The following is a 114,029-nucleotide window of genomic DNA, read 5'->3' as shown; positions in this document are numbered from 1 at the left end:
CCGCCGGGCGAAGGCACCGCTAAGACGCTGGCTTGCGGATGATAGTATTTGAAGATGGCATGCTCGGTTTCCACGCCTTCCATGCCGCCTATAAACACGGCGCCGGTCAGGTCTGGCCTGGAGAGCATCTGCTTGCGCATATGCAGCACACTGGCTTCGCGGTCTCCGGCTATAGCGTCGGTAAAGATCACATTGCCGAACTGACGGTTTTCTTCAGGGTAATCATCTGCAAAAAACTTGCTCTGGTATAACACCACTGCCTGGGCATAATCTACGCCCAGGTCTTCACAAATGCTCCACAGCATGGGGGTGATGGCCGGGTGACCGCCCCAGATGATCTTATGCTGGCGGATCACCGTGAGCAGCAATTCACGCACCGCGCACTGGATCAGGAAAGGATTGGCCGTCTCGTGGTAAGTGCCGCGGTTAGTGGTCGGCACACTGGCTGAGAGAAATATCGCGCCCATGCTTAATGCCCCCACTTGCTGAATTGCACATCGGCTTCAGTCGCTTTGATCCAGCTGGCGGCTTGTGTATGTGTTTTCAGCCAGTCCAGGTGCGTCAGCCCTGCCTGGTGCAGGCCTATAGGGTCGTACACCACAGCCACCGGCTGGCCTGGGGTATGCATCACCGCTTGTTGCAGATTAAAGGGTACCGGGACGCCGGCGGTGGGGTAGACAGTCACATGCTCACCGCCTGGCAATTGCAGATGCACGGCTTTATGCGTGCTGACGCCCAGCATTTTGCCGCCTATGGCCTGAATGGCGAGCCGTATACTGCTGACCAGGTTCACCGCACGTACCGCATGGTTCTGGCTACGCACTTCTTCCAGTTGCTGGCAGATACGCAGCAGTGTTTGTTCAGCCATATGCGCAGCATCCGGGCTGAAATCAGTTGCTGCAAGTTTCAACACGCTGGCGGTGGATGACCTCATTGAAGCAGCGGCATCAGGCCAGCTGACTTTCAGCACACTGATGCCTTTGGCCAGCACCCGGCCGAACTCGGCATTGGTCCAGCGATTTTCAAAATAGTTAGGCGTGTCCAGCATCAGCAAAACATCGGCATCATAAAGGTTGTGCCATGACAGCGCCTCTTCCTCTGCCGCCGGTGCCGTGCCCTGGCTATCGAGGAATACATCAAACTGCCGCTCCACCAGCGCATTGAATAATTGTGTCGCAGCGGTAGCGGCCTCATCGCGCCTGTAGCTGATAAATACCCGCCGCTGCCTGGGCAATAGACCCACACTTTCCAGCAGGCTGGCTGCGATCACGTCGGTATCAGCATCGCTCAAGCAGTTAAGCGGCTGTAATATCTCAGGCAATTCGATGGTCGCATGGTCTAAACTGGAAACCACTGGCAACACCGGCACCCCGCGTTGCAGCAATTCTTCAAGCTTGTCAGTATCGGCCTGCACGTCAGCAAAAAACACAGCGGCAGCCGGTTGCAGCTGATGCGGTTTAAACGTAGCGGGCAATACCTCCAAAGCCACCTCATGGCCTAAACCAAGATTTAACGGGGCCAATGCCTGAGCCAGACTTTCACTGAGCTTGCTGATCTGTATCTGTGACGGCGCACCTAGCACCGCGAGCTGGTATAAAAAAGTCATTTCAAGGCATTCATATCATTTTTACCGAAGAAATCGTGCATATGCAAATATCAGGCTTGCCTGGCTGGTCAGCCTATTATTCCACAGCTAGTACTAACGCGCTGACTCATTATGACAGCAGCCGCTTTTCATTCTTAACCACTTCAGATCACGCTATCGATAGCAAGTACTATCTGCCTGGCCTTACACTGCAAATATAGCAAATATATTTATCGCTATCAGTATAGTACCAACATCAATGGCTTTTTGTGACCCTCATCAGCGCAGAATGTAGCTGCATCATGCGATACTGCCCTCAGCATGCCTATACAAGTTAGACTGAACTTGGTGTAAGAATCCACAGTCAACTTAAATCATCAGCCAGTAAAAAAACCAGCAATCAATCGCAGAATCACTGCCCGTTAACACAACAAATACTTACAATCGCAGGTATTTTAAGAATCCTCCCAAATCCTGACAAAACCAGTTAGACTGCGTGTTACAGCAGCTATTTCAGTTTATAAACAAAAGATTTAAGTGCTTTTAAAAAAGACACGGTGATCTATGCGCCGGCAACCGAACAACGGAGATAAAAATGAGTCAGGAATCAGCATTGCAACTCGCACAAGTGATCAAAGGCAATCAAGAGGGTTTAGTCGATGAATTGATCTTGGCCACAAAAACCAAGGCCATACGCTTTGACAAAGTGGCGGAATCAGAAATACGGCAACAGGCGGCGCAGTTGTTGAAACTGCTGGAATCCAATATCCCGAAAACAACCACATACAACCTGAATGACGGCGTGTGGGCCGAAACAAAACAGTTGCTGACCGAGTTTTCTCAATCCAGGGTCAAGCAGGGTTTCTCCCCGGCTGAAACCGCGGGCCTGATCTTCGCTTTTAAAGAGCCTATCTTTAGACTGTTGCGCAGCGTGCTGGCAGATAACCCTCAGCAATTGGCTGACGAGATGGCAACCACCACCATACTGTTTGATAACCTGGGCCTGTTTACCATAGAGGTTTACCAAAAAGCGCGCGAACAGGTCATCCTGCGTCAACAACAGGAATTACTCGAATTATCCACGCCGGTAGTGCAACTGTGGCAAAACGTGCTGGCACTGCCGCTGATAGGCACCCTGGATAGTGCCAGGACCCAGGTGGTGATGGAAAACCTGTTGCAAAAGATCGTCGAAACCGGCGCACTGATCGCCATTATCGATATCACCGGCGTGCCTACGGTAGATACCCTGGTCGCGCAACATCTGCTGAAAACCATTGCCGCTGCCCGCCTGATGGGTGCCGATTGTATTATCAGCGGTATACGTCCGCAGATCGCGCAGACCATAGTGCACCTGGGAGTGAATCTGGAAGATGTGATCACCAAAGCCACTCTGGCTGACGCTTTTGTCATCGCGCTGAAAAAGACCGGCGCTTCTTTCAGTAGTCCACTAGCGGTTTAAGGGGAAAGCATGGAACGCATTCCAATCCTGAGGATGGGCCCGCTGTTACTTGTCACCATTCAGGTCGATATGCATGACCGGCTGGCCATGACCTTGCAAGAAGATCTAACCGATCGCATTGTGAAAGACCGCGCCAAAGGCGTGCTGATCGATATTTCTGCACTGGATATCGTTGATTCATTCATAGGCCGCATGATCAGTAATACGGCCGCTATGGCCAAGATCCTGGACGCGAAAACCGTGGTGGTGGGCATGCAGCCGGCGGTTGCCATCACCCTGGTTGAACTGGGTCTGGCCCTGGAAGGCGTGATCACTGCGCTCAACGTGGAGCGTGGCATCGCCATGTTAGAACACAACACATGAGCGGCTACTCAGGTGTAAAACAACAGCGCATGGTGTTTAAATGAAAACAGCAACAGCAGACGCGATAGTGCTGCCCTTATACAGTGACGAGGACGTGGTCCGTTTAAGAAAACGGGTGCGCGAGGAATTGATAGCGCTGGGGTTCGGCATCGTCGACCAGACCAAAATGATCACCGCCGCCAGCGAGCTCGCCCGTAACACGCTGAAATACGGCAAAGGCGGCGAATGCCATTTAAGCAAAGTGGATCAATCTGCCAAAACCGGCGTTGAACTGTTATTTACAGACGATGGCCCGGGGATCGCGGATGTTGACCTGGCACTGACCGATGGCTATACCAGCGGTGGTGGCCTGGGGCTTGGTTTAAGTGGCGCAAAAAAACTTTCTGATGAGTTTCATCTGGAAACACAGCCCGGCAACGGCACACATGTCATCATTAGAAAATGGAAACTCGCATAATGAATTTTGGAACACAAAGTTGCCATAATATAGGCGAACTCAGCGAAGTTTCATCTGTGCGCAGGGCAGGCGTAGATTTAAGCCGCAAACTGGGATTCGATGATATACGTTCTGGTGAACTGGCGATCATCATCACCGAGGCGGCTACCAATATCGGCAAGCACGCCAAGTCGGGACAGATCTACCTGCGGCCGATCTCGCAGGGCGACAAGCATGGCATAGAGGTGCTGGCCGTAGATTCCGGCCCCGGTATGCACAATGTGGCGATCAACTTTGAAGACGGCAACTCCTCTACCGGCACTTCTGGCACAGGGTTAGGCGCGATCAAACGGCTGGCGCATTTTATAGACATTTACTCGGAGCAGGATAAAGGCACAGTGCTGCTGATGATCATGTGGGCAGACCCCGCTGTCATCGCGCACAATTTCTGGGAGATAGGCAATATGTGCCTGCCGCTTGCCAGTGAACCTGTGTGTGGTGACTCGTGGACTGCGGTCGCTGCCAGCAATACGCTGAGTGTGGTGGTGGCCGATGGCCTGGGTCATGGTCAGGGCGCAGCGGATGCCTCTTTGCTGGCGGTGCAGGCACTGCACGATGATCCAGAGCTGTTCCCCAACCGGCTCATGCAAAACAGCCATCAGCTGATGCGCGGCAGTCGCGGCGCAGCCGTCGCCATCGCCAAAGTGGATGTCAGCGCCAATGAGCTGCGCTATTGCGGCGTGGGTAACATTGCCGGCTGTATAGTCGCGGCAGAAAGCCGCCAGCACCTGATCAGCCATAACGGCATCGTTGGTAACAACATGCACAAGACGCAGGAGTTCTTACACAAATGGAGCGAAGATTCTATCGTCATCATGCACTCCGATGGCATAGGCACCAAATGGACCATGCAACAGTATCCGGAGCTTGAAAAACGTCACTCCGCGGTCATTGCCGCGGTGATACACCGCGATTTCACGCGTGGTCGCGATGACGCCACCATAGTGGTGTTCAAGCGCATATTAAATTAGGCTTATATGGCTATCAGATTTCTCGCCCTCAGCATAGAAAATGAATTTGATGTCCTGGCTGCCCGGCAGCGCGCCAGGGATATCGCGGCTATCTGTGGCTTAGCCCTGCAAGACCAGGCACGCGTGTCTACCTCAGTTTCCGAGCTGGCAAGAAACGTCTACAACTACGCCGGCAAAGGCCGCATAGAATATTCGATCGAAGGCACTACCGTGCCCCAGCTGTTAAAGATAGTGATCGAAGACAAAGGCCCGGGCATTCCGCATATCAAGGAAGTGCTGTCTGGTGGCTATCAATCACCTACCGGCATGGGGCTGGGGGTGATAGGCGCTAAAAGGCTGATGGACCGCTTTGACATCACCACTAACAGCGGCGGTACCACCATCACGCTGCACAAATTCCTGCCGGCGACTGCGCCCTTGCTGACCCCGACCATGGTCGGCAGCTCGATCTCGGAGCTGTCTGACCTAGCGCCGAATATCTCCTTATCCGAAGTGCAGCATCAGAACCGCGAATTACTGCGCACGCTGGATGAATTGAATGCCAGGCAAAAAGAACTGCTGTCGCTGACGCAAGAACTTGAAGATACCAACCGTGGCGTGGTGGCGCTCTATGCAGAGCTGGATGAAAAAGCCAGCCATCTGCGCCGCGCCGACGAGCTTAAATCGCGCTTTCTGTCCAATATGAGCCATGAGTTCAGGACGCCGCTCAACTCTATCCGTGCCCTGGCAAAACTGCTGCTGGACAGAATGGATGGCGACCTCACCACCGAGCAGGAGGTGCAGGTCCAGTACATACTCAAAGGAGCTGTTTCTTTAAGCGACCTGGTGAATGACCTGCTCGATATCGCCAAGATCGAAGCCGGCAAGACCGAGATCAAACCAACCACTTTTTATGTCAGCGAAATGATCAGCGCCTTGCGCGGCATGCTTAAACCATTGCTGGTATCAAACAAGCTGGCCCTTAATTTCACGCTGCCTGAACAAGATATAGAGATGTATCAGGACGAGCCTAAGATCTCGCAGATCCTGCGTAACTTCATCTCCAACTCGCTTAAATTCACCGAGGTGGGCAGCATAGATGTCAGCGTTTCTATTGCCAAAGACCAATGCGTGACTTTCTCGGTGAAAGATACCGGCCTGGGCATCGCGCCGGAATACCTGGAGCTTATTTTCGAGGAGTTCTCCCAGGTAGAGAACCATTTGCAGAAAGGCGTCAAAGGCACTGGCCTGGGCTTGCCACTGTGTAAAAACCTGGCCACCCTGCTTAAAGGCAAAGTCGCGGTCACCAGCACCCTGGGCGAGGGCTCGACCTTTTCGGTGACGGTTCCCGCCTTCTACAAAGCGATCAACCCGGTTGAAGAAGTGGTGCCGGCATCAACGGTGGCCGATGAGCGCTTGCCGGTGATGATCATTGAAGACGAAGCCTATGAGCAGTTGCTGTATGAACGCTACCTGGCAGATAGCGAGTTCAGGGTAGTACCGGCCCGCTCTTTACGCGAGGCCAATGCCTTGTGGAGCCAGGCAAGACCGGCGGCGGTGTTATTGGATATCCTGCTCAAAGGTGAAGACTCATGGCGCTGGCTGGCTGACCTGAAACAGGATGAGCAGCGTAATCAGGTGCCGGTGATCATCGCCTCCAGCGTAGAAGACGAACGTAAAGGCCTGGCCCTGGGTGCCGATGCCTATTTTCACAAACCCTTGCTCAAAGCCGACCTCCTAGCCAGTTTAAGACAATTACTGGGCGTGCAGGGCGATGACACACAGGCAGAAGACAGCACCACACTCAGGCACAAGGAGGCGCAATGATCAGGGATCACGCGCTCAGTGATTTTTTAATCCTGAATGTGGATGACACTGACGCCACCCGCTATGCCAAATCCAGGATACTGATCAAGGCCGGTTTCAGAGTGATAGAAGCCGCCAATGGTGCAGATGCGCTGAGCATGGCCAAAAGTGAGCAGCCCAACCTTGTTTTGCTGGATACCCGCTTGCCGGATATCAACGGTTTTGAGGTGTGCAGGCGCTTAAAATCTGAAACTGCCACTGACGCCATCGCCATCTTGCAGACCTCGGCCTCATTTATCACACTGGTCGACAAGATCAACGGCATTGAGTGCGGCGCGGATAATTACCTGTTTGAACCGATAGAGCCTGAAGAGTTGGTGGTGAATATCAAGGCCCTGCTCAGGCTCAGCCTGGCGGAGCAGGATGTGCGCGAGATAGACAAGCGCAAAGATATCTTTCTCGCCACGCTGGCACATGAGCTGCGCAACCCGCTAGGCCCGATCAGAAACTCCATCAAGCTGCTCAAGACCCTGAATACCAACCTGAGTGGCAAAGAGTTTGAGCTGCTGGATATCATCTCGCGCCAGACCGACCAGATGGTGAAACTGGTCGACGATCTGCTGGACGTTTCCAGGATCTCGCAGGGCAAGATATCCCTGGATATAGAAACCCTCAATGTACGCGATTTTGTAGAAGCTGCCGCAGAAAGCAGCAGCAACCTGATCACCGACCGCAGCCATCAACTCAGCATCAACATCGTTAAGCAGGCACTGTGGGTGTCGGGCGATAAAGTCCGCCTGATACAGATCATCAGCAACCTGATCAATAACGCCGCCAAATTCACGCCTTCGGGTGGCAAGATCGCCGTTAATGTGGTGAAAGAAGGTCACTGTGTGCTGATCCAGGTCTCTGATAACGGCATAGGCCTGGATGTAGAGCATCTGCAGAATATTTTTGAACTGTTCGTGCAGCATGCACATACCGAAGAACGCACCCACGAAGGCCTGGGCATAGGGCTGGCGCTGGTTAAAAACCTGACCGACCTGCACCATGGCGAGATCCGCGTCACCAGCCCCGGCAAGGATCAGGGCAGTACCTTCACGCTGGCACTCAAACTGGTGGAGCAACCGCAAGACCAGGTGCCGGCAGCAGCCACGCCATTGCTGCCACGCGAAAATGCGCGCGTGCTGGTAGTAGATGACAATGAGGATGCTGCCAACACCCTGTCGGCTTTATTACAACTGGCTGGCAATGAGGTGCGCACCGCCAATTCCGGCAAACAGGGCCTGGCCGCGGCGCAAGAGTTTCAGCCCAGTATTATTTTCCTGGACATAGGCTTGCCGGACATGACCGGCTATGAAGTCGCGCAAGCAATACGCAAAACAGAGAATATCAGTCTATGCTACCTGATCGCCCTCACCGGCTATGGTACCGAGACTGACAAACAGATGGCGCTGGATGCAGGTTTTGATCTGCATCTGACCAAGCCACTCGATTATGAAAAGATAGAATCTATCAATCTGGGGCTGTAAAACCGGGCTTCAGTACTACGAAGACTGCGCAAGCCTGTGCTTAAAAGCTTAAACCAGGTTGGATATCACGATACGCTGCTGTTCTTTGACCAGCAGTGCGCCCTCGCTGACCAGCTGTATCGCCTCCCAGTTCACAAAACTAGCATCTGCATTCATCAGTTTGGGCGCAGCGTCTACAGGCTGTATGCTCATCTCCAGCTGCCAGTCTCCCGACACTTGCTGTGCAGAAAGTGTCACTCGCGCCGGCTTTTCAGTGCTATCGATAAAGGTCAGCAGGCAGGCCGCCAGAATATGCCTGAGCCTGCTGGCCCTGACCAGCGCCTGCGCTGTGATGGTGTTATCAAACACCACGTTGCTGGTATAAATATCCATTTTAAGCAGATCCAGGCACTCTTCCACTATGCTGTTCAAGGGCTGCAAGCTTTGATCGTCAGGGTTGAGCCAGCTGAATAGATCCACGGTGGCGTTGGTAGCGGCACTCAATGAATCCTTGAGCTCCTGCAGACGTTTTAACAAAAAGCCGGATTCGGTCTGGCCAGCCTGTATCTTTTTACCCATCAGCTGCGATAGCAAGGCGATGGGTTGCATGCGTCCCAGCATGCGGTGACGGAAACCGGGCGCCAGGCGTTTGATGATCTCGAACCTGAGGGCGACGGCGCTGGCTGGATCAGAGTTGACTGTCATTGTTCACCCATCAGCCCAGCACTATGCCTATCAGCAGGATAGTGCCGACAAATATGACCAGCATCATCAACACAGACGCAACCACCACGCCCGCTGAAATAGCCATGGTGGTGATGGTGCTTAATTTTTCTTTATTGAGTTGTCTTTTTGCCATGCCTAACCTGTGGTTTAACTTTCGCTACATATCTGTTCTACTTAATCCATGATGCGTCAAACCGGCATGATGGTGTAGTGCTTCCAGGCTGAGTTTGCTGTAAGAATCTACACACTAAGTGATTGATTCATTTGATATTCACCGGAAATCTCAGAAAAAAATCCCCACCGGAGTGGGGAAAAAAGATTGGGGGTCTCAGGGAACAACAGAAGCGCTCTAAGCCAGACACTTCTGTTATTGCTATCTTCTCAAGTGGCATGACTTTTCAATATAGTGAAAGCGCTGATTCCGCAGTAGGCGCTATCTGACACAAGCAGTTAGCGCCGGCTACAGCTTACTGAGCGGAATAGACCACATCTACGCGCCTGTCGTGCTGGAAGCAATCCTCCTCGGCGCAATTCTGCTTGGCGCGCTCTTCACCATAGCTCACCGTTTCAATCTGCTGGTCGTTCACGCCCTCGAGATTGAGCGCTTTTTTCACTGCCACCGCACGGCGCTGGCCCAGAGCCAGGTTGTATTCATGGCTGCCACGTTCATCGGTGTTGCCTTGCACCACCACTTTGGTTTGCGGATGTGCCACCAGGTATTTCGCATGATGGGTGATCAGGCCACGGTATTCATCACGGATGGCATCACTATCGTAATCAAAGAAGATCTGGCGTTTTGCCAGTTCAGCTGCACTCAGCTCATCCTTACTGGAATCAACATCTACCGTTTTAATGGTGATCTTGTTAGGCGCGGCAGGCGTATCAGCACTGCGCTCATCCTGCGCGGCCGGCATGGGGCGCGTTACGCTGGAACCCTCATTCACCGCAGGGTTCATGGGTGTGCTTTTACAAGCGGATAACAGCAATACCAGAGCAGCAACTTTCCACAAATGATGGTTCATGTTTTTTTCCTTGAAATATAGTGTTATCAGATCAGCCTACACATATGTACATCCACCACCATTAAGTAGGTTCGGCAGAAGAATTCATAAAGTCTGCGCTATATAAAGCATCTGAAAAATGCGCCGCTTCATCAATGGCTGACTTTAATTGCTTGTGTGGCTGGGGATGCAGAGTCGGCAGCGGCTCGCTAGCCGGCGCAGGCCACGCGTTTGCAGACAGGTCATTACCGGTCAGGCTGGTGGAGACCCAGGCGCGGTCACTGGGGATATTCCAGCTGGTCTCATTAGACAGATAGGAAGACACCAGTAGAAACAGCGCTGCGGCGACAACGCCTACAGTCACACTGGCTAAAGAAATACCATTGCTGACTTCGTTTGCAACATATTCACTAGAACTCTGGGCATGACTCATGACAAAATCTCCTGCTAGCCTTGCGGTTAAGCGACAGTACTTCAGCCGGCATCATGCGCCGCCGGTGAGCACCAGGATAATCAAAATCAGCAACACCAGGCCGAGGCCGCCGCTTGGGTAATAGCCCCATTTAGCGCTATGTGGCCAGGTAGGCAAGGCGCCTATCAGAGCGAGAATTAACAGCACGATCAAAATGGTATGCAGCATGAACTTCTCCTAAACCTTACCTAACAATATTGAAAATCGAGGGGCAAGCTCATTGTTGCAAGCAAGTCTTGTCACTCAATGTCTGTAGGCTCAATCATGCAGGCTTTGTCAGAAACGCTGTATACCGTTTCAGCTGAATTTAACGTAGGAATCTTCGGACAAGAAAACAGACACCATCAGGCGCTAGAGATGGAAGATTTCGGATGAACGGCAGCCTGTACAGGCCTCGTTCAGAGGGGGAAGTTAAATAAAATTTTTCCTACAAACGCCAGGCACAGAACCTGCATCAGATTGCTGCAAGAGATTGGCTATTTAAGCTGAAGATCCAGATTGGAAAGCGCGGCTTCCAATGCCTCCAGCGCGATCGGTTTGGTGAGGTGGATATCAAAACCTGCCTGCTGCGACATGGCGATATCTTTTTGCTGGCCATAGCCGGTGAGCGCGATCATAAAGGGAGCCTGGCGTGCGTTGTTTCTGATGAGAGTGGCCAGTTCATAGCCGCTCATGCCTGGCAATCCGATATCGAGGATGACGATATCGGGGTCAAATTCAGGCAGCATCACCAGTGCATCGTCAGGATGGGTCGCGGTGGCAGTGATATAGCCTATCAGTTGCAAGTATTCAGCCAGGGTTTGCACAGCATCGACATTGTCATCGACCAGCAGTATCTTCCTGGTCGATACCGTGTGGGCAGCTTTCTCAGCGATGGTCGCCGCCGGGGCTGTATCCTGCGCCATAGGCAGCAGCACTGAGAATTTGGCGCCATGGCCTTCCACACTTTCTACCTGCACCCTGCCCTTATGCAACTCGACCAAGCTTTTCACCACCGACAAGCCTATGCCCAGGCCGCCTTGCGACCTTTCCAGAGTTTGCCTGCCCTGCTCGAACATATTGAATATATTGGGCAGCAACTCAGCCGGAATGCCCGGCCCCTGATCCTGGATAGTGATCTCTATCATGTTGCCGCTGGGCATGGCGCTGACGGAGATCTGCCCGCCCTCGTCCATGAATTTGGCGGCATTATTCAACAGGTTGCTGAAGATCTGAATCAGGCGATAAGCATCGCCACGCACAAAATGCGTATGCCCGGCCGACAAGCTTTTGCTGAAATGATGCCGTTTTTCGTTCAACAGCGGCGTACAGTTTTCTATGGCCCTGGCCAGCACATCATTAAGGTCCACCAGCTCATTTTTCAGGGTGGTCTTACCGGCGGTGATACGCGAGATATCCAGCAGATCATCCACCAGCTGGGCCAGGTGCTTGGCTTGGCGGTCTATGATATGCAGCTCGTTAGGCAGGTCGCCCTGGTTTTTGAGTTTCAGGACATCCAGGGACATCATGATAGGCGCCAATGGGTTGCGCAGTTCATGGCCAAGTATGGCCATGAACTCATCTTTAGCGCTTGGCTCTTTCGGTTTCCTGCTGCGCCCTGGCGGTCAGTATGCCGGTGCCAGCCAGCGTGATCGCCGCGCGGATAAATGCCAGATCAGTCAGTGTAGGGAAATCAGGTTTTTCCGAGCCGAACCAGATGGTGTCGGCGGTGGGGCCATAACCCAGCCTGAGCTTGATCAGCTGCAGCTGCTTGCCGCGCAGCACAACCGGGTAAGGCTTTGCTTCCTGCATGGGCAGCTGTTTGAAATCATTGAGGCTAGTCTGCCAGGCGGCCAGCTGCTCGTCTGCTTCCATCTGGCGATCCCACATCAGCGAGGCATGACTTGAGTTTGGCTCTAGCTGCACTTCTGAATAAATAAAGCGTATCGGCAGCGTGCGCTCTATCGCTTCAAACGTGAGCCTGAGAATAGCCTTGCCACTGCGCCCTACCCATAAGCCGGGTAGCGCGAGCAAGCCCATCATATTACGCAAGGTATCAGATAACTGTGAAGGGATCACCCGCTCATCAGGTGCTGGCGGGTTGACCAGTTTAAGGTAACTGACCTTGTTCTCATCCATCATGAGTAGGCCGCACGGGCGTTTAACTCTTCCAGCATTTGCGAAGCCGGTGTGTAGAAAGGGTTTTCCTGCACCACACCATTGACCAGCGTCAGCGGGTGCGTGCGCAACAAATCCATCATCATGGAGCCTGACAATTTGGCAATATCGTAAACACAGACTGCAGGTTGCTTGTTGACGATAAGGAACTCGTTCACTTCAGCCTCGTAGGAGAGTATGCCTCTGAAATCCATCTCTTCAAGAAATACCCAGTCCATATCGCCAACCACTCGCAGGCGTGGAAACCCGGCATCTATGGCAGCATTACGCGCCTCGACCAGCTGAGCCAGCATATTCTTGCGCTCAAAGCTACTACCCTCAAGATATGACTGATGCCAGGTCATGACTTCTAACTGGCCGGTTTTTTCCAGTTCTGGCACATTGATGCCATAGCTGCTCAAACGGGATCTGTGGTCTTGTTCATTGAGCGGGTTGACCAGATGCAGCGTCTTCTCGCCTTGTCCGTGTGCTTCGGCATAAAACGGCAGCAATACATCGTATTCATCGGCCTTGCTGTTAAAAAAGGCACAGACATGAAAGTGATCTGTCAGGGGTGTACCCGCTAATGTAAAACTGCTCATGATGTGACCCCATGGTGTAGTTGGCAGAAGTTGTGGGAATTTATGCTTTTTCTGACCAATTAGCAAGCTACATGTGGGCAGGCATAGGCCTAATAACATCTTGATACTAAATATAAAGATGGCAGCTTATTGAGCAGTTAGGCAATAGGGACTGCGCACAGCAAAACGCCAGCGGCCCAAGCTTAGTGCTTATCTGCTAGGCTGGCGTAAACCTTCATTCGGCCCTGGATTTCAGGTTTTGCAGCAGGGAGTATTTTTCTCTGTCTATCTCATCCTGCGTCCTGATACCCATGCGCCGTAACACCGGCAATGGCGGACACCAGCCCTGCACACCATGTTGCAGTAAGAAAGGCAGCACCACTGCTGGCAAGGCCAGCCATTTCTTACTCACGGTCAGGCCTAATACCAAGCCGGTCAGCGCCAGGGTAGAAGCATTCACTTCCAGCACGCGTTCTACATCCCATTCTTTTTCTAAAGCCAGGATACGTTTCTTGACTTCCCACGCTGGCCTGGTGGAGTAATACTGGATATTACGGTTAGTGACCAGATCGATATGGATATTGATGTCTGCCGCGGTGGAGTTTCTGACCCGGTCAAACTGGTTGGTATTTCTCACTTGATAATTCACGTCCATGATCTATTCCTCGAATGTCTGATTTAGCGGATTACTGACTTGGCGATTGGCAAACAGGGCGGATGGTCAAACAGGCCCTAACTCCCTGCGGCATGTCTGATATTGAGACCCAGCTTCATATTTGCCGGGATAGCCTTGTCTATCATCTTGGGCGGTGGCAGGTCCAGCGCATCCATCATGTGGATAAACTCTGCGCGGCTTTTGCCGGCCAGACGTTTGTTGGTGCGTTTTTCATGACCTATGGTCGAGCTGGTATTGCCATCATAGTCATGACATGGGTAGACCAGGGTCTCATCCGGGTAGCTGAACAGTCGTTGCGTGATGCTGTCGTAAAGTGTGCCGGCATCGCCGTTCTGGAAATCGGTACGGCCGCAGCCATTGATCAACAGGCTATCACCAGTGAATAATTTGCCATTCCAGTAATAAGACATGGCACCCGCAGTATGCCCAGGAGTATGTAGTGCCTGTATGACCTGCTGCCGACCAAACGTCAAAGACTGGCCATCAGCCAGCTGGATCTCAGCCGCCGTTATCTTGCAATGCACAGGCGTGGCCGCCCTGGCACCGGTCAAAGAGCATAATGCTCCTGCTGAAGTAATATGATCGGCATGTGCATGTGTTTCCAGCACCAGCCTGAGCTTTAAATCGTGCTCGGCCAACAGTGCCATATATTGATTTAAATGCTGGTCTACCGGGTCTATGATGACAGCTTCTTTGCTGTCGGCATCGGTGAGTAGATAAGTATAAGTGCTGGAGTCATCATCAAAAAACTGATAAAGGTCCTTCATTGTTGTTCCCCACATTTTTACTGATAGCCCTGCTGTGCCTGAGCGGGGTTTTACTTTAGCCACAACCAGCGTTTTCTGATTCTTACGTATTAAACCGGCATTTTGAGCGCAGATGCATTACAAAAGCTGCACATTAAGCGCATCATGGCCTGGCATCAGCCAATGCCCCGGCGGTGTCAGTCGCGGGAGCTAGCTCTGCGTTTGCAGCAAACTGGACTTCATCGCTCTGAGTACTGGACAAAAACGGCGATTCGCCAGCACCCACGTCGTCGAACAAAGGACCGAGCACGATATCAATGGCAACCAAACCGATCAGCATAGCCACCAGCACAGGCAGTATTTTCAACACTGACCAGGCAATGACATTGATCACAGAATTCACTGTACCCCCAACTTCTTTAACTGCATCTCCAACTTCCTTAACAGCACCTGCAAGCTCACTGATCACAGCGGGATATGACATGATGAGATCCTCTCCAATCAAACTTACTGCATAAGGTGAACCAACTGGCAACTGTCAATGCTAAGCAAACCAGAAGGGGGTGCATGACTAGTTTGGACAGCGCTGAGATCAGACTGGTTCTAAACTGGCCATGCTGGTTTTTACTTTAATTTGTGGTGGCTGGTGGGGCAGATTCATACTCAGTCGGCTGCACCGGATTGCCTTTGGTGGTACCTGCTTTTTCATCTTTATTATTCAACACTTTGTTTTTCTTTTTCTTGAACTGCGGGTCAGCAGAGCCTTTATCTGTACGTGCATTCTGCTGTTTCACCTGCGGAGTATCGGAATTGCCGAGGTTGCTAGCATCATTAGGCACACCGTTCTGGTTGACGTCAGTCGGGCCCTTATCGGTGTAGCGTTGCTGTCTTTCCACTTGTGGCGAATTTGAAGTGCCTAATTTGGCACCATCATCTTTGCTCTCAGCGGCATAGCTGGAAATCGATACTGTAGAAACGAGTAATGCAATCAGAAGTTTATTCATGCTTATATCCTTTAAAATTGGGCTACCTTATAAAAGTGAGCATAAGTGACTAAAAGTCAGTTCTTTTAAGCTTGAGTCATTAGATAATGATTTCGCCAACGCATCTATCAGTTGGCCGCCCATTCCCATGTAGGAAGTTGCTGACTTATGCTGACGCAGCCAAGCAAAAAGAAGCCAGGGCTCAGCTGTGAATGCCTGATGGCAAGCACTGCAGCCTGGCATTCTCCAGGCCGCTCTAAAGGCCTAAGTGGCGGTTGCTGATATCGCGGTTCGGCCGGTCTGGTTCAGGCAGATCAGGATCCGGTAGCGGATCTATGTTTGATCGCTGATCTATGTTTGATCGCTGATCTATATCCTCATCCACCTCAACATCTTCACCAGGATCTATCTCATCATCATGACCGGGGAAACCAACCGGGTCTATCACTGCCGGATTGATAATATCGGGGTCTATAGGGTCCGGATTGCTGGGGTCGGGAAATGTCACTTCTACTTCTGTCACGGCTGAATTGCCATGCTGATTTAAAGCCATTGCCATCTCCTTTGCTTATGTAATGCTGGTAATTTGTCTGATTAAAAATCGCGTATAACCAGATTAAAGACATTGCACAGGCAAGGTTATCGGCAAAAGACTGATAAGCACGTAAGAATCCTGCCCGCGCTTGCACCAAAGCAAGCGGGGCTGATTATTTGTGAAACGAATCTGACACTAAAATCAGTGATGTGCGAGTATCACACTCAGCAGATAAAAATTACATTGGTGTAAATCATAAAGTTGTGTGAACCTGGATAATTCAAGCCGGGTCTACAGGTACAAGCCCGCTTTCCTGCGCACGAATAATGCAGCATGGGTAATGAAGCAACTTGCGGTGACGTCGTTACGCTTCCACTTTGTACTAAACCAGCAGCGCCTGTGTGACCAAGGCACTGTCAGGCAGTTATTTTCGATCAACCTTACACCAAAGGATCAAGCAATGAGTATCGATAGACTATCTGCTGATGATTTAATCAGCCCCGGCCGTGCCGATCAGGCACTGGTAACCAACGAATCCATATTGAACAATGCCCTGAAAAACAATCAGTTTGCGCTGTTTTACCAACCGCAGATCAATTTGCCCACCGGCGAAGTGGTGGGGTTTGAGGGTCTGTTGCGCTGGCGGCACCCGGAGTATGGCGTCAAGCTGCCGGACGCCTTTATCGCCACCGCCGAACAAACCGGACAGATCGCAGAACTCACGCAACTGGTGATAGACACCGGTTTTAAATTCATAGAAAAACTGCAGCCGCAGCTGTCTTTTTCCCTCAACGTTTCATCCCTGTGCATACGCGACGACCATCTGCTGCATACGCTGGATAGCTGCTGCAATGAGTTTCATATAGACCCGCACCGGGTAGTGCTGGAATTCACCGAGAAAGCCACCCTGGAAAACCCGCAACAGGCTGAAGATATCCTCGGCCAACTAAAAACCAATGGCTTCCGCCTGGGTATAGATGATGCAGGCACTGGTTATGCGGATATGCCGGACTTGGGCAAAATGCATTTTTCCGAGCTCAAGATAGATAAGTCGCTGGTCACGACGATGGAGACTTCATCCAAATCGCGCAAATCTATCATTTCGACCATTGCCCTGGCCGAGAGCCTGGGCATAGCCACCATAGCCGAAGGCATAGAAAATAATCTGGAAGCGATAGGATTGCGCGAGTTGGGCTGTCAATTTGGCCAGGGCTACTACTTTGCCCGGCCTATGGATGAAGCAGATACTTTAAGATGGCTGGAAAACTGGAATAAACGCCCCAGCCTGCTGACCTGAGTAAGACCAAACCAGGCCAGCTGGGCATGCTAGTGGCTAGCGCTTGTTTTTGCGCGCCAGCATATCCACGTAGGAATCTTCTAGCATTTGTTGCGGCGAAACGCCCAGATCTGCCATCAGCAGTGTAGCCTCGGCGATGGCGTTTTCCGGGCTTTCGTCTTCTTCGAGCACCACTTCCAGTTCTAAAAACTCGCCCAGGTTGTCGACGCGGTCTAGATGTATGCGGGTGCGGCCACACATGATCAGCGTGCGCTGTTTGATCACGCGGCCTATCACGCCCTGGCCTGCGCTCAACACATCCCTGAGCGTATTCGGCTCACTGGTAGGTGTGACCAGATAAAACGACTCTTTGGGGCCGGATTGGTGGGCGCGCCGGTAAAAAATCAGCTCCCCCCTGGCTTGATCGAACATGCGCAATTTCAAGCGGCCATTGTTACACTGGAAAAAAGTATCGTCCTGGAAAATCTCTACAGGCGTTGAAGTCGCCTGTGCAAGTGCTTTGGGAAGAATAGAACTGATGCTCTCTATATTTGCTTTTATTTCTATATTGCGTGCCACTTGTTGTTACCAGAGTTGTGATGAATTGCCTGCGAGTATAGCAAAAACCATAGCTATAAATATGTCAAAAGCTGAGACAGCACCGGACTAATTCGTCGCGGTGCTGCCAGGTTTATTTTTGGGTGAAATCCAGGTTTATTTTTGAGTGAAATAAAGTTCACGCCAGCCAACTTAAAAGCGGTAATGCCAGTACACACTCACCACTTCTACCCCCGGGTTGACACTATCCAGATTGGCATTAGACAAATGGCTGACTGCCAGACCCAGGCTGTTGTTAGGGTTTAGGTCTTTAGCCAGTTCGAGCTGGGTCCTGAACTCCACCGGATAGCCCAGATCGAGGTCACTGCTGCCGCGGCTGTAATAGCCCACGCCCAGACCAGGTTTCAGGTGCCAGCTATCGGCAAACTGCCAGTCATACAGCAGGCCACCGCCCAGCCATATGCTGCCATCAGTGGTGGCTTGTACACCTAACCACGGTTTAAGGTCATCCAACCAGACTGAGGTATCGTATTCGTAATCGACTCGAAAATCGGTAGCGGAATTGGAACCATCTATATCATAGCTACCTATGGCAAAGCCCAGCGTATCGGCGTGAGCATTCACAGCAGTGGCCGCAGCCAGCGCGAGTATAAGCGTGATTTTTTTCATTTTTTAGCATGCCATAGTAGTGAATTGTTGTTTAACAGCGAATATACCCTTGATCTTGTGGCTGATGGCCAGATCATCCAGCGAGACTATGCCCACCAGGTGATAGCCACGGTCCAGCACCAGCAACCTGCGCAACTGGTGTTCGGTCATAAAATTGATGGCATGTTCGGTAGACTGGTCAGAAAACACATACTTGGCTTCAAATGCCATAAAGTGCTCTATGCTGTTTTCTTCAAGTGACAGGCCGTTGGCCAAAGCCTTGACTGCGATATCACGCACGCTGAGTGTGCCCAGCAGTCGATTGTCTTCACAGATAGGCAGGACGTCATAATCATGTTGTTCCATGATCTGCGCTGCATATTTAAGCGACTCTCCTGGTGGAGCAGTCACAACATTGGTGGTCATTACCTGGTTGATGATCATGTGCACCCCTTTAAGCTCAAGCAATCATTGATAGGCATAAAGACGGCGGCCCGTTAAGAGCCACCGTATCGCTGATCAGCAGGCCGGGAAACCTTTTACAGGTTCGACAACTGCTATCAACGCTGCCAGATTAATGAAATTGCATGTCAGCGTTTATCAGAATTGCGCTGCAAATGTTGTAGGATTTGTCGGACTCAACGCTATCCCCAGGAAAATGCGGCAGGCAATAAAAAACCAGGCAGCTAGCCTGGTTGGTTTGAATCTGTCGGCATTTCAGCAACTGAGACCGCTGACCATCAAGCGCCAGTGTCTAAGTCAGTGCTGGTGCCGCCCGCTTATTTATGCGGGATCAGACTGTCATCCGGAATCTTGCCGGGTTCGATCTCTGGCTCAATGGCAGGGTCAGTCTGCGGGTCTACGCCTGGAATGTTGCCGGGTGTTATTTCGGGAGCCGTATGAGGCTCGATTTCAGGAATTGTCGGCGGGCTGCCGGAGTTACCGTCATTGCTTCTATTCGGGTTGAGGTCATCGCCAGTCTGCTCGTTCCGGCCGGTGCCAGCTTGTCCTTCGATCAGGCCATTTGGGTCTGTAGCCATACTTATCTCCTATGCTAAACATTGTTCACGTGAATGACGGCATATTGCCTGTGAGATGCATGATAGGGATAAGTACAGGCTGGCATCATCAGCATACGGCTGAAAGCCGTGTAAGAATTTCGCCTGACCGGGCCAGGTCAGCGCGTGTAAGAACTTTGCAAAACAGCCTCTGTCACTATATTTAAGACATATTAGTTAAGACACTTTAACCACTGCCGCGTCTGCAAGCCTGCTCTTGCTGACAGCATCTGACAGACAAAACTGCCTTTTATCGGTAATATACTAGCCAAATATTTTCTGGCATGACCAAAAAATTGCAAGCCATTGATTAAATTAAGAAATAAAACAAATATCCATCAATAATTACTACAATAAATATTAGACTATCTTATGAGCAAACATCCTGAAAAGCCTTCGCATTCGCAAGGTTCTACCATAGAAGTCACCGAATATCATAACGACGCGATCGCCGAGCATAAAGACGATATCTTTTTTGCGGCGATAGAAAGCACGCGTATGCCCATGCTGGTGACCGACCCCAGGCAGCCGGATAATCCTATCGTGTTTGCCAATAAGGCTTTTATTTCCATGAGTGGTTACACCGCGGATGAGATCATAGGCCATAACTGTCGTTTTCTACAGGGCCCGGACACCGACCCGCATACCGTGACCTCCATACGTGAAGCGATCGCTTCGCGCACCGAGATCACCACTGAGATACTGAACTACCGCAAGGATGGTTCTTCGTTCTGGAACGCCTTGTTCATTTCACCGGTATACAACAAGCAAAAAGAACTGGTGTATTACTTTGCCTCGCAGCTGGACGTGAGCAGACGCCGTGATGCCGAAGACGCGTTGACGCAAGCGCAAAAAATGGAAGCGCTGGGCCAGCTGACCGGCGGCATCTCGCACGACTTCAATAACTTTCTGCAAGTGATGTCTGGGCATGTGGATATCCTCAACCTGAAGATCAGCAGGCAACAAGCCGATGACGCCACTATACTGCGCGGCCTGGACAGCATACGCAGCGCGGTGAACAAAGCCTCTGCACTGACCCAGCAATTGCTGGCCTTTGCCCGCAAGCAACGGCTGGATGGGCGTATCGTCAACCTGAATAACGTGGCGCAGGGCATCAGCGACCTGGTGCTGAAAACGCTGGGGCACGAGATATCGCTGCAGCGCGAGCTTGAGCCGGAACTGCATAACTGCCAGCTCGACCCTACCCAGCTTGAAGCCTGCCTGATCAATGTACTGGTCAATGCGCGCGACGCCATGCCTAAAGGCGGCAAGGTCACGCTGATCACAGAAAATGTCGTGGTCACGCCGCAGGACATCAGCGCTTATGCCGGCCTGCCACCAGGGCGCTATGTTTCGATCGCCATCACCGATACCGGCACCGGCATCCCGCCGGAAATCCTCAATCGCGTCATGGACCCTTTCTTCACCACCAAGGAAGAAGGCAAAGGCACCGGCCTGGGTCTTTCCATGGTCTATGGCTTTGCCAAACAATCCGGCGGCACCGCCACCATCTATTCAGAACTCGGGATAGGCACCACGGTGCGCATGTATTTCAAAGCGACTGACCAGACGCGTCACCCCGATCTGCTTGCCGGCAAGAACCCGCAAGACCGTGGCGGCAAAGAAACCGTACTGGTGGTGGATGACAGACCGGAAGTCTCGGAACTGGCGATGGAAATGCTGCTGACCCTGGGTTATGAAGTGATCATCTCCAATAGCGCCAGCGAAGCCATCAACACCACCAAAAAACTGATAGCGAAAAACCAGCCGCCACAACTGCTGTTCTCTGACATCATCATGCCTGGCGGCATTAACGGTATCCTGCTGGCGCGCGAGTTGCGCAAACTGATCCCCAACCTGCCGATATTGCTGACCACCGGTTATGCCGGATCGCCAGACAAGGAACAGGACCAGGGCGTGGAATTTGAAGTGCTGACCAAGCCCTACAAAATGACAGACCTGGCCAAAAAAGTGCGGGCAGTGCTGGAAGGCCCTACCGTATTACAGAAACGCGGCAAATAAGCAGTGCCATTGCTGCAAGACGTAGCCGCGTTATGCGAACATCGTTTTAAAGTCTATGGCCAGCATGCTGGCCATAGCGGCGATGAATATCATGGCCCGCACTGTTTTACGCCGGTTCAGTGCTGTGCACAGTAATACTCTGGTCAAAGGCAGCAAGCCCATGCTGCCTGCCAGCCACACCCTGACTACCCCGGCGCCGTTAGCGCGACGAAAATCATCCAGCGCACTTAGCCAGCTTTCGTCACTGCGTTTGCACCTTATTACACCCCCAAGTAGCAACAACAACCTTGTATTGCAGTGCCACAAAGCGGTATCGCTATGCTCAGACGCCTGCCCCGCTTGACCATGCCATAAAACCGTTTCTGCTATAGCAGCGCGCCTTTCAAGCGCGCAATACAGACCTTAGTTTTGAGCCACGCCTGTTCAGGTATCACAATAAACACAAAAAATTCGCCTGAGTCGACAGGCATAGCCATCTAAAATATCGCATAATAACCACACCTACCGCCACAGGAAGCATACTCAACCTAGATTAACCATACACCCAAACAAACCGCCCCCTCTTTAAAAGTTTATGAGAACAGGATTGGATTTTGACCAAAATAACAAAAGGAAACGTCATCAAGAACCTGGAATTCGATCCGCATGCGCTGGCCTGCGAAGAGTTGCGTCATGTCTACAGAGGTAAAAGCAGCAACCAGCTGATCGTGTTGTTCAGCGGCTTTATTGCTGCGGCCATGCTGGCCTGGGATATAGGCATTGTTTATGGCTGCGCGTGGTATGCCTGGTTGCTGGTGGCCCATGCCTGGCACTGGTGGCTGGGGCGTCTGGATTTTGTTTCTGCCAATATCAGCGCCGAACTGGCGCGCATCAACCGCCATGTCATGGCCGCGGCCTTTGCCGGCCTGGGCTGGGGTGCGCTCGCCATCGCACTACCCTTGTTGAGCCGGCCCAGCAAAGCCGCCATTCTTATCATCATGCTGATAGGTGTGATCGTTGCGCTGCCACGGCTGGTGGTGTTCCTGCCTATCTTTTTTGCCTTCGCTGCCGGTGTGTATGTGCCTTTGCTGCTGGCTACGCCTTTCCTCGATTTTGAGACTTTGCATATGGTCATGGTGATGCTGGTGGCGGTGGGCGCCACCTTGTGGGCATCGGCCAGCGAGATACGCAAGATCCTGATCGATGTCTTGCTGAAACAAGTGGCATCAGAGCAGGCATCGTGGGAAGACAAACTGACTGGCATAGGTAACCGGCGCAGCTTTGATACCAACTTTGCCAATCAATGGGCACAGGCATCGCGGGCTAAAGTGCCGCTGTCACTGATGATGGTGGATGTGGATTTTTTCAAGAAATTCAATGACAACTATGGTCACCAGGCCGGGGATGAGTGCTTGCGGCAAGTAGCACAGGCACTGGACGGTTGCGCGCGTCGCGCTGGCGATTCAGTCACCCGTTATGGCGGCGAGGAGTTTGCGGTGGTGCTGTTTCACACCTCGCTGAACGAGGCGCAAAACATCAGCGAGAAGATGCTCAATGCGGTACGCAAACTGGCTATGCCGCACGCACAGTCCCCGCATGAAGTCGTCACTATCTCTATGGGCATCGCTACCATTCTGCCTACCATGCATGACGACATGCAGCATTTTGTCGAGCAAGCCGACAAATGCCTTTATCGTGCCAAAGAGAACGGTCGCAACCGCGCCGAATGGCAGGTAGTGGCTAACGTAAAGTAACAATCCCTTTAAATTTATCCCTGGCTTACCCAAAAAAAGACTGTCATTGTCACAATTTGTCAGCTTTTAGACAAAATGTGTGAATTAGCGATAGCAAATGTTGCCTTGTATGTTTGTTAAAAATCAAACAAACCCTATTGAATTCATATAGTTACACCTTATTTCACCTAGATTAACATTCATGGCACGCAAGTTGCTAATTGTATTGAGAGCAATATATGCTCGGTAGAAAAGAGTAACAAGGTGTCGCTTTCCTAGGGATGCACTTTGACTTACCACTGAAAGTACCTCTCGAGTACTGACTCTTTTCAATGTGTCATGGATTGGGGGTATTTAACGTACCTCGCTTATTAATTCTCGGGGATTCCAGATGTTAAATTCTATCAAAACAGCTTTTGTAAACTTCATTTCTGACGAAGAAGGTGCCAGTGCCATTGAGTATGCATTGATTGCAGCCATGGTCGCCATTGCCCTGATCAGCTTTGTCACGCCTATCAATGATGCAATTACAGATATCTTCGATCGAATCACCACAGCGCTGACTATTTAAGCGCCTGAGTCATCGCCAGCCGTAGTGGCGATCAACGACAAGATGCATAGCATGACTATTGCAGAAATGATTGTAATTGCCTGGTGCCTGGGTGTGACCCTGGCAGATATGCGCGCCAGGCGCATCCCCAATCTGATGAGCCTGGGGATGTGCCTGATCGCCATAGTCTGCTTGCTGGTCACCGGCCATACGCTGCTCAATGCCAGCATGCATTCTGCGTTGCTGGCTGCCGCCATCGCCTTGCTGTTGACCCTGCCCGCTTATGCAGCACGTCTGCTGGGTGCTGGCGATGTCAAATTATTGCTGGCGATCGCCCTGGTCAGCGGCAGTGACTTCACGCTGTTTGCCTTTGTGATCGCCGCCGTGCTGACCGTGATTGCTGCGGCAATTTATTTATCGCTGACCCGCTTGCGCACACCGCCCACCACCCGCACCAGATGGCTGCCGTTTGGCGCCGCTCTGAGTGTGGGATTGCTGCTGGCAATGGGAGTGAGCAGATGATGAACACCCTGCGCAAAGCCAGCCGTCTGCAGCCAGAAAAAGGCGCAGTAGCCATAGAGTTCATGCTGCTGTTCATGCTGTTTTTTGCGCTGTTTTACGCCATGGTCAACTATGCCATGGTGATGTTGATGCAATCGGCTTTTGCCCATGCGGCAGAAGAAGGTGCACGCGCCGCCATTGCCGTAGACAGACTGGCATTTGCCAATAACCTGGCTTACCTCAGCAGCGGCGTAGACCCCAAGGTGCGCAGTGTGGTGGGTGATACGCTGAACTGGTTACCGGCAAAATCCAGGGACAAAGTGCTGGGCGCGGGTAACAGCCGGGTGCAGCTGAGCATGAGTGGCAACCAACTCACCGTCAGCGTGGTGTACAGCGACTATGCTGCTGACCCGCTGATCCCTATGCTGACTTTACCCATCATAGGCCAGATTCCCCGAGTGCCTGCCGACCTGGCAGGCAAAGCAGTGATAGAACTTTAAGTTTAAATTCAAGTTTAAGTTTAACTAGAGGATTAGGCATAGTGAACAGTACATTTTTGCGTGTATTGGCAATATTGATGGTGATCGCTGCGATGGTGACAGCTTTCGTCGGCTATAAGCTGAGCCAGAAAAAACCGGCCGCCAGCCTGGCGGTGGTAGTGCCGACCTATACCCAGGTGATAGCGAAAAAAACGCTAGCGGCAGGCCATGTGCTGGTCAGCGAAGATCTGGAGACAGCCACTGGCCCCCAGTTTAACCAGCATGGGTTCAGCAACCCGCAGGCGCTGCTGGGCAAAACCACGGCTGCGCCTATCCTCAAAGGTGCGCCATTCAATGCCGCACATTTTCCTGTTATCAGTGAGCTGGGCCAGTCACTGGCAGCCCATGAGCGTGCCGTCGCCATCAAGGTCAACGAAGTGGTCGGCGTAGGCGGATTCATCAAGCCTGGCGACCATGTCGATGTTTTGCTGTATCTGCACCAGGACCGCGAAACCGGCGAGATCAGTTCGGCCCAGGTAGTGCTCAGCAATGTGAAAGTGCTGGCCTACGGTGCAGTCACCGCCGCCAGCGAATCTGGCCAGGCCGAGTCACTGACACCGGCCACGCCTGGCAAACTGGGCAGTAGCAGCAGATCCGAAAAAAGCGGCAAAGACAGTCGTTCTGCCATCCTGGCGGTACCCGCAGCAGAGATGGCAAAACTGATGCTGGCAGATAGCACAGGCAGTTTGCGCCTGGCTTTGCGCGGCGAGGCATTGCCTGATAGCAGCAACGCGGTGGCGGATAACCAGTTTATCCGCCTGGCTGATGTTTCCCAGGCTGCTGCGTCGCGGCAAGCGGCACCATCAGCCACAGTGGCAACCAGCCAGGTGACGGTAAAAAAACCGGCTGCACCTGCCAGGCCTAAACAAGAGCGCGTGATCGTGCACCGCGGCGAAAACACAGAGGTCATCCATGTGGCCAGGTAATCATGCAAAGCAAAGGTTGATCATGTCAGCGTTTAAATACATCTGCTCTGTGCTGTTTGGCAGCCTGTGTTGCCTGGCCCTGCTTGCGCAGGCAGAACAGACAGATGCCTTGCAACTTTCCATAGGCGACCAGCAGGTCTATGTGCATGCCAGACCGGTCAAACGAGTGGCGGTAGGCAACCCGGAGATGCTGAGCATCAGCATGCTGACTTCGCGCAATATCCTCATCACCGGCAAACAGGCCGGCGTGACCGAGATCGCCATCTGGGAAAGCGAAAAAGCCGCAGCACCGGCCAAACAGCTTAAAGTCGCGGTCAGTGTGAGCACCGACCTGGAAAAGCAGCGTTTGCAGTTCTCCAGATCGATTAAAGTACAACCCGCCGGCCACCAGGTGGCGATCTCCGGCGAAGTGGATTCGCTGGAAGAACACGCATTGGCCACGCAGGCGATAGACCCCAAACCTGCCCCTATCGATGCCACCGTCAACAGCTTCAGCAACCAGGTGCAGATCGATATCAAGGTGGTAGAAGTCAGCCGGCAGAACATGATGCGGGCCGGGTTCTTCCTCGGTAAAAACAGCAGCAATTCCACTCTGGCCATAGGCTCCCCCGGCAACCTCAGCGGTGTACGCAACGAGGGCAATGGCTTTACCCTGGAAAGCGCCTCCGGGTTTTTCCCGGCTTCCAGCGCTTTCAACTTTGTGGCGGGCAATGCCGGCCGCGGCTTGCTGGGCACCCTGAGTATCCTGGAACAGAACGGCTTTGCCTACACGCTGGCTGAGCCCAGCCTGACTGCACTTTCCGGCCAGAGTGCCAGTTTCCTGGCCGGTGGTGAATATCCGGTGCCTATCCGTGCCGGCGCCGGTGGCGATAGCACGGTGACCATACGTTATAAAGAATATGGCGTGCGCCTGATGCTGACGCCAACGGTGCTGGATAGCAACCGTATCTATCTGAAAGTGTCGCCCGAGGTCAGCGAAATAGACTTTACCAACGCGGTGCAGAGCGGCGGGGTTTCCGTGCCTGGCCTGCGCGTGCGCAGAACCGATACCAGTGTCTCGCTGGGTGATGGCGAGAGTTTTGTCATCAGCGGGCTGGTCAGCCGTAACACGCTGCAAAATGTGGACAAGATCCCTGGCCTGGGTAACTTGCCCATCATAGGCGCGTTTTTCCGCTCTACCCGCTTTGACCGTGAGGATAAAGAATTACTGATGATAGTCACCCCGCACCTGGTGCGGCCCATCGCCAAAGACGCCGCATTGCCGGCCATGCCGGGCGGCAACCTGCGTAACTACAACCCCAGTTTCAGTGACCTGTTCTTCCAAAAAGGGCCCAAGCCGGATACCGGCATCCCTGCCACCGGTTTTTCGAGGTAAGCCATGAGCGAACGCAACTGCTTTATTGCCATTACCCACAGTCATGAGTGCCTGCAATGGTTGGGTCAATCGCTCAGGGATGAGGGCGACCTGATACCGGCTGATTCGCCCACCACCGAGCGCGTGGTGCAACTGGCCGATGCTATCGGTGCCTCCATCATTTTTGTGCAGCTGAACCCGGCCGACTACAGGCAGGAAGCTTTGCTGATAGAGGGTATTATCGCGGCCAAGCCTTTCCTGCCAGTGATAGTAGTGGCAGATAGTTTTGACCAGAACCTGCTGTTGACCGTGATACGTCTGGGCGCACGCGACTTTATCAAAAGCGGCAGCCGTGCCAGCGAAGTGGTGGCAGAAGTCAAACGCCTGATCCCGCGCGAAGGCAGTTTGCCAGCCAGCCACAATGACCAGAACGGCAAGATCACTTCGGTGATCAGCGCCCGCCCTGGCAGCGACTCGCCCATGCTGGCACTGCACCTGGCGCTGGCCATCCAGGAGACTGAACCTACCTTGCTGCTAGACCTGGGCGTGCCGCATGGCGACGCCATGCTCTATCTGGGGCTGACTTCTTCCTACAGTTTTATTGATGCCATACGCAGTTTGCGGCGTATAGATTCCACCCTGATACAAACCGGTTTTGGCCGCCACAAGAGTGGTCTCACCGTACTTTCCATGCCTGAAGATTCGTGGACAGGTGCGCAGTTCACCGCCGCCGATGTCTGCGTGTTGTTACGCAGCTTGCGCAGACATTTCTCAAGGATAGTGCTCAACCTTGGCGGCATGGTCGATTCCGATTTTCTGCTGTTGCTGCTGGCGAACGTAGACCAGATCGTGCTGCTGGTCGAGCAAAGTGTGCCCAGTTGCCGCCAGAACATGCAGCTGGTCAAGCACCTGCGCGAAGAGAAAGTCTCACTGGTCAACACCGGCGTGGTGGTAGATCGCTATCTTTCCAAAATGCCGCCGGGTGCAGAGAGTATCGCGCAGTCGTTCGGCCTGCCATTGCTTTCCACCCTGTCATCCTCAGGCATGGCACGGCTGGCGACGATGAACTCGGGTGAAAGCATGTTTGAGCTATCGGCCAACGACCCCTATAGCATCAATGTGCGCAAGCTGGCCGAAAAGCTGCTGGATGGCCAGGCCGGGCCAGTAGAAAAGGCCCCCGGCATGCTGCACAAACTGATTTCTGCATTGATCCCTGCGCATGATAAATCGTAAAGGCAGCATGATGAACTTTCAGCTAGGTGGATTCGATTATGGCCTGAAACAGGCACAAGACTTTCAGGAGCTGAAATTTCAGCTGCACCAGCACCTGATTGCCGAGATAGAGCGTGACCATCTGGGCTTGCTGGACCTGGCACGCGAGTTGATCGCAGACTATGTGCGCGAGAAAGTCATCGCCTATGTCGCCGACCGCCATCTGCCTATCAGCGGTTATGACCTGGACAACCTGGTGGAAGAAGTCGTCGATGAGCTGGCCGGTTATGGCCCGCTGGAAAGCCTGATCAGAGACGACAGGATCAACGACATCCTGGTCAACGGCCCGAAAAAAATATTTATCGAACGCGATGGCAGGCTGGAAACCACCAACCTGCGTTTTATTGATAATGAGCATGTGTTGCGGGTGATACGCCGCATCCTCGCCCACCTGGGACGCCGCATCGATGAAGCCAGCCCCATGGTGGATGCCAGGCTGCCGGATGGCAGCCGCGTCAATGCCATCATCCCGCCGCTGGCACTCGATGGCCCCTGTTTGTCTATCCGTAAATTCCGCAAGCAACCTTTGCTCTCTGCCGACCTGCTGCAATACGGCACCCTGGATGAAGAGATGCTGAGCTTTCTCACCGCAGCGGTAGAGCGTCGCTGCAATCTGATCGTCAGCGGTGGTACCGGTGCGGGCAAAACGACCTTATTGAATGTGTTGAGCCGGTTTATCCCGCCCAACGAACGTATAGTCACCATAGAAGATGCCGCTGAACTGCAACTTGAGCACGAACACGTCGTCAGGCTTGAAACCCGGCCTTCCAATATTGATGGCAATGGCGAGATCACCGCGCGCGAGCTGGTGAAAAACTCCCTGCGCATGCGGCCTGACCGTATCGTGCTCGGCGAGGTGCGTGGCGAAGAAGTGATGGACGTGCTGCAGGCCATGAATACCGGCCATGATGGATGTATGAGTACCGTGCACGCCAACACCCCGGAAGACGCCATGCTGCGCTTTGAGATGCTGGCAGGCCTGGCCAAGTTTCAGGGCACCGAAGGCACCCTGCGCAAAATGATCACCGCCGCCATAGAACTGGTGGTACAGATCGCCCGCATGCCCAACGGACAACGCAAAGTCGTGTCTATCACCGAGATCGCCGGCGTACGCGATGGCCACTTTGTACTCAATGAGTTGTATGCCTATGACGCTGGCAATGGCAATTTTGCGCACCCCGGCGTGCGGCCATGCAACCGCAAACTGCAGAACTTACCGTTCAGGAGGCAATGATGAATATGCTGGCGATGTCATTTCTTCTGCTGCCGGTGGCCATGCTATTTTTTGCCATCTGGATGTTCAGGCACAGCAAACAGGCGCGCATACGCGAGCGCATGGTGCGCCATTTCAGGGAAGTATTGCCTGATGGTACTACCGTTGCCGGCGTCGCCCCCGGTGTGCAGCAGACGCGCTGGCACCAGTTTGTCACCCGTGCCTCGATCTATATCGGTTTTGAACTGCAAAAGAAACATGCTTTCTTGATCCCGCTGGCATTGTTGTTGCTGGCAATGTCAGGCTGGCTGATCTATGGCCTGGCAGGCGCGATACTGATAGTGGGCACTAGCCTGTTCATCTTTGGTTTCTTGCTGCCATACAGCCGCTTGCGCAGGCGCCAGGCACAAACCATCGCCCAGATCCCGCTGTTTATTGACCAGCTGTTACGCAGCCTGAGTACCGGCCGCAGCCTGGAAAGTGCGATTCGCTTTGCCTCTAGCGAATCACTGCCACCGTTGCGTTATATCGTGGACCGCGTCACCCGCGCCGCAGACCTGGGTGCCGACATGGTAGAAAACCTGACCGAGGCGGCCAAACTGCACAACCTGCGTGAACTCAATTTGATCGCCTTGTCCATGCGCATCAGCAACCAGTATGGCGGCAGTCCGCGTGACATGCTGGACAGCGTGGTCAAAATGGTACGCCAGCAGGAACTGGCGCGCCGCGAACTGGCCGCCATGACCGGCGAGACCAGAATGTCGGCCTGGGTGCTGGGCATGACACCTCTCGCCATTGCGCTCTACATCATGGTGATGAACCCCAACTACCTGAACATGCTGCTGGACGATGCCACCGGCAAGACCCTGCTAACCACCGCACTCTGCCTGCAAGGCGCGGGCGCATTTATCCTTTGGCGCATGTTGCGTAGCGTGTAGGCATGAGTCTGTTATGGCCTATCTCTATCGTACTGATGCTGCTGGCGGCAGGGGTGCTGCTATACAGCGCACAGAAAGGCAGCCATCCGCGCTATATACAACGGCGTTTTCGTGAGGCTTTGCAGCAGGAAGGCATACATATCTCTGCCCGGCTGGGGTCACTGGATTTTGAAGAGCTGTTGCACGAGGTGCTGGAAAAAGTCTCGCGCAGCGAAATGCAGGAGATGCAGCGCCTGCTGATCCAGGCCGGCTGGCCCGGGGCCAAGGCAAAACTCACTTTCCTGCTCACGGCATGGCTGCTGCCGCTGCTGCTGGGCATACTGGCCGCCGCTTATGCGATCGCCAACCAGGACAGCTTCACCAATGTGCTGTTCCACTTGCTGTTCACGTTTGCCGCCATTTTTGTGCTGGTGCGCCGCGTGCTGCGCTGGAAGGCACAGGCCCGGCGTGACGCCATCCGCAAAGAGGTGATCCCGTTTTTGCACCTGCTGCGCATGCTGTTTGAAGCAGGTCTTTCTATGGAACATATCTTGTTAGTGATAGAGCAGCAGGGCCAGGCGCTGCTGCCCAATCTGGCCGCTGAATTGCAACTGGTGATCAAACGCATACAGGCCGGTCAGGACCGCGCCGATGCGCTCAATGAAATGGCGGCGCCGCTGGAAGTCATGGAACTGAACGACACCATCGCCATGCTGAAACAGGTGACACGCTATGGCGGCAATATCCGCGAGTCGCTGGCCGAATATACCACCCTGGTTGAACAACGCCAGGTATCCGACCTACGTGAATATGTGAGCAAACTTTCCGCCAAGATGACAGTGATCATGATTCTGTTCCTGTTCCCGGCGCTGATGATATTCCTGGCCGGACCGGGATTTATGGGCTTATCCAAAGCATTACAAGGAGTGAATGGCTTATGAGAAAAACCACACTGATGATGACGATCGCATGGCTTTGCCTGCACAGTCTGCCTAATGCGGCCGCTGCCGAGTTCAACAGCAAGTCTGCACCGCCGATTAAAACGGTTGCCGACAAAGCATGCGCAGAGCTTGCGCCTGAAGAATCCACCAGACTATCGCTGATCCAGCAGATGCTGACAGAAGGCAAGCCGCACGCCGCGCTGGCCCACCTCGATGCCATCAAGGTCAAAAGTGAACGCGCAGAACTGTTGCGTGCCCATGGCCTGCGCCAGACCGGGCGGGCAGCGCAGGCACAGGGCATTTATGAACAGTTAGCCAATAGCTGCGTTTCCGGGCATGCCTATCGCGGCCTGGGGCTGATCGCCAGCCAGGACGGCAAGCTGCCTGAGGCACTGCGCTTTTTGAAAGCCGCCAGCAACACGCTGCCCACCGAACATACCATACGTAATGATTACGGTTATGTGCTGATGCAGGCCGGCCAGAGTGAACCCGCCTTGCATGAGTTTTTGACTGCGGTAGAACTGGCACCGGATTACCGCCAGGCGGCCCACAACCTGGTGTTGCTGCTCTACAAACAAGGCGATATCGCCAGGGCAGATGCATTTGCCAGGCAGTTCGGCCTGGTAGAGGATGAGATGCAGCAACTGAAAAAAATGACGCAAGCCAGCAACAAAACCAACCCATAACCTAGCAAGGATCCGTCATGAACCGAATTTTCATCCTGCTGCTAACTGGACTCTGCACCCTCTCTGCCGCCGTAGCAGACGAGGTGCCAGATCAGGCTACGCAAGCCGCAGAGCAGCCATCACAGCCATCCTTATCACCGACGCAGCAATGGCTGCAACTGCAACGGTCAGGCAAATCGGCCTCGGCCCAGGCACAACCATACTCGGGCGAAGTCATGGATAAAGTACATACGCGCTACCTCAAGAGCTTTGAAAAACCGATTCCGGAGTTCTTTGAGCATGAGATGCGCACCGCTCGCTAACTACCCTTACCAGCGCGGGGCCATTGCTCTGGCCGGCGGACTGGTATTGTTGCTGGCATTACTGCTGACTATGCTGGTAGTGGATAGCGGCCGCCTGTGGATGCAACAGAAAAAACTGCAATCTATCGCCGATATGTCGGCTATCCATACCGCGCGCCATCTTGGTTGTAATAGCAGCCAGCAGGCTGTGATACAGATCGCGCAACAAGCCGCCCTGAATAATGGTTTTGATGGCCAGCTCGCCGCCAGCCCCAACCAGGTGCTGCTAGGCAGGCTGGATACGGTACAAGGCATACGCCAGTTCACTGCCGACGGCAGTACGGGCGCTGTCTATGTCAGGGCGACCAAACAGGTGCCCAGCAGCCTGATCGCCGGCGGCCTGTTCGGCAACACAGTCACTTTGCATGCAGAAGCCGTGTCTATGTCTGACCCGCCACTGGCCACTTTTGGCGTGGGCAGTTTCACCACCAGCCTGACCAGCCAGCAATCCGTGCTACTGAACGGGCTGTTAGGCGGTATGCTGGGCGGCCCGCTCAACCTGGATGCGCTGACCTACCGCGGCATTGCCGCCACCAAAGTCACTTTGCACGATCTGCTGGCGGTTTCCGGACAAGCTGGCACGGTGGAAGAGCTGCTGAATACCAATCTGGAGATCGGCGAGCTGCTAGACCTGGTCGCCAGTGCTGCCGCACAAAACGGCGTGGCAGACCTGCAAGCGATCTCAGGCTTACAAACCATCGCCAGCATGACAGTGAAAAATGTGCCGCTCAAACTGGGCGATGTGCTTGCTGTGACCACGCCTGACGCCAATGCCGCTGCCAATGTCGCTTTGAACGCATTATCCATCATCACCACCGCCGCCATGATTGCCAACGGCAACAATGCCATCACCCTGCCTTTGGCCATCAATATCCCCTCACTGACCAGTATCAATGCCCTGGTGACCATCACCGAACCACCGCAACTGGCTATAGGCCCGGCCGGCGGCGGCGCCTTTTGTACCGCCGCGCGCACGGCACAGATCAGGGCGCGTGTCGCTGTGCTGGTCAATATCCCCTTGCTGGCGCGCATAGACCTGGCACTGGGGGTAGAGGTGGCGCAAGGCTCTGCCAGCCTGCGCAGCATTCAAACCAGTGACGGTGAAACCCAAGTGGTGATAGACGCCAGCCCGGGCATTGCGTCGCTGCAACTGACCAATAACGCCGGCACGCAACCGGCCAGGATCACGACCCTGCTCAATCTGCCACTGGCCGATATCGGGCTTAACCTGCCACTACAACCACCCAGCCCGCAAACCATGACCTTCAACGTAGACCACCCCCTTAAGGATCACCTGCCCCTGTCACAGACCGCGAGCAGCCAGCTCGGCAGCAGCCTGGAGAATGCGTTGGGGCAACCGAACACACTGAACGTGACGGTATTGAGTGTGTTGAATCTGGGCCTGCTCAACAATGTACTTTCATCGCTCGTCAGCCCGCTACTGGCCGAGATAGGCCGAGTATTGCTGGACCCGCTGCTCAACCTGCTGGGCATACGTCTGGGCGGTATGGATATCACGCTGGATGACGTGCAGTACCGCCAGGCCAAGCCGCTGGCGATTTAAGCGATCAGCAGAAATCATTCAGCAGCTGGATCGCCGTGCTGCCAGCTTTTATAAACGAACTCCAGGCTTTAGCCATCCAGATCAGTCACCTGCGCCGCGTAAAAGCGCGGGTCGTAATGCCGCTGTGGCCCAGGCGGGTGTATGCTCCCTGCGCCGTCATTAGCACCCCGGTCTAGAAAACAGTGATCGCTATTGGCCGCTGACAAGTTGCCATACAAATAAAAAACCTCCTCTTGCATTATGTGATAAAAATTTATACACTTCTGAACAGACCTGTCTGCCCAATTTCCTGTCAAATGAGCGTTGCTGTTGCAGAACAGGTTGGATCAAGCTGCCGCAAATGCAGTTAATTAAAATACAGATTTCAAGGGGAAATAAAAATGAATGATGATAAACATGCTGGCAATGTCATTTTACTGAGGACAGCGAGCATTACCTTACTGATAGGTCTAGTGCTGGCGTGGTGTCTGGTGATGACCAGGGGCCTGAAGATCCCCTACATGCTCAACCTGTTTACCAGCACTGAAAACCTGTTATCCGGGCATTTAGACTATCTGATGATGACCATGCTGTTACTGGGTTTTTACGCATCAAAAATCACTTTGCCCAAGTTTGTCATCTGGCCGATGGCATTAGGTTCAATCGGTAACCCCACCGCTTTCCTGGTGCTGGCCATAGACCCCAAGATCCATTCCCTGCCTTATATTCTGTTTCTTTACACCACACTCTCATTGACTACTTTTGGTTTTGGCATGGCGGCGATCAAGGTTTTCAGATACTCCCTCAAATAAATCGTCTCAGGTGAGAAGCGCTGGCACAGGGTAAATAGTCACTATGGGCATAGATCTTAAAAACTCGAGAACACAATATGGTTTGATCGCCAGAATCTTGCACTGGAGCAGTGTGGCGATGTTGCTGACTATCATAGTGGTGGCTAGCCAGTTTTCAGATCTGGCCCCCGGGCCGGAAAAGCTGGCGTTGATATCCAGCCACGCTTCCATAGGCATACTGCTGCTCATGCTGATGACAGCAAGACTGACCTGGCGAAACCTGAATGCTAACCCTATCCACTCTTACAGCATCAAAGCCTGGCAAAAACTGCTGGCTATTTCGCTGCACAGGTCTATCTACGTCATCATCATTACCCAATGTTGCCTGGGTATTTTGATGCTGCTAAGCAGTGGTGAGCCATTGCATTTTTTCGATGTGTTTGCATTGCCAGCGTTGCTAGAAAAAGCCCACCCCATATACGCAACACTATCAGGTTTGCACTACCTGGTTTCGGTAATGATTTATCCTTTATTCGCTATCCACATCACTGCGGCCATCTACCATCAGATTTTTGGCCTGATCGAAGAAAATCAATCGTAACTAATCACCAGCTCAGTGTTGCAGCAGCCAGCCAACACAGTTAGTTTATTGTGATTTATGGCTCAAGACTTGGGATACCCTTAGCTGATTTTTTTAGCAGGTTCAAAATCATGACCAATACATACTTATCCTTTTTTGATTTCTTGTACGTCTGAAATGAGTTTACTGCCAAACAAAAAAGACCCAAGGCGTTAGCCTTGAGTCTTTATAAACGGTGGCCCCTCTGCGAATTGAACACAACACTCAATCGCTTAGCGCCTTAACCTTAAATCGCTCACACCAGTTCGACTTCAACCAAGTTATCGCTAAAAGTATTGGAATGCCCCATGTCTCCATACTCAGCGGAGCTTATACAGTTAACGGTACCGTTGTTGAGCTGGCGCCAATAACCTAAAGTAGCTACGACGATGCCGGGGTTTACGTCTGTGGTCACGCGCGCCTGGCCTTCAAAGGCCCCTCTGTCATTGAATACCCTGACGACCACGCCATCCTGAACGTCTCGTGCCAATGCATCCACCGGGTTGATCATCAGGTATTGTTCTCCTTGCACGCGGATCTTGGATTCCATATTGGCGTATGAAGAGTTAATGAAACCGTGGCTTTTTGGTGAAATGATATTCAAAGGGAATCTGGCCGCCAGAGCCGCATTGGTATCAGCGGATTCTCGGCTTGCGACATATGCCGGTAATGGATCCAGGTCTTCTCCGGGCTGGAAGCCCTCGTACATCTGCCTGAAAGGCCCTGCGACGAAGTTTTTCGCACCTTCGACCATGAACATGCATTTGCCAGTAGGGGTAGGGAAATTACCTTGTCTATGTGGTGCCCGGTCGTCTTTGCTGCCTACATTCAACCTGGCAAAGCCATGCTCACGCATATAGTTGAGATCTATGCCTTTGCAGGCGGGCGAACTCCAATCTACATAATTCTGCAGGCACTCGCCGTCACTCCATTTGAAATTGTCTTCTTCGAACCCCAAGCGTTGCGCTAGGCGGCGGAATATTTCATTGTTTGGTAATGCTTCTCCCGGAGGTTCTATACATTTGGTGTTATAGGTGAGATATAAATGACCCCAGGATAAAATCATGTCTTCCTGTTCGGCACCCATGGCTGCTGGCAAGACTATATCCGCATAAGAAGCAGTATCTGAAATGAAATGATCGGCGACGATGGTAAACAGGTCCTCGCGTTTTAAACCCTCTATCACCTTGTCTGTTTCGGGTGATTGCGTGACAGGGTTGGTGTTCCACACCATGATGGATTTAATCGGGACTTCTAAAGGCGTTTCGCCCAGCAGGGCTCTGCCTAATTGCAAGATGTTAACGACCGGCGTGCCTTCAGGAATCAGATCTGGCCGGCATATCACATCAAACTTGTAAGGATGCTCCCAGACCGGGAACTGCAGCGCACCTCCGCCAACGTGGCGCCAGGCACCTATGAGTGCAGGCAAACAGGTCACTGCACGTATGGCCTGGCTGCCACCATAATTGCGTTCTAAAGCCACGCCTATGCGTATGGCGGCGGGAGGGGTAGTAGCATATTCACGCGCAAACAGGCGGATCTCTTCTGCGGGTATCCCGGTGATTTCTGCAGCCCATTCTGGAGTACAGGTTTTGGCCCTTGCCGCCAGCTCGGCATAGCCGACCGTATATCTTGCTACGTAATCATGATCGACCAGATCTTCTTCAATGATCACGTTCATCATCGCCATTGCCAACGCGCCATCGGTACCCGGCTTGGGTGCGATATGCCAGTCCGCCTCTTTCGCCGTTTTGGATGCAAAAGAATCCACAACCACTATTTTCGCGCCTCTTTTTTGCGCCTCTTTAATGATATGCCAGTGATGAAGATTGGTTGAGACAGAGTTGCATGCCCAGATGACAATGAAATTTGCATGGATGAAACTCTCGGGATCTACCCCGGCAGTAGGCCCCACCGTGAGCAACCAGGCAGTACAGGAGCCTTCACCACAAAACGTCCTTTCACAGACGGTAGCACCCAGACGGTTGAAAAAAGCATCACCACCGTTGAGCCCATGCACCAGCCCCTGATTGCCTAAATAACTGACTGGCAGTATCGCGCGAGGACCCTCATCTTTAATCAGCGCCTGCCATCGATCAACAATGGTATCCAGTGCTTCATCCCAGGTGATTCGCTCAAACTGATTGCTGCCTTTTGGCCCTACTCTCTTCATGGGGTGCAACAGACGATTGGGGTGATAATGCCGTTTTTCGTAATCCTTTAATTTTACGCACAATCCACCACGGGTCATCGGATGATGGGGATTACCGGAAACCGACATCAGCTCCCCGTTTTTGACATGGAACTGCATGGAACAGGTGTCGGGACAATCATGAGGACAACCACCATGAAAGGTTTCAATTACATCTGCAACATCATTCATCTTCCACTCCTTGATAACGCAATCAATTGATAACGGCCAAAACAAGCAGACTAAAAACAATACGCCTAGCAATCTTTCCGACATACTGATTTCCATAGGAATCAGTATGTCGGGTGAATTTATGAATAGTACACCGCAAAACAAAAAAGACCCAAGGCGTTAACCTTGAGTCTTTTTATAAATGGTGGCCGCTCTGCGTGACACACTGAAACCTCACCACCCTGATCAGGGTGCTACGATCTCAGAAAACCGCTTTGGTCGCTATAGATGCACATCGCATAAAGTAAATAACCGCATCGAATGACTTTTAGTACTTGAATTCGGCAGTCAACTCCAGTTGTCTGGGTGCACCGATAATTTGCTGCGTATTGCCGTAAGCCAATGCCGCGTAGAACTTATCCGTCAGGTTGCGTAAATTTGCCCGCACAGTGATCTGCCTGTTGATGTTCCAGGCCGCGCTCGCATCGTAAACGGTGTAACTGTCCATGGTGATTGCGTTGGCATTATCGGCATAACGCTTACCAACGTATCTGGCACCTACACCGGCTTCCCACTGAGGCTGCTGATAATATATCCAGGCATTGGCCACCCGTTCCGGGACATTAGACGGCGTGTTTCCTGCACGTGAGATACCGGCATTACCTTCTTTTAACTCGTCAAAACGAGCATCCAGTATGGCTAGGTTGAAGTCTGTGCGCCAATTCTCAACAGGGAACAGCGTGGTTGCAAACTCGATACCTCTTGAAGATTGCTTACCGCCCTGGATAGAGGTGGATGGGGTGACCGGGTCACGCGTGATAATGTCATCTTTGGCAATGTGATATAAGGCAAGGGTCATTTGACCTTTAGCGTCGGGCAGCAGGTGCTTGATGCCTATTTCTTCCTGACGCGACTTAGTCAGGTCGAACTGGGCGTTTGCCAGATTCAAACCTAACAAGTTAGTCACCGGGTCTGTGCCGCGGCTCATTTGCCCATACAAGGCAGTCTCTGGCGTCAAATCAAAGACAGCCCCTGCGCGCCAGGTTAACGGTGAGAAATCCTGATCAACATTGGCAGCGCCTCTGTAGTCTTTTCGATAGGTATCGATCAGGTCCTTACGCAATCCAACGATCAGCTTTAAGTGATCCGTCGCATTGAATGCATCCTCAACAAAGAAGGCTTGCTGCTTGAGATCAGCATCGTAGTTTTTCAATACCGCCGTCGTGCTTCTAAACTGGCCGGGGGAGAAATTATAAACAGGGACACTGTCTGTAGCGGTGTTGCCCGCATTGCTGCTATGCAGAAAATCGGTATGCGATATTTCCCAACCCGCGGCGATACGGTTCTGATGGCCGAACACCGCATCCACCGAGGCTAGCTCCATACGGTTGCCATACTGGGTCTGCTCATGCTCAATCGCTAAAAAACTGCTGCGGGTGACGCGGTTAGTCGTCGTATTCAACGCATAGTTTTCCGCGTTACGCCATTCCCTATCTGACTTGAACCAGTAGGTCTCATTCTTGAATTTTAATGAGGGAGTGATATCCCATTCCAGCTTGGCGCGTGCCCGTGTATCAATGAAATCCATTTCGTCATTGTCTACATTGAAATTGGCTTTGCGTAATGAGCGTGAAATCTTTCCATTCACTAGCGGCGAGCCATAGATGGCTGTCGGTGACTCTTCTGCATGGTCAAGTGTAAAACCAAGCCGTATATTTTCTGCAGGCGTGTATAGAAACGACGACATGATTTTTTTACTTTTATAATCGCCACGATCTATGTATCCATTACCACCTAGTGCAGAGGCGTCAATACGGAAAGCACCCACATCACCGATGGCACCTGACCCACCGACACCGGCACGATAAGCGCCGCGTGTTCCCAACCCGAATAAAGCTTCTAGCGACGTTTCCTTGCTGGCTTTTTTTCTCACACTATTGATCACGCCTCCTGCAGAACCATCACCAAATATGACCGAAGCAGGGCCGCGTAATACCTCAATTCTTTCGTAACCCCAGCTATCTGATGGATAGGTCAGCGTGCCCGCCCCTGTCACCAGGCGCACACCGTCTTCGGCTTGTGCGACGGAGTTGTTTCCTGTGAATCCACGGGATGAAAAGGATTGGCCATTGCCAGGGGTGCTGATATCAGTGATGCCGGTGGTACGGGTCACAGCTTCTTTGATGCTGATATCCCCACGTTGGCGTATGGTTTCGCTATCCACTGCTTCTACGCTTGCGGGTGTCTCTTTTGCGGTCAAACCCAATCGGCTTGCCGTGCTATTGGTTTTATTGAGATTGATTGCCGCCCTGGGTTCTGCAGGCGCTTTGACGACCACTTCGTCCAGCACATCATCAGTTGCGTATGCACTGCAGGAAAGCGCTGCCAGGATGGCCACGCTCAATACCTCTTGTTTAAACATGATTGTAATACTCCCTGAATACCATTCAAATTAACGCGACCTATCCGTCACGTACGTTGGTAATAGCAGGGTTCAAAAAGGGCAGCCTGATGCATGCCGGGGTACGACACAACTTAGCTGGTGTATGCGGTGTTATAGATATGTAAACGGTGAATTGACATTCACTTCTACTCAGGAGCACCCCGCCCTAATTCGAACTCTACGACTACACCAGGGCAGGTCTCCTGACTCTCGGGTCACTGTCTGTTCGCGGCCTTCCCAAGTGATGAACTCAGTGGCTAGATGTGCGAACAGGCTATCCGATTACAGTTGCGGGGGCAGTTCCGGAATGGTCTCGCAGTCATCTTGAGACGGCACCGGATTCCCTATTAATCTGCTTGGCTTTTTAAAGCATTGCCAAGCTGAACCATGGTGAGGCGAGTGTAAGTTTGTAGTACTCCACTGTCAATGCATATACACAAACTTACACCACGATGATGAAGCGGCTGCATGGATGATGCTTTACCTCACCCCAAAACAAAAAAGACCTAAGGCGTTAACCTTGGGTCTCTCAATAAATGGTGGCCCCTCTGTGAATCGGACAGCGCAAATTAAATTCAAATAATTATGTGCTTTTTGCTTGTTTAACTGACTTAAACCAAGCATTTGAAATCGGTAGAAACATATAAATAATTGCGACTGTTTGTAACGAAATCTGCAAACTACTAGCAAGCAGCACTACAACATTTCGATGGGCTTCTACAGGTAATAAAAGTAAAGCCGGATAAATGCCAATGACAAAGAAAACGGTAAAAATAATGCGCGCCCAGTTTCTACCAGTCCATATTTTATAGGCAAGAAACAACACAATTAAGACAGTGCAAACCAGTCCTATGATCGTAAACCGGATAGGAGCAATAGACGAAATATAGTCATAATCTATGCCAAGTTTGATGAAACTTAATGCAAGTGCAAAGATGATTAGAATGACTGCACGTTTAATGTAAGTCGGTTGATTCGTTGGATTCATTATTTTTCCTTTTTATAGTTATCAGAAATAAGTCAGCTGTTGATTGAAGGCAAAAGCATCATAGTCTAACTTAGTAAATCACCCCCCCAGTCGTTAAGCTTGGGTTTCTCACCCTGCTTTGTCCGCCAAAAGGCGAATCTGAGCATTAACTTAATCCACTTATACTTAATTCAGCGCCAATTCCCAGGCAAGCCAACATAACGGCCAATGATTGCCACTGGGATCATGGTCGATCAGCCAGCCTTGATTGTTTGGCTATGGCTCTAGCCGTGTGACTTAGTAGCGTTTTTAAGCTGCGCGAGGATGAATTGGGATAGTCAAACCAACCCTCAAACAGAAATCCACAACTTTGACTCGATTGTCAGTATCATTGAAATTATTCATCTAAATGAAAAGCCAAGTTGGTATTAAAGGAAAATTCTATGAAAGCAATATGCGTGTTCAACAACAAGGGTGGAGTGGGGAAAACTACTCTTATGTGTAATGTTGCAGCTTTCTTTGCCACACAAGGAAGAAAAATTCTAGTAGTGGATGCTGATCCGCAATGCAATGCGACAGCTTATATGTTGTCAGAAAATAAGCTCGATGAACTTTATGCAACCACAAAAGACTCAGGCACAATTAATGATCTTGTAGCTTCGCTAAAAAAATCAAAAGGCTATGCTTCCATTCCTATAGTTAGAAGTACGCAATTTGGTGTGGATATTGTTCCAGGTGATCCAAAATTCTCATTGGCTGAGGATTTTCTTTCTAAAGATTGGATTGAGTCGACAAGTGGTCAAGAACGCGGGCTTAAAACTACATTTTTTTTCAGAGCGCTCTTGGAATGGGCAAAACTACAAGCTTATGACTATGTTTTCTTTGACGTCGGCCCGTCCTTAGGTGCAATAAATCGAACAATTCTTTTATCCTGCGACTATTTTATTCTTCCCATGTCATCAGATATTTTTAGTTTGCGTGGTCTTCAGAATATTGAACTAGCAATCAGCACATGGAAACGTGGTCTTGAAAGAGGACTTGAATCGTTTATAGAGGAAAATGGATTTAACTATCATTTTGATGATGGCGCGGAACCAGCCAAACCTAATATTAAGTTTTTGGGGTATGTTAGCCAGCAGTACACAGCCAAAACTGTCAATGGCAAAAAACAACCGGTAAATGCCTACGAAAAAATAATCAAGAAAATCACTCCCGCCATTAATAAACATTTAGTTACCCCATTCAATTTGGGAAAAAAATTAGAGTACAAATTAGGGGAAATTCCATATCTCCAAAGCTTAGTACCAATGTCCCAGACAGCCTCTAAGCCAATCTTCTCTTTGAAATCGGCTGATGGCGTTGTAGGTGCACATTTTGAAAAAGTTAAGCAATTTGAAAACATAGTCAGCCAAATTTCTAACAATATCGAGTTGAATATCAGAGAGATTGAAAATGATCTGGGGTGAAAAAATTATTGATGACATTGCCAGAAGAAAAGCTGTAATTTTCTTTGGAGCAGGGGTATCAATGAACTCTTTAGGTAGAGATGGAGTTACTCGTCCTAAGTCATGGGTTCAATTTTTGAACGTTGCTGCAAATAGACTTCAACCAAAAGATAAAACCATTACAAAACAGTTGATCAAACAAAATGATTTATTAACGGCTTGTGAGGTAATACGTCGCGTTCTTGGAGACGAATTTATTGAGTTAGTCAAAGATGAGTTCCAAACCCCAGGTTATGGTCATACTAGGATTCATGAATTACTTTGGCTACTTGATCTTAGAATTAATATCACTCCAAATTTCGATAATATCTATGATTCGTATGTAAGCGCTGCAAGCCAAGGGACGATAAATATAAAAAATTACACTCAAGATGATATTGCAGACTCAATAAGAAGAAATGCTCCAGTTTTAATTAAATCACATGGAACCGTTACAGAACCAAATAATCTCATTTTCACCAGAGTGGATTATGCCAAAGCCAGGAATTCCCACAGAGATTTTTATGAGTTGCTAGACTCATTACTAAGAACACACACTTTTATTTTTATAGGGTGTGGCCTAGATGATCCAGATATTAGACTGTTGTTAGAGGATTATTGTTTTAGACATAAATATGCTCAAAAACATTACTTTGTCTTACCTTCTAAAAGGTATTCGACTTTAGTGAAGCAAGTATATGAGGACTCTTTAAAATTGAAGATTTTAGAGTACAAATATTCAGACACGACTCAGCATAGTAATTTATTGGAAGAATTGGAGCATTTAGTCACTTCTGTGAATCAAAAAAGAATTGAAATCTCCTTAACCCAACAATGGTGATGCGCTTTTATCGTTGTAATCTGATTGGTTATGGCTTAAGCCCTGCGACTATGAGGCAGGGTTTGAAATAAAGCGTTGGCGCTTTAACAGATGCAATTTCTAAATTGAATTGATGAGAAGGCTCATAGTCACCAACATACGTCAAAGCAATCTTGCCATTCCATTGAATTCTAAAGTTGTCAGTCCTTTCAATACGAAAAAATTTAATACAATGATCTACTACGGTATCGTGGCCTAACAGGTAAATCTGAAATGCTTTTGCATCATGGTCATTAAGGTCGCATGGCAAAGCATCTACACTAAGCTCTAATTCATTTAAAAAGTCCAATGAGTATTTGTCAATCTCGCAAACTTTAAAGCCCCCTTCGTGCCAATCAGTTGAAGAGATAGTGCATCGATGATAGTTGCCCCATACAATAGGCGCATTCCACTCCGACGGATAATCTAGATTTTCATCATCTTCAATATCCCGCTCTGCATAATAATCATCTGTTACCAAATGGAAGTGGAACCAGACCTCAGCGTCTATTATCTCTAATGTCCACTGAAAATCTTTAATCTTATGTCCTTCAGGCCAAGGGTTCCCTTGAAAGTAAATACGATTAGAACTTATTGAAGCGTTCATCTGATTAGAATTTGAGATTGTTATTCTTAATAGAAAGATATTAGCACCACAAAACAAAAAAGACCCAAGGCGTTAATCTTGAGTCAGTTTATAAATGGTGGCCCTTCTGTGAGTCGAACACAGCACTAGTTGTATTACAACTGCAATAAAGCATCAATTGAAGCTACGCGCTTACAGTAGTAGAAACAGAGGATGCCTCAGTGTAGCTTACTTTAACTTTAATGCATTCAATCGTGCTTTCGCTTTTACATCTCCACTTTTAGCCGCTTTGATAAGAAGCTCAGCAGCCTTATCTCTGTCACCCTCACCATTTCTTTCAAGGCGAATAAGAGCCGCATTGTATGCAGCAATTGGATTTGAAAGTTGTGCTGCTGTTTCAAATGAACTTAAAGCACTATCCGGGCAAAGAAAGAATATGTCCCACCCTGCACCTGCACGCATTATTCCATCCGAGTCTTTTACACTACGAGAGTAGCCTTCAGCATCTATGGGCCAACCAGCAACCATAGACACCATCACTTCTGTACCGGTTTTAATTTTATACTCTCCTTTACCCTTGCGCACTGAGAACGCTTGATGGGTCGTTCTAGCTGAACCGTCTTTAGCTAACCATAAAAAGCCATCCATTCCTGAAACAGGAAACCCATCGAGGGCCGTCGAAAGTCTCTGTGAAAGCGACTTTTCATTACGGTTAGGTGATGCTCCCGTCCACGAACCCATCAAAACAATACGCTTTGCCCCACTGGTGATGTAAGGTTTGGCCATCCTTGCGACTTCTTCAATCGTAAGAATTCGCATATCGTCATCATAAAATCTCCAAGGGCTTGAATGGAGATTAAACATCAAAACATTGGGATCATCTTTAATTCTGTTTGAATATTCGTATATCGCTTTTGCTCCAGAAACACACGATTCAAACTCGCATGTAGGTATCGACACTACACCCTCAAGAGTCTCAAGTGGTTTGCAACCTGCATAAACAAAGGTGCGAGCTAAAAGAAATATAAGAAAAAGGAAAAGTCTCATTTACATGGCTTTCTAGGCTACATTTGATTGCTCGGTTATGGCTCAAAACGACCACGTGCACAAACCGTGTTGATGATTACTTTGATTGTTCACTATTTTTGAAAATCGATTTGATTATTACCACCGCGACTACAGGTATAGCCCCAAGCAACTTCCCCGCACCCCCTCCTGAACCTTCGAATAATACAAAAGCTTCTTTTCTCTTAAAAATAAAAACTGAGTCATCGTCTTGTTCAGTATTTTTCATATTGATGATTAATAGTTACTCTTAATGCTCTTAGTGTACCTCACCCCAAAACAAAAAAGACCCAAGGCGTTAACCTTGAGTCTCTCATTTTGAACTGGCAACTAGGCCATCGAACCTAACCGCGCGCAAAGTGCCGCTTTGTTTGGTGGCGTCTTGCAACAGAAATACCAAGGTTGAATGCCTGATTATGGGGACATTTTGGAAACATGCTTGAGAGCAAAGAAAGCAACTATCGCTGGAAGAACTAGGGCCAAAATATTCCATACTCCCATTGCCAGTAATACTATCTGATTTAGAGCAACCAAACTCGTATAGGTATATGGAGCCCACTTTTTCATTCTCCACAGTCCAATCATACACGCGAGCCCAACAATAGAAGCAAAGCCAAGATATGGTGGATACCACGACCCTACTTGCTGTGCTAGCGGAGAAAAGACCATAGGTAGTGATCCTAGCGCGCCAAGAAATCCCATGACACATATTATGGTAATTGATGTCGGTCGCTCTACCTTTTCGGCTGATTCATTCACGTTAATACACTCCTATTTTTCGACTCTTGTGATTAAATCATTTCTGCAGCTTGCTTGCTAGTTAACTCAAGCCTCACTGCCAGGATACAATAAAAAAACTTCATCATTTCAAATGACTTTACATTACATGATCAACAGCGTCACTTGCTGAATAAGAAATGACTGAGGCATCAAATTCATCTGAAAGCAGTTGACGCTTCATTTCCCACAACCATGCATGGGAGACGATGGATTCAAGCTCTGTATAGTTTGGAAGCCAGTGTAGAACAGATTTCGCTCGCTGGGAGTCTGCGACTAGCCTAGCAGGATCTCCCTCTCGCCTAGGTCCATGAATCACTGACACTTCTTTGCCAGATACTTTTTTTACGGTATCGATAATCTCCTGAACGGAAAAGCCAATCCCGTTCCCGAGATTAAAAAGATCACTGTGGCCGCCTTCATTCAAATACTCTAAGGCGGCCAAATGTGCAGAACATAAGTCTGTGATATGTATGTAATCTCTGATACAGGTACCATCCGGTGTATCGTAATCGCTGCCAAAAACCTGAATATTATTGCGTCGCCCAGATGCTGCCTGGATAACGAGTGGAATCAAATGTGTTTCCGGCTCGTGCCGTTCACCTAATTGCCCTTCCGGATCTGCTCCAGCCGCATTGAAGTAACGAAGACATAAAAATCTAAAGTCGAAAGCTTTGTCATAATCTGCCAGTACTTGTTCGATGATTAACTTTGAGCGTCCATAGGGATTCATGGGCTTATGTGGATGTAGTTCATCGATGGGAACATATTCAGGCTCTCCAAATACAGCTGCCGTTGATGAAAAAATGAATTTCTTTATACCAAATTTCAACATTGAGTTGAGCAAATTCAATGTATTACAAACGTTATTCTGGTAGTAAATATCCGGTTTTTTTACCGATTCACCCACTTGGATAAAGGAAGCAAAATGCATGACTGCTTCTGGTCGATGCCTGTCAAACAATTCATTCAAACATTCAATATTTGCGAGATCACCTTCTACGAAAACACCTCCAAGCACCGCATCACGATGCCCGTTAGACAAATTATCCAATGTGATTACTTCATGCCCTTTACCAAGCAACATTTTTACCATGTGCGAACCAATGTAGCCTGCGCCACCAACCACAAGTATTTTCAAGTTGTTATGTATCCAAAAAGATAGTGCTTTTGAACCTACAAAATTGATAATCATTAATTTTGGAGGCGAATGAATCAACGGAAAGTTGATGAAAAGAGAACGGAAAAACTACCTGTAGAAAAGCTGGGTTATGCTAGAAGAGGTGAGTGGAGGAAGCTGCCTGTACAAAAGCGTATAACTAATTTCTAATTTAAAATTGCACAGCAAACTTTTGAGTGAACCAATCCATTTAAGTTCATCTTTATAACCTTTGTCGTTATATCCAAAAGTTCGACCATATACCTCTCAGAAGACTCCTGATTAACAACGCTAATCACTCCCGCTCAGACAAACTACACTTCTCACACCAAACCAACATAACGGCCTACGATTGCCACCTGGATTATCGTCGTATCAGCCAACCTTTGATTGTTAGGGTATGGCTCAAGGCGTCCAAGTTCGCAAGCAGTATTATGATTTCTTTGATTGTTCGCTATTTTTGAAAATCGATTTGGATTATTAGCACCGCGACTACAGGTATAGCCCCAAGCAACTTCCCCGCACCCCCTCCTGAACCTTCGAATAATACAAAAGCTTCTAACCCCAATGCCACAATAACAATAACGACCGATAGTGCATAAGCTTCTTTTCTCTTAAAAATAAAAACTGAGTCATCGTCTTGTTCAGTATTTTTCATATTGATGATTAGTAGTTACTCTTAATGCTCTTAGTGTACCTCACCACAAAACAAAAAAGACCCAAGGCGTTAACCTTGAGTCTCTCTATAAATGGTGGCCCCTCTGTGAGTCGAACACAGCACCAACGGATTATGAGTCCGCTGCTCTTTTTACCCCCCACTTCAGACTTACCACTTTTTACCACTGATTCCACAATGGTATTCTAAATGCGAAAAAAATCAAATCCGGTACATTCAGCTAGTATGTAACTGAACTGATTTTACCCCTAAGACGATTTACAACTGAGGAGGGATTATGCGCCAAAGATTTTATGCATCCCCGCAAAACTTCACTATTGTTAAGCAAGCTGTCTCTACAACTAACGCTCCATTTGTGATGCCAGTTTTGTATTTAAGACAAGCAGATAATTCGGTCACAAGATTCAATCTTTTGATTGAATTTTTCCTGGCGTATCCTTTTATGAGTCGCGAATGGAGAAAAATTGCTGCACGTTCAATTGGGCTGTTATGGGATTATTTACTTGCTCAAGGCTTGTCATTCGATTGGACTAACAGTGACGCACATCGTCAAATAATTGCTGACTTCACGATGGCATTACATAGAGGGACTTTTCGTCCAAGTGAATTGAATGACCCATTAAATCTTTATTGGCCACCTTCGTCACAAAATCAGTGCAAAAAAATAATGCGAGCGATACTTGATTTCATTGAATGGTCCGTTACAAAAGGATTTAAAAGTAATGTCAGCATAAGTTCAAAATTATCAATCAATCCAGAATCATTGACAGCTTTTCTTTATGTTGCCAAATTCCAGAAAAATATCAGCTTCATGGCACACTTAAAACGAAGTGACTCAATTGCAAATAATCTGCGTAACCGACACATTTCCTCGCCTATACAATTTGGCTCGATCAATAAAGCACCTAATTACTATGATCCTGCAAAAGCATTTCCAAAAGATCTTGTAAGCACCTTTCTTAACGAAGGCTTCGTTTTAAATCCATTAGCTGAAAACATGTTTGACCGTGAAGACATCACAGCCAAGATGATTGCCTATCTCCTGTTTTTTACAGGGCTCAGAAGATCTGAGCCCCTTCATATTTGGTATAACGACATTGACCCAACCAATAAGGATCATTTAGTTTTACTCGCACATCCAGAATTTGCATCTACTAGATTGCGTTACTCAGAACAATTGTCCAGATCCCAATATTTGAAGCTTCATAAACTATCACCCCGCAACATTGATGATGGAAGTAAGAGTATGTATGCAGGCTGGAAGGAAATGAAAATGGATATTGACTTCACCGCCCCTGCCTATTGGATTAATGAGATTGCTGAACAAAACTTCAGAAAAATGGCATATGAATATTTACGCTACAGAGAAGCTTTGATGAACTATCGAAAAGCTGCCGGAGGGTTTGATCATCCATTTTATTTTGTATCTAATGGGTTTGATCACACAAACAAGGTCGATTACAGAGGTGCACCGTATAGCTATGCCGCATTTGGTAAAGCTTGGGATCGCGCACTTAATCGTACTGGGAAAATTCTAGGAAAAAATTTAGTACCAACAAAATTTTCCGGATTGACACCTCATGGTGGCCGTCACTTTTATGGGACCATGCTGCAAGAGATGAAACTAGACGAAAAGTTTATCCAAGAATGCATGCATCACAAAAGCATATTTAGCCAAAAGGTATATACAGTTCCTAGCTCAAAACAAGTCATGGATACAATGAATGAGCTTGGCCAAAGGAACTTGCCGATTCAAAATTTCAAATTAATTTAAGCATTGACAACCCAAATTAAGCCTGCAAAATCAACTGCAAGCCCATGTAATATTGAAAATAATATATATAATAATCAGTCACTTACATAATATTCTTCTCGCACAACATTAATATTTATTCTATACTGCACATATTGTATGAGAATGAACTTCAATGAACCCGTCAGCTTTGTTGTTGAAACAATATCGAACAGAAAAAGACATAAGTCAGAAAAAGGCATGCCAACTGCTGGGATGCAAGCCAAGCTTTCTTAGCGATATTGAGCGTGGCTTGAAACCTTTGCCGTTCGAACCATATTTTGCAAAAGTTGTTGATGGATACCAACTGGACGCAATCGAAATCCAAAATCTGAGGCTGGCACTTCTTCGCTCGCAACGACAATACATATTGCCAACGTCAGCTCCAGCGGCACAGTTTGAAATTTTTTATGAGATGTATGAGAGATTTGATCTGCTAAGTGTGAATCAGATCAAATTGATTTATGGGGTTCTTGAGCTCTAATCAACAACCGATCATTAATTAGGAGAACACAAATGTAAAAAGGCGAACTCGTTAGAATCCGCCCCTTTGATTGCCGTGCTGCGCAACCTGACAACTCCAGTATGGCTTATTCACTTCATCGGGTCAATCAAATCATCAAGTAAAAATTGTAGTCTGAAGCTTTATTTAAGCTGCAGTAGGTGTTGCTTTGCCCAAATTTTATTGTTAACCAAGGGCATCAATAACCTATGGGATTAGGCATTGATTAGGTTCTGGTAAATAGATCTGAATTTATTTAGCTATTGAACGTTTATAAAAACAACCTAGCCCAGCTTTAAAAATAGTTGCTGTTTAAAAACTCAGACTCACTCTTTGATGATTATTTTTTCCAAAGTTTGTAATGAACAGGACTGGACATGTCATCTGAAGCACCACAAAAAAGTAAACTTTACTTAGCCCTAACAACAGCATTTTCAAAAGTTGACACTATTGAGCTTGAAAATATTAGAAACCACTACGGTATAAATTCAAATAGTTCCAAAACTAATTTCGAGGATTTTCTGTGTGAATGTTTAAAAGCCACCTTTGACATAAATTTTAATAGCTGCCGGAAATTTCGAAAATACGTCGAGAACACAGAATTTTTTAATGAATGTGTCAGATACATAGATGAGGCGTTCGCAAGTGTGAGCTTCTCAAAATCTGAACAATTTAAGCGTTGGAATCTTTATCTTTCAACAAAACTATTTTTTTCAATCTCATACTGCTTTGGGTATTCATCAGCTACCTCACTGAGCGAAGATGATTTAGTAGCAATTTGGGAAGCTATAAAAAAAACTATTCAAGAACATAAAAAATATCAGGAATTGAGGATTCCCATTGTAGTTTTGTCCCAAATTATAGACTTCATCACAGGATCTAAACATTTAAAGCTAATGCGTACGCTTACAGCGCGAACAAATATTTATCAAAATCTTTATGGTTTAAATGACGAAAAATTCAATCTTTACTACAAAAACTGGAGTCATTATTTCGAATTATGGGCCAATAATCGAACAGTTAAATCAGAAGGTCACCAAATTCACTACTTTAAGCATTTCTTAGCCTATCTTGAAGTCAATAACTTTGGTGATGATCCAATCAAATTTTTAAAAGAACCGAGAAAAATAGATTTCTACAATTTCATTTGTGACCATGACTTAGATAATAAATATGAGCTGTTGAGTCAGATGCATATTTTTACCGACTGGATTATAGATAATCACATGAATAAATTAGGTGTGCATATAACCACTAAAAATGAACTTAAATCATTAAGCCAACTAGCTAATAAACGTCGCCCGACTGAATCGGTTAAGGAGGCATTACCAACGGTTTGGATACATAAATGTGTAGAAATTCTAACGGCGAACGATTTTGAGTGGCCCAAAACTCTTAAATCGGAATACTTTAAATGGGTTAACCCTGAAACTAAAAAGGTTGAAAAAGTATGGTCCCCTGTGACAACTTTTTTATTCCTGCTGATGTTTGAAATTCCATTACGAAAAATACAAGTGCAACAATTGGATTCTGGGGAAGGGGATGCTCAAAGATACAATTATGAAACACAAAAGTGGGAGGCCAATACTAGTAAGCACGCAAATTATTGGTTAAAACTAAACACAAAAAGAAATGAACGAGGTGCTGTTACTAAACTGACTATTGAAGGTCAGGAAATGGCAGGCTTGTACATCAATACCAATAAGACACAGGATGTAATTACCAGCTATGACGAAACTTCAGGCTACATAATCCAATGGAACAATCCCACTGCGATCAAAATCCTTAGCACTTTATTAGCCTGGCAGGAAAAATACAATCCTGTTGAAGGTCCTTTAAGTTATAAATACGTTCCAACCACTGCTCTCGAATTAAAACCAACGAAAATGGCGCTTGAGTGTACTCCAGCAAGATTTTATTTATTCAGAAATCCACGAAATAAAATAAAAGAGGCACCAGCAACAACATCATATTTGCTACGAGTGTGGCACAAACTTATGGCAGAACTAGAATCTGTACTTCAGGCTGAAGGCCAAGATGTAAAAATTACTCTAAATCTTGATGTCAATGGCCAACCTTCACGATCAGTTTTTACACCACATGGATTGAGAGTCGCCGGGCTCACAGCGTTATATGAGCAAGGTGTCCCCATAGAAATACTCAGTAAAATTGTTGCTGGGCATGCTTCAATTTTGATGACCCTGCATTACATCAAATTTAATCCCGCTAAAATTTCCGAAGTTTTAAATGCAGCTAAGCATAAAGCTGATTTGAATGTCCAGCAAAATTTTTTACATCAATTGAAGTGTACTTCATCTTTTGAGGCGGCTAAACGCTTTGTAGTAGCTAATTCGGAAGAAGCGCTTAACGTTCAACAGCGGCATGTAAATTCGGGAGCAAAGCTAAATTATACAGGCTCCCCAATAGGGCTTTGTCCACATAATGGAACTGCTTGTGATACTGGCGGACCCATTATCCGCTATGGAGGGAAAAACAAAGAAAACGCACATGGTCCAGTTGAAGGAGGCCCATCAAATTGCGCCAGATGTAGATACCTTTTAACTGGCACACCCTGGCTTATTAACTTATGGCTAGAGGGCAATAAAAAGTTTGTTGAAGCGCAAGCTATGGCAGTACATATCGGCCAGCTGAGGGATGAGCTTCAAATTTTAGAAAGTCGATTGAGTGACGAATACGATAGACCATCGTCCTCTCCTTCCTCCATTGTAGAGTTGACTAAAGAAGTAGATACATTACAAACGGTCATTGCACACCAATCAACATTACTTGATCAACAATTAATCAACGTTCATGCAATCCATAACATAATCAATTTGATAAAAGAATTGCCATCAAGCACTGATCCGGATAGCAAATATTCGATTATTTTGCGAGACGACAATCAAGAAGCATTGGAATATACCGAAACTTCCAGGTTTGAAACCTTGAATCTAATGGTGCAAGCAGGCTCAATCTGGAAACACGTTCAGGATGATAACTTTGCTAGGGAACGTGATGAGTTTATCAATCAAGTTATCTTTCATGCAGGTGCTCAGCCAATATCATTTACCCCATTATCGGATCACGACAAAAAATTAGCTCTAAACGCTGTTGCAGACTTTTTACTTGCCAGCCTGAACCGGCATGAGTTGATTCAACTGGAACGTGGAGATATCACTCTAGAAAATCTTGGCATTATTCCAAACCTTCGATCGTCAATTGAATTGATTGAAAAAACAGCTTTGGAATCATCTTTAAAATTTCATCCCAGGAAGCTGTCATGAAATCTGCGCCTTCCATCAATGAGCAGGTGGAGTCCATCATGAGTCGTACGACCAACTTGGACTTATTGAAACGCCTGAAAATAGTCCACGAAACTTTGGCTAAATTGTGTTCAAAAAATGTCATTCCAACGATTTCGTTACTTATCTCTCACTTGAATCAAAACCGTCTATCCATTTCGGAAAGATCCTTCTACAACTCACGCAAAGGGGGGAATTTATATCGCGAAATCTATGATGTTTGGAAAAAACACATGCATGGAGGCGAAATAAAACTCGGGGATCATGTTTCTGAGGATATTCGTAACGAACCCCTAGCAATTTTGGACATCGATGAATTGAGTGGAATCACTGACCCAGTATTGCGATACCGAGTGGTTATGTCGCTTAAATTGCTTAGAAACACTACTGTGGAACTGGAAACTTTAAAGAATGTGGTGACAAATAGCTCAAAGCTTTCTCCTATTTCCACATCACCAAATGACACACCGCCACCGAAACAGTCATTGTTAAATCAGAATGAATTTAAGGCCGTTTCTAATCTGTTAAGCAATATCGATTTAACGTTTAACGAAAGAGGGGCTCTCATTGCGAGCCGGCCAATAAAAATCAATACAGTTTTATCAAGCCCAGGCTTAAACCAAGCCTTACAGAAAATTTGTTCAAAATATTAGGATGAAATTCGAGTCCGCTGATTATTAGTTAGGAGAATCAAAATTATTACGCCAAAGCTGTCTATTCTTGTCCCTTTTCCCAATACTGTGGTATTCGAGAGTTCTCGCTTATTTAAGGAAACTATAGAACTGGCACAACACGCTGAAAAGTCAGGTTATCATCGAATGATATTTTCAAACAGTGCCGGATATTCAAGAGCATTAACCTCTCTTCGTGTGAGTGAAATAGTAGCTAACACCAACTCTTTACGAGTTGGTGTTAGTGGAGTCTACTGTTCGTTAATCGCCCTAAAAGTTATAGCTAGTGATTTTCAAAGTTTAAATGCCTTTCATCCTAATCGAATTGATATGGCACTAAAGGTCAAGACCCTTCCAGAAAGTGTGAAGCTAAATGTAAATCGAAGACATATTGCAGAGCATATCGAAAAACTTAAGGCATCAAATAGTATTGGTAGTTCTAAGCCAATATGGATTATGGGTTCAAATATGAAAAGTGCACAACTTGCAGGAAATTTAGGCATACCCTTTTCAGTTATTTCTGAGGGTTCCATTAATGATGTTATGAATACTATTAAATGCTATCGAGAGGCATTCAAACCCTCAGAGTATTTATCCAAGCCCTATATCAGGGTTGGTGTAAATGTCATCGCAGCTGCAACAGACCAATATGCTAGTTACTTGGCTTCATCATGGCAACGTTTAGTTATCAGCAATAGAAGAGGCAGTGGAGTCGGATTCAAACCGCCAACCGTTAATTATCTAGATCATATTAGCGATGAAGATAAAGGCTTATTAAAACAATTTCTAGGCCGCACAGTTATTGGGTCTAAAGTGACAGTTACTAGAGAAATAAGAGCGCTTTTAAAAATGACTAATGCAGATGAGTTATTAGTGTCATCTCGAATTTTTGAACACGATGCGCTACTAAACTCAAATCAGTTAATTGCTGAAGCGTTGAATTAAATCAATAATGGAAATCTGGTTACCGCAATTAATTAGGTAGGCAAATCAGTTATCGAACTGTCAGTCTCAGCTTTTCTAGGTATCGGATGGATGAAACCTCTGGTTCTCCATCTGTTACCGTTTACCAAAGTATCAAATTTAACTTCATTGGATAGCACCAGGTCATCAGCGTGATCGGTCACAATAATTTTAGGTGAAAAGCCTAATTCCTTCTGCAATTCAATACAGTATTCAGATAAACGTGAAAATAGGTTTTGGACGGCTTGGATGTCATCATCTACAGGTCTTTCAGTCGGTATGCGTTGATCCTTTTCCGCCTTTTTAGCATCTGCAAAACTATCCCCAAGATCCCGTTTGAAATTAGGGAAATACACTTGAGTTGGCTTATCAAAAAATAATATAGTTGGTATGGAGCATTCATCTCCTAGTTCAGAAAAATACCGGTGTAGCGCCAAGAATAGTCTTACATGGCAATACATCAAATGTGAAATCTCCACAAAGCCCTCTTAGATTTCTATATCACTTTTTGCTTTTTATTGAGTTCAATCAAGCTTTCCCATAATCTATTGATGATCAATAAATTTACAAATGTATAATTATTCTTACTAAATAGATGTATTTATGCATATCCTACAAAATAGATAATACAATCTACGCATCAATTGGAAGATAGATAAAAACTCAAAAATCCAAGAAGGTCATAATGAAAATAATTCAGAGCAGAGCTTTTGCCGTTAGTTTTGCATTAAATCCTCACAGATATTCATGGCTCTTAGGAGCAGGAACATCAGCCTCAGCTGGAATACCCACTGGCTACATGATGATTAGGGAATTCAAAACTGAATTATTTTGTATAGAGAATAATATTCCTCGCAAACAAGTTGATGCGTTAGATCAACTTTGGGTTGATCGAATTGACCAATATTTCAAGAAGAGAAATACGCTCCCCCAAAACGGCGATCCATCCGAATACTCAGCAGCATTCGAGGCACTTTATCCTAGTGAGAGCGACCGAAGAGCTTTCATTGAAAAGGCAATCAAACTGGGTACACCTTCGTTTGGTCATAGAATCCTAGGGGCTTTTTTAGCTAGTAAGTCCATTCAAACAATATTCACCACGAATTTCGACTCATTAATTGAAAGTGCGACAGAGAGGGCTAAGGAGCTTTTGCCCCCAAATGATAGGCATATGCTTACAGTTTCAGCTATAGATAGTACGGAACGGGCTGAGCGTTGTTTGAAAGAATCCTCATGGCCACTTTTAGTGAAGTTGCATGGCGACTATCAGTCTACCCAAATAAAAAATACTGCCTCTGAACTTGCCCAACAAGATCAAAGACTGCTTGAGGTTTTTAAAACCACACTCGAAATGCATGGACTAATAGTAGTGGGATATAGCGGCCGAGATCATTCAATTATGAATGCGTTAAGCTCTGTTCTCGAATCTAAATCTCATTTTCCGAATGGGATTTATTGGGTGGCCAAATCCGAAAAAAGCCTAATTCCCCAAACGCTAGAACTTCTCCAACAAGCAGAGAAAAAAGGAGTAGAAACAAATCTAGTTATTGCCGAAAATTTTGATGAATTCTTAAGTGATCTTGCACAAAAAACAAAACTCTCTGAAGTATTGAATAACTATATATTTGAAAGCATAGCCAAAGAAAAAATCACCCCAACTCCTATTTCTTACAAGGAGGCGCTTAAATTTCCGGTCTTAAAATGTTCAGGAGTCCCCCTAGATAGTATTCCGAAGCAAGCTAGGCACATATTGCTGAACAAGACAGCAAATATTAAGGAAATCCGCGAAAAACTCAGAGAAGCAAATGTATACGCTGTAATTGCTATCGTAGAGAAGGGATTGGCCGCATTTGGGCAAGATGAAGGCCTTTTGAAAGCTTTGGCAGACTATGAACCGACTCTAGGTGGCTATATTGCATTAGACCCACTAAATCATTCCTGGGCTAAAGGCTTGATTTATGATGCATTGTTAGGAGCCATTTGTAGGGGTAAACCTCTTAAGTCAATATTAAGAAACACTGGCCACTCCATTGTTGTGTCAAAACCTAAGCCTGAGATGACTCAGGATTATGCTCAGTACCGAAATGCTAGATTGAATTTGCTGCGTGTTGCATACCAGCATGAACTAACCGGACATGAGTCTAAACTCAATTTTGAATTCAGCGAAGGAATCAAGATTAAATTGGAACATTATTTAGATAAATGGTGGTGTGTGATAGAACCATTCACTCAAGTAACACTTCCAGAAGAGTTGGAAATTGATCCATCCTTGGATTGGCGCCGGGAAAGATGGGTAACTAAATATAATGGTCAATGGTCTTCCATTATTGATGCGTGGGCTAATTTGATTGGAAACAACTCATCAGACACAATCACTTCATATGGCATATCACCAGAGGTTGGCATTGACGCGCAATTCACGATATCAAGCGTTACTGGATGGAGTCGCCCTAGCCATACTCATTCTTACTTCAACAGGAAGAGTTAAATATGGCAAAAGATTTCAATGCTTCAAAACTGCCACCCTTTGTACTTTTAGATGAGCCTTATCTGACTTTTGACTCCTTGGAAGCAAATGCTAAAAGCATGCATCCGTTAAAGGGCTTAATCGAACACGGCCCATTTACGAATCATATTTTTAGCAGATACACCCCCAAACTTAGAGTTGCAATTGTGAGTCCGACAAGTGGTTATAATCGCATTGTGAAACTCATGAAAGAGTTGCAAAACTCACATGCTGCCAGTGATAGAAAAGAATACCTGCCAAACTTCCCAGGTTTCGAAAAGGTATTCGGTATTGGGTTTGGCTCATCGCACAGCGGTTTTCATATTAAATGGTCTGATGCTTTAGGGACATCAGATGAATTTCCAACTCAACAAAGTGTTTTAAAAGATCGCTTGTTCAAAGCTATTAAGCAACTAGCTTTAGCAAAAGAACACTTTGATGTTGCTGTTTTTCATTTACCAGACCAATGGGACTCTGCAAGCAGGTCAGATGACTTTAATGCTCACGACCATCTCAAATCATTAGGCGCTATCTATCAAATTCCTACACAAGTCATCAATGATAGAGCTTTTGATTTTGGATATAAGGCATCCATTGCCTGGCGACTAAGTATTGCAATGTATGTCAAAGCTGGAGGTATTCCCTGGAAACTCGATGCCATTCCAGGCGTGCCTGAGGGCACTGCATATGTAGGGTTGGCATATGCATTACGAGGCAATCCTGAGAATGCTCACTACGTAACCTGTTGTTCCCAAGTTTTTGATATGGATGGTGGAGGGATGGAGTTTGTAGCCTATGAGGCCCGCGATCCCGTTACAGATCTAGTTGAAGCCAGGAAAAATCCCTACCTTTCCCGTGATGATATGCGCGCTGTTTTAGCCCGAAGCCTTCAACTTTATCAAAAGCGTAATGGTGGAAAATTACCAAAGCGAATGGTTATTCACAAAACTACTGCCTTTAAAGATGATGAAATTAATGGTGCACATGATGCACTGGCTGGTATACCAGAAGTTGAATGTATAGAAATTAGCAGTACTTCATGGAGAGGTGTTTGGTTAGTTGAAACTGGTAATAAAGAGCGACCTACTAAACCGGCTAAATACCCTATTCCAAGAGGAACGATGATGCCGTTATCTGAGAATTCGGCATTAATGTGGATTGCTGGTAATGCACCCGATGTTTCAAGCACATCAGATTATTATCAAGGTAAAAAAGGGATACCAAGACCTTTATTACTAACCAGAAGATCTGGATCTGGACCATTAGACATCATTGCTGCAGAAGCTCTAGCTTTATCTAAAATGGATTGGAACAACGATGCGTTATATGACCCAGTCCCAGTAACTATCACATACTCTAAGAGCTTAGCTCGCACGATTGCAAGTGTTAGAGACTTACCTAATCAGGCTTATCCATATCGATTATTTATGTGAATTTATCCTCAAAAGCAAAATTTATGTTTTAGTTACTGGCTTAGGGAATAAATCATTATGCCCAGACATAAAATATAAATTGGCACCCAATTACGAATAAAATAAGAAGCAAATAAAACGGGGAGTAGTTGTGGATATTGTTATTAATATTCTTATATCTTTAATTGTGGGCTTGATTGTAGTTCCACTTTGTATGGATTCAGTTAATGATTTTCTAGTTACACATTTAAGTGGGCGGTTTGGTACTAGAAAATCTGATAACTTATCAGGGGAATGGGTTCAAAATTGGCAGGTTGATGGCGACGATGATGAGCTGGAGCACCAGAATCCAGCATTGACGCTTTTTCAATTGGGACAGAGTCTAGTAGGGACCTTTCACTTTGAAAAAAGAACATACAGAATTAGAGCCCGAATTGAAAATAGTACCTATATCAGCGGTACATGGTTTGATGAGAAGAAGGGCCAGGTATATCACGGCGCCTTCCAAGCAAGAATTGAAGTTAACCAACAAGAAATTAATGGAAAGTGGATTGGATTCAGCAAATCCCACAATATTATTAAAACTGGCTCTTGGAAGTGGACGCGTAAAAATTAACTTTCAGCCAAGAGAATTCACAGGTAATAAATTCGATGTGATATCACAATCTTTTTGAAAATTTCACTGCCATTCTAAAATCTAATGCAGCCTTAGCGACACCATCTAATCCCGGAAATAATTTACTGGCGTGTATATCAAAACTATTTAATCTAATTAATAGATCTCCAGCAAATTTTGCTGGCATTGTAAATTTATAAAGCCGCATTCGATCATTGTTTTCAAATGCGTTATTAATCAAACTTTCAGTATCTTCAGCAACGACCCTCAAGTCCCTCGTATAGTGAGTATGTCCTCTGCCTAAAACGAAAACCCCCTTTTGAGTGGCCATATTTAGACTTACACTTCCTGGCAATCTTACAAGCTCAATTTGACCATCTAAATGGTGTAAATTATCTTCATCAAATATCCAAACAGCTAACTTGCCATCCTCTTTAAATTGTTCAGCATCTGGTTTATATATCACTTGTATTGCAGCAAAATAAGCTGCGACTAGGGGAGAACGAGTCCAATCAAGCAGTCGTGTTGGTATTCCATGATGTTGGGCTAATGCAAGTATTGGAATAAATTCTTGGGTCGGCCATTCGTTGGCATTTTGACCATACTTATCAGTAAAATTTCTAAAATCCATTGCTGATCTAAATGCACTTGAGTCCTGTGGTACTTGGTAACCGATCTCATCAATAAAATATAGAAAATCTTTTAACAATAAATATTCAAATAAGACAACCAAATCCACATTATTAAAATGTTCTGAATTCTCTCGATATTTTGCAATTGTTGATGCTCTCTGAGCATTGGGAGTTAATAACCAATTTGCATCGCCTTGACCACGAATTACTGGTCTATGGATTAAGTTACGGAAAGAACTTATTGGGTTTAAATATTCCCAAAACTCATCCAAGCTCCTCGTTTCAATGACTTCTATAGACATCTATTACCCTCAACATTAAACACTTAATTTTTCTACCCTAGATCAAGATCAAAACCTCAAAGCGGGTTCATCGTTTGTCCTTGTCCAGGTCTAGCTTTGAAATGCACAGTTACACGAATGTCAATTTCGGGAAATCGCTCTTCTTGAACGGCTCACAACTACTGTATCAATTGATGAGCCAGTAGCGAGACCCAGAAGCATATTTTTAGCATCCCCTAGCTCATCTTGCACTCTTGTTGGAATCTGATGACTCAATACATCATAAAGCCAAGCCGCTCCAATTGAAGCTACAGGTGCCATTTCCAAACTTTGTGTAATTGCAGTGCTAACCATTCCTGTAAAAAGAGATTCTAGTCTCCAAGGTGCGAGTCTTTCGGCACGTCGTTCAAATGCCTTCACATCAGCATTAATTTGATCAACAGCCGCAATAATGTCTGCACCTGCTGGAGCAACCATGAGTTGACTTGCAACATTGCGAAACCTGGTAATTTGAGTAGAGTTGAAATTCAACGCAACATCTAAAGGACTCGCTTCTGATAGTGAAAGCAAACCATCAGTCACACTGTGCATTCTATTAGCTACAGGGTCTCTAGGAACAAATCTTGTTTTACCAAGGTAACTCGCAACTATTTGGCTGTTATGAGTCTCATCAAAACCTCCAAAATCCCGAGGAATATAGCTTACACCTAATCCTTGGGCCCATTCGACTGCAGCACCACAAGTCATCAGTTCCAGGCGTGCATCTTTTTTAGTCAGATTGAAAAACATTTCCCCCAGATGTGCACCAACGCCAACATTGAGAGATGCTGTCGCTCCCCGCATCATGAAAACATCATGTTGCCTGGAAATGAGCTGACCGTAACTCTTAAGTAAAGGTTGAGCTCTAACATTATTGGAAATTTTCGAAATTGCTTGAAGCACAGCTGCGCGCTGATCAGATGTTAAAGGCGCATAAAGCAAAGGCTCTTTCTTTTGGCCTCTAATGATAGATTTTGCAGCTAGGGATCGCGATAATATAATTGATTGAGGGTCTACCTCTGCCATTGCATCAATAAGCGATTGTGGATATAAATTTGCAGAATAAGGAAGAATAATCTTAACTCTGTTGAGTCGAATTAACTCTTGCAGATCTGTTAATGAAAGCCTGTGTTTAGTGAGCCAATCCAAACTACTTAACTCAGGGATAATATTTACGCAATCATAGATTGTTAATAGTTCAGATAGTCGGCTATCGCCACAATTTTCAACATCATACAAACATGAAAAGTTATGAAGTGGTAATGGTTCCTCCGGAACAATTAATTGATTCTGTCTGCTAGTTAGAAAGCTTCTCCAATCATCTTCATCTTGATGGATCAATGATCTTAATGTGCTCGATGCAGCTTGCATGGCATATTGATTACTAGTGATGAGTGTTAGATCACTTCTATCAGTTGGAAGCTGTGGACTTGGCAAACCCTGTGAAGGTGGATCAATAGTTACAATTTCAACAGGTTCAGTAATGCCTATCTTAACAGCTGCTCTTAAGACAGTTTCTGTTGCAGTTGTATCAACGAGTGAAAATGTTCGAAATATCCAAACTTGGCGTTGATTATCAAAATCAATGCTTCCTCTTGGTAAGTTGGGTTCAGCTAATGATAACAACACATTAAAGTCATGGACTGATAAAGGCTCACCTTTTAGCCATACATCAGACTCATAATCATCCGGCTCATTGATCTGGTTTTCAATAGGTGGGCTAATTCTGGACAACTTAATATTACAAGTCACTGGTTTCAGATTTTTATTAAACCAGGTTTTTAATTCCGCAAACTTTGAGTCTTCGCATTCAGCAATATGAATGATGTTTTCATAGTGAATTCTATACAAAGCCAGTTGAAGTTCTGGATGAAGCAGTCGCAACTTCTTAATTGTCCTCATTGCCCACTGTAAATGTACAGCTTGAAGGCCACCGCTCGTTGCGTCTGTAGTACTCATTCACCAAGGTCCGCTCACAAATTATGAACTATATTTTTGCATATTTTTTAAGCAAGATACGATATAAAGCTTATGACTGAGGTAATCACTTAAAACTTAATGATCTCAACGCAGTTTTTCAAAGCTTTAGTCAGTAACTTATAAGTATCAAGGTCAAAGTTAAACTCAAACCGACTTTGCCTAGCCTCATCCATCTGAATATCATCTTCAACAGTAGCAATATGGCACCATTGTTCAAAAACCTGAATTTGAGTCTTGCCAGTTATACCATCAACCTCTTTTATTCCAACACGACCATCATACGGCCATGATTCAAGCCGCATACCTATCAGTGCTTGTTTGAGTCTCAAATAATGAAGCTCAGGTGACTCTTTACCAGCACATACACCCGAGCATTTTTTAAGCTGGTATGAAAAGCATGCGCCTTTACCTGTTTCAAGGCCTAAAAATCTTGGACAAAGGCGATGGTCAATCGCAATCTGCCTTATAGTTTCCGTAGCAGAACGTTTAGAACGGAACATGCCATACAGCAAATCGAAATAGCTAGGGTCTAACTCATCAGCTGAAACATAGGTTATCCAAGGCGTTTGATCCAGGGTCTCTGCCAGTCTAATTGATTGCAGTTGTCGATTGCGACGCAACATCCGGTTATAAGCTGGCTGCCGCTCTTTGATAAGCTTAGACTCAAGAAGCAATGCCCCCAACTCACCGGCAGTCTCTATCCATTCAATATGTTTAACTTCCTGGGCAATCTGCATCTCTTTGGAAGACGCATGATCACTGCTGAAGTGATTTAATATACGTGAACGAAGCTTGATGCTCTTGCCAATGTAGATTGGCAGATCCGTCTCACCGAAGAATAAATAAACGCCCGGGCTATCCGGAATCTTATTTAACAAATCACTATCAATACCGGCGGGTAAGCTAGGTCCCTTACATTGATCATTGATTTCCTCAATTACACGTACCGAGCCAAGCAATCTCCTGGCAACCTCCAGATACTCCAGCACCAGAATGACATCTCCCATTGCCCGGTGGCGAGCGTTGGTAGTAAGTCCATGTCGCTGCATGATGGCATCCAGGCCATGTCCTCTATGTTCGGGAAATATTCGACGAGATAGTTTTACCGTGCAGAGCGTTTTCAGCATCAAGGTTGCATTGATGCGTTGATATTCAGCTTTCAGAAAACCATAGTCAAATCTCACATTGTGCGCAGCTAAAGGCAAACCTTCCAAATACTGATACAAGGTTGGAGCTATCTCTTCAAAGGTAGGGGCATCTTTCACCATCTCATCGGTGATGCCGGTGATATGGGTAATGGTTATTGGGATAGATCTTCCTGGATTAATCAGTGACTGCCATCTATCAACGATCTCACCATTCTCAATTCTTACCAGGGCTATCTCAGTAATACGGTCAAACAAATGTGATCCACCAGTCGTCTCGATATCGAGAATTACCATGTCTGGTAGCCAACGTACTTCTTGGAAATACTTATGATCATCAGGCAAGCCGGTTACCCCAAATAAAATTGTATAAATAAGCGCATGGATAAATTCAAACTCCAAGGCTGAAGTATAGTCTTTTAATTTTTATCGTTACAATAAAATTATTATTTTTGTTACAATAAAAAATATAAAAAGGACAACTTCGAAATTACTGGTAGGAATTTAGGTTCAACAGCTATGCAAAATCCCATTCCGGTTAGCCAAAATCCATCTGTAGTATTAATTCCTTTTTTTGAGGGTAAGGTACGCGCTGGCCAGTCACGCTTTGCGTCCGCTGCTCAAGATTATGAAATGAAGGAGCTGGATCTTAATCAGTTACTCATCACTGATCCTCCAGCTACTTTTATTATCAGGGTTGCGACTGATTGCGACTCTATGATCGATGTGGGTATTTATCCTGGCGCCAAACTCATTGTGAATAGAGCATTGGGTTCAAAGGCCAAGTCTTCCAATATCGTCATTGCAGTTGTAGATGGTGAATTCGTCGTGAAGCGCTTATACAAGCGATTCAAAATCGTACGCCTATTGTCAGAAAATAAGGCTAAAGCGTATCCACCTATCGAGTTTAAGGACGGGGAAGAACTCATGATCTGGGGTGTGGTACAGCATGTTATTACTTCCTTCACTTAGCACAGTATTCAGACGGGTATTCGCCCTTGCTGATGTCAACTCCATGTATGCCTCCTGTGAAGAGGCATTTCGTCCGGACATTAAAGGCAAACCGGTTGTCGTGCTGTCCAATAATGACGGGTGCGTCATCGCGCAGAATAAGCTTGCTAAAGAAGTCCTGGAAATTTACATGGCTAAGCCTTTCTTTGAAATCAGAGAGGCTGCCGAGAAGCTAGGTACGGTCGTATTCTCATCTAACTATGAGCTGTACGCCAACATGAGTAATCGATTTGCGACCATCCTATCGAAGTACTCACCCCGCATTGAGAAATATTCGATTGATGAGACCTTCCTGGAAATGACTGGTATGAGTGTCGATTACAGCGATTACGGTCATACTATGAAGCTTGATGTCCTGAACTCAATCGGATTACCAATTTGTGTTGGTTTTGGCTACAGCAAGACGTTAGCAAAACTGGCTAACCATTGTGCCAAGAAACAACCTCGCTGGAATGGAGTATGTGACCTTACAAGTGTCAGTGACACTGAACTGGATACCATCATGCAAGAGCTACCGGTTTCCAAAATATGGGGTATTGGCAGCAGGATGGAAAAACGCCTGAATGCAGTTGGTATCTATGACGTGTTAAGGCTGAAGCGAGCAAATCCTAAACGCATCCGTGATCACTTTGGTGTGTTGGTTGAACGTATTGTCAAAGAACTTAATGGCGAAGTCTGGTTGGACATGGAAGACATGTTGCCAGAGGCGAAACAGGTCATGAGCTCCCGTTCATTTGGTGAGCGTGTGTCCACCATGGATAAAATGAAGGAGGCAATCAGCTACCATGCGTCCATGGCTGCTGAAAGAATGCGGAAGAAGAATTTATATGCCAACGGCGTCTATGTTTTCATGATGAATAGCCCACATGACCAGGCCGTATTTTGTTCCAGCAGCTTGTCGGTAGGTTTACCAGCGCCGACTAACTCGACCCTGAAAATTAATGAGATGTCGCAGGCCATACTTAAGAGAATCTTTCAGCCTGGTGTTTATTACCAGAAAGCCGGCGTAATGTTGCTGGATACAGTGCCGGCAGGTGGCCGTCAAACCGATATGTTTGGTTATACCGAACGTGATGAGAAATCCGAATCGCTGATGAGTGTCATGGACAAGATTAATAACAAATACTCTAGAGGCACCATTTGGCTGGCCTCCGAAGGTGTAGATGAAACAAAAGATTGGACGATGCAGCGCAACTTCAAAAGTCCTAATTACACTGGGGACTGGGGCGAGCTTTTAGAAGTAAGATAAGATTTAGCCGCAAGATGTTTGAGCGCCGAACTCATAATCCGTTGGTGCTTTTAGCTATAAGCGTAATATTTCTCGGTGGTCAGCATGGATCTGGTTACCTTGAATTGTTCCAAAACTAAACAAATCCTTAACTGGAAAAATATTTTTCAGTATTTACTACAATAATGAGATATTCAATGAAAAAAATTCTTATAGTGGATGATCACCGCATCGTACGAAATGGCTTAAGGAATTTAATAGAACTAGAAGCCGACTTACAAGTAGCTGGTGAAGCAAGTTCAGGTGCGGAAGCAATACAATTGGTGCGCGAAAATCAATATGATGCTGTGGTACTAGATATTTCTATGCCAGGTAAAAATGGTGTTGAAACATTAAACGAATTATTAGAAGTCTCACCCACTCTCCCGGTATTGGTATTAAGCGGCTATTCCGAAGACCAGTACGCTTTGAACTTGATGCGAAACGGTTGTAAGGGATACCTATCAAAGAATTCAGATTCTGAAGAAATTATCAATGCAATCCGCACGATTTCAGCCGGTAGAAAATATATTTCCGCAGAATTAGCTGAATTAATGACTAACGAATTAAGTCATCCTTCACAAAAGCAATTACATGAAACTCTATCACCTCGGGAATTTCATGTATTTATGAAACTTGCTGTAGGCCAGACTCCCACGGCTATTTCAGAGGAATTGTCCCTTAGTATCAAAACGATTAGCACATACCGCTTCCGCATCTTAGAAAAAATGGCATTGAAATCCAATGCTGACCTGACTTATTACGCAATTAGATACGGGCTGATAAATTAAAGACTAATTATCCGCTGCTCTCTAATTTGATAGCAAGGTAAGCCTAATAACGGTGAAGATTGTGGAATCAGTCGAGTTATAACAGCGGCAATACGGTTTAAGGCTCGCAGTAAGTCAACTCCTACATCCTAATAAGACTTGTCCTGATTTAAAAACATGTGCCAGCAGTATTAAATTGCAACGCAGTCTGCACTATCAAATCTCGGACAAGTTTTTAAGGGACATATATGAGAAAAATTTTACTTGCATTGCCATTGTTGCATTTGCGGTATTCGCTGCAGTTAGATGCAACGAAACAGATGGTTCAGGATTTTGTACCTATTAAACACTTGAAGCGTAAGATCAGAGTTAGGACAGCGCTAAATCAATGACAATGAATAAACTCATTTAGATTTTGATTCGCCACTAGGACCGCTGAATTTATTTATTTAGCGGGGCGAGTTAATGCCTCAGCAATTGCTAATTTGCATATTGATCGCATTCCTGTAAAGGCATCTCTTAATGGGATGCTTTTTTCTTCTATATTTCTGACTAGTCATTCAAGAATGTTCCAGTCTATGATTACATAGTTCTTCTGCATCCGATTGTGATGAGGATCAATGCCAGCACCCTAGCAAAATATCACTGACGGCTTGCATAGTAGATGCTTTTTTGAAATCCATGACTTTAAACATCCTTCGACCTAATCGCTTTGGCAATGTCTGCTACATCGTACGGTTTGTTTAAGAATTGAAACTCTTCAAGATCTCCATGTTCTTTTTTAAGTGCTGGAAGAGGATAGCCTGAAGCAAGAATGATTTGAATTCCAGGGTTAGATTCCCGAAGTTTTCTTGCTAACTCGATCCCATTCATTCCTGGCATTAATATATCCGTGAATACCAAACTGACTTTTGCGCCTTGTCGCAAGAGCTCCAATGCCTTTTCGCCACTTGATGCTTCGAATACTTCATAGCCAAATAGTTTGAATATTTCGGAAGTTGCACTAAGCAAGTCTGGTTCGTCCTCAACAATCAATACTGCATCGCATGTTTCATCCACTGCCTCGGCCAGAATTGTTTCGTCGTTTAGCGCCGGGAATAGCATACTGACTGATGTTCCCATATTTACTTCACTTTTAATGTAAAGAGTACCATCAGATTGTTTCATAAATCCAAATACCTGGCTTAGACCCAATCCAGATCCTTTGCCAATTTCTTTGGTTGTAAAAAAAGGTTCTGTGACGTGTTTAAGGTTGTCCTTAGTGATACCAGTCCCGGTATCAGTCACATTGACCTCAACATAATTGCCTTCTGCTAAGTCTTCATATTCGCCTTTTGCTATCAGCCGCTTTCTGGTGGTGATGCTGATATTTCCTCCGTCTGGCAGGGCATCACGGGCATTTACCACTAGATTCAATAAGCTGGCTTCAAACCTTGTGCTGTCCACCATTACAGGAAGAGGGGTTTGGATGAATTCAAAATTAATATTAATGTTTGAGCCTACTGCGCGAATCAACATTAATTCGAAGCTGTTGATTAGTTGGTTTACATCATGTGGATCTGATTGCAATGGCTGTTGTCTGGCAAAACTCAGTAACTGTTGTGTCAGCGTCGCCCCACGGGTGACCGCACGTTTCATTGTTTCTACCAGTTTTAGATGCTTAGCATCCAATTTTGAAACTCTAAGTATCTCAAGGCCATTAGAGATGACAGATAATAAATTGTTGAAGTCGTGTGCAACTCCGCCGGTGAGATTGCCAATAGCGTCCATTTTCTGTGCTTGAAAAAGTTCTGAATTTGCTTTTGCGAGATTATCTTCAGCTATTTTTTTCTCAGTAATATCCCTTGTTATCTTGGCAAAGCCTATAAGGTCTTTATCGTCGTTATGAATTGCGTCAATAACTACATGAGCTAAAAATAAAGAACCATCTTTTCGGACACGCCATGCTTCATTCTCATAGCGTCCATCTCGTTTCGCAATCTCCAGTGATAGATCTGCCAAGCCAGCTTCGCGATCTTGTGATGTCATGAACTTTGAAAAATGAGTGCCGACCACTTCTTCAGCCGAGTAACCTTTAATGCGTTGTGCTCCAGAATTCCAATTGGTTATGATGCCTTCTGGAGAAATCATATAGATTGCGTAATCCGTAACACCTTCAACTAAATATCTGAACTTGCGTTCACTCTCAATGAGCATGTCCTGAGATGTTTTGCGTTCTGTGATATCCCGGGTGATCTTCGCATAGCCTATTAATTCATGTGCATCGTTATAAATGGCCTCTACCACTATATTTGCCCAGAACCCTGAACCATCCTTCCGAATACGCCAGCCTTCAGCCTCGAATCGGCCATGGATGGCAGCTTGATCTAATATAGATTGTGGAACCCCTGCATCTCGATCTGTTTGAGACAAAAAGGCGGAAAAGTGTTTACCAATGATTTCACTTTCTGTATAGCCTTTAAATCGCTGTGCACCAGCGTTCCAGCTGACAATCTTCCCATTTGGATCAAGAAGGTAAATTGCATAATCCCGGATGGATGAAACCAGTATTTCGAATCGCTTATCAGAATTGATTAAAGCATCGAGGTTTTTCTTTGGAAGCCCCATGAATTCTTTAAGAATCATTACTATCTCTTTTCAAATGGCTGTTTGTACAATAAAACCGAATTTCAGGATGTGGCCTTCTGTAAAAGTAATACTGGAAGCGATGTTTCGCCGATAGCATTAGAACATGACAGATAAATGTTTTAAAGCCGTCGCGATGGGTTGAGTTTCCATAATGCCTTAGCCCTTGGCCAATGCATACTTAAGTTGTATCAATTTCTTCATCCTTACACTATGTTGCAAATTTGTCAGTTGAGTTTCTACCGATTGCAATTCCCGCAATGTATTCAGAAGTGCGACACTTCCTATAGCACAAACTAATATTTTTGATACCGAATCTTTAGGTTAATAAGTGTTATTCAGTAAATGCTTTTTGAGAGGTGATTCAAAGTTTGTATACTACGGTGCAACATGGAACTACTTATATGCCGAAATATAATTGCCCTGTGACGATTGTTTTGAAACAAAAGTTTGGCACTGGAGATTTCTTCAAATGATGAATGAGCATGAGAATGTACTTGGAAAAAATAGACTTCTGGAAGCGGATAGTTCTTCAAACGATACCATGTCAGAAATATTTAAACAGGCGCCGGCCTTCATGTGCGTTCTACGTGGCCAAGATCATAGGTTTGAGCTCGTAAATGACCGTTATCTACAATTAATTGGCCATCGTAAAGTTGAAGGACTAACTGTGAGGGAGGCCTTGCCTGAACTAGAGGGACAAGGTTTCTTCGAACTACTGGATTCTGTTTATCATTCTGGAAAAACATTCAACGGTACTGATATGTCGGTTCTATTACAACGTTCCGTTGGTAAAGGACTAGAGAAGAGATTTTTAGATTTTGTATACATTGCCCTACGAGATGCTGAAGGAAAGATCACAGGCATTCTAGTTCACGGCATAGACCAAACAGAACGCAAACAAAGTGAAATCAGCTTGGCCGAAAAAGAAGAGCAACTGCGGTTAGCTCTAGATTCTGCTGAGGTTGGTCTATGGGATGTTGACGTTGTAAACGATCATCTTTTTTGGCCCGCAAGAGTCAAAGCCATGTTTGGTATATCTCCCGACAAACCTGTGACCATGAAAGATTATTATGATGGCCTTCATCCAGATGACCGTGAACATACGGTGACTGCTTATTCAAATGCCACTGATCCCAATATGCGTACCCAATATGATGTGGAGTACCGAACTATTGGCCAAGAAGATCAAATCATCCGATGGGTAGCAGCCAGGGGAAGGGGAATTTTTAATGAGGAAAATCAATGCGTCCGTGTGATTGGTACTGCGATAGATATCACTCAGCGGAAGGCTAACGAGGAAGCCTTGCGAAAAAGCGAAGAGCAACTGCGGGAATCTGATCGCAGAAAAGATGAATTTCTAGCGATGTTAGCGCATGAACTTCGTAATCCGCTTGCACCGATCAGTGCCGCAGCCCAGTTATTGCAAAAAGCTAAACTGGATGAAGCTCAAGTCAGACGAACGAGCCAGATTATTAATCGCCAAGTCAAACATATGACAAGTTTAGTCGATGACTTACTAGATGTGTCGCGGGTAACCCGTGGTTTAGTCGAATTAGAAAATACTGTCTTAGATATCAGCCAGGTAATAGCAGATGCGATTGAGCAAGTGACACCGTTAATTCGAGCGCGCAGTCATCTACTTGGGTTAAAGATGACGCCCAAAGCACCCTTTGTTCAAGGTGATAAAAACCGACTCGTTCAAGTCATTGCAAATCTTCTTAACAATGCAGCAAAGTACACTCCCGAAGGTGGGGATATTAAACTTAAAACTGAAGTTATAGATGGGCATGTGCACATACAAATTGCTGATAGCGGCATTGGCATGACTCCGGAGTTAGTTGATCGTGCTTTCGATTTATTCGCTCAGGCTGAACGCACATCCGATCGCTCTTCGGGCGGATTAGGATTGGGGCTTGCGCTAGTCAAAAGCTTGGTAGAACTGCACCATGGAACAGTAACTTGTGAGAGCGCTGGACTGGGTAAAGGAAGCCTTTTCACCGTTCGCCTACCGCTTCAACAAGTCGAGGAAAGACATATAGAAGAGCAAACATTTAACGATCTACTACAAAAAACCAATGCTCCTCTGAGAATACTCGTTGTGGACGATAATGCCGATGTTGCTTCCGTGTTGGGCATGTTGTTGGAGGCAGAGGGGCATGAGGTAATGATTGAAAGTGAATCTCACAAAGCACTAGAGCGTGCCAAAGCCGAAGCCCCACAGGTATGCCTACTTGACATTGGCTTACCTGAAATGGATGGTAATGTGTTGGCTCAACATTTGCGGGCGATTCCCCAAACCGCTTCTGCACTACTAGTTGCCATCACAGGATATGGAAGTGCTAGTGATCGAGAGAATACGCTCGCAGCAGGTTTTGATTACCATTTGGTCAAACCAGTCGACACACGAACTTTATCGGAGATACTTGCAAGATTTGATAATCGTTAATGATCGCAACTAAAGCCCAAATATGGATTCCCGCCTGGTAAAGACGACCAAATCTATTCAAATTAATATGCTTAAGTCCATACCGGTGATTGCGTCACTCCAATGGACAGATTGTCGGTGCCACTTTACCAACTCTATGCACATGCAAAATAGTGAATATATTTAATCTGACATTATTACCAGAAGATTTCTGATTAAAAATATCAACCCATTTAAGCTAAATTGTAATCGTTCATATTTGGGTTGTACGAAGTTAATTTGAAGTCAATTTTCTTATCAGCCAGTGTGCCATTCAACAACCGTGGCACTTATTATGTAAAAGCAGATGCTCAGCTAATCTTAAACGCTGTTCGCGAATTCGTGCTTACATTTACTCCAAAATATCAGATTGTTTTTGGTGGCGACCCTGCATTAACTCGCATTATTTTAAGTATTTTTGAAGATTTAGGAATTGATCCTGCCAACTCGATAGTGCTATATCAAAGCAGTTTTTTCGACGGTAGCTATCCAGAAGAAAATCGTAATTTCAATAATGTCATTATTACTAATGGGAATCCTGGCAATCACAATGAAAGTTTATTAAAAATGAGAAGGCAAATGCTTTCAAGAAAAGATCTTGTCGGAGCAGTCTTTATTGGTGGTATGGAGGCTGTGGAAACTGAGCATCAAATATTCAAATACTTTCATCCAAACACTGAAGTGATGAGTGTGATATCACCAGGTGGAGGGGCACTTAATCTAGCGTTGGATCATGGCTATGCCACGGCAGAAGGTTTACTTGATACAGACTTCGAATTAATGTTTCGAAATTATCTTTTCCGAATTTCTGAGGAGCAAATTTAATATTACTAGCAAATATTGCAGTCGGAATTCACCTACTAACTAATCCGAATATTCAGAATGTTCAAAGCGATTCCAAGGTTTCAAAATTTAGACTCTAAATAACTCCAAGATTTTTTGGATATCTAAAATCTAATAACCTGGGAAAAATATGCTAGGAACTGTTTTACTTGGAATGCTGATCATTGTGACGTTTCTTTCCCTCTTTGTTGCCTCAAATAATTCGGAAAAGGGGTTTTTCAACATTAGTATTCTGGGCCTATTGCTTGCAGTAGTTATTATTCTGGCGATGAGTGGACTGATTTGATAAGCACAGAGGTATTATAAATAAACAGTTGTGAAACCTATGTAGTCTGAATTCCTAACCCAAGTCGCGCCTCTGATGTTCCCAATCCATATCCATATTTTAACTCACTATTCAAATACGAAAATCTGACCTATTGATCAGTCTGTTACCTATAACAATTTACAGCATGTGAGCTTAGTATTGAGATTAGGTTGTGATTCATGATCACACCCTGAGATCTCTCGAAGGGTGTTTCAAGGATGTGCTTACGCACATCCTTTTTTTTCAGCTCTAGCAATCTTCTAATCGGAAGCGGTTGCATTGACTCTTATTATTAGATTCTTTTATCAATGCGAATAAGGCCTAAGGTAAATAATATTGAACAGCCAATAATGAATGCGCCTGTGAAACCCAAGTTTTCAATTCCGAAGTTATCAATGACTTTACCACCAATAATTGCTCCTACACCAATTCCTAAATTGGCCCCGGAGATGTTGAGTGAAGCAGCAAAAGCTGGCGCCTGAGGTACTGCTTTCATAAGTCTTGCATGATTGACAACAAATTGTGCTGCTTGAGCGATACCCCATATACCTAAAGTAATTGGCATTCCCCACAGCACATCAAAACTGGGGACAACGAATAGCATGCCTAGGCAAAGCAGTATGCTGAAAAGCAGAGAGGCCCAGAGGGGATTCCAATCTACAGCCTTCCCCCCCAACCAGTTTCCTATTAATCCTATTCCCCCAAATGCCATCAGTGTCCAACCAACTAAACTGCCATCAAATCCAGCCAATCGTTCTAACATATCAGCAAGGTATGTATAGGTGGTAAACATAGCCGTAAAGATGAGGATGGACAAAACTACATGTCCCAGAACCAGAGGGTCACGAAGGTAGGATAATTGTTCCAGGAATGGAATTTTTTTAGAAGTTATCTTCATGATAGGCATATACATCTGCAGCATGATAGCTTTTGAAAAAGCTAATGCTGCCAAGATTCCAAAAGCAACTCTCCACCCGAATGCATCCGAAAGAAGTGCCCCAATAGGTATCCCGAATATCGTTGCGCAAACGATACCAAACGTCAGTATCGATAACGCATTTCCAGCTTTTTTTGATCCGGTTAAATTTACTGAACTCTCACTTGCCAATGCCCAATATACGGGTAACGCGACCGCGGGAATGACACGAGCGAATGCCATTACCCCAAAGTTTGGAGCAATTGCGGCAAGTGTATTTGCAAAGCCGAACATTGTGAGTATCACAACAAATAACATTTTCCGTTCGTATTTGGAAAAAAATGAAGTTAGAAATGGACCAAATGCAGCAACCGTAAATGCAAACAAGGTCACAAGTAACCCCATCGTAGAAATACTGACATTCAAGTCCCGTGCGATTGAAGGAAGGAGGCCAACTATTAAAAATTCAGTAGTAAGAATTGTGAATCCTGCTGTAGATAACAAATAGATCGGTAACAACTTTTGCTCCAAGTAGGTGATTGGATACGCAGAGATACATTATTGCGAGCAATGATGACTATCCAGTATTTGAAATGCCCAATTTTTTAATCAAATTTGAACTGGGTCAGCGACAGGCGCCATGATTGCATGCTTAACGGCTAAGAAAAAAGCCGCACATAGCGGCTATGAAGTTCAGAACAAAGGGAGGAAGCTCTGAACAATCTTGATCGGAGATTGTAAATTGATATTAATCCATAATTTCCAACAATTCAAGACGCGTTGCATTGAAAAATATATGCATTGAAAATGTGTAAGGCATCATTTCAAATTAAACCAAAACTATCAATCAAGTTGCCATTTCCGACATTCAAATGAATGTCGGAAAGTGTCTTGAAAATTGGATTGATAATTTAATGGTTGTACATCAAAAATTAAAGTTAACTAATCATCTTTGTTAACACGTGCATCAATCCTTTTAGCATCTTCAAGATGTTTTTTCAGAACTGGCAAAGTGTCTGCAGCAAACTTCTTGATATCCTTGTCTTCAGCATCCTCTGCAGCATCTTCGAACAACTCTACTGCCTGCTCATGTGCTGCAACACCAATATGAGTAGAATAACTTTTATCGAATTTCACACCATCTCTTGTTTCTAGATACTTAAGTTTGGCTTGCTGAATCAGGCCTGGTTCTTTCGGCAGCTCAACTTTTCGTTTGGTGGCTAAATCTTTAAGCTTTTGCTCTGCCTGGCTATGATCTTCAGTCATCATTTTTGCAAACTTGAGAATGTCGGCATCTTTAGATTTTTTCAAAGCGAGCTTACTGCCTTCTACCTCAAATGCCCCAGCTTTAGCTGCATTCTTCAAAAAACGTTTGTCTGAAATTGACACATCATCAGCCCATGCAGTGTTCATGCAGAAAGCTCCCAAAATTGCAGTGCAAACTACCAATCGATTTATGTGTTTCATCTCTGATCTCCTTTTAGTAAAGATCTGAATTTAGAGTTGACGTCGTGAAAGAAATATAGGGATTTATCCGATTATGTTGTCGGTAAGCTCTGGCAAAGAGACCTAAGTATACGCAGCAAAACTGCTCAAGTGGTTTAAATTCAAATTCTTACACTACCTTCAGGCAATTACTGACAATCTAATTCGACTCACCACCTTATTATTTGTTTTCCCCAATAACTTTAAGAAGCTCGGAAGGATTTTGTTATGCGTGCCCTGACCTATCATGGTAGTAAAGATGTTCGAGTCGAATCTGTTCCAGATCCAATTATTCTGCAGCCAGACGATGTTATTTTAAGAGTGACCGCAACTGCAATTTGCGGATCTGACCTTCATTTATATCGTGGAAAAATCCCTATGGTTGAAGATGGGGATATTCTTGGGCACGAGTTCATGGGAATTGTGGAAGATATAGGTCCAGAAGTCTCAAATGTAAAAAGAGGAGACCGCGTCGTTATTCCTTTCGTAATTGCTTGCGGAAACTGTTATTTTTGCGAACAAAGTTTATATTCCGCATGTGAAGCAACTAATCCTGATCGAGGCGGTTCATTGAACAAAAAGAGTGCGAGACCACCAGCTGCTTTATTCGGCTACAGTCATATGTACGGTGGCGTCCCTGGGGGGCAGGCCGAATTAGTGAGAGTCCCTAAAGGAAACGTTGGCCCCTTCAAAATACCGGGCTCTTTAGCTGACGAACAGGTGTTATTTCTGACAGACATACTTCCAACTGGCTATCAGGCGGTTCTAAATGCAGATGTAAAGCCAGGCTCAAAAATCGCTATCTTCGGTGCTGGTCCAGTTGGCCTCATGGCAGCCGCTTGTGCGCGGATGTTAGGTGCCGAGACAATTTTCATGATTGACCATCATCAATATCGATTAGATTTTGCAGCTAAGGTGTACGGCACCATAGGCATTAATTTTGACGAGATTGATGATCCTGCAGAGATCATTCTAGAAAAAACTAATTTCAGGGGAGTAGATGCCTCAATAGACGCAGTAGGTTTCGAAGCAAAGGGAAGCACGGTTGAAACAACTTTGACCACTTTGAAGCTTGAAACAAGTAGTGGCGAGGTTTTACGTCAAAGCATCGCTGCTACACGTCGTGGAGGGATAATCAGCATTCCAGGTGTTTATTCTGGTTTTATACATGGTTTTTTAATCGGAGATGCATTTGATAAAGGGCAAACATTTAAGATGGGTCAAACTCATGTACATACCTATTTACCTGAATTGCTGAACTTCATTGAAGAAGGCAGGCTGAGCCCAGCGGATATCATTACTCATCGCATGTCACTGGAAGATGCTGCAAAAGGATATGAAATTTTCAATAATAAAGAGGAGGATTGTCGCAAAGTAGTGCTCACTCCTTAAGGGTCAATTGTGTATTGATTGCTAACTCATTTTAGATTTAACTAGTGGTATTAAAAGCATAAGTTCGGGATTGAATTGAGTAATAGATTCCCAATGTATTCGGTTGCAACTAGTCCGACTATTCCTACAATCATTGAAGCTTGAGCTGATGCATTTTCAAGTGAAATCCGGTTAATCTTGAACTGTCGTTATCAATGTGTGGAAACAATATTCTGTTCCCTCATTGACTATCGACATAGCGGTGGTTCCTGTGGGAACCACCGCAATTATGTCCCAGCTTTGAAATCATCACGATTTGTCATTACCGGCCTTTCAAAGGGAGTTTGAAATGTTAATCAGCAAAGTCATGACATCCAAAGTCATTAGTGCATCACCTGAACAATCCCTCAGACGTGCAGCACAAATTATGGAAAGGAACGACTTCGATTGCATGCCTATCTGTTTAAATAAGCGATTTATTGGGACAATAACCATTCGAGATATTGTCTCGAAAGTAGTGGAATTTGGTCTTGCACTTGATGAGTTCACTATTGAAGATTTGATGACTCCAGACTCTAAATTTTTATTTGAAGATCAAACAATATACTACGCCTTGAGTTTGATGAATGAGAACCAGCTGTGCAGTCTTATGGTAGTGAACAGAGACAATGAATTAGCCGGCATTATTACCCTAGAGGACATAATGTTAAGTATCAAGGGTACTAACCCAGAATTAACTAATAAAGATAGCAACATTGAGGTCGACTTAAAAAAAGTTTTGAAAGTGTCTAGGAAAATAAAAAACCTAGAAACTTCCTTGGAATTTAGACAAATTAAAAGTCGAGCGAAAAATGTTCACTCGACTCCATATTGAATTTCCAATTAGCCGTTTACGATCGTTCCACCATTAGGATGAATAATTTGCCCGGTAATGTATGAAGAGTCATTTGATGCGAGGAATACATAGGCTGGCGCTACCTCACTCGGCTGCCCTGGACGCTTAAGCAAAGTTTCTGTTCCAAAACCTTCAACCTTATCCGCAGGGAAGCTGGCTGGTATCAAGGGCGTCCAGATTGGACCTGGAGCAACTGCGTTAACGAGTATGCCTCGTTCAGCTAATTGATGAGCCAATGACCTTGTGAAAGAGACTACCGCTCCTTTGGTTGAAGAGTAGTCAAGCAGACCTTCATTGCCTTTATAAGCTGTCACTGATGCAGTGTTAATTATTCTCCCACCTAGTGGAAGATATTTTAGTGCCTCTTTGACAATATAGAACATGGAGAATAAATTAGTTCGGAATGTATGTTCCAATTGCCTTTGTCCTATATCTTCAATCGAGTCTTGCGGATATTGCTGAGCGGCATTGTTTACTACAATATCCAGCTTTCCAAATGTACCCACTGTTTTCTCAATCAAAGATTGGCAAAATGTTTCATCACTAACATCACCTTGTACTGAGATCGCTTTCCCGCCATATGACTCAATAAGAGAAAGCGTTTTCTGAGCGTCTTCATCCTCTTCATCGCTAAGATAATTGATAACAACATTGGCACCTTCTGCTCCGAAATGTACAGCTACAGCTCTACCAATGCCGCTGTCCCCTCCGGTTATTAAAGCGACTTTGCCTTCCAGCTTCAACGCAGATTTATAACTTGGATCAATGTATTGCGGTCTGGGATTCATCTCAGTTTCTAAACCAGGCTGTATATTTTGATGTTGTGCTGAGGGATCTAAATCACGATGGTCTCTAGAATCATTTATGACGTCTAATTCCATACTAACTCTCCTATCATTAATGCAAAATTCGATTTTAAGAAAGCATGTCCATTAGAAAAAGAAGAAACTGACTGATAACTTTGTCGGAAAATTAAGAATATCTAAAACTTAATATTCATTCTGCTTTGATTTATATCGTTTAAAGATTCTTACAATAGCTTCAGTAATAGCCTCTAGATAGGAGTTCAAGTAGTGAATAGCATTTCTTTATGAAATGTCTAAGGATTTAGAAATGTATAAATCAAATATGAAATTCAAATATTTACTTACACGTCTCCTATGGTCTTTAAGCGCCTTATTTTTAATCTTTCTTTCAATGTTTTTGATTTCTTTAAGTGTAGTGATATTAACTGGGGTATTTGCGAAAAATGTTCACTATGACCCTAATTTGAAGCCAGCGAATACTGATCAAAAATTTATTGTAGTCACTTCATCAACACATATGGAAGATGTAATTAGAAAATCAGATTTAGAAACTGTGCAGTTACCGGCGAAATTTTAATTCAATGATTAAGTTATGAGCGTATTTGTATTATTGAGGAGGTAACTCTTCATAAAATTCTTGCTCTGGAAGATTTTGCACAGCAGTTACTACGAATGGTTGCCAGGCTCTTAATTCTTTCACTGCGCGTTCTATATATAAGCCTAAAGCAAGCGGCTCTACGTCAGGTCTAGTCTCTCTCAACTGGATATCTTTAGCTAGATTGAGTACCAAAGCAGTGAAAACCAATTCAATATTTTCCATCTAAATATTCCATATATTGAAAATAATGTAAACTAAAAGAAAGGAATAAAGGTTTCAAGAGAGGGCTCCTAGATATAGACGCCCTTAGTTAACAACTTGAGTTCAAACAAGGTGATTGAGCACGACTTATTAACGATTTTTGATAGTAAAAAAACTCCTTTATCGGATTAATCAGTCAAATTCTGGTTTAACTGTAAGATATTATTTATTATTAAGTAAACGAAAAACTTAACTATCAAATGGTTGGCGTATTTTTTCGGCGGTTCCAGATTTTTCCATTAGTTTACAGCTTCCACTTTGTAATACGTTGTACGCACCTTTATAGTCTTCTACATCAATGAACCTTTCAGCTTCATTGATTGTGGACATCGTTACATCAAACATATTCAGAGCTCTCAAAGGCTGTTCCGCTGCCTTCAATATCATTCGCGAATAATCGAAAGCCCCATTTTCAATTTCATGTGTATCTCCAGCCTTAGCAAGAGAAACAACACCTAACAGAAAGTCATAGGTATTTTCAACATCTGCAATAGTTTTCGGTTTTAGGGTCATGATTGTTAACGCTATGTCTGCGGTGCTCTCCAGCATCTAATCCAGTCAACTGCATTTGATATATAAACTTGGAGTGTGTTTACACCACAGGCTAATTATTGAAGGACGATTTTAATTCATGATCAATTGTAGGCTTGTAATTCAGCGAATCACTGCTATTTTCAGTTAATGCAGCATCTAAAGCTTCAATTACCTTATATAGCAGAAGCTTGTCATTTGTTTTTAGAACAGATGATTCCCCCTGATGCGTTGATATCCAAAGAAAGTAAGACGCCTTTGCATTAAGCAAAGTAAGCATGCCTACAAAGAAAAGGACGCCACCTATTACAAATAGACGACCTTCATCAAACATAAGCAGAGATCCCAATACTACAGCGAATACTGAGAAACCACGCCAAGTGTTGGTTGCGGTAAATCTTTTAGATTGAATCGTGTCTATGGGATAGGACTTGCCACTCACAATTAGCTGTTGAGAATTGACTGTTATCCCATTTTGTTGAAAATACAGAATTGTATTCATATCATAGCCCTTGTTACCTTTTGAGTAGGGTTAACATGATCAGCGGAATATTTACATGGTGAGTAAGTAATCCTGGAACCTGAAATAGTACTCCTCTAGATTGCAATTGATAAGTATTTTGTAGTGGGCTAAGGATGATAAAGCAAATTAATCTAAGTGGTTGCTTAATCCAGTCATGATTAAATCCGAGTTGATTGCTTGGCTTACTTTAGATGTTTCGATACACATCTATTTGAATTGAAGCTAATCACTTAGGTAATTTTACTCAATTGCTGAGCAACATTTAAAGCACTGACCAAATTATGTACATGTTGAGAATCCACACTAATTAGAACTTGATGTTCTCCTGAGGTTGTCCCTATTACAACTGAATAGGGAATGGGAGCAGATCGCCAATGTAATAATCCCAACATCATTAATACTGAACCTAGTAGCGGTAATTTGGCATGGCCAAATAATAATGGCAAGCCACTAAACATCAACAATCTTGCCAGCCAACGATTTGGTTTTAGCATTCGTTGATCTACCCAAAGAATACTATCTAAAGAATATTTTTTCCCGTTAGCAATCAAGTGGTACTTACTAATGCTAACTTCTTTATAGCTGTAAATTAGATTGTCATCCATCGTTTACGCCTTATTGCAATTGAATAATAAGACTTGCTGGTACAGCTTGAAAAAATGATTCTATGAAGGATTATTTCATACAACTCTATGGGCTCATCAAAGATTTAAATCGTAATCGAAGGCTCCCAATCAAATTCCACCCAAGTAGGCGCATGGTCACTAGCACCACCCCTGCCTCTATAATCCTTATCTACATTTGCATCTTTAAGACCTGCGGCCAGAACTGGGCTCAATAACAAATGGTCTATTCTTAAGCCGGCATTGCGAGACCAACGGTTTCGTTTGTAGTCCCAATAAGTATAAATACTTTCATTAGGATGACTTTTCCTTAATGCATCTGTCCAGCCTTGCTTTACTAAATCTGAGAATGCTCTACGACTTTCCGGCTGTAAAAGAGCATTGTCGTCCCATGAAGTGGTTTTGTATATATCGATAGAGGTTGGAACAACGTTATAGTCGCCAGCGAGAGCCACTGGCAAACCGGTTTCTAATAGCTCTTTGGCATGGGCATTTAACCGTTCAAACCATGCTAGTTTGTAATCAAATTTAGGCCCTGGCTGAGGATTCCCGTTTGGCACGTATATGCTGGCCAAAATCAATCCATTAATCGCTGCCTCGATATACCTTGCTTGTTTATCAGCTAGGTCTCCAGGTAAGCTGCGGCGTATCAAAAGTGGCACACTATCTTTACTAAGTATAGCGACACCATTCCAAGCTTTTTGACCTTGCCACAATGCACCATATCCCGCTTTTTCAATAGCCTTGATAGGAAACTTGTTTGTTTCCGACTTAAGTTCCTGCAGGCACACTGCATCAGGCTCTGTTTCGGTTAACCACTCCAATAATCTCTCAATACGATTGTTGATCCCGTTGATGTTGTAAGTGGCAATCTTCATGTGGTTATCCACCTAATTTAAGTACATGGTCTAAAAGATGGATAGCTGATTACTATTTGGCTCAGTAAGGTCTGCATCTAAATAGCCATTTGGGCTTAATTTTAGGAGGACTCTGGCTTCCTCATGAGTGGCATTAAGCCAATTATGTAAATCACGATCCTCTATAACCACCACTGACCGTTTCTCTTCATTGGGCTTATGGAAATGACTCATCAATGGATGCTTATCCGCATTAACAGTAAGCATTGAAAATGAGCGAATGATTTCCCCTGTGGCCTCATCAGTGAAGCTTTCATAAATTGATGCTATCGCTGTAGGTTCTCGATCAGATCGGTATATGGGTGTGGGCTTGGATCGTTTACCCGATATGTCATACAGTGGCTCGTAAAAGTTGTCAGCAAGCACTAAACCGAATCTTCTTTGTTTCCAGGGCGACCGATAGGACTTTCGAATTTCAACTGTCTCTGTACGGGCGTTATGAGTCTTTTGCGCGAATGCAGATCGCTCTTCTGGATCGGTCCATCGCGGAATCAGCCCGAAGTGGCCTAACTCACATCTGGTGACGCCATCCTCAAAGAAGACGAATGGGGCTAGATAGTATTTGAAGACGTGCTCTTTCCATTCACTTTCCGGTAAGTCGCATCCAAGATTATTTCTAACCCAGTTTGATTGAGTATGTTTTATGGGTTCGTAGTTACTGCACATTGGTTTTCTAGATTCAAAGTTTTTTCAACCCAGTATCGAATGACAATTCGCTTTTTATAAGTGATTGCAAATTATCTATATCAATGGCTGGATTCAAATTCAAATAGGCCTGCGTCAATATTGTTAATGGGTGCACCTCGATTGAAGCCGCATATTCGTTAATTTTTACTACTGATACTTCTTTCTTACCGTTTTCAACTTCTGATAAATAAGACCTACTTGCAAATCCGCTGATGGATTCTTGAGTTATGTTCTTGCTTTTCCTTAGTCCGCTTATTGCTTTACCCAACGCTTTGTTGAAGTCCATTTTCCTGTCCTCTTTAGAGGACTAATGAAGCCAGCGACTACCCTTTCGGACTATACGCTATAGCGTACATTTTTTACAAAACGTTTATAATGTACTCCTTGGCGTACATATTGCGTTGAGATATCTAACAATAACTGAGAGGTAGAGATGAGCGGCATTTTTAAAAATTTGGGAGTAGTACTTGTTACTGCATTTTCTTTTGAAGCGAGTGCTCAAGCAGCAAGCACTACTGTAGATCTTCAATCATTGGACAGTGGAACCTATAGCTCTGTAAACGCAGGTCACATCTCTTCCGAAACTTCAATTTATATTCAGCAGGATTCAGCTAACGTATCACGTAATTTCTTTGTATTTGATTTCAACGGGCTGAACATGACCAACTTGGTTTCAGCTGAGTTGTATGCAAATAACGTCTGGAATTTAAGCCCGGAAAGTCATCTTGCATATTCTCTGTATGACGTAACGACGAATATCAATGATCTTCGTACGAGTGGAACAGGCCAATATTCAGTTTTCAATGATCTAGGCACCGGAGCAAGGTTTGCAAACATTGAACTCAACAATCCTGGTCGCTACGACAATTTTGTAATGACGTTCAATCAGAGCGGTATCGATGCAGCAAAAGCAGCAACTGGTCTATTTGCATTCGGTGGAGCACTAACATCGCAAACGAGCGGAGTCGCATTCATGTTTGGTGACAATGAAAACCCAGGCGCACCATTCACCTATGGTCTTCGCTTAACTTTTTCAGAGTCAGTAACTGCTGTACCCGAAGCAGATAGCTACGCGATGTTATTGGCTGGGTTGGGCGTTGTGAGTCTGATCATACGTCGCCGAAATAAATAATAAAAAGGGAAAAATAATGAGAATGTCATTTAAACGTCTGCTTTTAGCAGCAACACTTACACTTTCGGCAATTGGTACTGCCAATGCTGCCAAAGTCCTTATTGATACTGATGATCAATCTGGCGTTACTTATGTGGGAATGACGGCCACAAACATGGGTGGTTACTTCTATAATTGGGACGGTCTTTCCGGCAGGAAAGGTGACCATGTTCCCGATGCAAATTTCATTACTGAAAACATGAACATATATTATGTTTTTGATTTGAGTGCTATCACTTCGGCTGGTATTGATCTGAACAACGTGTCTAAAGCAACATTGAGTCTATCTGCTGGTACTTCATATACCCCAATTGATGGGTTTGTTTGGAGTATTTATGATGTCTCGACAAGCGTTTCGGAATTGACCGCTCCACAACAAGATAGAACCGACATTTTTGAGGATTTGCAGTCAGGTGCAAACTTTGGAAGTATGAAGTTGCCGTACAATTCTGAGATACATATCCCATATGAAATTTCATTTAACCAAGTTGGTTTGAGCTCTATAAAGTCTGCATCTGGTCTTTTTGCCATAGGTGGGTCATTTAATCAATGGCTCGATGGCGAGTACGATACGGCCAACTTGTTCCCGAACGATGGCGGGTGGGCTTTATATCTACAATTTGCCACACCAGTTCCTGAAGCGGAAACCTACAGTATGTTACTAGCCGGGTTAGGATTTATTGCAGCCATTGTCAGACGACACAAAGCCAAGACAGGTTGTAGCTAATTTATGCCAAAATCGTTTTTGCTTTGAAGCTAGATTGGGGGAATCCTAATATAGGAATCCCCCAACCTTCTGTAAGTTAGTTTAACTATGTATCTCAAAGTTGCTAGTGATATCTTCCTAACAAGCTCAGCTCATCCAAAGCAGGTATTCGAATATCAATTAGCATCAGTTGACTCTAGTGTTTTCAACGCATTTTGCAATGAGATTATTCGATTTTTTAATCCTTTAGCGTATTCATCTGCTTCCAACATCGCCTCAATTTCAGATTCGCTTTTGTCTTTATTCCTGCTAATAAACTGCGCCTTACGAGTGTCATAATCTAGAGATACTGACCTTAGAGTTTGATTCAGAGTAAGTCTTTTATTTGCAGAATTGTTCTGCGTACCTTCTTTTAATGCAAGCTCAAGTCCATTTATGAAGGAGCAACTATTGTGATATTCGATCACATCTTGTATTGCTCGATCAAAAACATATTCATCATTATCTTTAGTATCAAGATTATTTATTATTGTAGTTCTAAGGCCTTTTCTACTTTCTCTGATTTTTGCGGTGATAGCTGTAGATATCATGGTTTTGTACACGGTTTCATTAACCAATGATCTTTCTGCATTTGAAAATAATGCCAACGCAGAAAATAATGTTTTTGCACCTGTTGATGCCGCAACAGTTGCAGCACCTGCAAATAAATTAGTTGCTGTTCCAAATCCAAGGTTGAATGCAGCATCATTGCCGAAGATAGTTTTAACGTGTTCATTGCAAATATTGTCAGATACAACCATCAATCCAGCTGCTACAGCATTTCTTTCTTCTTTACTGCATCGATCATTTGAAGCACATAATTCGGTTATTATCTTTTCTTCGTGAAGCGTCTTTTTAAAATTCAAAACCCTCCTTAGCTCACTCATATTCGTCACATTACTACTGGTTGTTTCAGCAGGTTTCTCAGTTTGCGTAACTGTTTTAGAAGGAGGTTGAGGAATGATAGGATCTGCAGGCTTAATGTAATTGTTGCTGGTAGACTGCTCTGGAAGTAATTGTGGGGGGAGGTAATCTCGATACCAATGCTTTTGCAGTTGAGCGCAACCCGTCACACATGTTGCTAAAAAAAGAGATAGTAAAAAGGATGGTTTTTTTATCATTCTGATTTTCCTAATCTTTATTTCGAGCATGATGAAGTAAGTGGGTCAAAAACGCACTCTTTGGGACGTTTGAATAAACAATCTCCATCCTTTTGAGAGGGATCATCAATCTTTGCGAAAATGGTATTTCTAAGATGCGTTTCCACATCATTCCACGGCAATCTTTGATCGACTGCGGATAAAAGCCATGCACTTACTTCCACTGGCCCATTTTCATAAGGTTGATAATTTTTTTGCGCAACATTATTAACGAGCCATGTCGGATAGCGATCTTGAAGGTTATGCATGGGTTCACCTCCATTTTTTTTATCTTTGGATTGAATGTCATAGTTATACACATCCTTCAATACCGCGATTTTTTTTGACCCTAAAGAGCGTTCAACGCGGCATGTATGAGAAGATGACCAAGAGTCTTCAATAACATGAAACATGCTTCCAAGCGCTACATCATGAGTAATCTTAAGCCGTTGATCCGGGTCCATGGATGTTGGAGTAAATAAAGATTTAACCTTTAGATTTTTGGGATCAGCACCAACATTCAACCCAATTGATTTTAGGGAGAATCCAATATCCATTTTATCTGTTAGAGGGTCGTCTGGATGATGAACTTTTGTTGCAACATCGTATGCAAACCTAATCCAATTTAGCGCTTTATCGGTTGTGAATTTTATACGTTCATTCGCAGTAATCTTCGAATCTTTGATATCACTCATAAAATGTAAATGCTGTAGGGTTCCAAAATGGGATTCATGCCCTAAGTGATCTTTTGCATCAATAAATACTCCCAATTGGGAAGTAGGATAACGAGCTTGGCCAGGCTCTAAAATATTTTTGAATTTGTTAACACCTGACAGAAAATCCTTGCCTTGATAGAGCATGGTCATTAATGGATCATCGTTCCACCAAACACCATATATGATCGCTTTAGTTAGATGGTAGCTCGGTTGCATTCCCCATGGATTCGATTCAACGTAGCGAACTGCCCATTCTTCTTTATCAAGATAAGGATATTTCCACCCCCTCTTATTGATATTCAACCCTCCTCGGCCTGCATACAACAATATTGAACTCAGCACCATATGTTCATGAACTGCCGATTTATAATCCTCTTTTAGCCATCCACAGAAATTTATATCACGTACTTTGTCTTGAGTAGGTATTCCATCTACTAGCTTCAAAACACGCATACAAGGACTAATTTTGAATGCCCAAGAGTGAATGGGAATTAAACCCAAAGCAATCGTCAAAAGGGAAAGTACATATAGCCTTTTAGGAACCAAACTCACATTCAATAGATATTTCATATCCTCTCCCTTTGTGATTTTTAACTTGATTCTTATATTGTTATACCCAAATTAACCTTATCTTTCTTATGGTTATAAAATAGCAAATAAATAAATCAAAATGAAAAAATGTTAATTTTTTATAGACATAAATGAGAACTATTTATAATTTTAGGCATTTATGTCATTTATTCTATGACTTAACTTATTCTTGTACTTTTGTTGAAACTTAGCGGAAGTTTGTTTAAAAAGCCGACATTAAGTCGGCCTTTTAAACAACTGCAATTTACTGGAAGATTTTAACTTTAGGCACTCCATAATACTTTCCTGCATATTCACCATGCATCCAGTTACAGATGTGGAGCAAAAGCCAACGGTCACTATCTGGATCAATGAACTCCTCAAGAATGTAATGCGATCCAGATTGCGTCAACACGACATTGATTTCTGGATCGTAAGCGATGATGCGGGATGAATGTAATCCCTGCGTATCTGGAGCTCCAACACGATGTCCAACAATATATAAGTTTGCTACTCCCACAAGTAGAAACTCCCATTTGTAGATAAATCCAGACCTGAGTATTCCTCTGAGATTCGAAATCAGAAAAGTTTTACTGATTTGTGCCAAATCCAATTCTGACGCCGTAGATAGTCTTAATTCATTTCTATGCTGCCTAACGATACCATCAAGACTTGAAGGAGCATCTTTCACATAATTATCTACATTCACATTTAAATTTCTAATACTAATCAGACTCAAAATAGACGTTCACAATTCGGCCCAGTACATAACTCTGAGGATATTAAACAACTCTTGCGCAAACTTAAGATGCCGATAGGTTAGTACATGAAGTTTCATCTCTATGCTCCTAACGCAGCTAATCTCATCACTTTTGCATCATCTAGAGCGTGATGTCTTCGATACTCTCCTTTCAGAAATATATCTTCGGTGTTCTGAAAGAATTTATGCACTCTTCTTAGATTGTTCGTGGGCACGCAAGTATCTAGCTTTGTCTCCAGATTTTTGGGCCAAGGATAGCCAGCGAATAAAGTATCAATGAAATGGCCATCATGAGCTATTGCGTCTGAACACATGACTACATACGAGCTAAATTGCTCCAGCCACACTTTTAGTAATGTTCTAGTTTGCTCAGTCGTCATGCGAGCGTAGATTACCTGGTAATCAATGACCTCAGGTAGCACTGGCGCATCTAATAACGGGAGCACAGTCTCTTTGACGAATACACTGCAATCCTCAAAATCGTAGCCATCTGTTAGTTCTGAATAAAACGTGCTTTCACCGTCTTCAGTGATTAAACCAATACTGATCAATTTAGCTTCAGAATGAATCGGTCCTAGTTTCGTGAACTCTGTGTCCAGATACAATCTTGTGTTAGGCATTTTCATTCATGGCCTCAGTTTGTTGGCCTTGGTACTGCCAGTCATATACAACCTTGTTACCACACTCTTCATTGAATAAATCTTTCAATATGTCGTAATTCGAAATTTGAAATCTTCGAAGTGGTAACTTCTTCAGGGCACTGGAAATTAGTATCTGCACCGTCGTAATTCTGCATAAATTCAGATCAATATCGTTTGCATATACCTCGACACTTCCAATAGCCTTAGCACCACCGGCATCATGAAATTTGCGCAATTTAGCTAATAGCAAAGCACCTGCACCACATGAACTGTCATTGATAGATAAGGACGTTTCTCCTTGGAAATGTTGGTTTGCATCATCAATATGCATCTCTGCAAGCAACGTCGCTAAGCTTGATGGAGTAAAGAACTGTCCTTTTCGAATATTGATTGAATGCTGCTCGTATACAGCACCTAAAATATCTGCAAAGGGTTCGGAACTGAATACCTCAGTCAGATATGTTCGAGTCAACTCATTCATCATTTCTGCATAGTCTGCTGGATGTTCCTGACCTTGCTCATTTAATGATTTTCCAAATCGTGAATCTGAGTAAATCGACCCACTGATAGCCTGCTTAAACAGATTGTTGTGAAAAAATGGGGATGAGAGCAGTACACACATTAATTGCACGAAATCATTCAGAATTGCACCAGGTGTTAAGTGATTAAATTGGCGTGTGACTTGAGTGAATTGATCTTGGAATTCAGGCATCTAGAAATATCCTTATGTTCAATTAATAGAAAATGGGACTGATCCCAAAATGCTCACCCCAGCCGTTCTGATGCGCTACCGCACAGATATGCATCAGCAAATTGACATGTCCTTCGCCCTCCACGAAATTTTTCACACGGTAGTAAGATCCTGACTTAGTTTTGATGACCTTATTTTGCATATCTACTCCAACAACTGTGGATGTGTGCCAAGGGACCTCTCGGACACCATCGTAAATAAACCCAACTAAACAAATATGCTCTCCCTCAGCTGTAGGAACAGTAATTTTCCGCTTATAAAGAAAAGCATCGTGTAACTCATGTTTGATGTTTACTGCCTGCAACTCCAACATGAGCTCCTGCGTTTGACTGATATCAACGTATTCGAACGTCAATTGATCACGATTGATCTTGATGATGTCGTCCAATTTTTCACAAAATATTGCTGCAAGTTGCGATTTCAAATCCCCAGGGGTTGTTTCTTTGCTCATGGTTTTTTCTTTTCCTTAACGCTCGATTTGCAGAGGCTAATAAAGCTTTCGAATTTCAATTTCTCAATCAACTTTGGTGCCCGTGTATACCCATCAAAGATAGATTCACCATTTGCTAACAAATATTGAAATACAACACCCCTTGGTTTTCTGGATGGATAATTGGCAGCTAATACTTGCTTTATCTCAATGGCTACCGTGTCATTTTGTTTAGTTAACCGTCTAGGCATCACCCCATAAATCTTTCGAATTGGCAACTCGTCACAAATCTCAGCAAGACTTGAAGTGTCTGAAGCCATGACAAGATTGGGCATCGAAATCCCCTCCGAATTTACAAACTCTCTTTTGACCATAGCGATAAATATCGGAGTATCCGAGTTCAATCTAACAGCTCTGAAATTGAGCTTGCCAGGTATAAAACTTAGGCAAAGTCTCTCTTCATCCGTATAAAACATATTTTCCTCGTCATAACGCACCAGTATACTGTAACGAATACTTTTGATTTCCGCAATAGCTTATAATTCGAACTTCACATGGAGTTCGTATGGATACAAGAAAAGCATTCGGGGCTGCGTTGACCGCGGCTAAGGAAAGTAAAGAACTCTCATTTGCAGATTTCGGTACTAGACGTACATACGTTCAATGCTTAACAAAAGGGAAGTACACGCCTACTGTAGATAAACTTTTTGAGATAGCTGAGGTGCTTGATGTGAATCCAGTTTCTTTGATGATCGAAACTTATTTGATTCTGAACGCTAATACCTCATTTGAAGATCTGATATCTGATATTAGATCCGAACGAGAGGTGTTTAAGGTTAGTACATTTCATCCAGATGAGATGAGAAAAAAATCTACTGATAAGGTTTAATTCAAGCAAAATCATCACAGTTAGATTTAATAATTTGAAATTTACGCAGAGTAAAAATGGGATTTGAACAACTCGAACAACTCAAGCAGTCACTAGCCAAAGAAGCTAGAGCTACAGCGCTTAAAGCCATCAAGACCAGTATCAATGTTGATCCTGTATTAAAAGATATTGCGCGGCTACAAAAGTTATTTCCGATAGCATTCCCTAAGAGTCCATTACCTAAAGTCCCTTTAAAAGTGGGCACACTAGATGATCTAGTTGTAATATCTAAAGAGATAGGGTTTTCTGCAGATAGATTGAAAACTGCTTTGCATACTTGGTGCTCCACTAGAAGATATTGGACAAGCGTTAAGGTTGGAACTCCAAGAATTGATCTCGATGGAAAACCGGCAGGAGAAGTTCAATCGCAAGAAGCAGCTCATGCAAATGCACTATATAAAAAATCCATTAATAAAGATTGAAATTCTGATTAAATTCACTAGTTTTTAATTGGATATTTGGTATATATAATTCAACTCATAAATATTAAATAGTTATTTAATAACAGTGAGTTACAAATTAGTTTCCAAGCAAAACCGCTTGCCAACCTCCATAATGTGTGCCACCATTTAAGAATGAATGGCATTTCAAGTCCCCCTTACAGTATTAAAATCGAACTCGCTCAGTTGAGTCAGAGTTTGACTTCTGCCGCTCGTAAGTTGTTCTTAACTTCATATTTTCATTCTAGCTATTTAATTTCACGAATACGCATGCGCACTCCAAACATCACATTTAATTAACTTGTTGCCTCTCATGGCAACGAATTGGAGTTGCCGTGTCAGAAAAAACAGTAAACCTAGTCAATAAAGACCTCTTAGTTAAATTCGTACATTCCCTCGATAAAAAAGGTAGTGAATTCCAATCCCGGTTTGCAGAGGTCTTATTAAACCTCTGGCATCCTGAGCGACCTCTCAGATCAATCACAACCGATATTGATTTTGAGCTACTCAAGATCGCTTTTCCCCAGTTCAAAGAAGTCATTACCTACTATCAAATCCAGGTAATTGTTTCTAAGAAATTAAAGCGACCATTCCAGGCATGCCCCGTCCTGTTGTTGGGAGAAGCTGGATTAGGTAAAACTTACTTCGCAAGCGAATTGGCCAAACTCTTAGCATTGCCATACTTCGAATTCTCTCTTGCAACAGCCACTGCCAATTTTGCGTTGTCAGGAAGTGACACGCAGTGGGGCGACGGCCGTCCAGGGTTCATTATTAAATCGATCGCTGAATCCCCAGTGGCTAACCCTTTCATCTTAATTGATGAGCTAGATAAAGCTGGTAAGGGTCTCAGATACGATCCAATCACTCCATTTTATTCGTTGCTTGAGCCGCATTCCGCAAGGAGATTCAGGGATGAGTCCATCCCTCTTGATGTGGATGTCAGAAATGTAATCTGGATTGCGACTGCAAATGAGTACGAAATGATTCATGGACCAATCCTTTCCAGGTTTAAACAGTTTGTGATCAAACAGCCCACCCCCCAAGAAATGCTTGGTGTCATTGATAGTATCTATTCAACGTTGAGAAGTCATTCTGACCTTGGAGAACTGATTGCGCCTGTTTTGAATTCGGAATGTAAAAATCAACTTGTGAACTTATCACCTAGAGAAGTGCGTCTAGCGCTCGATGAGGCAATCATGAGTGCTTTATTTAATGATCGATCAGAGCTGATTTCAAGCGATCTGCCTAGAGTTGAAAAGGAGCAACGTCGTGTCGGCTTCTTATAAATCTAACGATACCTTTGATGCTCAGGAGTTTGCGGTTGAACTGTGCAAAGCAAAAAAGGTAATTTTGGCCTCATCTGAATGTTCGTTTCAACGCGGTTGGTCGAATATTTTTGAAGTATTTATTGAGTGTGTTGGAAGATATCCGATCGTACTTCTTGAGGTTAAAGACGAAAATGGCTTTCTGGAAATTGATGTGCATATGAGGAGCACCACAAGAGCTAAGCAAATTTACACTTCAGTTATGACTGCCAAATACAATTCAAAACGACAATGTGCCCACTGCGGAGATATCAAGCCGCCTAATGAGAGAAAATATTGCGCATCGTGCTCAGATGCCGCTGTTATGCGGGAACCGACAGGTACTTGGCTGGATAAGTTTAGATAAATCCATGATAACAATGATATTGCTTTTGCCATGTGAACCTTGAACACAGATGATGATGCAATAAATAAAAAAGACTCAAGGAAAATTCCTTGAGTCTTTTTTATTTGGTGGCCCCTCTGTGAGTCGAACACAGCACCAACGGATTCTGGTTTGTGATAGTTTCCTATCTCCCTGGACTATGCCTTCACCATGGCTTTCGCTTTAGGTGGGTGCCGTCTAGTCTCTACACGTTCAACAAATATTTCTATTCGAAGCTTCGCTCGGCATTGCCTTGTGCATTTCTGCCGTCAGGTTTCACCGAATTTGACACCATCCCATATACAGTTTCCAAGTATATGGCACAAATTTCTCTATGAGTCCGCTGCTCTAACCAAGCATGAGCTAAGGGGCCGTAAATCTTATTAGATTGCTTTTATTAACTATTAGAGCAATCTAAATATCAAAACATTATAACTTCTTTTGATTTACCGGTTCTGGTAAATCGATTACATAAAAGCGGTAACTTACCACCTTCAAACCCCTTATGTTCTCTAACTCCGTTCCATTTGTGGTAAATGGTAGGGGGGAAGAGGTGCTCTAACCAAGCATGAGCTAAGGGGCCGGAAAGGGTGTGATTATAAACTAATCTTGGCCGTTTTCTAAGAAACTGCGCAAACGTTCTGAGCGAGTTGGGTGACGCAGCTTGCGCAGAGCTTTTGCTTCTATCTGGCGGATACGTTCACGGGTCACGTCAAACTGTTTGCCCACTTCTTCTAATGTGTGGTCGGTGTTCATTTCGATACCAAAGCGCATGCGCAGTACTTTGGCTTCGCGCGGGGTCAGTGATTCAAGTACTTCACTGGTCGCGTCACGCAGGCTGGCGTATACGGCAGCGTCCATAGGGGCCAGCGTGGTGTTGTCTTCGATAAAGTCGCCCAAATGGGAGTCTTCATCGTCACCGATCGGTGTTTCCATCGAGATTGGCTCTTTGCTGATCTTGAGGATCTTGCGGATTTTTTCTTCCGGCATCTCCATTTTTTCAGCCAGTGTCGCCGGATCAGGTTCCAGACCAGTTTCTTGCAGGATCTGGCGGCTGATACGGTTCATCTTGTTGATGGTTTCTATCATGTGCACCGGGATACGGATGGTACGTGCCTGGTCAGCGATAGAACGCGTGATCGCCTGGCGTATCCACCATGTTGCATAGGTGGAGAATTTGTAACCACGGCGGTATTCAAATTTATCCACGGCTTTCATCAGGCCGATGTTGCCTTCCTGGATCAGGTCGAGGAACTGCAGACCACGGTTGGTGTATTTTTTGGCGATAGAGATCACCAGTCGCAAGTTGGCTTCGATCATTTCGCGCTTGGCACGGCGGGCACGGGCTTCGCCTGTGGTCATTTGCTTGTTGATATCGCGCAGCTCTTTGATAGGCAAGCCTACACGCACCTGCAGGTTTTGCAGACGTTCTTGCTGATCAAGGATAGAGTGCCTGAAACGTGACAGACGCTCGGTATAAGCAGGGTTGCCTGCCAGCTCGCCATCCAGCCAGTTGAGGTTGATCTCGTTGCCGACGAAGCTCTTGATGAATTGCTGACGCGGCATACCGGCGCGGTCTACACAGAATTCCATGATCTTACGTTCGTGCGTACGCACTTCTTCAACCATGTTACGCACCTGGTCGCACAAGGCTTCAACCTGTTTGGCCGAGAAACGGAAGGTGGTCAGTTCATCCAGCACTTGCTGGTGCAGGGTTTTATATTCGTCGTTCTGGGTGCCTTTCTCGGCACGGATGTCGTTCATTCTGGCATTGGTGGCACGGATCACCGAGAAGCGGTTGAGCACTTCTTCTTTCAGTTTTGCCAGCAACTCGGCAGACATGGAAGAAGCTTTAGCTTCATCATCTTCCTCGTCTTCTTCTTCCTCTTCTTCACCCTCTTCTTCTTCGGCTTCTACCGCAGCCAGGGCGTCATCCAGGCCCAGATCGCTATCGATCAGGCCATCCACCAGCTCGTCGACGCTCATTTCGTCTTTTTCGACTTTATCAACCATCTCCAGCAGCTGGGCGATGGTGGTCGGACAGGCGGCGATCGCATGCACCATGTGCTTGAGACCGTCTTCGATACGCTTGGCGATCTCGATCTCGCCTTCACGGGTCAGCAAGTCTACGGTACCCATTTCGCGCATATACATACGCACCGGGTCAGTAGTACGGCCAAATTCTGAATCTACGGTTGCCAGGGCTTGTTCAGCTTCTTCCGCGGCATCTTCATCGGTGACAGCTGGCGGTGCGTCAGACATAAGCAGGACTTCGGCATCTGGCGCTTCTTCGTAGACCTGGATACCCATGTCATTGATCATGCCGATAATGCTCTCGATCTGCTCGGAATCTTGTACATCATCCGGCAGGTGGTCATTGATTTCGGCGTAGGTGAGGTAGCCACGCTCTTTACCCAGAACAATCAGGGTTTTAAGACGGGTACGGCGCGCCTCGGCGTCCATGGCCTGGGTGGCGGGATCTTTAGGGGATTCGACTTCTTTGATTCCGAGTTCTTTGTCTAAACTTTTATCTGCTTTTGGTCTGGCCATGGCCGATTCCACCTCTAAAATGATTGTTGTCGAGCGCCGACCATATCTACTGACACGCCACTCGCTATAACATTACGGGAAACCCTACATTTTACCTGATTTTTACATTTTCTTTAAGCATACCCATGACGCTTTTTGTGGGTATTTGGAAAAAACAGGCTAGCGCTTACTGGTTAACTGACGTAACGACTCCCGTTCAGCGTCCGAGAGTGTAGAAAACGGTTTTTCTGTGAGTTTGCCAAGCAGCGATTTATCACGTGCTGCCAGCGCCATATCGGATAATTGGGTACAAGCCCCCTCAAATTCAAGTGTGAAGTCCAAGCTTTCATCCAGTAATGACAATTCTCTATGTAATTGATTACTCAACACTTGTGAAATGGCAGGGCTGATGATTTGCAACAGCACGACCGGCCGCGACTGCGGCTGCGTGATCGCGGTTTTGACCACTTGCCGCAACATGTTCTCCTCGTCGCTCTCGCCCATGATCTGCTCCAGCAGATCAGGCTTGGCCCATTGCGGGCGCATCAGCAAGATCAGTGCGATGCGCAAATGCAGCGATGACGGCGTTCTGGAACGCGAGCGCACTGCCTTTTGTTGCGTTTTGGCCGGATTGGGCAGCTTAAGCATGCGCTGCATCTCCCCTTCGCCGAGGCCGGTCATCTCCGCGACTTTTTTGCGCAACAACATGGCAAAGCGCGGTGCCTGGATCTGCTTGAGGATAGGCTCGGCATCATTGAGAAACTGCACTTTATCCTCCTGCGAAGCCATAGGGTTATGTTCACTCAGATGCTGGATGATGTATTGCGACAATGGCATGGCTTTATCCATTTCCGCCTCAAACGCCTGTTTGCCAAACTCGCGCACAAAACTGTCAGGGTCATGTTCGGCAGGCAGAAAAAGAAAGCGCAGTTTCAAGCCGTCCTTGATCGCAGACAAGGCATTCATCACTGCGCGCCAGGCCGCCGTGCGCCCGGCCTTATCGCCATCAAAACTGAATACGATCTCATCGGTCTGGCGCATCAGTTTGGCAATATGGAAAGGCGTGGTCGCCGTGCCCAACGTTGCCACCGCATATTCAATACCGTATTGTGCCAGCGCCACCACGTCCATATAGCCTTCAACCACCAGCACGCGGCCGGCGTCGCGAATGGCGCGCCGCGCCATAAACAGGCCATACAACTCATGGCCTTTCTGGAACAACGGTGTTTCCGGCGAGTTGTAGTATTTTGGCGTATCTTCCGGGTTGATCACGCGGCCACCAAAGCCTATCACCTCGCCCTTCTGGTTATGGATAGGGAACATGATGCGGTCACGGAAACGGTCATAGCGCCGCCCCTGCTCGTTCTGCACCACCAGGCCTGCGATCTCCAGCGCTTCGGCTTCATAACCGGGGAATATCGTTTGCAGGTTCTGCCAGCCAGCCGGCGCGTAACCGATCTGGAACTTGGCTGCCACTTGCCCGCTTAAGCCACGCCCTTTTAAATACGCTATCGCATGCGGCGATTTTTTAAGTTCGGCTTTATAAAACGCTGCTGCCTGCTGCAGGGTCTCCTGCAGGCTCAGCATCACCGCCTTGCTGGGCGCCTCGGGCTGGCCGGGGTCACGTTTCTCCTGCGGCACTATCATGCCGACCTGTTTCGCAAGGTCGTGGATTGCCTCAATAAAGCTCAGCCCGTTATATTCCATCAGAAAACTCAGGGCTGAACCATGCGCACCACAGCCAAAGCAGTGATAAAACTGCTTGGTCGGGCTCACAGTGAAACTGGGTGATTTTTCGTTATGGAAAGGGCAGCAGGCTGAATAATTCGCACCGGCTTTTTTCAGGGGAACGACCTTGTCGATGACTTCGACAACATCAACGCGATTAAGCAGTTCTTGAATAAAGCTTTCGGGGATCATAAATGCAAGTATCGCTTATGCCGGGCAAAAAACAAAGGGCGCTCAACGCGCCCCAGGTCTGATGCACAGTGTGCGGCCCTAGCCTAAAGCAAGCTTGATTAAGCCAGACACTTTAGCCATATCCGCTTTACCAGCCACCAGCGGTTTGACTGCGCCGACTACTTTGCCCATATCCTTGGCACCAGCAGCACCGGTGTCAGCCACAACCTTGGCAATGATGGCGTTGATCTCTTCTTCGCTCATTTGCGCCGGCAGATAGCCTTGCAGCACCGTCACTTCGAATTTTTCCTGGTCAGCCAGGTCCTGGCGGTCAGCACCTTCATAAGCAGCGATAGAGTCACGGCGTTGCTTGAGCATCTTCTCGATCGCCGTGATCACAGCCGCATCATCCAGCTCGATACGCTCATCTACCTCGCGCTGCTTGATCGCAGCCAGCAACAGACGGATCACGCCCAGCCTGGCTGTTTCCTTGGCACGCATGGCGGTTTTCATGTCTTCGGTGATTTGTGCTTTTAAGCTCATAAGGTATCCAACAAAAAAGGCTGACTATAAATAGCTAAAGGTTGTGGCACGCCACAACCTTTGCAATATTCGGTTAACCAGATCGCCGGTTAACCGCAACACACACTCTACAGATTAGTAGAGTTTTGTCGGCAACTGTTGGTTGCGCAGACGACGGTACTGACGTTTAACCGCAGCAGCAGCTTTACGTTTACGTTCCCAAGTTGGTTTTTCGTAGAACTCGCGTGCACGCAAGTCGTTCAACAAACCTGTTTTTTCAATCAAACGCTTAAAGCGGCGCAATGCAACGTCAAACGGTTCGTTCTCTTTCACACGAATAGCGGTCATGTAAATCCCTATCCTTACAATTATTGGTTAGACTAATGCTGCATGCGGATTGATGCAGCACTGAAAACCGCGTATTCTATCGCGCTTATTTGGATTTATCAATCCTTTCTGCAAAAAATCATTTTCTGGATCTCTCTTCATGTTGGTATTGGGCATTGAATCTTCTTGTGACGAAACCGGCGTGGCCTTGTACGACACGCGCCGGGGATTACTGGCGCACGCGCTGCACTCACAGATTGATATGCACGCCGCTTATGGCGGCGTGGTGCCCGAACTCGCTTCGCGCGACCATATCCGCCGCGCGCTACCGCTGACCCAGCAAGTGCTGGCCCAGGCAGACAAGACCTTGCAGGACATTGAAGGCATCGCCTATACCCAGGGGCCAGGACTGGCCGGGGCGTTGCTGGTAGGTACCAGCATTGCACAATCGCTGGCATTCGCCCTGAATGTGCCTTCCATAGGCGTGCATCACCTGGAAGGCCATTTACTCGCCCCCATGCTGGAAGAAAACCCGCCGGCTTTCCCGTTTGTGGCATTGCTGGTGTCTGGTGGCCACAGCCAGCTGATGCGGGTAGATGGCATAGGCCAATATGAATTATTGGGCGACACCCTGGATGATGCCGCCGGTGAAGCGTTTGATAAAACCGCCAAACTGATGAAACTGGGCTACCCGGGCGGCCCGGCACTCTCAAAGCTGGCAGAATCAGGCAAACCCCGCTTTCAGCTACCGCGCCCCATGCTCAACAGCCCGGACTTGAATTTCAGCTTTAGCGGCCTGAAAACGGCAGTGCTCACCCTGGTGAATAACCAGCCACAACTTGATCAAGAAACGGTGCAGGACATCGCCTGGGAGTTTCAGGAATCGGTCACCGAGATACTGGCGCTCAAATGCATGAAAGCACTCAAGCAGACCAAACTTAAAAGACTGGTGGTTTCAGGCGGAGTGGGCGCTAACAAACGCCTGCGCCAGCGCCTGAACAGCGAGGCGGAAAAGCGCGGCGCAACTGTCAGTTACCCCAGGCTGGAATTCTGCACCGACAATGGCGCCATGATCGCATTTGCCGGTGCCATGCGCCTGCATGCCATGCAGCAAAGCACGCCCGATTACAGCTTTAGCGTGCGCCCGCGCTGGGACCTGGCCGAACTCAAAGCCCCTGCCTGAGTCACTTTTTACCGAAACGGCTTTCGGTGCCGGCCAGCAACTTTTCAATATTGGATTGATGGCGGATGATCAAGAACGCCGACATCACCACTACCACAGCCACATACACCGGGTAAGGCGACAAAAATTGCCAGGCGATCACCGGGGCCAGCAATGCCGCCACCAGTGCTGCTAATGAAGAAATCCTGCTGAGCAAAAAGACTGCCAGCCACACCGCGACCACACTCAATGCCAGCCAGCCAGAGAACGCGATCATCACGCCCAGTGCCGTGGCCACCCCTTTGCCCCCTTTGAACCGGTGATAAATCGGGTATAAATGCCCCAGAAATACCGCTAGGCCAACCAGCGCTACCACATCCATCAACATACCGGCGTGCAATGCCAGCCAGACTGGCAACCAACCTTTAAATACATCGCCCAGCAAGGTGAGGATGGCCGCCGATTTTTTACCGCTGCGTGCTACATTGGTGGCGCCTATATTGCCGCTGCCTACTGAACGCGGGTCCGGCAAGCGGTACAATTTGCTGACGATAATGCCAAAAGCGATAGAGCCGATCAAATAGGCGGCGACCACCCAAATAATAGACTCCACCCCAAACCCAAAACCAAATTCGTTCATCTTTAAAACTCCAGACCGATACGCAGCGACTTTGTGCCAGCCCTGCGCGATGTTGTATGATGCCGAATCATACTGTATTCCCGCCCATGCGGAAATAACCAAGGACGCATAGTGATGGACACGATATTTCTGGAACAAGTCAAAGTACAAACCAAACTAGGCGTACCCGAGTGGGAGCGTGCCGTAGCACAAACCATTATTCTGGATATTGAAATCGGCTATGACTTCAGCCTGGCGTGCCAGAGTGATGAGATAGCCGACACTATCGATTATGGGCAGGTGGTGGGTCGTATCCGTGAAACACTGGCTGAGCGTAGTTTTAAACTTGTGGAAGCGCTTGGGGAGCATGTTTGCCAGCTGATTTTGCAGGAGTTTAAGGCTAAGAGTGTGCAATTGAAGGTCAGCAAGCCGGGGATATTGCCGGGATTGAAAGCGTTGGGGATTACGATTTATCGGCAAGTTTAAATTTGGCAGATTACTGCAAAGAACAGGTGTTGCAGTTACGGGTAGCTCTCATTGGTATTTCTTTGGATAGTTCTGTGTTCTGTTTTAACGTTTTATTTCGCCTCTAGGCGAGTTACTTTTCTTTGCTTGCCCAAAGAAAACGTAACCAAAAGAAATGCACCCTAGCTTCCGCTTGTTTCCTGCGTTGCTCGTCAACGTGGGCGTCCAACGAAACTCGCCCTAGCGGCTTGCACAAAACGCAAGCCACCGCGGAACTCGAACAGACGCTGGCCGACCTCTCCCACGCTGACTGCGCTACTCGGCGCGTCAGATAGGGGCCCGTTTGAAACCACCACGTTGATACGTTAGTTAAATGGTTGGGCATTGAGGGCGCTTAGCAATTGTGTAACCTAAGACCAACCCGCCAACGATCGCTCTGATTTGCTTTTGATTAGTTTTGTTGCGATGGTTGAGCGGAACTCTATGTGATTAGTCTCAATGAACTCAATGCGTAGTGTCTTTCCGGGTCCCCTATCTGACGCGCCGAGTAGCGGAGTCAAAATAAGGAGGAAGGGAGCGACTGTCTGAGCTCCGCGGTGGCCTGCGTACTGTGCAGGCCGCTAGGGCGAGTTTCGCGACCGCTTATGCCTAAGTCCGGCAAAGCAACGGACGAAAGTCCTAAGCTGAGCAACGCAGGAAACAAGCGGATGCTAGGGTGCCCTTTCTTTTGGTGCCTTTTCTTTGGGCACGCAAAGAAAAGGCACTCGCCGAGGGGCGAAATAAAAGGCTGAAACAGAACACAAACGGATCACTGAACCACCCAAAGAAATACCGATTAAAGCTTCACAGCAAATGCATCATTTGCTCTCTATCTGAATCCAGCTTATGCCTGTAAGTCCCCAACCGCAACAACACCAAAAAACACTCACCCCCGCGGATGATGCATCTTATGCAACTGCTGCAACCTCTCCCTCGCCACATGCGTATAAATCTGCGTCGTAGAAATATCCGCATGCCCCAGCAACATCTGCACCACCCGCAGATCGGCACCATGATTAAGCAAATGCGTGGCGAACGCATGCCGCAGCACATGCGGGCTGATATGCTGGGCAATGCCCGCCTGCAGCGCATAGCGCTGGATCAGATGCCAAAACGCATGCCGCGTCATGGCGTCGCCACGGTTAGTAACGAACACCGCGTTACTTAAGCTGCCTTTTAATATCTCTGCCCTGGCCTGGCGCAAATAGCGGTCTATCCATTCTGCGGCTTCCTGGCCCATGGGCACCAGTCTGGTTTTGCTGCCTTTGCCGGTGACGCGCACCACACCATCTTGTGTGCTGACCTCGGCAATGGTGATATTCACCAGCTCGGAAACACGCAAACCACTCGCATACAACAGCTCCAACATGGCACGGTCACGCATGCCCAGCGGCGTATTCACATCCGGTGCGTGCAGTAGGTCTTCTACTTGTGACTCGCTCATGGTCTTGGGTAACTGCTTGGGCATTTTTGGCGCTTCTATATGCAGCGTCGGGTCTTGCGTCACCAGATTAGCCAGCAGTGCGTAGCGGTAAAAACGGCGCAAGGTGGCGATCAGGCGGTTGATACTCCTGACTTTCACCAGCGGAAAGCGGTGCGCCAGATAGGCCTGCACATGATGTGACTGCACTTGCCACAGGCTGGGCGCTTGCTTGCTGGCCCATTCGGCAAAGCCTTTGAGGTCATTGCGGTAACTGGCCAGGGTGTTCGGTGATAGCCCGTCTTCCAGCCACAACTGGTCGATAAAACTATCGATCTCGGGAAAGCTGGCAGCTGCCGTACGCTCGTTTTGCCGCATGTGTTGCTTACCTGGCAGCTTGTTCGTGCGCCAACAGCCAGCGCTTGATGTTTAAACCACCGTCTATGCCTTGCATAAAGCCACCCAGGCCGTTGCTGGCGACGATACGGTGGCACGGGTTAAACAATGGCAGGGGATTGGCGCCACAGGCGTTGGCAACAGCGCGCGGGCCAGACTGGGTAGCGGCAGCCAATTGCCCGTAGGTGCGTGTCTCGCCGACCGGGATCTCGCGCATGGCCTGCCAGACGCGTAGCTGGAAAGGCGTACCGCGATTGGGGGTGATCTCTTGCCAGGCCATATGCGGGTCTTGCAGATAGGCGGCAACCTGCTCAGCTATTGCGCGGGCACGCGGATCAGGATTAGCCTTGAGCGGCAAGGCATGTAACAAGAACTGGAGTTCGTGCCCTGCCTCGTAACAACGCACACCGACAAAACCGAACGGTGCAGGGATCAGGGCGTCAAGCGCATCATCAAGGCTTTTCATGCGTCTATTAAACTGTAATCGCGCGCAGTGCGCAACCGGCAATCTGGCACCTGCAGCCATTAAAAAACCCTTCCGGAGAAGGGTTTTTTCAGCAACGCTTAAATTAACTGTTGTCTGCAGCGATGTCTTTCTCGCGCGCAACCAGTTTTTCTTTAATACGTGCAGATTTACCTGAACGCTCACGCAAGTAGTACAACTTGGCGCGACGCACGTCACCACGGCGTTTCACTTCGATAGAAGCGATCTGTGGGGAGTAAGTCTGGAATGTACGCTCTACGCCTTCACCTGAAGAGATTTTACGTACGATAAATGAAGAGTTGAGGCCTCTGTTACGTTTAGCGATCACTACGCCTTCGTAAGCCTGCACACGTTTACGTGTACCTTCAACCACGTTCACACCGACGATGACTGTGTCGCCTGGCGCAAAGCTAGGGATGGTTTTGTTCAAGCGGGCGATTTCTTCCTGCTCTAACATTTTGATGATGTCTGCCATGTTACTTCCTTTCGTTCCTTTTAATTGTAAAGAGCTCGTTCCTACTCTAAATCTTTGAGTAGCCTAGCCTCTTCCTTCGTCAACTGCCTTGCGGCAAGTAAATCCGGGCGTTTAGCCCTTGTTAGCAACAGCGATTGTTGTAACCGCCATTGTCTAATCTTTGCGTGGTGCCCCGACAATAACACCGGTGGCACCGCTAATCCTTCAAATATTTCCGGTCGCGTGTAGTGCGGATAATCGAGCAGGCCATTCACAAACGAATCTTCCTGCGCGGAATCGGCATCGCCCAGCGCACCTGGCAACTGGCGTATGATCGCATCCAGTAACACCATGGCCGGCAATTCGCCCCCACTCAACACATAATCACCGATAGAGATCTCTTCATCTACCAGTGTATCCAGCACACGCTGGTCTACGCCTTCATAGCGGCTGGCCAACAACACCAGCCCCTGACTATCTTTTAATTCCATCACCTTTTCATGGCTGAGCGGCTTGCCACGCGGTGACAGGTGTATCACCCAGGGAGTGACCCCTTTTGCCAGCAACCTGGCCTTGGCGTCGCCTATGGCGGCTGCCAGTGGCTCTGCCAGCATCACCATCCCCGGCCCACCGCCATACGGCCTGTCATCCACGGTGTGATGCACATCCTGCGTATACTGGCGCGGGTTGGTCAGGTTCAACTGATACAGACCGCGTTGCCTGGCACGGCTGGTAATGCCATGCTCGGTCAGTGCTGCAAACATCTCAGGAAACAAACTGATGACTTCAATCTGCATCATGAGCGCTGTTTCCCTTTAAAAATCGGCATCCCAATCAACCAGCACGGTGCCGGCTTTGATATTCACATCCGGCACTGCATCACTGGTAAAAGGAATCAGCCGCTCGCGGTATTCCTCACGCGTTCTGCCGTCTTTACCCTTGACGCTGCTTGCTTGTTCTTCACGCACTACCAGCACGTCATTGGCACCGGTTTCAAACACCTGGGTGATCTTGCCAAACGCCACACCCTGCACATTACTGACACTTAAGCCTATCAGGTCAGACCAGTAATACTCGCCTTCATCAGGTTCTGGCAATGCGGCGCGCGGGACTGCGATCTGCTGGCCTTTCAAGCTGAATGCGGCATCACGGTCGGCGACACCTGCCAGCTTGATCAGCAGTACATCGTTGTGTATCTTGGTCTGCTCAACCGTGCATTCACGCCAGTTCGGCGCTTTGCCTATCCACCAGGCCTGGTAATCCAGCAGCCCGTCCAGATGTTCGGTATCGGGCACGACTTTCAGCCACCCATAAACGCCATATGGGGCGACAATGCGCCCCATTACAACCATATCTTCAAACGCCATCTGAGTTCAGGCGTAAGAAAGATTATTCAGCAGCTGGTGTGTCAGCGGCTGGTGCTTCAGCAGCAGCTGCGGCGGCTGCAGCATCCGCTTCAGCTTTAGCGTCTGCATCAGCTTTCGCCTTGGCAGCGGCTTCTGCAGCAGCGGCGTCAGCTTCAGCTTTCAGCTTGGCAGCGACTTCAGCTTCTTTTTTAGCCTTGGCAGCATCCGCTTTAGCAGCGTCTTTAGCTTTAGCAGCAGCCATACCATCCACGCCTTTAGCATGGAACTTGACCAGACGTGCAACGGTGTCAGACACCTGAGCGCCAGTACCGATCCAGTATTGCGCACGCTCTTCATTGATACGCAGGCCTTCTGCACCAGCACGCGCTGATGGATTGTAAAAACCGATGCGCTCAACGAAACGACCGTCACGACGGTTGCGGGAATCTGCCACAACTACGCTGTAAAACGGGTTCTTCTTAGAACCACCGCGTGATAAACGAATAACGACCATAATCTTGTTCTCTTAAAAATGAATTCTTAGCAGAAAGGCGCGGATTATACTTGATAATTAAGCGCAGTGGCAAGTTCTTTTCACTTAGCCGGTCAGGCACTGCGGTACAGCGTCGGGTCAGCAACCCCCGCCTGTATGAAACCTGCTTTACGGAAGCGGCAGGAATCACAAACACCGCAGGCTGCCCCGGTATCATCAGCCTGGTAGCAAGATACCGTCAGGCCGTAATCCACACCCAGTGCGTGGCCAGTGCGTATGATATCGGCCTTGGTCATATCTATCAGTGGCGCATGCACCGTGATAGGCTGGCCTTCCACTGCCGCCCTGGTCGCCAGGTTGGCCATTTGCTGAAAGGCTTTTACGTACTCGCTACGGCAATCAGGATAACCGGAGTAATCCAGCGCATTCACTCCGATAAAAATATCGTTTGCTGCCAGCACTTCTGCCCAGGCCAGGGATAACGACAGCATAATGGTATTGCGTGCCGGCACATAGGTGACAGGGATGCCCGGCGTTTCATGTTCAGGCACGGCGATATTATTATCGGTCAGCGCAGAGCCGCCAAACAGTGACAGATCCAGCTGCACGGTCTTATGTTCCGCCGCGCCCAGCGCTGTGGCGACACGCCGGGCAGCCAGCAACTCTACATTATGCCGCTGGTGGTAATCCAGGCTCAGGCAGTAACACTCGTAGCCCTGCGATTGCGCGATCGCCAGCACGGTGGTCGAATCCAGCCCGCCGGACAATAAAATAACAGCCTTGGGTTTTTGGCTGGATGCATTCTGCTGTTGATTTAAGTCTGCCATTTATACCCCCTGCTTCTCGCCCCATAAGATCTTGTGTAACTGCAGTTGCATCCTGACCGGCAGATGGTCCTGCAAGATCCAGCTGGCCAGGGTCTCGCCGCTCACCTGGTTAAAACTGGGTGAGAATAAATGATCACAGTTGCTGGGAAACGGTTTTTCCGCCAGCATCTGCCTGGCCCAGTCATAGTCTTCGCGGCTGCACACCACCCACTTCACTTCATCACCGACCTTGAGCAGTGGCAGGTTCTCCCAGCGATTCTTAGTCATCTCGCCAGAACCTGGTGTTTTCACGTCCATGATCACTTTTACCCGCTGATCTACCGGCGTCAGATCCATGGCACCGCTGGTCTCCAGAGAGACCTGATAGCCGGCGTCACATAAACTGGTGAGCAACACACTACAGCCTTTTTGCGCCAGCGGCTCGCCACCGGTCACGCAGACATAGCGTGTGCCGTACTGTTTGATCTGTTGCATGATCTCGTCCACAGTCATATTGCCGCCGCCTTTAAAGGCGTATTCGGTGTCGCAATAAACGCAGCGCAACGGGCAGCCCGTGAGACGAATAAAGATGGTCGGCAAGCCGACCCGCGAACTTTCGCCTTGCAGAGAATAAAAGATTTCGAAAATTCTGAGTGTGGTCATGGGAGTAGTAAAGTAAACGGGCAGATATTGCTATCTGCCCGTTATTATCGCCCAAATCAGGCGATTTCCATCATATTAACTGCTATTTAATGCTTTCAAGCACCTTCAGACGTTTTTGCGCACTAGGCGTGACTTCTGCAGAAGGGTGGGCTGCGATCAGCTCTTTCAATGTCTTCTTGGCCGCTGGTATCTGCCCTAACTGGATCTGGCTGTTGGCCAGACTGAGCATGGCATTTGGTGCCAGCGGATGTGAAGCATAGCTCTCCAGAAATTTCTGCTGGGTAGCGACTGAAGATTTGTAGCTTTTCAGCGCAAACTGGGCGTAACCCATGCCATACAAGGCATCCGGCGCCAATTTGCTGCCAGCGTAAGTTTTCAAAAAGCTGTCATAGGCAGCAAACGCTTCTTTATACTTACCCGCCTGGTTCAGTGACTCCGCTTCGGAGAAAGCACGCGCTTCTTGCTGCGATGCATCCGCCTTGGCGTCACCACCATTGGCTGGCGCTGACGCTGCCCCTGCGCCGAGCTGGCCGGTCACCTGTTGTGCAAGTGATTCCAGGCCTTTTACCCTGGTGTCCAAATCGGTGTACTGGGCATTCTGCTTGGTGCGCATATCTTCGAGCTGATGGTTGACCACTTCGAGGTCACCTTTCAGCTGCGCCACATCCTGGCGGATCTGCTCAAGCTGGTTCTGCATATCCAGCAAGCCTTTGCCATTGAGCATAGCCTCCAGGCTTTGCACCCTTTTATCCAGCGATTGCTGGGTGCGCGTCAGGTCGCCAATGGCTTTTTGCTGGGCATCATGCTCGGAAGTCTGCTTGTTTTCCAGCTCCAGAATACGTTTGCGCGCTTCACCATCATCAAACAGTGCAGCGTGACTGACTGCCGGAACAGTCAGCCCCAGCGCTAAAGCCATTAAAATGGCTGAACGCAAATTACTGGCCTGCATAGACAACATCTACGCGACGGTCATGCTGGAAGCAATCTTCATCTGCGCAATTTTGCTTGGAACGCTCTTCACCATAGCTGACTGTTTCGATCTGGCTATCGCTTACACCCAGTACGTTCAAGGCGTTTTTAACTGCTACTGAACGACGTTGGCCCAATGCCAGGTTGTATTCGTGCGTACCGCGCTCATCGGTGTTACCTTGCAATACCACTTTAGTTTGAGGGTGTGCTGCCAGGTATTTCGCGTGGTTTGCTACAAGGCCTTTGTACTCTTCACGGATCGCGTCGCTATCGTAATCAAAGAAGATCTGGCGTTTTGCCAATTCAGCAGCGCTCAGCTGATCCTGGCTGCTATCAACATCAACGGTCTTGATGTCGATCTTGTTAGCGCCGGCAGAACCATCATTGCCATTATTCTGTGAGTTTGAAATTGGCTTGGTCACGCTGGAATCTTCAACCTTGGCCGGGTTCATCGGGGTGCTCTTACAAGCGGTTAACACCAATGCCAGTGCAGCTATTTTCCAAATATTGTGGTTCATACTTTCTCCTTAAAATTGAGTTAAAAAAACAAACTGATGACTACTTGGGAGATGCCTGGGCAGGCCCCCATGCAGGTTCACGAATATCACCACCTGCTTCAGACAGGCGTTGTCTCACCAGACCATCCACAGCCACTGTGGCCAATGTGCCTTTGCCACCAACACGCGTGGCATACATCAAGGTACGTGAATTCGGTGCAAAGCTGGGGGATTCATCTTGTGAACCGCTGCTGAGTAATTTGACTGCGCCAGTGCCTAAATCTTGTACTGCGACTTTAAATGCGCCGCCGTCATTACGGATATAGGTGAGATATTTTCCATCAGGCGAGAAACGTGGGCTCACATTGTAGCTACCTTCAAACGTTACACGCGATGCTGAACCACCAGAGGCTGGCACTTTGTAGATCTGCGGTCTGCCACCACGGTCTGAACTGAAGTAAATGAACTGGCCGTCTGGTGAGAATGCAGGTTCAGTATCGATCGAACTGCTTTTGGTCACCTGTTGCAGATTAGAGCCATCCACAGAGATAGTATGAATCTGCGAGTTAGCACCATAGGTCAACACCACTGCCAGCTTACTGCCATCCGGCGCCCAGGCTGGTGCACTGTTATTGCCTTTAAAATTGGCAACGACTTTACGCTCACCAGTATAAAGCGATTGCACAAATACGATAGGTTTCTTTTTCTCAAATGACACATAAGCCATTTTGCTGCCGTCTGGTGACCAGGCCGGGGAAATGATAGGTTCATTAGATGACACCAGGGTCTGCGCATTGTAACCGTCTGCATCTGCAATTTGCAGCGTAAAGCGCTTACCTGCTTTAGTCACATAGGCGATACGCGTAGCAAACGCTCCTGGCTGACCGGTGAATTTTTCATAGATTTTGTCTGCGATCAAATGCGCTACATGTCGGTACTGGCTAGCCGCAACCGTGTAGGTTTCTTGCAGCAACGTTGTTTGACGCAGCACATCCACGACTTGCACCGACACCTTAAGACTACCGTTTGGGGCTACTTGCACTTCGCCAATACTCAAACCCTGTGCTTTAAGGGCGTTCCAGTCAGAGTATTTGATTTGGGCAGCAGTGGTCGGCAATGAAGGTACGCCACTGGTATTGAGGATGCGGAACATGCCGCTACCTTTTAAGTCATTGCTGATGATTTCATGCAGCTTGTTCTTGCTTTGCAAGCTGGCCGGCTCTGTCATGGGCAAAATAGCGATTGGAATCTGGATAGCGCTACCACCGCTGATCTCGATCTCCAGTGCAGCATGTGCAGTCATTGACGACATACATAGCAAAGCTGCCAAGCTATTACAGAATGCCAGGCGATATTTTGCCAGGCGGCTTCCAACAGTTTTCATGGTCACAGTAATGTTCACTTTATAGTTGCCTGTTTTATCAAGAATTATAACGAAAAGCCTTCAACTCGTCATGGTTTTAGCCACGTGGCTTAAACTTCACCCGAATCTGTTCCAACAATTTCTTACGCTCGGCCGGATGATCCTCACCCGGCAGATCAAATGGTTTAGCTGCTAATACTGCACGCAATACGGCATCATCACATACCGCATCACCCGAACCTTTGGCCAGTTTCGGCATGCCGGCAATATCGCCGGTAACAGTCAACTGCAAATCTACCAGCAGTTCAGGATTTGAGACCGGGCACAAGCCAGGATTCACATTGCTGCGGATCTTGCGCGTCATCAGCCCGGTGTAATAACCTAACACCGAAGGATCTACCGGCCCCGAAGAAGCAGCGGCTTTTTGCGACTCCATGTCCTGCTGGCGCATGGCATCCTGCACTTTTTTAAGTTTTTCCTCTTCCTCTTCTTTACGCAGGGCTTCCTGAATCTTCTTCAGTTTCTCTTCCTGCTTTTTCTTCTCTTCTTCTTTCTTTTTTTCTTCTTCTACTTTGCGCTTTTTCTCATCTTCGAGTTTTTTGAGTGCAATTTCCGCATCTTGTTCCGCTTTATTCAATTGCGGCTCTGGTGGCGTCACTTTTTCAGGTGGCTTAGGCTTTGGTTCCGGCTCGGGTTCTGGCGGCGGCGGAGGCTCTGGTTTTGGTGGTTCAGGCGCAGGTTTAGGTTGCGTCTTGCTCGGCAAACTATCCCATAATGTTGCTTCCATCACAGATGGATTCACATGCACCGCTTTCCAGTCAATCATAAAAACCATGATCAGGAACAACGCGATATGCATCAGCACAGACAATATCGCTGCGCGCCTGCGGAATACCTGATCCTGTGGAGAATGTACGATTTTCATCTATATAGCGACCTGCCGCTTATTTCTCGTTCTGGAACAGCAAGCCAACCTGATTGACTTGCGCCTGCTTTAATAGATCCATCACAGAAGCCACTTCACCATACGGTGTTGCCTTATCAGCCGATACCACCACTGGCTTTTCACTTTCAGACAATTTCTGGCGTATCAAGGCCAGCATATCGTCACGTTCCATTTCCCTGCCATCCATCATGACCGTGCCTTCTTTTTTCACCGTAACCACGATAGGGTCACCGCTCTGCTTCAGGGCCTGTCCTACTTTTGGCAGTTCTACCATACCTGGATTAGTCATAGGTGCAGTCACCATGAAAATCACCAGCAATACCAGCGTCACATCGATGTAAGGCACGACGTTGATCTGGTTCATCATGCGCCGTTTACGCGTTCTGCTCATAAGCGCTCCGATCAGGCTCTACGTTGCAAAATGTTGGTGAATTCTTCCATAAAACTTTCGTAGCGGACCAGCAAGCGGTCTACGTTGGCCGCAAAGCGGTTATAGGCGATCACAGCCGGGATCGCAGCGAACAGGCCGATCGCGGTGGCGACCAGCGCTTCGGCGATGCCTGGCGCGACCTGGCTCAATGTCGCCTGTGCCACATTGGATAAGCCGCGGAAGGAGTTCATAATGCCCCATACCGTGCCGAACAGGCCGATGTAAGGGCTGACCGAACCGACAGAAGCCAGGAAAGGCAGGTGTGAATCCAGGTAATCCAGCTCGCGGTTATAGGCGGCGCGCATGGCACGGCGGGTCGCTTCCATCACGTCGCTGACTTCAGCGTCTTTTTGCGCATCTTTTTGCTGTTTGTGGCGTATGAATTCTTTCAACCCGGCCTGGAAGATACTGGCCATGCCTTGCGGCGTTTTGCGGCCGGAGCTGATGCGCTCGTACAGCTCATTCAAATCACCACCAGACCAGAATTGCGCTTCAAACTGGTCGACATTCTCTGCGGCAGCCTTTAATGAAAACACTTTAATGAAGATATACCACCAGGAAGCCAGCGAGGTCAGCAGCAAGATCAGCATGACCACCTGTACCGGCAAACTTGCGCCGCTCACCAGGGTAAAAATCGACATATCGTTTGTGACATTCATGAAGACTCCAGTGCTATTTTGATACGGGCCGGAATACCCGTGGGTTTAAATGAATCCGCATTGACGCAGGCCACTTTGACCTGCGCTTCTAATAAAATCACATCGTCCCGCATGACCTGTTGCCGGCAGCTAAAACTGCCACGGCCCATCTCAGTCAATTGCGAAACCACTTTTAAATCATCATCAAGTTTGGCCGGCTTTTTAAACTGTATCTGCATGCTATGCAGCACAAATAACAGCTGCTCATCTTGTCGCAACGCGGCTTGAGCAAAGCCCAACCCGCGCAACCATTCTGTCCGCGCGCGCTCCATAAAGTTCAGATACTGGCTGTGATAGACCACGCCACCCGCATCCGTATCTTCGTAATACACACGCACTGCAAACTCAACCATGTTACTGCCCGGCGTCCTGCCATAAATCGCTATTGACCATGCCGGACGGGGCTTTCAAGCCAAAATGCTGATAGGTTAACATGGTGGCAACTCGCCCACGCGGCGTGCGCATCAAGTAGCCTTGCTGAATCAGGTAAGGCTCCAGCACATCCTCTATGGTATCGCGCTCTTCGCCAATGGCTGCCGCCAGGTTATCCAGCCCGACCGGGCCGCCGCCAAATTTCTCTACCACCGCTTGCAACAACTTGCGGTCCATCACATCCAGCCCTTGCTGATCTACATCCAGCATTTTCAAAGCGGCATCGGCGATCAGATTGGTGACCACGCCATCAGACTTCACCTGCGCATAATCACGTACCCGCCGCAACAAGCGGTTGGCGATGCGCGGCGTACCACGCGCCCTGCGCGCAATTTCAACTGCCCCTGCCTGTTGCATTTCCACTTCTAGCAAACTAGCCGAGCGCGCCACAATTTTGGCCAACTCGTCATGACTATAGAATTCCAGACGCGCCACGATCCCAAATCTGTCACGCAAAGGATTAGTCAGCATCCCGGCACGTGTCGTGGCACCCACTAAAGTAAATGGTGGCAAGTCCAAACGTACGCTGCGTGCTGCCGGGCCTTCCCCTATCATGATATCCAGCCGGTAATCTTCCATTGCCGGATACAGGATCTCTTCCACCACCGGACTTAAGCGGTGAATCTCATCGATAAACAGGACATCATTAGGCTCAAGATTAGTCAGCAGCGCTGCCAGATCGCCGGCGCGCTCCAGCACCGGACCGGAAGTCATGCGCAGGTTGACGCCCATTTCTTTGGCGATGATATGGGCCAGTGTAGTTTTACCGAGGCCAGGCGGGCCGAACAGCAGCACATGGTCCAGCGCTTCCTGGCGGCCACGCGCGGCATTGATAAAGATCTCGAGTTGACCGCGCGCTTTTTCCTGGCCGACGTACTCATCCAGCACTTTGGGTCGTAGCGCCCGCTCCAGCGCTTCTTCCTGAACGCTGACCGTAGCCGGGGCAACAAGTCTATCGGTTTCTATCATGGGATGGTCGGGGATGAGGTCATGAAACACTTAAAAGTGGTGCCAGTTTAATCAGTGCAGGACATCATTGCCGCTAATTATAGAAGTTATTTTTTATGCATCATACCATGGCGCGAGATAGCATGGTGCGCCGGACCATTAGCGGCAATATTATTTGCGCTTTTGGCTTATTTGGACAGGTATTTTAGCGCCTGGCGGATACCGTCACTGACGCTCACGCCTGGTTCCAGCAATTTGATGGTGGCCAGCGCTTCGCGCTCATGGTAACCCAGCGCCACCAGCGCATTGAGGATATCATCGGTCGCCGCTTTGGCCACTGGCTGTGCCGAGGTGGAACCGCTCACCACAAACTTGTCTTTCAGCTCCAGCAACAGGCGTTCTGCAGTTTTTTTGCCTATGCCTGGCACACGCGTCAGCATGGCGACCTCTTGCTGGCTGACAGCCAGCATCAGGTCATTGACACTGACGCCACTTAAGATAGACAGCGCCGATTTTGCGCCTATGCCATTCACTTTCAGCAACTGCTTGAAAGTATTCTTTTCTTGCTCGCTACCAAAACCATACAGCAATTGTGCGTCTTCACGCACCACCATGTGGGTGAGCAACTGCACCGGTTGGCCGAGCTCGGGCAGGTTATAAAACGTGCTCATGGGCACCTCAACCTCGTAGCCTACACCATTGCAATCTACCACTATCAGCGGCGGTGACTTTTCCAGCAAACGACCATTCAGACGTGCAATCATACTAACCTTCCATTTTTGACCCTGAGGCCGGTGGTTGCCAGTGCACCCAGCCCCTGGCCGCCATGGGCATGGCAAATGGCACATGCCAGCGCATCTGCCGAATCAGGGCTAGGGTTTGCAGGGAGTTTTAACAGGCGTTTGACCATTTCCTGCACCTGTTCTTTTTGGGCGTGGCCGTTGCCGACCACGGATTGTTTGACCTGTAATGCGGTGTATTCTGCCACTGACAAATGCCTGATGACTGCCGCCGAAATGGCTGCGCCGCGGGCTTGCCCCAGCAACAGCGTGGATTGCGGGTTGACATTCACAAACACCTTTTCAATCGCCACCTGGGTCGGCTGGTAGGTATCTATCACCTCAAACAGGCCGTCCAGTATGACTTTCAGGCGCTCGGGCAATGCTTCTTTTTCTGCCTCGCCAGCCACACTTTTTTTGGCAGATGCAGTTTTGATCACACCGCTGGTGACATAGCTGAGTTTGCCACCCACGGTCTCTATCACACCAAAGCCAGTCACCCGCAGGCCGGGGTCTATGCCCAGGATACGCTGCACTGTCATGGCCGTTGCGCCGCAGAAAAACGCACTAGCTCTCTTCTATCACGGCAGAGGTATACACATCCTGCACATCGTCGAGATCTTCCAGCATATCGAGGATCTTTTGCATCTTGACTGCATCGTCGCCGGTAAACACTACTTCATTGAGTGGTTTCATGGTCACTTGCGCCATGACTGCTTTCAGGCCGGCGGCTTCCAGCGCTTCTTTT

General features: G+C 46.7%; 123 protein-coding genes and 1 riboswitch (2 of these 124 only partly in view). Of the genes, 49 read left to right on the top strand and 74 right to left on the bottom strand.

Annotation, left to right across the window (positions count from 1 at the left end; all coding sequences use genetic code 11):
• Both ACFQ1Z_RS10380 and ACFQ1Z_RS10375 read right to left on the bottom strand, forming a co-directional pair.
• Positions 1-467 carry the 5' portion of an SLOG domain-containing protein gene (locus ACFQ1Z_RS10380; protein ID WP_379057461.1) on the bottom strand. Its footprint begins 121 nt before the window's first position, so only the first 467 of its 588 coding nucleotides appear in the window; it begins with the start codon at positions 465-467; its stop codon lies beyond the left edge, outside the window.
• 2 nt (positions 468-469) lie between these two features.
• Positions 470-1,606, bottom strand: coding sequence for a toll/interleukin-1 receptor domain-containing protein (locus ACFQ1Z_RS10375; RefSeq protein WP_379057460.1), 1,137 nt, complete (start codon positions 1,604-1,606; stop codon positions 470-472).
• Between the two features lie 574 nt (positions 1,607-2,180).
• On the opposite strand from ACFQ1Z_RS10375, the gene ACFQ1Z_RS10370 reads away from it, so the two are divergent.
• From ACFQ1Z_RS10370 to ACFQ1Z_RS10345, 6 genes are read left to right on the top strand one after another with little or no spacing between them, the layout of a single operon-like run.
• Positions 2,181-3,044, top strand: coding sequence for an STAS domain-containing protein (locus ACFQ1Z_RS10370; protein ID WP_379057459.1), 864 nt, complete (start codon positions 2,181-2,183; stop codon positions 3,042-3,044).
• A gap of 9 nt (positions 3,045-3,053) precedes the next feature.
• Positions 3,054-3,407 carry an STAS domain-containing protein gene (locus tag ACFQ1Z_RS10365; RefSeq protein WP_379057458.1) on the top strand — a complete coding sequence of 118 codons (354 nt, stop codon included), beginning with the start codon at positions 3,054-3,056 and terminating at the stop codon, positions 3,405-3,407.
• 40 nt (positions 3,408-3,447) lie between these two features.
• The gene (locus tag ACFQ1Z_RS10360) at positions 3,448-3,864 is read left to right on the top strand and encodes an anti-sigma regulatory factor (RefSeq protein ID WP_379057457.1); all 417 of its coding nucleotides are present in this window, start codon (positions 3,448-3,450) and stop codon (positions 3,862-3,864) included.
• Positions 3,864-4,874, top strand: a complete 1,011-nt coding sequence (locus ACFQ1Z_RS10355) for an ATP-binding SpoIIE family protein phosphatase (RefSeq protein ID WP_379057456.1) — start codon at positions 3,864-3,866, stop codon at positions 4,872-4,874. Before ACFQ1Z_RS10360 ends, ACFQ1Z_RS10355 begins: the two co-directional genes overlap by 1 nt.
• A gap of 6 nt (positions 4,875-4,880) precedes the next feature.
• On the top strand, positions 4,881-6,680 hold the full coding sequence (locus tag ACFQ1Z_RS10350) for an ATP-binding protein (protein ID WP_379057455.1): 1,800 nt from the start codon (positions 4,881-4,883) through the stop codon (positions 6,678-6,680).
• Positions 6,677-8,191, top strand: coding sequence for an ATP-binding response regulator (locus ACFQ1Z_RS10345; RefSeq protein ID WP_379057454.1), 1,515 nt, complete (start codon positions 6,677-6,679; stop codon positions 8,189-8,191). The genes ACFQ1Z_RS10350 and ACFQ1Z_RS10345 overlap by 4 nt, the downstream gene beginning before the upstream one ends.
• A 48-nt stretch (positions 8,192-8,239) precedes the next feature.
• Here ACFQ1Z_RS10345 and ACFQ1Z_RS10340 read toward each other — a convergent pair whose 3' ends face one another.
• From ACFQ1Z_RS10340 to ACFQ1Z_RS10280, 13 genes are all read right to left on the bottom strand, one after another.
• The gene (locus ACFQ1Z_RS10340) at positions 8,240-8,875 is read right to left on the bottom strand and encodes a hypothetical protein (protein ID WP_379057453.1); all 636 of its coding nucleotides are present in this window, start codon (positions 8,873-8,875) and stop codon (positions 8,240-8,242) included.
• 10 nt (positions 8,876-8,885) lie between these two features.
• Positions 8,886-9,029 carry a hypothetical protein gene (locus ACFQ1Z_RS10335; protein WP_379057452.1) on the bottom strand — a complete coding sequence of 48 codons (144 nt, stop codon included), beginning with the start codon at positions 9,027-9,029 and terminating at the stop codon, positions 8,886-8,888.
• Positions 9,030-9,363: 334 nt separating this feature from the next.
• Complete coding sequence (gene pal / locus ACFQ1Z_RS10330; protein ID WP_379057450.1) at positions 9,364-9,918, bottom strand: peptidoglycan-associated lipoprotein Pal; 555 nt, start codon at positions 9,916-9,918, stop codon at positions 9,364-9,366.
• Between the two features lie 61 nt (positions 9,919-9,979).
• Positions 9,980-10,330 (bottom strand): hypothetical protein, encoded by a 351-nt coding sequence (locus tag ACFQ1Z_RS10325; RefSeq protein ID WP_379057448.1) that lies wholly within the window; start codon positions 10,328-10,330, stop codon positions 9,980-9,982.
• A 51-nt stretch (positions 10,331-10,381) separates the two neighbouring features.
• Positions 10,382-10,537 (bottom strand): DUF3309 family protein, encoded by a 156-nt coding sequence (locus tag ACFQ1Z_RS10320; RefSeq protein WP_379057446.1) that lies wholly within the window; start codon positions 10,535-10,537, stop codon positions 10,382-10,384.
• A 308-nt stretch (positions 10,538-10,845) separates the two neighbouring features.
• Complete coding sequence (locus ACFQ1Z_RS10315) at positions 10,846-11,922, bottom strand: hybrid sensor histidine kinase/response regulator (RefSeq protein WP_379057444.1); 1,077 nt, start codon at positions 11,920-11,922, stop codon at positions 10,846-10,848.
• A gap of 10 nt (positions 11,923-11,932) precedes the next feature.
• The gene (locus ACFQ1Z_RS10310; RefSeq protein ID WP_379057443.1) at positions 11,933-12,490 is read right to left on the bottom strand and encodes a hypothetical protein; all 558 of its coding nucleotides are present in this window, start codon (positions 12,488-12,490) and stop codon (positions 11,933-11,935) included.
• Positions 12,487-13,107, bottom strand: coding sequence for an MEDS domain-containing protein (locus ACFQ1Z_RS10305; RefSeq protein ID WP_379057442.1), 621 nt, complete (start codon positions 13,105-13,107; stop codon positions 12,487-12,489). The genes ACFQ1Z_RS10310 and ACFQ1Z_RS10305 overlap by 4 nt, the downstream gene beginning before the upstream one ends.
• Positions 13,108-13,321: 214 nt before the next feature.
• Entirely contained in the window at positions 13,322-13,741 is a 420-nt protein-coding gene (locus ACFQ1Z_RS10300; protein WP_379057441.1) for a hypothetical protein, read from the bottom strand.
• Between the two features lie 77 nt (positions 13,742-13,818).
• Positions 13,819-14,529, bottom strand: coding sequence for an MBL fold metallo-hydrolase (locus ACFQ1Z_RS10295; protein ID WP_379057439.1), 711 nt, complete (start codon positions 14,527-14,529; stop codon positions 13,819-13,821).
• 142 nt (positions 14,530-14,671) lie between these two features.
• A complete protein-coding gene (locus ACFQ1Z_RS10290; RefSeq protein WP_379057438.1) occupies positions 14,672-14,992 on the bottom strand; it encodes a hypothetical protein in 321 nt (106 codons plus the stop codon).
• A 145-nt stretch (positions 14,993-15,137) separates the two neighbouring features.
• Positions 15,138-15,512: a hypothetical protein gene (locus ACFQ1Z_RS10285; protein ID WP_379057436.1), complete on the bottom strand. Its 375-nt coding sequence runs from the start codon at positions 15,510-15,512 to the stop codon at positions 15,138-15,140.
• A gap of 235 nt (positions 15,513-15,747) precedes the next feature.
• Complete coding sequence (locus ACFQ1Z_RS10280) at positions 15,748-16,044, bottom strand: hypothetical protein (RefSeq protein ID WP_379057435.1); 297 nt, start codon at positions 16,042-16,044, stop codon at positions 15,748-15,750.
• 442 nt (positions 16,045-16,486) lie between these two features.
• Here ACFQ1Z_RS10280 and ACFQ1Z_RS10275 point away from each other — a divergent pair, with 442 nt between their 5' ends.
• Positions 16,487-17,323 (top strand): EAL domain-containing protein, encoded by an 837-nt coding sequence (locus ACFQ1Z_RS10275; protein WP_379057434.1) that lies wholly within the window; start codon positions 16,487-16,489, stop codon positions 17,321-17,323.
• A gap of 36 nt (positions 17,324-17,359) precedes the next feature.
• On the opposite strand, the gene ACFQ1Z_RS10270 is transcribed toward ACFQ1Z_RS10275, so the two are convergent.
• From ACFQ1Z_RS10270 to ACFQ1Z_RS10255, 4 genes are all read right to left on the bottom strand, one after another.
• Positions 17,360-17,881 (bottom strand): class IV adenylate cyclase, encoded by a 522-nt coding sequence (locus ACFQ1Z_RS10270; protein WP_379057432.1) that lies wholly within the window; start codon positions 17,879-17,881, stop codon positions 17,360-17,362.
• A gap of 171 nt (positions 17,882-18,052) precedes the next feature.
• A complete protein-coding gene (locus ACFQ1Z_RS10265; protein ID WP_379057430.1) occupies positions 18,053-18,529 on the bottom strand; it encodes an acyloxyacyl hydrolase in 477 nt (158 codons plus the stop codon).
• Between the two features lie 3 nt (positions 18,530-18,532).
• A complete protein-coding gene (locus tag ACFQ1Z_RS10260) occupies positions 18,533-18,952 on the bottom strand; it encodes a CBS domain-containing protein (RefSeq protein ID WP_379057428.1) in 420 nt (139 codons plus the stop codon).
• Between the two features lie 335 nt (positions 18,953-19,287).
• Entirely contained in the window at positions 19,288-19,548 is a 261-nt protein-coding gene (locus ACFQ1Z_RS10255) for a hypothetical protein (RefSeq protein WP_379057426.1), read from the bottom strand.
• Positions 19,549-19,938: 390 nt separating this feature from the next.
• Between ACFQ1Z_RS10255 and ACFQ1Z_RS10250 the strand changes: the two genes are divergently transcribed.
• Entirely contained in the window at positions 19,939-21,588 is a 1,650-nt protein-coding gene (locus ACFQ1Z_RS10250) for a histidine kinase famiy protein (RefSeq protein ID WP_379057425.1), read from the top strand.
• 30 nt (positions 21,589-21,618) lie between these two features.
• Here ACFQ1Z_RS10250 and ACFQ1Z_RS10245 read toward each other — a convergent pair whose 3' ends face one another.
• Positions 21,619-21,870, bottom strand: coding sequence for a hypothetical protein (locus ACFQ1Z_RS10245; protein ID WP_379057423.1), 252 nt, complete (start codon positions 21,868-21,870; stop codon positions 21,619-21,621).
• 311 nt (positions 21,871-22,181) lie between these two features.
• Here ACFQ1Z_RS10245 and ACFQ1Z_RS10240 point away from each other — a divergent pair, with 311 nt between their 5' ends.
• The 15 genes from ACFQ1Z_RS10240 (at position 22,182) to ACFQ1Z_RS10170 (ending at position 35,475) form a co-directional block, all read left to right on the top strand.
• Positions 22,182-23,321, top strand: coding sequence for a GGDEF domain-containing protein (locus ACFQ1Z_RS10240; protein WP_379057422.1), 1,140 nt, complete (start codon positions 22,182-22,184; stop codon positions 23,319-23,321).
• Positions 23,322-23,691: 370 nt separating this feature from the next.
• Complete coding sequence (locus ACFQ1Z_RS10235) at positions 23,692-23,871, top strand: Flp family type IVb pilin (RefSeq protein ID WP_379057421.1); 180 nt, start codon at positions 23,692-23,694, stop codon at positions 23,869-23,871.
• Positions 23,872-23,922: 51 nt separating this feature from the next.
• Positions 23,923-24,372, top strand: coding sequence for a prepilin peptidase (locus ACFQ1Z_RS10230; RefSeq protein ID WP_379057420.1), 450 nt, complete (start codon positions 23,923-23,925; stop codon positions 24,370-24,372).
• Entirely contained in the window at positions 24,369-24,851 is a 483-nt protein-coding gene (locus ACFQ1Z_RS10225) for a TadE/TadG family type IV pilus assembly protein (RefSeq protein ID WP_379057418.1), read from the top strand. The genes ACFQ1Z_RS10230 and ACFQ1Z_RS10225 overlap by 4 nt, the downstream gene beginning before the upstream one ends.
• Positions 24,852-24,892: 41 nt before the next feature.
• Entirely contained in the window at positions 24,893-25,816 is a 924-nt protein-coding gene (cpaB, locus tag ACFQ1Z_RS10220; protein WP_379057417.1) for a Flp pilus assembly protein CpaB, read from the top strand.
• Positions 25,817-25,838: 22 nt separating this feature from the next.
• Positions 25,839-27,191, top strand: coding sequence for a type II and III secretion system protein family protein (locus ACFQ1Z_RS10215; RefSeq protein ID WP_379057415.1), 1,353 nt, complete (start codon positions 25,839-25,841; stop codon positions 27,189-27,191).
• 3 nt (positions 27,192-27,194) lie between these two features.
• On the top strand, positions 27,195-28,403 hold the full coding sequence (locus ACFQ1Z_RS10210) for an AAA family ATPase (protein WP_379057414.1): 1,209 nt from the start codon (positions 27,195-27,197) through the stop codon (positions 28,401-28,403).
• A complete protein-coding gene (locus tag ACFQ1Z_RS10205; protein WP_379057413.1) occupies positions 28,390-29,676 on the top strand; it encodes a CpaF family protein in 1,287 nt (428 codons plus the stop codon). Before ACFQ1Z_RS10210 ends, ACFQ1Z_RS10205 begins: the two co-directional genes overlap by 14 nt.
• Positions 29,673-30,593 (top strand): type II secretion system F family protein, encoded by a 921-nt coding sequence (locus ACFQ1Z_RS10200; RefSeq protein ID WP_379057412.1) that lies wholly within the window; start codon positions 29,673-29,675, stop codon positions 30,591-30,593. The genes ACFQ1Z_RS10205 and ACFQ1Z_RS10200 overlap by 4 nt, the downstream gene beginning before the upstream one ends.
• A gap of 2 nt (positions 30,594-30,595) precedes the next feature.
• Positions 30,596-31,513 carry a type II secretion system F family protein gene (locus tag ACFQ1Z_RS10195; RefSeq protein ID WP_379057411.1) on the top strand — a complete coding sequence of 306 codons (918 nt, stop codon included), beginning with the start codon at positions 30,596-30,598 and terminating at the stop codon, positions 31,511-31,513.
• Positions 31,510-32,199, top strand: coding sequence for a hypothetical protein (locus ACFQ1Z_RS10190; RefSeq protein ID WP_379057409.1), 690 nt, complete (start codon positions 31,510-31,512; stop codon positions 32,197-32,199). Before ACFQ1Z_RS10195 ends, ACFQ1Z_RS10190 begins: the two co-directional genes overlap by 4 nt.
• Before the next feature lie 17 nt (positions 32,200-32,216).
• On the top strand, positions 32,217-32,501 hold the full coding sequence (locus ACFQ1Z_RS10185; RefSeq protein ID WP_379057408.1) for a DUF3613 domain-containing protein: 285 nt from the start codon (positions 32,217-32,219) through the stop codon (positions 32,499-32,501).
• Entirely contained in the window at positions 32,479-34,104 is a 1,626-nt protein-coding gene (locus ACFQ1Z_RS10180; RefSeq protein ID WP_379057406.1) for a TadG family pilus assembly protein, read from the top strand. The genes ACFQ1Z_RS10185 and ACFQ1Z_RS10180 overlap by 23 nt, the downstream gene beginning before the upstream one ends.
• A gap of 380 nt (positions 34,105-34,484) precedes the next feature.
• Positions 34,485-34,895 (top strand): hypothetical protein, encoded by a 411-nt coding sequence (locus tag ACFQ1Z_RS10175; protein WP_379057405.1) that lies wholly within the window; start codon positions 34,485-34,487, stop codon positions 34,893-34,895.
• Positions 34,896-34,938: 43 nt separating this feature from the next.
• On the top strand, positions 34,939-35,475 hold the full coding sequence (locus ACFQ1Z_RS10170; protein WP_379057403.1) for a cytochrome b: 537 nt from the start codon (positions 34,939-34,941) through the stop codon (positions 35,473-35,475).
• A 274-nt stretch (positions 35,476-35,749) separates the two neighbouring features.
• Here ACFQ1Z_RS10170 and ACFQ1Z_RS10165 read toward each other — a convergent pair whose 3' ends face one another.
• From ACFQ1Z_RS10165 to ACFQ1Z_RS10155, 3 genes are all read right to left on the bottom strand, one after another.
• Positions 35,750-37,876 carry a molybdopterin-containing oxidoreductase family protein gene (locus ACFQ1Z_RS10165; RefSeq protein ID WP_379058002.1) on the bottom strand — a complete coding sequence of 709 codons (2,127 nt, stop codon included), beginning with the start codon at positions 37,874-37,876 and terminating at the stop codon, positions 35,750-35,752.
• A 307-nt stretch (positions 37,877-38,183) separates the two neighbouring features.
• Positions 38,184-40,277 (bottom strand): TonB-dependent receptor, encoded by a 2,094-nt coding sequence (locus ACFQ1Z_RS10160; RefSeq protein ID WP_379057401.1) that lies wholly within the window; start codon positions 40,275-40,277, stop codon positions 38,184-38,186.
• 197 nt (positions 40,278-40,474) lie between these two features.
• Positions 40,475-40,703: riboswitch (cobalamin riboswitch) on the bottom strand.
• A gap of 178 nt (positions 40,704-40,881) precedes the next feature.
• Positions 40,882-41,286, bottom strand: coding sequence for a hypothetical protein (locus tag ACFQ1Z_RS10155; protein WP_379057400.1), 405 nt, complete (start codon positions 41,284-41,286; stop codon positions 40,882-40,884).
• 422 nt (positions 41,287-41,708) lie between these two features.
• On the opposite strand from ACFQ1Z_RS10155, the gene ACFQ1Z_RS10150 reads away from it, so the two are divergent.
• Together ACFQ1Z_RS10150 and ACFQ1Z_RS10145 are read left to right on the top strand one after the other, a co-directional pair.
• Positions 41,709-42,731: a ParA family protein gene (locus tag ACFQ1Z_RS10150; RefSeq protein ID WP_379057399.1), complete on the top strand. Its 1,023-nt coding sequence runs from the start codon at positions 41,709-41,711 to the stop codon at positions 42,729-42,731.
• Positions 42,718-43,590, top strand: coding sequence for an SIR2 family protein (locus tag ACFQ1Z_RS10145; RefSeq protein WP_379057397.1), 873 nt, complete (start codon positions 42,718-42,720; stop codon positions 43,588-43,590). The genes ACFQ1Z_RS10150 and ACFQ1Z_RS10145 overlap by 14 nt, the downstream gene beginning before the upstream one ends.
• Positions 43,591-43,618: 28 nt before the next feature.
• Here ACFQ1Z_RS10145 and ACFQ1Z_RS10140 read toward each other — a convergent pair whose 3' ends face one another.
• The 5 genes from ACFQ1Z_RS10140 to ACFQ1Z_RS10120 form a co-directional block, all read right to left on the bottom strand.
• Positions 43,619-44,215 (bottom strand): hypothetical protein, encoded by a 597-nt coding sequence (locus ACFQ1Z_RS10140; protein ID WP_379057396.1) that lies wholly within the window; start codon positions 44,213-44,215, stop codon positions 43,619-43,621.
• Between the two features lie 207 nt (positions 44,216-44,422).
• Positions 44,423-45,241 (bottom strand): hypothetical protein, encoded by an 819-nt coding sequence (locus ACFQ1Z_RS10135; protein WP_379057395.1) that lies wholly within the window; start codon positions 45,239-45,241, stop codon positions 44,423-44,425.
• Between the two features lie 76 nt (positions 45,242-45,317).
• Positions 45,318-45,488: a hypothetical protein gene (locus ACFQ1Z_RS10130; protein ID WP_379057393.1), complete on the bottom strand. Its 171-nt coding sequence runs from the start codon at positions 45,486-45,488 to the stop codon at positions 45,318-45,320.
• A 648-nt stretch (positions 45,489-46,136) separates the two neighbouring features.
• Positions 46,137-47,177, bottom strand: coding sequence for a UDP-glucose 4-epimerase GalE (galE, locus tag ACFQ1Z_RS10125; RefSeq protein WP_379057391.1), 1,041 nt, complete (start codon positions 47,175-47,177; stop codon positions 46,137-46,139).
• 472 nt (positions 47,178-47,649) lie between these two features.
• The gene (locus tag ACFQ1Z_RS10120) at positions 47,650-47,853 is read right to left on the bottom strand and encodes a hypothetical protein (protein ID WP_379057390.1); all 204 of its coding nucleotides are present in this window, start codon (positions 47,851-47,853) and stop codon (positions 47,650-47,652) included.
• 295 nt (positions 47,854-48,148) lie between these two features.
• Here ACFQ1Z_RS10120 and ACFQ1Z_RS10115 point away from each other — a divergent pair, with 295 nt between their 5' ends.
• The 5 genes from ACFQ1Z_RS10115 to ACFQ1Z_RS10095 all read left to right on the top strand — a co-directional run bounded on the left by ACFQ1Z_RS10115 (position 48,149) and on the right by ACFQ1Z_RS10095 (position 55,083).
• A complete protein-coding gene (locus ACFQ1Z_RS10115) occupies positions 48,149-49,645 on the top strand; it encodes a tyrosine-type recombinase/integrase (RefSeq protein ID WP_379057389.1) in 1,497 nt (498 codons plus the stop codon).
• Positions 49,646-49,799: 154 nt separating this feature from the next.
• Positions 49,800-50,147, top strand: coding sequence for a helix-turn-helix domain-containing protein (locus tag ACFQ1Z_RS10110; protein ID WP_379057388.1), 348 nt, complete (start codon positions 49,800-49,802; stop codon positions 50,145-50,147).
• 395 nt (positions 50,148-50,542) lie between these two features.
• On the top strand, positions 50,543-53,449 hold the full coding sequence (locus ACFQ1Z_RS10105; protein ID WP_379057386.1) for a VPA1269 family protein: 2,907 nt from the start codon (positions 50,543-50,545) through the stop codon (positions 53,447-53,449).
• Entirely contained in the window at positions 53,446-54,120 is a 675-nt protein-coding gene (locus ACFQ1Z_RS10100; RefSeq protein WP_379057384.1) for a hypothetical protein, read from the top strand. Before ACFQ1Z_RS10105 ends, ACFQ1Z_RS10100 begins: the two co-directional genes overlap by 4 nt.
• A gap of 165 nt (positions 54,121-54,285) precedes the next feature.
• Entirely contained in the window at positions 54,286-55,083 is a 798-nt protein-coding gene (locus tag ACFQ1Z_RS10095) for a hypothetical protein (RefSeq protein ID WP_379057383.1), read from the top strand.
• 32 nt (positions 55,084-55,115) lie between these two features.
• On the opposite strand, the gene ACFQ1Z_RS10090 is transcribed toward ACFQ1Z_RS10095, so the two are convergent.
• Positions 55,116-55,580, bottom strand: coding sequence for a DUF3732 domain-containing protein (locus ACFQ1Z_RS10090; protein ID WP_379057381.1), 465 nt, complete (start codon positions 55,578-55,580; stop codon positions 55,116-55,118).
• A 206-nt stretch (positions 55,581-55,786) separates the two neighbouring features.
• On the opposite strand from ACFQ1Z_RS10090, the gene ACFQ1Z_RS10085 reads away from it, so the two are divergent.
• From ACFQ1Z_RS10085 to ACFQ1Z_RS10075, 3 genes are all read left to right on the top strand, one after another.
• Positions 55,787-57,589, top strand: coding sequence for an SIR2 family protein (locus tag ACFQ1Z_RS10085; RefSeq protein WP_379057379.1), 1,803 nt, complete (start codon positions 55,787-55,789; stop codon positions 57,587-57,589).
• Positions 57,590-57,591: 2 nt separating this feature from the next.
• Positions 57,592-59,040: an argonaute/piwi family protein gene (locus tag ACFQ1Z_RS10080; RefSeq protein WP_379057378.1), complete on the top strand. Its 1,449-nt coding sequence runs from the start codon at positions 57,592-57,594 to the stop codon at positions 59,038-59,040.
• Between the two features lie 130 nt (positions 59,041-59,170).
• Positions 59,171-59,635: a hypothetical protein gene (locus ACFQ1Z_RS10075; RefSeq protein ID WP_379057376.1), complete on the top strand. Its 465-nt coding sequence runs from the start codon at positions 59,171-59,173 to the stop codon at positions 59,633-59,635.
• Between the two features lie 43 nt (positions 59,636-59,678).
• Here the strand turns inward: ACFQ1Z_RS10075 and ACFQ1Z_RS10070 are convergent, their stop codons facing one another.
• From ACFQ1Z_RS10070 to ACFQ1Z_RS10060, 3 genes are all read right to left on the bottom strand, one after another.
• On the bottom strand, positions 59,679-60,569 hold the full coding sequence (locus tag ACFQ1Z_RS10070) for an FRG domain-containing protein (RefSeq protein ID WP_379057374.1): 891 nt from the start codon (positions 60,567-60,569) through the stop codon (positions 59,679-59,681).
• A gap of 120 nt (positions 60,570-60,689) precedes the next feature.
• On the bottom strand, positions 60,690-62,546 hold the full coding sequence (locus ACFQ1Z_RS10065) for a hypothetical protein (RefSeq protein WP_379057372.1): 1,857 nt from the start codon (positions 62,544-62,546) through the stop codon (positions 60,690-60,692).
• 89 nt (positions 62,547-62,635) lie between these two features.
• Complete coding sequence (locus ACFQ1Z_RS10060) at positions 62,636-64,114, bottom strand: exonuclease domain-containing protein (protein ID WP_379057371.1); 1,479 nt, start codon at positions 64,112-64,114, stop codon at positions 62,636-62,638.
• Positions 64,115-64,231: 117 nt separating this feature from the next.
• On the opposite strand from ACFQ1Z_RS10060, the gene ACFQ1Z_RS10055 reads away from it, so the two are divergent.
• From ACFQ1Z_RS10055 to ACFQ1Z_RS10045, 3 genes are all read left to right on the top strand, one after another.
• Positions 64,232-64,684 (top strand): LexA family protein, encoded by a 453-nt coding sequence (locus ACFQ1Z_RS10055; protein ID WP_379057370.1) that lies wholly within the window; start codon positions 64,232-64,234, stop codon positions 64,682-64,684.
• Positions 64,662-65,972 (top strand): Y-family DNA polymerase, encoded by a 1,311-nt coding sequence (locus tag ACFQ1Z_RS10050; RefSeq protein ID WP_379057368.1) that lies wholly within the window; start codon positions 64,662-64,664, stop codon positions 65,970-65,972. Before ACFQ1Z_RS10055 ends, ACFQ1Z_RS10050 begins: the two co-directional genes overlap by 23 nt.
• A gap of 176 nt (positions 65,973-66,148) precedes the next feature.
• Positions 66,149-66,781 (top strand): response regulator, encoded by a 633-nt coding sequence (locus tag ACFQ1Z_RS10045; RefSeq protein WP_379057366.1) that lies wholly within the window; start codon positions 66,149-66,151, stop codon positions 66,779-66,781.
• Between the two features lie 666 nt (positions 66,782-67,447).
• Here ACFQ1Z_RS10045 and ACFQ1Z_RS10040 read toward each other — a convergent pair.
• On the bottom strand, positions 67,448-69,385 hold the full coding sequence (locus tag ACFQ1Z_RS10040; RefSeq protein WP_379057365.1) for a hybrid sensor histidine kinase/response regulator: 1,938 nt from the start codon (positions 69,383-69,385) through the stop codon (positions 67,448-67,450).
• 472 nt (positions 69,386-69,857) lie between these two features.
• On the opposite strand from ACFQ1Z_RS10040, the gene ACFQ1Z_RS10035 reads away from it, so the two are divergent.
• Both ACFQ1Z_RS10035 and ACFQ1Z_RS10030 read left to right on the top strand, forming a co-directional pair.
• The gene (locus tag ACFQ1Z_RS10035; RefSeq protein ID WP_379057363.1) at positions 69,858-71,834 is read left to right on the top strand and encodes a PAS domain-containing hybrid sensor histidine kinase/response regulator; all 1,977 of its coding nucleotides are present in this window, start codon (positions 69,858-69,860) and stop codon (positions 71,832-71,834) included.
• Between the two features lie 258 nt (positions 71,835-72,092).
• A complete protein-coding gene (locus ACFQ1Z_RS10030; RefSeq protein WP_379057361.1) occupies positions 72,093-72,677 on the top strand; it encodes an SLOG domain-containing protein in 585 nt (194 codons plus the stop codon).
• A gap of 617 nt (positions 72,678-73,294) precedes the next feature.
• Here the strand turns inward: ACFQ1Z_RS10030 and ACFQ1Z_RS10025 are convergent.
• Together ACFQ1Z_RS10025 and ACFQ1Z_RS10020 are read right to left on the bottom strand one after the other, a co-directional pair.
• The gene (locus ACFQ1Z_RS10025; RefSeq protein WP_379057359.1) at positions 73,295-74,437 is read right to left on the bottom strand and encodes an MFS transporter; all 1,143 of its coding nucleotides are present in this window, start codon (positions 74,435-74,437) and stop codon (positions 73,295-73,297) included.
• A 423-nt stretch (positions 74,438-74,860) separates the two neighbouring features.
• Positions 74,861-75,331, bottom strand: coding sequence for a DUF4142 domain-containing protein (locus ACFQ1Z_RS10020; RefSeq protein ID WP_379057357.1), 471 nt, complete (start codon positions 75,329-75,331; stop codon positions 74,861-74,863).
• A 300-nt stretch (positions 75,332-75,631) separates the two neighbouring features.
• Between ACFQ1Z_RS10020 and ACFQ1Z_RS10015 the strand changes: the two genes are divergently transcribed.
• Together ACFQ1Z_RS10015 and ACFQ1Z_RS10010 are read left to right on the top strand one after the other, a co-directional pair.
• On the top strand, positions 75,632-76,795 hold the full coding sequence (locus ACFQ1Z_RS10015) for a zinc-dependent alcohol dehydrogenase (RefSeq protein ID WP_379057356.1): 1,164 nt from the start codon (positions 75,632-75,634) through the stop codon (positions 76,793-76,795).
• 328 nt (positions 76,796-77,123) lie between these two features.
• Positions 77,124-77,648: a CBS domain-containing protein gene (locus ACFQ1Z_RS10010; RefSeq protein ID WP_379057354.1), complete on the top strand. Its 525-nt coding sequence runs from the start codon at positions 77,124-77,126 to the stop codon at positions 77,646-77,648.
• 8 nt (positions 77,649-77,656) lie between these two features.
• On the opposite strand, the gene ACFQ1Z_RS10005 is transcribed toward ACFQ1Z_RS10010, so the two are convergent.
• Positions 77,657-78,550, bottom strand: coding sequence for an SDR family oxidoreductase (locus tag ACFQ1Z_RS10005; RefSeq protein ID WP_379057352.1), 894 nt, complete (start codon positions 78,548-78,550; stop codon positions 77,657-77,659).
• Positions 78,551-78,782: 232 nt separating this feature from the next.
• Here ACFQ1Z_RS10005 and ACFQ1Z_RS10000 point away from each other — a divergent pair, with 232 nt between their 5' ends.
• Positions 78,783-79,052: a hypothetical protein gene (locus tag ACFQ1Z_RS10000; RefSeq protein ID WP_379057350.1), complete on the top strand. Its 270-nt coding sequence runs from the start codon at positions 78,783-78,785 to the stop codon at positions 79,050-79,052.
• A gap of 30 nt (positions 79,053-79,082) precedes the next feature.
• Here the strand turns inward: ACFQ1Z_RS10000 and ACFQ1Z_RS09995 are convergent, their stop codons facing one another.
• The 7 genes from ACFQ1Z_RS09995 to ACFQ1Z_RS09965 form a co-directional block, all read right to left on the bottom strand.
• Positions 79,083-79,295 (bottom strand): hypothetical protein, encoded by a 213-nt coding sequence (locus ACFQ1Z_RS09995; protein ID WP_379057348.1) that lies wholly within the window; start codon positions 79,293-79,295, stop codon positions 79,083-79,085.
• Between the two features lie 228 nt (positions 79,296-79,523).
• Complete coding sequence (locus ACFQ1Z_RS09990) at positions 79,524-79,847, bottom strand: hypothetical protein (protein ID WP_379057346.1); 324 nt, start codon at positions 79,845-79,847, stop codon at positions 79,524-79,526.
• Between the two features lie 91 nt (positions 79,848-79,938).
• Positions 79,939-80,367 (bottom strand): DUF6232 family protein, encoded by a 429-nt coding sequence (locus ACFQ1Z_RS09985; RefSeq protein ID WP_379057345.1) that lies wholly within the window; start codon positions 80,365-80,367, stop codon positions 79,939-79,941.
• A gap of 251 nt (positions 80,368-80,618) precedes the next feature.
• Complete coding sequence (locus tag ACFQ1Z_RS09980) at positions 80,619-80,993, bottom strand: DUF6232 family protein (RefSeq protein WP_379057343.1); 375 nt, start codon at positions 80,991-80,993, stop codon at positions 80,619-80,621.
• Between the two features lie 104 nt (positions 80,994-81,097).
• Positions 81,098-81,889, bottom strand: coding sequence for an exodeoxyribonuclease III (locus ACFQ1Z_RS09975; protein ID WP_379057341.1), 792 nt, complete (start codon positions 81,887-81,889; stop codon positions 81,098-81,100).
• A gap of 30 nt (positions 81,890-81,919) precedes the next feature.
• The gene (locus ACFQ1Z_RS09970) at positions 81,920-82,594 is read right to left on the bottom strand and encodes an SOS response-associated peptidase family protein (RefSeq protein WP_379057339.1); all 675 of its coding nucleotides are present in this window, start codon (positions 82,592-82,594) and stop codon (positions 81,920-81,922) included.
• Positions 82,595-82,607: 13 nt separating this feature from the next.
• The gene (locus tag ACFQ1Z_RS09965; RefSeq protein WP_379057337.1) at positions 82,608-82,901 is read right to left on the bottom strand and encodes a helix-turn-helix domain-containing protein; all 294 of its coding nucleotides are present in this window, start codon (positions 82,899-82,901) and stop codon (positions 82,608-82,610) included.
• A 147-nt stretch (positions 82,902-83,048) separates the two neighbouring features.
• On the opposite strand from ACFQ1Z_RS09965, the gene ACFQ1Z_RS09960 reads away from it, so the two are divergent.
• Positions 83,049-83,747, top strand: a complete 699-nt coding sequence (locus ACFQ1Z_RS09960; protein WP_379057336.1) for a PEP-CTERM sorting domain-containing protein — start codon at positions 83,049-83,051, stop codon at positions 83,745-83,747.
• A gap of 16 nt (positions 83,748-83,763) precedes the next feature.
• Entirely contained in the window at positions 83,764-84,513 is a 750-nt protein-coding gene (locus tag ACFQ1Z_RS09955; RefSeq protein WP_379057335.1) for a PEP-CTERM sorting domain-containing protein, read from the top strand.
• Positions 84,514-84,668: 155 nt separating this feature from the next.
• On the opposite strand, the gene ACFQ1Z_RS09950 is transcribed toward ACFQ1Z_RS09955, so the two are convergent.
• The 7 genes from ACFQ1Z_RS09950 to ACFQ1Z_RS09920 form a co-directional block, all read right to left on the bottom strand.
• Positions 84,669-85,652 carry a hypothetical protein gene (locus ACFQ1Z_RS09950; protein WP_379057333.1) on the bottom strand — a complete coding sequence of 328 codons (984 nt, stop codon included), beginning with the start codon at positions 85,650-85,652 and terminating at the stop codon, positions 84,669-84,671.
• Positions 85,653-85,669: 17 nt separating this feature from the next.
• Complete coding sequence (locus ACFQ1Z_RS09945) at positions 85,670-86,956, bottom strand: hypothetical protein (RefSeq protein ID WP_379057331.1); 1,287 nt, start codon at positions 86,954-86,956, stop codon at positions 85,670-85,672.
• Positions 86,957-87,221: 265 nt separating this feature from the next.
• Positions 87,222-87,665: a hypothetical protein gene (locus ACFQ1Z_RS09940; protein ID WP_379057329.1), complete on the bottom strand. Its 444-nt coding sequence runs from the start codon at positions 87,663-87,665 to the stop codon at positions 87,222-87,224.
• Between the two features lie 131 nt (positions 87,666-87,796).
• Positions 87,797-88,342 (bottom strand): hypothetical protein, encoded by a 546-nt coding sequence (locus ACFQ1Z_RS09935; RefSeq protein WP_379057328.1) that lies wholly within the window; start codon positions 88,340-88,342, stop codon positions 87,797-87,799.
• A complete protein-coding gene (locus tag ACFQ1Z_RS09930) occupies positions 88,329-89,069 on the bottom strand; it encodes an N-6 DNA methylase (RefSeq protein ID WP_379057327.1) in 741 nt (246 codons plus the stop codon). Before ACFQ1Z_RS09930 ends, ACFQ1Z_RS09935 begins: the two co-directional genes overlap by 14 nt.
• A 22-nt stretch (positions 89,070-89,091) precedes the next feature.
• The gene (locus ACFQ1Z_RS09925; protein ID WP_379057326.1) at positions 89,092-89,559 is read right to left on the bottom strand and encodes a hypothetical protein; all 468 of its coding nucleotides are present in this window, start codon (positions 89,557-89,559) and stop codon (positions 89,092-89,094) included.
• Positions 89,556-90,035 (bottom strand): hypothetical protein, encoded by a 480-nt coding sequence (locus ACFQ1Z_RS09920; RefSeq protein ID WP_379057324.1) that lies wholly within the window; start codon positions 90,033-90,035, stop codon positions 89,556-89,558. The genes ACFQ1Z_RS09925 and ACFQ1Z_RS09920 overlap by 4 nt, the downstream gene beginning before the upstream one ends.
• 68 nt (positions 90,036-90,103) lie before the next feature.
• On the opposite strand from ACFQ1Z_RS09920, the gene ACFQ1Z_RS09915 reads away from it, so the two are divergent.
• The 4 genes from ACFQ1Z_RS09915 (at position 90,104) to ACFQ1Z_RS09900 (ending at position 92,577) form a co-directional block, all read left to right on the top strand.
• Positions 90,104-90,427 carry a helix-turn-helix domain-containing protein gene (locus ACFQ1Z_RS09915; protein ID WP_379057323.1) on the top strand — a complete coding sequence of 108 codons (324 nt, stop codon included), beginning with the start codon at positions 90,104-90,106 and terminating at the stop codon, positions 90,425-90,427.
• Positions 90,428-90,483: 56 nt separating this feature from the next.
• Complete coding sequence (locus ACFQ1Z_RS09910; RefSeq protein WP_379057321.1) at positions 90,484-90,888, top strand: ProQ/FinO family protein; 405 nt, start codon at positions 90,484-90,486, stop codon at positions 90,886-90,888.
• Positions 90,889-91,241: 353 nt separating this feature from the next.
• Positions 91,242-92,192, top strand: coding sequence for an AAA family ATPase (locus ACFQ1Z_RS09905; RefSeq protein WP_379057319.1), 951 nt, complete (start codon positions 91,242-91,244; stop codon positions 92,190-92,192).
• Positions 92,176-92,577, top strand: coding sequence for a hypothetical protein (locus ACFQ1Z_RS09900; RefSeq protein ID WP_379057318.1), 402 nt, complete (start codon positions 92,176-92,178; stop codon positions 92,575-92,577). The genes ACFQ1Z_RS09905 and ACFQ1Z_RS09900 overlap by 17 nt, the downstream gene beginning before the upstream one ends.
• 621 nt (positions 92,578-93,198) lie before the next feature.
• On the opposite strand, the gene rpoD is transcribed toward ACFQ1Z_RS09900, so the two are convergent.
• From rpoD to rpsU, 4 genes are all read right to left on the bottom strand, one after another.
• Entirely contained in the window at positions 93,199-95,145 is a 1,947-nt protein-coding gene (gene rpoD / locus ACFQ1Z_RS09895) for an RNA polymerase sigma factor RpoD (RefSeq protein WP_379057316.1), read from the bottom strand.
• 159 nt (positions 95,146-95,304) lie between these two features.
• Complete coding sequence (gene dnaG, locus ACFQ1Z_RS09890; protein ID WP_379057314.1) at positions 95,305-97,044, bottom strand: DNA primase; 1,740 nt, start codon at positions 97,042-97,044, stop codon at positions 95,305-95,307.
• A 78-nt stretch (positions 97,045-97,122) separates the two neighbouring features.
• Positions 97,123-97,566, bottom strand: a complete 444-nt coding sequence (locus ACFQ1Z_RS09885) for a GatB/YqeY domain-containing protein (RefSeq protein ID WP_379057313.1) — start codon at positions 97,564-97,566, stop codon at positions 97,123-97,125.
• 114 nt (positions 97,567-97,680) lie between these two features.
• Entirely contained in the window at positions 97,681-97,893 is a 213-nt protein-coding gene (gene rpsU / locus ACFQ1Z_RS09880; RefSeq protein ID WP_055828694.1) for a 30S ribosomal protein S21, read from the bottom strand.
• Between the two features lie 139 nt (positions 97,894-98,032).
• Between rpsU and tsaD the strand changes: the two genes are divergently transcribed.
• Complete coding sequence (gene tsaD, locus ACFQ1Z_RS09875) at positions 98,033-99,055, top strand: tRNA (adenosine(37)-N6)-threonylcarbamoyltransferase complex transferase subunit TsaD (RefSeq protein ID WP_379057312.1); 1,023 nt, start codon at positions 98,033-98,035, stop codon at positions 99,053-99,055.
• A 1-nt stretch (position 99,056) separates the two neighbouring features.
• Here the strand turns inward: tsaD and plsY are convergent, their stop codons facing one another.
• Positions 99,057-99,674 carry a glycerol-3-phosphate 1-O-acyltransferase PlsY gene (gene plsY, locus ACFQ1Z_RS09870; RefSeq protein WP_379057311.1) on the bottom strand — a complete coding sequence of 206 codons (618 nt, stop codon included), beginning with the start codon at positions 99,672-99,674 and terminating at the stop codon, positions 99,057-99,059.
• 114 nt (positions 99,675-99,788) lie between these two features.
• On the opposite strand from plsY, the gene folB reads away from it, so the two are divergent.
• Positions 99,789-100,139: a dihydroneopterin aldolase gene (gene folB / locus ACFQ1Z_RS09865; protein WP_379057309.1), complete on the top strand. Its 351-nt coding sequence runs from the start codon at positions 99,789-99,791 to the stop codon at positions 100,137-100,139.
• A gap of 904 nt (positions 100,140-101,043) precedes the next feature.
• Here folB and xerD read toward each other — a convergent pair.
• The 19 genes from xerD to ACFQ1Z_RS09770 form a co-directional block, all read right to left on the bottom strand.
• Entirely contained in the window at positions 101,044-101,955 is a 912-nt protein-coding gene (xerD, locus tag ACFQ1Z_RS09860) for a site-specific tyrosine recombinase XerD (RefSeq protein ID WP_379057308.1), read from the bottom strand.
• 7 nt (positions 101,956-101,962) lie between these two features.
• Positions 101,963-102,439 carry a methylated-DNA--[protein]-cysteine S-methyltransferase gene (locus ACFQ1Z_RS09855; RefSeq protein WP_379057307.1) on the bottom strand — a complete coding sequence of 159 codons (477 nt, stop codon included), beginning with the start codon at positions 102,437-102,439 and terminating at the stop codon, positions 101,963-101,965.
• Positions 102,440-102,542: 103 nt separating this feature from the next.
• Entirely contained in the window at positions 102,543-102,932 is a 390-nt protein-coding gene (gene rplS / locus ACFQ1Z_RS09850; protein ID WP_379057305.1) for a 50S ribosomal protein L19, read from the bottom strand.
• Between the two features lie 41 nt (positions 102,933-102,973).
• Complete coding sequence (gene trmD, locus ACFQ1Z_RS09845) at positions 102,974-103,708, bottom strand: tRNA (guanosine(37)-N1)-methyltransferase TrmD (RefSeq protein WP_379058000.1); 735 nt, start codon at positions 103,706-103,708, stop codon at positions 102,974-102,976.
• Between the two features lie 18 nt (positions 103,709-103,726).
• Positions 103,727-104,263 carry a ribosome maturation factor RimM gene (gene rimM / locus ACFQ1Z_RS09840; RefSeq protein WP_379057303.1) on the bottom strand — a complete coding sequence of 179 codons (537 nt, stop codon included), beginning with the start codon at positions 104,261-104,263 and terminating at the stop codon, positions 103,727-103,729.
• A 37-nt stretch (positions 104,264-104,300) separates the two neighbouring features.
• Positions 104,301-104,771: a 30S ribosomal protein S16 gene (gene rpsP, locus ACFQ1Z_RS09835; protein WP_379057302.1), complete on the bottom strand. Its 471-nt coding sequence runs from the start codon at positions 104,769-104,771 to the stop codon at positions 104,301-104,303.
• Between the two features lie 92 nt (positions 104,772-104,863).
• Positions 104,864-105,577 (bottom strand): 7-cyano-7-deazaguanine synthase QueC, encoded by a 714-nt coding sequence (gene queC, locus ACFQ1Z_RS09830; protein ID WP_379057301.1) that lies wholly within the window; start codon positions 105,575-105,577, stop codon positions 104,864-104,866.
• On the bottom strand, positions 105,578-106,219 hold the full coding sequence (queE, locus tag ACFQ1Z_RS09825) for a 7-carboxy-7-deazaguanine synthase QueE (RefSeq protein WP_379057300.1): 642 nt from the start codon (positions 106,217-106,219) through the stop codon (positions 105,578-105,580).
• Between the two features lie 82 nt (positions 106,220-106,301).
• Positions 106,302-107,135, bottom strand: a complete 834-nt coding sequence (locus ACFQ1Z_RS09820) for a YbgF trimerization domain-containing protein (RefSeq protein WP_379057299.1) — start codon at positions 107,133-107,135, stop codon at positions 106,302-106,304.
• 19 nt (positions 107,136-107,154) lie between these two features.
• Entirely contained in the window at positions 107,155-107,706 is a 552-nt protein-coding gene (pal, locus tag ACFQ1Z_RS09815; protein ID WP_379057297.1) for a peptidoglycan-associated lipoprotein Pal, read from the bottom strand.
• Positions 107,707-107,746: 40 nt separating this feature from the next.
• Positions 107,747-108,997, bottom strand: a complete 1,251-nt coding sequence (tolB, locus tag ACFQ1Z_RS09810; protein WP_379057295.1) for a Tol-Pal system beta propeller repeat protein TolB — start codon at positions 108,995-108,997, stop codon at positions 107,747-107,749.
• A 148-nt stretch (positions 108,998-109,145) separates the two neighbouring features.
• A complete protein-coding gene (gene tolA / locus ACFQ1Z_RS09805) occupies positions 109,146-109,973 on the bottom strand; it encodes a cell envelope integrity protein TolA (RefSeq protein ID WP_379057294.1) in 828 nt (275 codons plus the stop codon).
• 19 nt (positions 109,974-109,992) lie between these two features.
• Positions 109,993-110,385, bottom strand: coding sequence for an ExbD/TolR family protein (locus ACFQ1Z_RS09800; RefSeq protein ID WP_379057293.1), 393 nt, complete (start codon positions 110,383-110,385; stop codon positions 109,993-109,995).
• Positions 110,386-110,396: 11 nt separating this feature from the next.
• The gene (gene tolQ, locus ACFQ1Z_RS09795) at positions 110,397-111,083 is read right to left on the bottom strand and encodes a protein TolQ (protein ID WP_379057291.1); all 687 of its coding nucleotides are present in this window, start codon (positions 111,081-111,083) and stop codon (positions 110,397-110,399) included.
• Positions 111,080-111,475 carry a tol-pal system-associated acyl-CoA thioesterase gene (gene ybgC / locus ACFQ1Z_RS09790; protein WP_379057290.1) on the bottom strand — a complete coding sequence of 132 codons (396 nt, stop codon included), beginning with the start codon at positions 111,473-111,475 and terminating at the stop codon, positions 111,080-111,082. Before ybgC ends, tolQ begins: the two co-directional genes overlap by 4 nt.
• A gap of 1 nt (position 111,476) precedes the next feature.
• The gene (ruvB, locus tag ACFQ1Z_RS09785) at positions 111,477-112,523 is read right to left on the bottom strand and encodes a Holliday junction branch migration DNA helicase RuvB (protein WP_379057999.1); all 1,047 of its coding nucleotides are present in this window, start codon (positions 112,521-112,523) and stop codon (positions 111,477-111,479) included.
• Between the two features lie 167 nt (positions 112,524-112,690).
• Positions 112,691-113,266: a Holliday junction branch migration protein RuvA gene (gene ruvA / locus ACFQ1Z_RS09780; RefSeq protein ID WP_379057288.1), complete on the bottom strand. Its 576-nt coding sequence runs from the start codon at positions 113,264-113,266 to the stop codon at positions 112,691-112,693.
• Entirely contained in the window at positions 113,263-113,823 is a 561-nt protein-coding gene (gene ruvC / locus ACFQ1Z_RS09775) for a crossover junction endodeoxyribonuclease RuvC (protein WP_379057287.1), read from the bottom strand. Before ruvC ends, ruvA begins: the two co-directional genes overlap by 4 nt.
• 25 nt (positions 113,824-113,848) lie before the next feature.
• Positions 113,849-114,029: the 3' portion of a YebC/PmpR family DNA-binding transcriptional regulator gene (locus tag ACFQ1Z_RS09770; RefSeq protein ID WP_379057285.1), read on the bottom strand. It continues 548 nt past the right edge of the window; 181 of the gene's 729 nt are visible here — the last part of the coding sequence; the start codon falls outside the window, past its right edge; its stop codon occupies positions 113,849-113,851.

The organism is Methylophilus luteus (assembly GCF_042676265.1).
Taxonomy (GTDB): Bacteria; Pseudomonadota; Gammaproteobacteria; order Burkholderiales; family Methylophilaceae; genus Methylophilus; species Methylophilus luteus.
Note: the sequence above shows the minus strand (reverse complement) of the source record. Positions and strands in the feature narration are given on the sequence as shown.

Coding starts and splice junctions, on each gene's coding strand:
- ACFQ1Z_RS10375 (WP_379057460.1), bottom strand. CDS start 1,606: ATGACTTTTTTATACCAGCTCGCGGTGCTAGGTGCGCCGTCACAGATA.
- ACFQ1Z_RS10370 (WP_379057459.1), top strand. CDS start 2,181: ATGAGTCAGGAATCAGCATTGCAACTCGCACAAGTGATCAAAGGCAAT.
- ACFQ1Z_RS10365 (WP_379057458.1), top strand. CDS start 3,054: ATGGAACGCATTCCAATCCTGAGGATGGGCCCGCTGTTACTTGTCACC.
- ACFQ1Z_RS10360 (WP_379057457.1), top strand. CDS start 3,448: ATGAAAACAGCAACAGCAGACGCGATAGTGCTGCCCTTATACAGTGAC.
- ACFQ1Z_RS10355 (WP_379057456.1), top strand. CDS start 3,864: ATGAATTTTGGAACACAAAGTTGCCATAATATAGGCGAACTCAGCGAA.
- ACFQ1Z_RS10350 (WP_379057455.1), top strand. CDS start 4,881: ATGGCTATCAGATTTCTCGCCCTCAGCATAGAAAATGAATTTGATGTC.
- ACFQ1Z_RS10345 (WP_379057454.1), top strand. CDS start 6,677: ATGATCAGGGATCACGCGCTCAGTGATTTTTTAATCCTGAATGTGGAT.
- ACFQ1Z_RS10340 (WP_379057453.1), bottom strand. CDS start 8,875: ATGACAGTCAACTCTGATCCAGCCAGCGCCGTCGCCCTCAGGTTCGAG.
- ACFQ1Z_RS10335 (WP_379057452.1), bottom strand. CDS start 9,029: ATGGCAAAAAGACAACTCAATAAAGAAAAATTAAGCACCATCACCACC.
- pal (WP_379057450.1), bottom strand. CDS start 9,918: ATGAACCATCATTTGTGGAAAGTTGCTGCTCTGGTATTGCTGTTATCC.
- ACFQ1Z_RS10325 (WP_379057448.1), bottom strand. CDS start 10,330: ATGAGTCATGCCCAGAGTTCTAGTGAATATGTTGCAAACGAAGTCAGC.
- ACFQ1Z_RS10320 (WP_379057446.1), bottom strand. CDS start 10,537: ATGCTGCATACCATTTTGATCGTGCTGTTAATTCTCGCTCTGATAGGC.
- ACFQ1Z_RS10315 (WP_379057444.1), bottom strand. CDS start 11,922: ATGGCCATACTTGGCCATGAACTGCGCAACCCATTGGCGCCTATCATG.
- ACFQ1Z_RS10310 (WP_379057443.1), bottom strand. CDS start 12,490: ATGATGGATGAGAACAAGGTCAGTTACCTTAAACTGGTCAACCCGCCA.
- ACFQ1Z_RS10305 (WP_379057442.1), bottom strand. CDS start 13,107: ATGAGCAGTTTTACATTAGCGGGTACACCCCTGACAGATCACTTTCAT.
- ACFQ1Z_RS10300 (WP_379057441.1), bottom strand. CDS start 13,741: ATGGACGTGAATTATCAAGTGAGAAATACCAACCAGTTTGACCGGGTC.
- ACFQ1Z_RS10295 (WP_379057439.1), bottom strand. CDS start 14,529: ATGAAGGACCTTTATCAGTTTTTTGATGATGACTCCAGCACTTATACT.
- ACFQ1Z_RS10290 (WP_379057438.1), bottom strand. CDS start 14,992: ATGTCATATCCCGCTGTGATCAGTGAGCTTGCAGGTGCTGTTAAGGAA.
- ACFQ1Z_RS10285 (WP_379057436.1), bottom strand. CDS start 15,512: ATGAATAAACTTCTGATTGCATTACTCGTTTCTACAGTATCGATTTCC.
- ACFQ1Z_RS10280 (WP_379057435.1), bottom strand. CDS start 16,044: ATGGCTTTAAATCAGCATGGCAATTCAGCCGTGACAGAAGTAGAAGTG.
- ACFQ1Z_RS10275 (WP_379057434.1), top strand. CDS start 16,487: ATGAGTATCGATAGACTATCTGCTGATGATTTAATCAGCCCCGGCCGT.
- ACFQ1Z_RS10265 (WP_379057430.1), bottom strand. CDS start 18,529: ATGAAAAAAATCACGCTTATACTCGCGCTGGCTGCGGCCACTGCTGTG.
- ACFQ1Z_RS10260 (WP_379057428.1), bottom strand. CDS start 18,952: ATGATCATCAACCAGGTAATGACCACCAATGTTGTGACTGCTCCACCA.
- ACFQ1Z_RS10255 (WP_379057426.1), bottom strand. CDS start 19,548: ATGGCTACAGACCCAAATGGCCTGATCGAAGGACAAGCTGGCACCGGC.
- ACFQ1Z_RS10250 (WP_379057425.1), top strand. CDS start 19,939: ATGAGCAAACATCCTGAAAAGCCTTCGCATTCGCAAGGTTCTACCATA.
- ACFQ1Z_RS10235 (WP_379057421.1), top strand. CDS start 23,692: ATGTTAAATTCTATCAAAACAGCTTTTGTAAACTTCATTTCTGACGAA.
- ACFQ1Z_RS10230 (WP_379057420.1), top strand. CDS start 23,923: ATGACTATTGCAGAAATGATTGTAATTGCCTGGTGCCTGGGTGTGACC.
- ACFQ1Z_RS10225 (WP_379057418.1), top strand. CDS start 24,369: ATGATGAACACCCTGCGCAAAGCCAGCCGTCTGCAGCCAGAAAAAGGC.
- ACFQ1Z_RS10215 (WP_379057415.1), top strand. CDS start 25,839: ATGTCAGCGTTTAAATACATCTGCTCTGTGCTGTTTGGCAGCCTGTGT.
- ACFQ1Z_RS10210 (WP_379057414.1), top strand. CDS start 27,195: ATGAGCGAACGCAACTGCTTTATTGCCATTACCCACAGTCATGAGTGC.
- ACFQ1Z_RS10205 (WP_379057413.1), top strand. CDS start 28,390: ATGATAAATCGTAAAGGCAGCATGATGAACTTTCAGCTAGGTGGATTC.
- ACFQ1Z_RS10200 (WP_379057412.1), top strand. CDS start 29,673: ATGATGAATATGCTGGCGATGTCATTTCTTCTGCTGCCGGTGGCCATG.
- ACFQ1Z_RS10195 (WP_379057411.1), top strand. CDS start 30,596: ATGAGTCTGTTATGGCCTATCTCTATCGTACTGATGCTGCTGGCGGCA.
- ACFQ1Z_RS10190 (WP_379057409.1), top strand. CDS start 31,510: ATGAGAAAAACCACACTGATGATGACGATCGCATGGCTTTGCCTGCAC.
- ACFQ1Z_RS10185 (WP_379057408.1), top strand. CDS start 32,217: ATGAACCGAATTTTCATCCTGCTGCTAACTGGACTCTGCACCCTCTCT.
- ACFQ1Z_RS10180 (WP_379057406.1), top strand. CDS start 32,479: ATGAGATGCGCACCGCTCGCTAACTACCCTTACCAGCGCGGGGCCATT.
- ACFQ1Z_RS10175 (WP_379057405.1), top strand. CDS start 34,485: ATGAATGATGATAAACATGCTGGCAATGTCATTTTACTGAGGACAGCG.
- ACFQ1Z_RS10170 (WP_379057403.1), top strand. CDS start 34,939: ATGGGCATAGATCTTAAAAACTCGAGAACACAATATGGTTTGATCGCC.
- ACFQ1Z_RS10165 (WP_379058002.1), bottom strand. CDS start 37,876: ATGAATGATGTTGCAGATGTAATTGAAACCTTTCATGGTGGTTGTCCT.
- ACFQ1Z_RS10160 (WP_379057401.1), bottom strand. CDS start 40,277: ATGTTTAAACAAGAGGTATTGAGCGTGGCCATCCTGGCAGCGCTTTCC.
- ACFQ1Z_RS10155 (WP_379057400.1), bottom strand. CDS start 41,286: ATGAATCCAACGAATCAACCGACTTACATTAAACGTGCAGTCATTCTA.
- ACFQ1Z_RS10150 (WP_379057399.1), top strand. CDS start 41,709: ATGAAAGCAATATGCGTGTTCAACAACAAGGGTGGAGTGGGGAAAACT.
- ACFQ1Z_RS10145 (WP_379057397.1), top strand. CDS start 42,718: ATGATCTGGGGTGAAAAAATTATTGATGACATTGCCAGAAGAAAAGCT.
- ACFQ1Z_RS10140 (WP_379057396.1), bottom strand. CDS start 44,215: ATGAACGCTTCAATAAGTTCTAATCGTATTTACTTTCAAGGGAACCCT.
- ACFQ1Z_RS10135 (WP_379057395.1), bottom strand. CDS start 45,241: ATGAGACTTTTCCTTTTTCTTATATTTCTTTTAGCTCGCACCTTTGTT.
- ACFQ1Z_RS10130 (WP_379057393.1), bottom strand. CDS start 45,488: ATGAAAAATACTGAACAAGACGATGACTCAGTTTTTATTTTTAAGAGA.
- ACFQ1Z_RS10120 (WP_379057390.1), bottom strand. CDS start 47,853: ATGAAAAATACTGAACAAGACGATGACTCAGTTTTTATTTTTAAGAGA.
- ACFQ1Z_RS10115 (WP_379057389.1), top strand. CDS start 48,149: ATGCGCCAAAGATTTTATGCATCCCCGCAAAACTTCACTATTGTTAAG.
- ACFQ1Z_RS10110 (WP_379057388.1), top strand. CDS start 49,800: ATGAACCCGTCAGCTTTGTTGTTGAAACAATATCGAACAGAAAAAGAC.
- ACFQ1Z_RS10105 (WP_379057386.1), top strand. CDS start 50,543: ATGTCATCTGAAGCACCACAAAAAAGTAAACTTTACTTAGCCCTAACA.
- ACFQ1Z_RS10100 (WP_379057384.1), top strand. CDS start 53,446: ATGAAATCTGCGCCTTCCATCAATGAGCAGGTGGAGTCCATCATGAGT.
- ACFQ1Z_RS10095 (WP_379057383.1), top strand. CDS start 54,286: ATGATATTTTCAAACAGTGCCGGATATTCAAGAGCATTAACCTCTCTT.
- ACFQ1Z_RS10085 (WP_379057379.1), top strand. CDS start 55,787: ATGAAAATAATTCAGAGCAGAGCTTTTGCCGTTAGTTTTGCATTAAAT.
- ACFQ1Z_RS10080 (WP_379057378.1), top strand. CDS start 57,592: ATGGCAAAAGATTTCAATGCTTCAAAACTGCCACCCTTTGTACTTTTA.
- ACFQ1Z_RS10070 (WP_379057374.1), bottom strand. CDS start 60,569: ATGTCTATAGAAGTCATTGAAACGAGGAGCTTGGATGAGTTTTGGGAA.
- ACFQ1Z_RS10065 (WP_379057372.1), bottom strand. CDS start 62,546: ATGAGTACTACAGACGCAACGAGCGGTGGCCTTCAAGCTGTACATTTA.
- ACFQ1Z_RS10055 (WP_379057370.1), top strand. CDS start 64,232: ATGCAAAATCCCATTCCGGTTAGCCAAAATCCATCTGTAGTATTAATT.
- ACFQ1Z_RS10050 (WP_379057368.1), top strand. CDS start 64,662: ATGTTATTACTTCCTTCACTTAGCACAGTATTCAGACGGGTATTCGCC.
- ACFQ1Z_RS10045 (WP_379057366.1), top strand. CDS start 66,149: ATGAAAAAAATTCTTATAGTGGATGATCACCGCATCGTACGAAATGGC.
- ACFQ1Z_RS10040 (WP_379057365.1), bottom strand. CDS start 69,385: ATGATTCTTAAAGAATTCATGGGGCTTCCAAAGAAAAACCTCGATGCT.
- ACFQ1Z_RS10035 (WP_379057363.1), top strand. CDS start 69,858: ATGATGAATGAGCATGAGAATGTACTTGGAAAAAATAGACTTCTGGAA.
- ACFQ1Z_RS10020 (WP_379057357.1), bottom strand. CDS start 75,331: ATGAACACTGCATGGGCTGATGATGTGTCAATTTCAGACAAACGTTTT.
- ACFQ1Z_RS10015 (WP_379057356.1), top strand. CDS start 75,632: ATGCGTGCCCTGACCTATCATGGTAGTAAAGATGTTCGAGTCGAATCT.
- ACFQ1Z_RS10010 (WP_379057354.1), top strand. CDS start 77,124: ATGTTAATCAGCAAAGTCATGACATCCAAAGTCATTAGTGCATCACCT.
- ACFQ1Z_RS10005 (WP_379057352.1), bottom strand. CDS start 78,550: ATGGAATTAGACGTCATAAATGATTCTAGAGACCATCGTGATTTAGAT.
- ACFQ1Z_RS10000 (WP_379057350.1), top strand. CDS start 78,783: ATGTATAAATCAAATATGAAATTCAAATATTTACTTACACGTCTCCTA.
- ACFQ1Z_RS09995 (WP_379057348.1), bottom strand. CDS start 79,295: ATGGAAAATATTGAATTGGTTTTCACTGCTTTGGTACTCAATCTAGCT.
- ACFQ1Z_RS09990 (WP_379057346.1), bottom strand. CDS start 79,847: ATGACCCTAAAACCGAAAACTATTGCAGATGTTGAAAATACCTATGAC.
- ACFQ1Z_RS09985 (WP_379057345.1), bottom strand. CDS start 80,367: ATGAATACAATTCTGTATTTTCAACAAAATGGGATAACAGTCAATTCT.
- ACFQ1Z_RS09980 (WP_379057343.1), bottom strand. CDS start 80,993: ATGGATGACAATCTAATTTACAGCTATAAAGAAGTTAGCATTAGTAAG.
- ACFQ1Z_RS09975 (WP_379057341.1), bottom strand. CDS start 81,889: ATGAAGATTGCCACTTACAACATCAACGGGATCAACAATCGTATTGAG.
- ACFQ1Z_RS09970 (WP_379057339.1), bottom strand. CDS start 82,594: ATGTGCAGTAACTACGAACCCATAAAACATACTCAATCAAACTGGGTT.
- ACFQ1Z_RS09965 (WP_379057337.1), bottom strand. CDS start 82,901: ATGGACTTCAACAAAGCGTTGGGTAAAGCAATAAGCGGACTAAGGAAA.
- ACFQ1Z_RS09960 (WP_379057336.1), top strand. CDS start 83,049: ATGAGCGGCATTTTTAAAAATTTGGGAGTAGTACTTGTTACTGCATTT.
- ACFQ1Z_RS09955 (WP_379057335.1), top strand. CDS start 83,764: ATGAGAATGTCATTTAAACGTCTGCTTTTAGCAGCAACACTTACACTT.
- ACFQ1Z_RS09950 (WP_379057333.1), bottom strand. CDS start 85,652: ATGATAAAAAAACCATCCTTTTTACTATCTCTTTTTTTAGCAACATGT.
- ACFQ1Z_RS09945 (WP_379057331.1), bottom strand. CDS start 86,956: ATGAAATATCTATTGAATGTGAGTTTGGTTCCTAAAAGGCTATATGTA.
- ACFQ1Z_RS09935 (WP_379057328.1), bottom strand. CDS start 88,342: ATGAAAATGCCTAACACAAGATTGTATCTGGACACAGAGTTCACGAAA.
- ACFQ1Z_RS09930 (WP_379057327.1), bottom strand. CDS start 89,069: ATGCCTGAATTCCAAGATCAATTCACTCAAGTCACACGCCAATTTAAT.
- ACFQ1Z_RS09925 (WP_379057326.1), bottom strand. CDS start 89,559: ATGAGCAAAGAAACAACCCCTGGGGATTTGAAATCGCAACTTGCAGCA.
- ACFQ1Z_RS09915 (WP_379057323.1), top strand. CDS start 90,104: ATGGATACAAGAAAAGCATTCGGGGCTGCGTTGACCGCGGCTAAGGAA.
- ACFQ1Z_RS09910 (WP_379057321.1), top strand. CDS start 90,484: ATGGGATTTGAACAACTCGAACAACTCAAGCAGTCACTAGCCAAAGAA.
- rpoD (WP_379057316.1), bottom strand. CDS start 95,145: ATGGCCAGACCAAAAGCAGATAAAAGTTTAGACAAAGAACTCGGAATC.
- dnaG (WP_379057314.1), bottom strand. CDS start 97,044: ATGATCCCCGAAAGCTTTATTCAAGAACTGCTTAATCGCGTTGATGTT.
- ACFQ1Z_RS09885 (WP_379057313.1), bottom strand. CDS start 97,566: ATGAGCTTAAAAGCACAAATCACCGAAGACATGAAAACCGCCATGCGT.
- rpsU (WP_055828694.1), bottom strand. CDS start 97,893: ATGACCGCTATTCGTGTGAAAGAGAACGAACCGTTTGACGTTGCATTG.
- tsaD (WP_379057312.1), top strand. CDS start 98,033: ATGTTGGTATTGGGCATTGAATCTTCTTGTGACGAAACCGGCGTGGCC.
- plsY (WP_379057311.1), bottom strand. CDS start 99,674: ATGAACGAATTTGGTTTTGGGTTTGGGGTGGAGTCTATTATTTGGGTG.
- folB (WP_379057309.1), top strand. CDS start 99,789: ATGGACACGATATTTCTGGAACAAGTCAAAGTACAAACCAAACTAGGC.
- xerD (WP_379057308.1), bottom strand. CDS start 101,955: ATGCGGCAAAACGAGCGTACGGCAGCTGCCAGCTTTCCCGAGATCGAT.
- ACFQ1Z_RS09855 (WP_379057307.1), bottom strand. CDS start 102,439: ATGAAAAGCCTTGATGATGCGCTTGACGCCCTGATCCCTGCACCGTTC.
- rplS (WP_379057305.1), bottom strand. CDS start 102,932: ATGGCAGACATCATCAAAATGTTAGAGCAGGAAGAAATCGCCCGCTTG.
- trmD (WP_379058000.1), bottom strand. CDS start 103,708: ATGCAGATTGAAGTCATCAGTTTGTTTCCTGAGATGTTTGCAGCACTG.
- rimM (WP_379057303.1), bottom strand. CDS start 104,263: ATGGTTGTAATGGGGCGCATTGTCGCCCCATATGGCGTTTATGGGTGG.
- rpsP (WP_379057302.1), bottom strand. CDS start 104,771: ATGGTCGTTATTCGTTTATCACGCGGTGGTTCTAAGAAGAACCCGTTT.
- queC (WP_379057301.1), bottom strand. CDS start 105,577: ATGGCAGACTTAAATCAACAGCAGAATGCATCCAGCCAAAAACCCAAG.
- queE (WP_379057300.1), bottom strand. CDS start 106,219: ATGACCACACTCAGAATTTTCGAAATCTTTTATTCTCTGCAAGGCGAA.
- ACFQ1Z_RS09820 (WP_379057299.1), bottom strand. CDS start 107,135: ATGGCTTTAGCGCTGGGGCTGACTGTTCCGGCAGTCAGTCACGCTGCA.
- pal (WP_379057297.1), bottom strand. CDS start 107,706: ATGAACCACAATATTTGGAAAATAGCTGCACTGGCATTGGTGTTAACC.
- tolB (WP_379057295.1), bottom strand. CDS start 108,997: ATGTCGTCAATGACTGCACATGCTGCACTGGAGATCGAGATCAGCGGT.
- tolA (WP_379057294.1), bottom strand. CDS start 109,973: ATGAAAATCGTACATTCTCCACAGGATCAGGTATTCCGCAGGCGCGCA.
- ACFQ1Z_RS09800 (WP_379057293.1), bottom strand. CDS start 110,385: ATGAGCAGAACGCGTAAACGGCGCATGATGAACCAGATCAACGTCGTG.
- tolQ (WP_379057291.1), bottom strand. CDS start 111,083: ATGAATGTCACAAACGATATGTCGATTTTTACCCTGGTGAGCGGCGCA.
- ybgC (WP_379057290.1), bottom strand. CDS start 111,475: ATGGTTGAGTTTGCAGTGCGTGTGTATTACGAAGATACGGATGCGGGT.
- ruvB (WP_379057999.1), bottom strand. CDS start 112,523: ATGATAGAAACCGATAGACTTGTTGCCCCGGCTACGGTCAGCGTTCAG.
- ruvA (WP_379057288.1), bottom strand. CDS start 113,266: ATGATTGCACGTCTGAATGGTCGTTTGCTGGAAAAGTCACCGCCGCTG.
- ruvC (WP_379057287.1), bottom strand. CDS start 113,823: ATGACAGTGCAGCGTATCCTGGGCATAGACCCCGGCCTGCGGGTGACT.